Source organism: Armatimonadota bacterium (assembly GCA_037138755.1).
Classification (GTDB): Bacteria; Armatimonadota; Fimbriimonadia; order Fimbriimonadales; family Fimbriimonadaceae; genus Fimbriimonas.
In genome coordinates, this window is record JBAXHT010000001.1 from 799939 (window position 1) to 914099 (window position 114161).

A 114161-nucleotide genomic window follows, 5' to 3' on the forward strand; every position below is an offset into this window, starting at 1 on the left:
TCTCATCGGGCGTACCTCGCTCAATGGGAAAGCTCCGAGGAAAAGAACTAAGAACTTATGGTTTTGTGCGCATGTGGTAAGCCGATTGACAAGGTGCCGAATTGGCTCCAGTCGGCAGAAGTAGAATTCGTTTGCAACAACTGCCCCAATCGGCAGACCAAGAACATCGCTTTTGTTCAGCTTGACGCTGGCGCAAAGGATCCAGGTAAGCAAATCGAAGGCGAACCAGATCTCGGCGATCTCGACGAAGACGAGGATTAAGAAGGCTCGAGGCACGAGTCGTAAGTCAACGATTTCCTTCGATCTGACTCGCGACTCGCGCGTGGAGACTCACGCTACTCTGACGACAGCTCTTGGCTTGGCGATGTTGATCATCACCTGACCGGGAGCTTTTTCTTGTCCTAGGCCGAGTTTGCAGAGGGCAATCAATGCCCGTTCCGTCACGGGTGTTCCTTCAAGAAATGTCACCTGAGCGGTCAGAACACCATTGTCGAACCAAGCACTAGCATCAATGATGCCCTCTTGGTCAAGCAGAAACCTCTCGATTTCCTTTGGGTTCACCAGATGGACCGTATTCATACGGTAATCATCGGGTTGCTAAGGGTTACCGAGAGGGATATTTTCTGTTAACGCTTAAACTTCGATGACACTGGGGACAATCAGCGGTCGAAGCTGTGCTCGTTTCACAATCGTCTTTCGCACAATCTCAGTTGCGGCCTGCTTGACCTTGTTCAAGTCTTTCAGATCGTTCGGAGTGAGCGAAGCGAGCATGTCAACCATGATGTCGTGGGTCTCTTCCAGAATCCCCGCTGGGCCGTGAAAGCCTTTTGCATGGAGCGAAGGATCGCCAACGATTTCGCCGTGAGTTGAATCGACGGCGATGGAAACGATGACCAGTCCATCGTTCGCCAAGTTGTACCGGTCGCGCAAGACGGACTCCGTGACTCCAGGGGTTCCGGAGTTGTCAACCAGAACTCGCCCGGTCGGAATCTCCTCGCCAAGATATGCCTTGGTTTCGTCGATGACCAACGGGATTCCGCTGGTCAGGGTGAACCGGCGGTGCTCAGGGTAGCCCATGTCCTCGGCGATCTTGTTGTACACAAACTGGTGTCGTGGCTCGCCGTGGACTGGCGCAACGTAGAACGGCTGCGTCAGGTTGATCATCATCTTCAGCTCCTCTTGGTAGGCGTGACCAGAGACGTGGATCGGACGGGCGGCCTCGTAAACCACTTGGCAGCCTTGTAGGAAGAGGCGGTTAATCGTTCGCCAAATGGCTCCCTCATTGCCAGGGATTGGTCGGGCGGAATAGATGAGCGTGTCGCCTTCTTTAACCTGCATTCGCCCATACTCTGCCTTGCTCATCTTAACGAGCGCGCTCATCGGCTCTCCCTGGGAGCCAGTGGTGAGGAGCGCAACCTGATGATCGGGCAAGCCTCGAACATCATCCAACGGAAGCAAAACGCCGTTCGGAATTTTGACGTAGCCAAGTCGCATGCAGATATCGAGATTTCGCTCCATGCTTCGCCCGACGACGGCAACCTTTCGACCGGTCTCCTTGGCGATCTGGAAGACTTGCTGCATTCGGTGGATGTTGCTTGCGAACGTAGTGAGGAGAACTCTGCCCTTAGCGTCGTTGAAGACCTTGCGCAGACCTTCGGTGACGATCGACTCGCTGGGTCCCCAGCCTGGACGCTCGACGTTCGTCGAGTCGCTAAGGAGGACTACGACTCCTTCAGCACCGATTTCGCTGAAGCGCTTCATATCGCTCAGCTTTCCATCGACAGGAGTGAAGTCGAACTTGAAGTCTCCGGTGAACAATACGTAGCCATGAACGGTCTTGATCGCCATCGCGCAGTTCTCAGGAATTGAGTGGGTGACACGGATCGGCTCAACAGAAAGCCCGCCGGCCTGGATCACGTCGCCTGCTTTGAAGATTCGGTAGTCGACCTTAACGCTTGGACATCGCTCATCTAGCTTGTGCCGGATCAGCGCATGCGTGAACTCAGAACAGTGGATTGGCACATTCATCTGCTTCAGCAGATAGGGGAGGGCACCGATATGGTCCTCATGGGCGTGGGTCAGGAAGATTCCGCGAACCTTATCCTTGTTTTGAAGTAGGTAGGTGAAGTCGGGAACAATGATATCGATTCCCAGCATTTCCTCATTCGGAAACGACAATCCACAGTCGATGACGACAATATCGTCGCCTTGCTCGACAACCGCACAGTTCTTCCCAATCTCCCCAACGCCACCCAGCGCAACAATCTTAATGGAATCCACGGTATCAGGGTACCTGTTGGTGGGTTAGGTGGCTGAAGTTACACAGACAACGATCCACCCACAGCCTTCGATGGACGAAGAACGCCTAGTGTAAAACCTCAACATGAGCTCGCTCGTCCTGGAGCTTCAGGATCATGTCGCGGATCTGATTTTGCAAGTTGCCATGGACGGCTGGGTCCCAAACGGTATCTTCGTGTACGCGAATTTCCTCGGGAATCGAAAGAGGTGGAAGGGTGGCGAACTCCGGAACCTCCCACTCGTAGCGCGGCCAGATGTGGGCGTGAAGAAATGGATCGACATTTCCGTACATAGCGAAATTGATTCGTTTTGACTCGGTCACCCGGTCAATCGCCTCACCTAACAAGGACATGTCCTCCAAGAATGCATGCCTCTGTTTCTCGGGGAGCTCAATCAACTGATCAACTTGAGGATACGCCATCAACAAACAGTAACCAGGCAAAAACTGATTGTCTCCCATGACCGCGAATCCGCTTCGCATTCTCAAAACGAGGCGGGGGTTCATTCCTTCCGAAAGCTCTTGCAGGCGCTCGCTGGGAGTCATCGTGTTGCTATTGTATCGTAATCACGACGTTCCCTAGTTAAAGATTGCTCAAAAGCCTCATCGTTCAGCGTCGAACTCTTGCCACTTCAAGGTGGCGCCCCAAAGGTTCATAGAGATGGCCAATTTGGGAGAGGAAAACAACGCACTCATCGTCGCGATCCAAAGCGCGGCAACCATAAACATAGTCGCCCAAGTCACCTGTTAGCTTCCCTGAGTGGCATCGGTTCACTACAACCCAAGTCTCCTTGGAAAAACGGGACTCAAGGAGATGCCCAACCCGAGGCGGCTGAGAAGAGATTCTGATTGATGTCATCCGTGGCATGGACTAGTAGCGTAACAACCAGAGCGTTGCACGAGCGTTGCACGGATTTCTGTGAGCCGTCTTAGGTTCAAATGACGTAAACTATAGGTATGAACCAGCGGTTGCCGGAATGGCTGACCATTCGTATGCCTCGCCCAGACACAATCCGTCAGGTCGAAGGCATGATGCGGCAGAAGAATCTGCACACTGTGTGCGAATCGGCTCGGTGCCCAAACCTTCCTGAGTGCTGGAGCAAGAAGACTGCCACGTTCATGATTCTGGGCGACACCTGCACCCGCTCGTGCGGCTTCTGTGCAATTAAAGTTGGGCGTGGATTGACGGTCAACCCAGATGAACCAGCGGACGTGGCAAAAATCGCCGCCGACCTTGGCCTTAAGCACATTGTTGTTACTAGCGTCGCCCGAGACGACCTTGCTGATCAGGGTTCGATGCAGTTCTCGCACACGATTCGAGAACTCCATAAAGTGAATCCTCTCTGCATCGTCGAAGTTCTGACGCCGGACTTCAAAGGGAATCGGGAGTGCATCAAGAACGTCTGCGATGCAAAGCCAGAGATTTATAACCATAACATCGAAACCGTCGAGCGGCTCCACACCCTTGTTCGCCCACAAGCCAAATACGCCCGAACAATGAGTGTTTTGGAGCAGGTCAAGGAGATCGATTCGGCAATCTACACCAAGAGTGGGATCATGCTCGGGCTCGGTGAAACCAAGGATGAAGTCATTCAAACGTTGCAAGACCTTCGGGATATCGGGGTCGATGCGGTCACAATCGGTCAATACCTAAGGCCAACCATGCGACACCTTCCGGTGGTGGAATACATCCACCCTACGGAGTTCAAGGAGTACGAGAAAATTGGTGAAGAAATGGGATTTGCGTTCGTTGCCAGCGGTCCTTTCATCCGTTCGTCGTACAATGCAATTGAGTTCAGCAAAAAGGTGATGGGTGACCGACTCAGCCAGCTAGACGAGGCAGAAAGGGCTAAGTTCCTTGAGGATCTCGAAGCGCAAAGCGAAAACCACACCGTAGGCGTCTGAACAACTAGCTAGTGCCAGGATGGCCAATTCAATCGTTCGGTTTGCCGCGATGTACGGTCCCATTGTCGGGGTCGGGGTGGTTTGCGGCGGCTATTTCTGGGATTGCCTACAAGAAGTATTCTCGCCCAGCACTGGGTTCAAAATAGACTACCAAACCGAAGCTGGGCTGGTAAACTTGCAGTGCCAGAAGTATAGTTTTGATCCCCTCAGCGGAACCTTGTCGGCCCAGAGTTTCGAGGTGAGGCATCCTAACGGAAAGCTGATCGCCCGACTTCCTCGGCTCTTGGTCACCGGACTTCGAATCGACCAGAGATTTGCCCCTAATGTTCTCCTCCAAGATGCTCAAGTTTGGGTTCGGCGAGAAAAAGATGGAAAGCTCGATCTCGCTAGGTACATGCCGAAGTCTAGCGAAGAACCTAGTAACGTCGCGTTCACAGCTGAACTGAATCGTTGCCGGATCAATGTCTTGGACGAAGCGGCGACTGGGGTTCCGAGCAACCAAATCTATATCCCCTTTGGCAAGGTGAGCGGACAGGGTGAGAATCTCTTTGCCTCTCTGAGCCTGAATATCGTAGGTCTGGCTTCGACGAACCTCGTAGTCACTAAGACGATACGTGGGATTGGAATTGAAGGTAGCAACCTTCAAGCGAATCCTGGTCGATTGAGAAACCGCCTCCTACTTGGTCCCGAAAAGAAACAATGGTTCGATCTGGACTTGCTAAAAGTGGGTGAGGGCAGGGTCACCGGAGAGTTTCATGCAATGGTTCCGCCGAAGTCAGGACCTGTCTTCGCCGCGAATCTTTCGGGCGAGCTGGCGAACGTAGGTTGGGATCATTACACTGCGGCAAAGGCTGACCTAAGGGCCTCTCTCACAGAAAAGGATGTTCGATTCACCGCTGACCTAAGCGACAGCAACGCTGGCGCGAAGGTTCGGGGAGTAGCTGATTGGTCAAAGGGTATTCGGCTAGATGCCAATACAGAGGTGCAACGCGTAACACCGCAGCTTCTCGCAAAACTTGGGATGACAATCCCTTCTTGGTTGAAGGTCGCCGATGCCGAGGCAAAAGGCAAACTGGGATTCCACAAAGGCATTGTCACGTTCCGAGGTGGCGTCCGAGCGCAAAACGTTAGTGCGTTCGGATTGAAGACTCCGACGGTTGCTGCTGATCTCGAGGTAACTCAAGACGGTATCAAGGCAATCTGGAGCGATCTGGCCATTGGAAAAACTAAGACGGACGGCATTGTTTCGTACCAGTTTAAGCCACAAAAGTGGCAAATAGCCGCGAAGTCGGATCGAGCCTACGCCTACGACTTTGGAGTCTATGCTCCATCTCAACTAAAGGACACCTTTGGAACGCTAAGCGTGATCGGAGGTGGAACTGGTGTAAGTTACGAGTTGCTTCTTGCATCAAAGCTCGACGCCAAAATCGCTTTGGGTGATCGAAAACTCAGCCTCGCAAATACAGAAATTCTTGGAAGGTTTGACGGGAAGCGATTCCTAATCGAACGGGCAACTTCCGAAGGGCCGAACGGAAATTTGATTGCTTCCGGAACCATTGATCTCAAGAAGGGCCTTGCAGTCAATCTCGAAGGATCCGGTTTAGTGCTGTCGCAGTTCCTACCTGAACTAACCGGGGAGGCGGACGTGAAAGGGCGCTTGGTCGGTTCATTTGCAAAGCCGAGGTTTGATGGTTTGGTCCAGGCGATTGGTCTGGGCTACGGGCAGTTCGGTGACACACTCACTGCGGTCACTGCAGAGGCACTGGTTGACGATGAAGGTGTCAGCCTGACCCACGTTCTCGGTGTCAAAGGCGCTGGCCAGGTCTCTGGAGATCTCGGGCTAAGGTTCAAATCCCAGAACTTAAGCGGAATGCTCAGTGCAGCCGGAATCAACATTTCGGATTTTTACGAGGGGCCAGTCGCCGGCGTAGTGGACCTCAAAGATGTCGTGCTCGGCGGAACGCTATCGGTGCCCAAGCTGTCCGGAAAAGCGGAGGCCCCGACCCTCATCGCGGCCGCTACAAAGCTAACCTCCGTCTCTGGGGGAGTGTCGCTTGAAGGATCAAAGTTCAAACTGGAGGGTTTGGTCGCCAAGGTCGCCGATGGCTCTATCTCCTCCGGCGGAATCGAGTTCGATCTCAAAACGAAGGCAGGGGCCTTCACCGGCAAAGCCGACAAGTTGTCGTTCGCAGAACTCCGCCAGATCGTCAACCGGCAGATCGGCGATGGGAAGTCAGATTTCTTGGGTGAAGACCTGGAGGTCAAAGGAGTCACTGGGGCTGAGTTCTCCGTTGCCATCCGAAACAGCAAGATTGAGTCAATCAAGGCTTCGGGGAATGTGGACTCGGTGAAGCTCAACCAGGCTCAAGTTGGTGCGGGCGATTGGAAGTTTGGCTATGATGGCCAGTCCTATCAAGTCGATGCAATGCTAGGTTCGCTCGATGACTACTTCCAGCTCAATGGTGCGAATTACAACGTATCCACCAAGAAGTTGAACGGCGAGCTGATCGCCTATAACGTCCCAATTCGCGAACTTGTTCTCGCCAGCGAATCAAGGCTTGAAAAGATACCCGGCGCGTTTGAACGCCTTTCGATTGTTCGCGGGAAAATGGGGCTGTCGGCACTCTTAGGCGGAACGGTGGACAATCCGGTGGTCTCGCTCAATGAGTTCGAAGTCTCAAATTTGCTTCTCGGCGCCCAAAACCTTGGGACCCTGGCGATGAAGGGCGCATATTCGGCGGACGGTTGGCGCATTTCTGAAGGGTCGATTGTCGGACCGAAGCTTACGAAGCTCAACCTGCCCTTTGGAACGATCAAGCTCAGTGAGAAGCAAGGGATCCCAGAGGGAACCGCGCGATTTTCGGGTGGCATGAGCCAAGGGTCCGTCGATGCAAAGCTTGAACTCGTCGGGTTTCCGCTCAGCAAGTTTGCCCCGTTGCTGACTTCCCAGGATGGCTCCAAACCTCTTCCCGCGCAGGAGTTTCTTGCAAAATCCGCCGTACGAATCGACTACGCCGACGTCAAGATTTCCGGCACCCGCGAAGACCCGTCCCTCTCGGCGGATATCGAGTCGTCTTTGGTGAGCGGCGAGAAGACGGGCCCCTTATCTGGCGAGCGACTACGGGCTAAAACCAAACTATCAGCGGTCCCACGGAAAGGGAGCGATCTTGTTGATCTGACCCAGGAGTCGACTCTTTCCTTCAAGTCACTGGAGGCGCTGTTCAAGACCACCCTTCCCATTGCCCTCGGCGACTCCGAACAACAGAGTCAACCCCTGACGGGAGAGTTCTCCGTGGTCGGAGAGCGTAGCCTCGCCGACTTTTTGGCCTCCACAAAGGACCTTAAACTGGGTGAAAAAGGAGCCCGAATCTCTGGTGGATACAAACTTGGAGGTACTTTGGCAAAACCGGAGGCCAGCGGGGCTATCCGATTAGCCGTCGATCAAGTGTTATCGACTGCCGTGAACCCCATGATCGGTGCCCCAGTCCAAATCGGATTAAAGAACACCTCCGTTGAGTTAGGCTTTGAGCGGGATTCAAGGGGATTGCTCGGTCGTTTGAAGGGCTCAACAGGAGTCACTACGAGCGACGAGGGAACAATCTCCTTTGGAGCAAGCGTGAGTCTTGCAGACCTGTCAAGGTCCGTAATGGACCAAATCATCGAAGGAGGATTCGTTAATGTAGACAGGCTTAGACTTGCACAAATTTTTCCGGACGCGAGCTATGCTAACGCAACAATCACAACGCCGAAACCGATCACGATCACCGGGAATCTGGGTGCTCCAAGGATTGCTGGAGAGATTGTGGCGACCCAAGTCTCCAGCATCATTCCGACCCTCCTTCCAACCAGTGGAGGCGAAGAGCGGCTTTCCATCGATCCGAGCTTCGATCTAAGCTACCGCATTGCCGATATCGCTTCGATCAAGTCGTCGACAGCTGACATGAAGCTATCCGGATCCGGAACACTGAAAGGCAGGCTCAGCAATCTAACCGCCGAGGCAAAGCTCGTCGTGGAAAGTGGTCAGCTCGCTCTGCCCGGTGCACGCGTCAAGCTCCTACCAGACGGCACCCTGGACTTCAGCTACCGGGCAGATCGGGTCGACTCAAAAGCAAAGATGATCGCGAATCTAACGGGCGAAACAAGCTTGACTGTTTTGAAAAACGCAGTCACGCCGGAGCGTTACGATCTGACGATCAAAGTCGATGGTGACATGCTCGGAAAAGGCGGCGGTGATAACAGCGGAATCGTGCGGCCCGGCGAACAGAACCAGGGCAAACTGACTTACACCTTCCCGAACCGCCCCGCCGATCTGAGCGACATCCAAATCATGGGAATGCTGGGCCGCCTCGACCTCATCAACAGTGTCACGCAACCGGGCTCAAACTCCCAAATCGAGGAGGACCTAAGGAACGCGATCACCAGCTATGCGCTCCCCAACTTCCTTGGGGGGTTCACAAATCGGCTCGCACAGAACTTCGGCTTTGAGTACGTCAACGTCGATTACAACGCCTTTGAACAGACCTCCATTTCCGCTGCAAAATCCCTCGGCAGCGGCTTCTTCCTGCAAGGGCGTCGCCAACTCGCCACCCCGCTTCCAGGGCAAGTCGTTGCTTATGATTTCCGTCTTGCCTACCGGCCTCGCTCGGGCCCGCAGTCAATCCGTAACCTTTCCTTCTCCTTAGGAACCGACCAAATAAGGCCTTACAAGCTCTCCGCCGACTTCAGCCAACGCGTGAGAACATCAAAACCGCCGTATCGTTCGCTCGTATGGAGCGTCACTCCTAAATAGCGCAGGTACATTTATGGGTGGAGTGAGGGGAATTTTACGCAGCGTCGCGATTGGAGTGCTGACTTTGGGGGTCATGGCGGCAGCGTTTGCTCAAGATGTTGGGATCATCAAAGAGATCAACATTCGAGGAACCAAGAAGATTTCTCCGGCTGTTGTCAAAGCTCTGCTCCAAGTACGTGAAGGGCAAATTCTAAACTTAAAGGCCATCGAAGAGGATCGACAACGCATTCTTGATATGGGTTGGTTTAGGAAGGTTAACTATAACAAAACCCTCCTCGCAGACAACACCTGGCAGCTCATTTATGACGTCGACGAAAACGAGATCGTCCGCGAAGTAGCAGTTGTTGGTAACTCGGCGATCAAGACGGAAGACATCCTTAAACTCGTCCAATTCAAGCCCGCTCCGGGGGCGAAAGAGGAAGATCTCCGGCCCCTTAATCTCAGCGAAATCAAGCCTAGCCTTGATGCGATCCAGAGGCTTTACGAGGATCAAGGCTACTTCGGACGAGTGGAAGCCCTCGATCCTGATCCATACAGCCCCGGCACTTGGCTACTGCGAATCAAAGAAGCCGTCATCAACTCGATCTCCATCGAAGGCTTCACTTCGACCAAGGACAAAGTATTTAACCGCCTGATCAAGTCCAAACCTGGCCAACCGTACAGCCGATTCCAATGGGAAAAAGACGCTCTACGGGTCATCAACACGCAGTGGTTTGAAGGCGTTAGTCCAACCCAGCCCGCGCTGTCCATCCTCGACTCCGGCCTCGTCGATCTCAAGATGAAGCTGAATGACGGTCGAACTGGCATGTTCAACGCTGGCGTTGTGCTGAACCCCCAGAACTCACTGGCGGGGACGATCAGTTACTCTGACTCGAACTTCAATGGGACGGGCCAGAACGTCGCCTTCAACTACACCCAGGCAACCGTTCAGGGCACCGGCGGCAGTATCAGCTTTGATTACGCGAATCCATTCGCCGACTCCAAAGATTCGACATTCCGAGCTTCGGTGTATGACCGGGTGCAATTCCGATTTATCAACAACGCCTTCGGCGGCGGAAATCTTAACGCCGCTAACCAGTACAGCGAGCGACGAACTGGCGGCTCGATGGGATTCACCAACCAGATCAACGACAAAAGGAGCTTGACCATTTCTTCTCGGTTTGAGCGAGTTAACGTTCCACCGTTTGATCCTGCAAGCGGGAATGTCAACAACTTCATCCAGCAAGACGGAGAAGTCGGCGTCCTCGGATTATCCGTAATCAACAACACCCGAGACCTCGACTTCGACCCTGCCCGTGGAAAGTTCCTCCGGCTGGATGTAGAGCCTGGGTTCTCCACGATCCGACCTGTGAGTACCAACATCTCGGGTGATAATCCCGAAGGACGATTTGGCTTCGTACGACTTGGATTTGACTACCGAACTTACTTCACGCCGAACAAAAAGCGCAGAACCGCAGATGACGTCTCGCGTGAGGTCTATGCCTTCCGGCTTCGAGGCGGAACGGTTCAGGGTGTTATCCCATTCTTCGAGCAGTACTTTGCAGGCGGAAACGACTCCGTTCGTGGCTTCCAGGAAGACCGCTTCTGGGGGAAGAACTTGCTAATGGCGAGCTTTGAATGGCGAAAGCCCGTTCAAGATCAGTTTTCGCTCGTCACCTTCCTTGACCTCGGCTCTGCCTGGGGCGGATACGGCTCAGGGGCGGGAAGCGACTTTACCCAGAGCAACTCCTTCTCCCTCAAGATGGGTTACGGACTGGGTCTTCGACTTCGGACTCCGATGGGACCTATTCGACTCGACTTTGCGTTTAACAACGAAGGCGGTAGTCGTCCGCACTTCATGATCGGAACCAGTTTCTAAACACAAATTCAGGACAAGCAAACAACAATGAATAAATCGTATCTCACAGGCTTTCTCAGCGGCACTTCAGTAGTCGCTCTTGGTATGGTCGTCGTCCTTCTGGGCTCAGGATTCCAGGGTGCCAGCGCAAAGACCGGCGTCGTTGATGCAATCAAGGTGATGGAAGCGGTCGAAATCTCGCGTAACTATCGCGAGGAAGAGAAGAATTACTTCAACGAGCGCGAAAACGCTCTTCAGTATTTGAGTCAGAACCGAGTCATGAAGAAAGACGAGGCGGAAAAGTTCTGGGCTCTCACGCTCAAGACAACCAAAACCGATGCCGAAAAGGCCGAGCTTGAAAAGGTGAAAACCAACGCAGCTGAAGCCAAGAAGAAGTTCAATGACCTCCAAGTCAAAGCAAACCCGACAGATGCTGATCTCAAGCTACTCGACGACTATCGAAACCGCCAAGCTGAAATGGGCGAGTACGGCAAAAAGCTAGTCGATGACACTCAAAACGAGATGAAGGAGATTCGACAGAAGCACCTGAGCGCTCTCCAGGACGCCTACCAAGCAGCTATTCAAGAAATCGGGAAGCGAGATGGCTACGGCGTGATCTTCGACAAAAACGTCGCGCCATTCGCGGCAAACGATGTCACCGACGCTGCTTCAAAAATGGCCGCCAAGAAGGGATAAATGCGACGCGAGAAGTTTGCCTGGTCGGGTTGGGTGGTTGCCGCAGGACTGGCCGGAATCATGTTAGGTTCCGGTTTCCAAACTCCGTCGCTCAAGCTCGGCGTCGTAGACCTGAACGCCGTCATCGACAAGAGCGACGCAGGCAAAGCTGGGAAGAAGTCTTTTGAAGATATGAAAGCCGCGCGAGAAGGGTTGCTGGAGTTTATTGATCAGTATCGGATCCTCACAATCGAGCAAGCAAACCGACTCCGCGAGCTAATGCTCCTCAAAGAGCGAACCAAGGCAGAAGAAGCCGAGTTGGAACGGCTGAAAGCTGACATCGTCGCGACAAGCAAACGATCTGCCGAGCTCGCTACTAAGCCGAACTACACGCCCGAAGAGCGAACATTAGTCGAGGAGTATTCGAGACGTTCGCAGACGATGAATGAGACGTCTACTCGCTGGTTACGAGAGTTTAGCGATGAAGTCCAAAACTGGGTCGCAGCAAGCCGAGAGCAAAATTATCAAAAGGCAAAGGCCGCCGCGGCAGAAGTTGCGGCAAAGGACGGATATACGATGGTCATTGAAGGTTCGGTAGCAGTCTTTGGCGCCAACGATATCACCGACCTGTCTCTCGCGGCGATGAACGCCAAAAAGTAGTCATGAAGCGTTTCGGCATCCTCGGCGGGCTGGCTCTCAGCCTCTCGGGGTGCCATCAGGCCGCTCCAATCGTGTACGTTGACCTCGACAGAGTTCCGCTGGACAACGCCAAGTCGATTGAGTCAATGGGACTGCCGGCTGGCTTTCAGACTTCCAAAGTCGGCAAGACTCTCAGCATCGAATCGCGTCCGGAGCGGATTATCAGAGCTGATCGAGACCACTCCGCAGCGGCGATCAAGAGTCTCCTAGAGGTCGAGTCTGCAGGCGCCAGGAAGACCATTTCAGAACGATTAAAGCAGTATTACCAAACGGAAATCGACGAGTTCTTCGACAAGGAATATGAGAACTTGGGCCCTGAGGCACAAAGGGCTTGGCAAGGGTATCGAAACCAAGTGCGCCCGATTTTCGAGAGGTATGCAAAGGAGCGTGGTCCGCTGGTCGTTGCGCTGACGGTACTAACCGAGTTTCCGAACCCGGAGGCGTTGGTCAAAATCGACCTGGATGCCGATCCAGCAATCCAAGCTAGAACCGAGCGAATCCGCGAAATGCAACGACAGATTGCGCTTTTAGATCGGAACTATGACCTCGAAATCGAAAAGTTGGATGGTAGGACCCGGCTTACCATCCAAGATCGCGAGCAGGCGATGAACGACCGAGTTGAATCCAAACGAAAGGAAATCAACGACCGAGCCGAGCAAGAAGCCAAACAACAAGTGAACGTTCGGACAGATGTCCTGAACGAAAGACTTGTCAGTATGGGGGCTGTACGGTTGCGTTCTGCAAAGGGCGAGAGCGCGTCTGTCGAACTTGGAGCGGCGCAATCTGGGGTCAAAGGGGTACCTTCTACAAGTCGCCAAATCGTGCCTCCAGCCGACGCTCATCGCCAACTCCAGATGTGGCTCGCGCTGAACGGATATGATTTAGCCGACTCGCCCGTAGGAGTGCGCGACGCAACTCAGGATTTCATCAAATGGAGAACAAGCCTCACCTCAAAACGCTAGCCGACTTCGCGGCTTACGTTGGGGGCGAGCTGGTCGGTGAAGGATGGACCGAGATCAATCAGGCATGCAATGTCGGCGGGGACTGTCCGACTGGGATTGCTTTTGCCGAAAACGCAAAGTACGTTGCTGAAGCCGCCACGCGGCTCCTTGGGGGAGTGATTGTTCCTGCAGAGACGTTTGACTTTCCGAGTTCGCACATCAAGCACGCCAACCCCCGGCTTGCTTATCTTAAAGTACTTCACTACTTCGAGCGTTCCTTCAGAAAGGCGAAGGGAATCCATCCGACTGCCTTCGTGGAGCAAGGAGGGTTTGTCGACGACACTGCGTCAATAGGAGCGATGGCGTTTGTCGCAAGCGATGCGATCGTTCGCAATGATGCCACGATCATGCCGTTTGCTTACATCGGCCCCGGTTGCGTCGTGGGCGAAGGTTCGGTGGTCATGCCCCACGCGATATTGGTGCAAGATGTCATCGTTGGCCATTACTGCGTCGTCGGGCCTGGAACGGTGATCGGTCACTCAGGCTTCGGTTACGTTTGGGACGGCGAAAAGCAGATCCGAATTCCTCAGGTTGGAGGAGTGAGGCTAGGTGATCGTGTTGAGATCGGAGCCTTGACCGCGATAGATCGAGCTACTGCAGGTCAAACCCGACTGGACGAAGGAAACAAGATCGATAACCTCGTCCAGATCGCTCATAACGTCGAGCTTGGACCACACGGTGTCTACGCTAGCGGCGTAGGGATCGCCGGCAGCACAAAGGTCGGTGCGCGAGCAATGCTCGGCGGACAGAGTGGCTATTCCGACCATCTGGTCATTGCCGATGGAGTGGTGCTTGCGGGAAGAGCAGCGGGGTTATCGTCCATTGATAAATCGGGCGTTTACGGCGGTACCCCCGCGATACCAATTGCCGACTACATGCGGTCGGTTGCCGCATATAAAGACCTACCAAAACTCATCAAACGTGTACGCGCTCTGGAAAAGGAAGTCAAAACCTTAAAGGGGGCAGAGTGATCTTCGCCCGCCGGACCGTTGCTTCGGTCGCTGAGTTTGAAGGACTAGGACTTCACACGGGAGTCCCGGTGAAACTAACCGTTCACCCAGGCGACAAAGGGATTGCGTTTCGGTACGAGACCACCCGAACCGAAGCAATTCCGGCGAACGTGACGGACACGCGGCGTAGCACTAAGCTTGGAGACGTTGGCACTATCGAGCACATCATGTCAGCCCTTGCGGGGCTAGAGATCACCGATGCCGAAATTGAGCTTTCGGCTCCCGAAGTTCCAGGGATGGATGGCAGCGCGGCTCCGTTCGTACAAGGCTTGTCGGGAGTTGGGTTTGTCGAGCTTGGCGAGAAAGAATTTCCCGGTCTGTACTCCCGAATTTTCCTCCAGGAGCTTCCCCTCAAGATCGCGGTCGGAAAAGGGAACGGACACTGGAGGTACGAATACGAAACGGGTGACCGTTGGCCCGGCTCAATGCACTTCGAGTCAATGAGGATCATCGACACCTTTGCTTCTGAGATTGCACCCGCCCGAACCTTTGTCTTGACAGAGGAGTTTCCAATGGTGGAGCAGTTCGGGCTCGGGAAAGGACTCACGAAGGACGATGTCATCATCCTCGGCGAAAGAGGCTTCGAAAATGGCGCAAAGTTTCCGGACGAGCCGGCTCGGCACAAGCTCCTAGACATGCTTGGCGACCTTTATCTGAGCGGGATTCCGGCTCGGTGCCTCAATGTCGTCGGTACCAGGAATGGCCATACCGCCAACGTCAAAATGGCGGCCATGATGCATCAAGCGATTACCCGTTAGGCAAACGCCAAAAAGGCAGGGTGCATGGCGCACACTGCCGTAGAATTTGGTTCGTCCGAGGGAAGCCAGCCCTAGGCGGCTTTTCGCACTTCTTGATCAGGGAAGAGCTCAATGACCTCAGAATGCTCCCCGGCTCCCGTCATAGTCGACGCGCCCTCTACTTCGAGGACAGGGGCGGTTTTGGAGAGCAAGGTGTAAAACCCGGCGGCCCCGACAACATATCCCAGAACAAGCGGAATCAGCATTACTGGTGTTATTGGCGATTACGTCGCAAATCTGGAAGGTGTTTTTACGAGGATTGTACGTTCTACTCTAATAATGATTTTGCGAAAAGTGAAAAGCTCCCAACGATCAACGCAAAGTAGCACGAACCACTCATAAGTTGTACAATCCACGCATCATGGCCGCAAAAGACGCATTAGTGAGTTTGGGCTTCACCGCTCTCGAATCAGAGATCTACGCCTGCCTTGTTCGGGAAGGTTCTTCGAGCGGATACCGGGTTGCGCAAACTATCGGAAAGCCCGCCGCCAACACCTACAAGGCCCTCGAAACCCTGCAGCGCAAAGGAGCGGTCGTCCAAGACGACGCTAAGAAGAAGACTTACGCCCCAATTGCCCCCGAGACCCTGCTGACAAGGCTCAATAAGGAGTTCGAAAAGAATCGAGCCAGCGCGATGAAGGCGTTCAAGGATGCATCCGTCCCGACTCCTGCCTCAAAGCTGCTTCCTGTGTCTAGCCTGGATCAAGCTGTCCAACTGGCAAAAAATGCCCTAGCAAGTGCTTCAGAAACAGTTGTGCTAATCGCAAGTGAGGCAGTGTTCGCCCGGCTAGGAGAGCTGCCGCAAGTCGAGCAGTTGCTCGTCATGACCAGTGCCCCTGCAAACGGCCTGATTCAGGTTCCAACCGAAGCCTTCGACCACGACACCCTCGAACTCGTAGTCGACCACCAATCCACGGTTTTCTTCACCTCCAACCAGGGCTTCGCCATCGAAAACCACCCCCTTGGATCAACCATGCACCAGGCTGTCGTTTGCCAGATAGGCCTGTATCAAGTGGATCGAAAGCTCGAAGAGGAAGCAAGCAGAAAGCAACTAGCGAGGGTCATCGAAAACTTGCCATAGAGCTTAGTAGCGGAAACCCACAAACCATTGCAGCAAATTCTGCCCCGGATTTGTTGTTCCGCGACCTGCGTTGCTCACGTGCAAGAGCCTGGCTCCAGCTAAGACGGCCCCGCCTTTGGTTTTGAACTCCATTCCAAAGGCAAACGACGGAGTTGTATTGAATGCCAACGGCACGTCATTGGATGTGTGGTTTAACCACTGAATCCCAAACCCAACGTCCCCAAAGAAGTTCATATCCCGCCGAAACTCCCACCGCCATCGTCCGCTGGCCAAAACGCCAATACTTGCGGAAGAGTTTGGTGGATCACCGTTGACTCCCTCCGAAGTCGTGTTCATGAAGTATGTCTCCCAAATGAGTTCTCCTGGAACATTGCCGGACCTCAATTTAGGATCATTGCGACCAACTGCAAGCGAAAACCCGCCGCCGGACCTTTGATCCTCGGACCCCAGAATTAGCTGGGACCGCACCGAATAGCCAAGAGTGTAGTAGTTAAACTCCTTGCCTGTAGGCTCCCACCAAGAGAGCTCTCTTGTCCGAGGTGCTCGATCATGTAATGAGATCGGAATCAGGACGGATGGTTCGCTAGTAGGTTCAAAAGGAAGCATAAAACCCGAGTTAAGGTACCCTTTCTACGCCGCTCTTCCCGAGCCTGAGGCGTTCCCATGCGAAAAACTATGCCCACCGTCGTCATTGTTGGGCGTCCAAATGTCGGAAAATCCACCCTTTTTAACCGCCTCGTCGGTAAGCGCGTCGCAGTTGTCGAAGACACCCCAGGCATCACTCGTGACCGCCTCTATGCAGAGGTTAACTGGAACCGTCGCCGCTTCAACGTCGTCGATACCGGCGGTATCGTTTTCCAAGATTCCGATCCGCTTTCCGAGCAAATCCGGGTTCAGGCGAACGTTGCCCTGACCGAAGCCGACGTTGTCTTGTTCGTTACGGACGTCACCGATGGCCTCCACCCCGATGACCGCGACCTCGCTAACCAAATGCGCGGAATCAAGACTCCAGTCTTGGTGGCCGTAAACAAAGCCGACAACTTCGACCGCGAAGACTACGCGCCCGAGTTTTATGCTCTCGGCCTCGGAAACGTCTACCCCATCTCTGCCCTCCACGGCACCGGTGTTGCCGATGTCCTGGATGAGGTCGTCCTCAATCTTCCGCCCGAAGTCCCGATTGAAGAAGCCAAAGAAGAGATTCGGCTCGCAATTGTGGGCCGCCCAAACGTCGGTAAGAGCTCGCTTGTGAATGCCTTCACGGGTGAGCAGCGAATGATCGTTTCCAACATCGCCGGGACCACCCGCGATGCAATCGATACAGAGCTCACTCACGAAGGAGAACAATTCCGGTTGATCGATACCGCCGGAATCCGCCGCCGAGGCAAGATCCAGGGCTCGGTGGAATACTACATGGTCAACCGAGCCGAGAAGGCAATTGCTCGCTGCGAATGCGCGATGGTGGTGGTGAACGGCGAAGAAGGGCTGACCGATGGCGATAAGAGAGTCATGAAACTCGCCCACGACGCGGGTAAAGCCTGCGTCATCGCAGTGAACAAGTGGGACGTCAAAGAGCCACCAAACGGTCACCCAAAGAAGCAATCCCAGCTCAAAAAGGACTTCACGAAGATCTTTCGAGATCAGGTGCCGGAACTCGCTTACGCGCCAATCGTTTTCACAAGCGCAAAGGAGAACGCGGGCCTCGAACCTGCGCTCGATTCAGTTCTGAGTGCGCTAGAAAGCTACAACTTCCGAATTTCAACCGGTCAGCTCAACCGCCTGGTTCAAGACGCGATCTTCGACAAGCCGCACGTCATTCATGGTCGTGCATTCAAGGTGTACTACTCAACCCAGGTGGCGACTTGCCCTCCGACCTTCGTTCTGTTCTGCAACGATCCAGACCTGATGCACTTCAGCTATCAGCGATATTTGCTCAACAAAATCCGGGCCCTCTTCCCGCTACAGGGTACGCCGATTCGACTTTTTGCACGAAGTAGCCACAAGAAGAACGAAGAGGACTAAGTTTTTGGGAGAATCTCCCAAAAACCTAGTGTAATGATCGAGCTATCAGTTCGTCTTCTGCTTGGTGGGCTCTTGGTGTTTGTCGCCGGTGCTCTCGGTGTGCCTGCATTTCCAATTGCCTTTAAAGTTGGAATCATGCAAGTTGCACTGGCATACTTGCACAATCGCCTCGAAGCAAGATCGCTTCGAACTCCCGCACTGGCCGCGATTCTTGCAGGCATCGACTCGGTTCTCATCACCCTGACGCTCGCCGCAATCCCAAATGGGCTCGGCGTATATTCACTTGTTGCCCTCGCACCGATAATCATCGCTGCGGCAAAGCACCGGGCAAACCCTTTCTTGATGGCTCCTATCGCCGCCGCTAGCATCGTGGTGGCACACATGCTCCACCATTCATGGAAGCTCCCACCAAACGAAATTCTGATCCAGTCGCTTTTGTTCCTTGCGATAGGATCGTTGGTTAAGCCGATGAAAGTCCAGCGCGAAATCGTTATCGAGCAAGTCGAAGGCCCAACCCGCGAAGAAATTGATCTCTCACCGATCGTGCTGGAAGCCGAGAACCAGATTCTTGAACTTCGAGAGTCCTACCGTCAGATGTGCGACGCCTACCGCGTTCTGTACCGAAAGAGCCACAAAGACCGAGTGGCGGCGATCATCGCAGAAGCCAGGGGAGGCTACTTCCGCCTCTGCGAAAAGATCGTAGAAGCCAGCGGAGCGCGAGGCAGCATCTTGTATCTGGCCAGCCAATACGGAGATTCTTTCGTTGTGAGCGGCGGAGCCGGTGAACTCTCGGAAGCCCAGCTGACCGAGGCATTCCCGATCCGTACGAAGCAATCGATCGCCCTTGTTCGCGAGCAGGCAGATGCTTGTAGCGCACATCTTGAGCCAGGCTATCCGAGTGCAAATATCGTCCTGACTCTCGACAACAAAGTGATCGGGTTATTGACCGTACTCGCGGATGACCGAGACAAGCTATTTGAAGCGATGGAGGCACTTGAGCCGACAGCCGCTCTCGTCTCGACGATGGTCGCTGAAGAGCAACGCATCGGTTCGATGGAGCGCCGCCTAACAGAAACGGAAATCCTTTACACGGTGGTCGCCACCGCCGACGGCGGACTCACTCGAGCCGAAGTTGCGACCAGAGTCGCCCGAGAGTTCCAGTCAGTTCTTCAGTTAGAGCACCTCGCAATCCATGCGATTGAAGCGGACGATGATGTTGTACTTGCCCAAGAAGGTCGAGATATGTTCCTCTTGGATTCAATGAAGTTCGAGCAGGGACGAGGAATCGAGGGCTGGATTTCCAGCGGAAGCGGAGAAATCTGCTTGATCGATGCCCGATCAAACGACATGCTCCCTAGCGAGTTGATTATCAAGGAGCGAATCGGCTCCTGTGTCATTCTCCCGATTGGATCCGAGTCCAACCCAGTGGGATACATCTCCGCCGCCAGCGGACGCATCGCTGGAATCGACATGAGCGACGTGGAAACCCTTCGCGCCGCCGCCGCCGAGCTCTCTCGCTTGCTAACCAGACGGGAGCGACCCGATGAAGATTCCGACGGCATCCTCTCTCCGAAGCAGTTCATTTCGCGAGTGTCTCGCGTTGAAGGCGTGATGATTACCCTTCTTCCACTGCAGATCAAGGATCTGGAGCAGAAATACGGCAAGCCGGCAATGGCCCACGCAATGCGGACCATCATGCTCCGAATTCGCCCACACGTTCCTTACGGAGCGTTGATGTGCCGACACCCGGACGGCATGTTCATGGTCTACCTTCCTGGCGCATCGCGAGAAGCTGCCACCGAGTGGGCAAACGAGATCAGCGCGAAGACTCCGTCGGCGGGTATCCGAACCCCGGACGGCTCCGAGCGAATCCCGCTCCAGTTGCGAGTGAAGGTCGCGGCTCTGGATCCGAGAACCAGCCCGCAAATCAACCGGCTTTTGGCCGCGTCTTAATCTGACAAGCAGTTTTACTAGGGTGTTTGGCACGCGATGCCAGATACCCTTTAGGGAGTGCAATCCTGCTCTACTTCTTACCTGCCAGCTATCAGCCGCCGAGCGAACGCTCGTCTGTTGCGAGTTGCTGGGCAAGAGTTTCTGAAGGGCAATCATGCAGCGGCGAGTTCCACTTGCCGAACCCTTCTTGAGGCAGATCCCACCCACCTCGGCGCCCTTGAACTCATGGCCAAGTGCCTTTGGGCGAAGCAAGATTTCGTTGCTCTTGAGCAAGCCACCCGTTGCCTGATTGCTCTCAACCCGTTCGAGCCAGGCTACTTTGGCCTGCGCGGGATGGCCCTGCGCGCCCTCGGGCGATATGGCGAAGCAACCCAAGCTTTGCGGCGAGACCCCAACTCGACGAGTCAGCTCGCCGACCTCGAGGCATTTCAGTCAACTCTGGTGCGGGACTTGATCGAACACGACGCAGTGTTTGCCGCTCAGTACGCAAAGTCACCAGAAGTGGCAGCCAAAGACAAAGGTCTGGCCCCGACACTGTCTAGCCGAAGCCAGTCACGGGCTACACCCAAGACCAGAAAATCGCTCTCAATTCGCCAGTACAACTAAGCTCCACAGAGCTGGCGATAGGTTCGGAGAATTCGCCTGACGTAGTTCTGCGTTTCTCGATAAGGCGGAACTCCGCCGTGCTTCTTCACTGCTCCTGGTCCAGCGTTGTAGGCGGCCAACGCCAAAGCAAGTCTTTGTGCATTGTCTTCGCTCGCGCCGTACCTGTCCATCTGAGTCTTCAGATACTTGACGGTGCCATAAAGGTTCTCGTTAGTATTCCACGGGTTTCTAACACCTAGTTCACGAGCGGTTTCCGGCATGAGCTGACCGAGACCGGTTGCCCCTGGACCTGAGAGTTCGGCAGGATTAAAGTCGCTTTCGGCGATGAGCAGGGCCATCACCAGCCGGGCATCGACGTTGTAGTTCACGCTCCACCCAATCACTGCAGAAGCGATCTCGTAGGCTTTGTCGTAGCTCAGCCGTTTGTTATGATTCTTGATGAACGCCGCGTATGTCGGAGCGTAGGCCGCAATTGCCTCTCTAGCCGGAAGCGGTCGCCCTTTTGACGATGCGCTTCGAGAAACCTTGGTTGAAGTCGCTCGCGTTGTGGTCGTCTTTGCCGTCGTTTTCTTCGGCTGAACATCGAACCTCGCCACGTCAGACTCAGCGCTTGCCATCAAAAGAGCCAACGTCACTGCGCCATACTGCTCTTCTCGGGTGGCTTTTACGAGCAATCGCGCCTGGACTGTGCCGCCCTTTAGCCAGGCGGGAACCACCTCGGCGTCAATCACCTGGAGCGAGGAACCTAACTCAGCGGAGATGGAACTCTTTCCGTCCATGTCCATGATCCCGTTGACCGTGCATTTCAGTTCGAAAATCTTTGAACCCACGAAGGAATCAAGCTCGGCAATGCTAACGGGAGCGGTGATTTTGTGCTTCTTACGCAATGCCAGATATTCACTTGGCGATTGCGCCAAGCTCATTCCCGTGGTGAGAACCACTGCCAGAATTGCTACCCATCTCATATTCATTCGTTTCGAGGGTCAAGCTGGCGGACAGATCGGGATTCGAACCCGAGAAGAGATGTTATCCCTTACCCACTTAGCAGGCGGGCGCTTTCGTCCACTCAGCCATCTGTCCGCTTGTTTTGGACACCTCAGTATATCTTATCGGTAGAACGCCCTGCTTGCGGCATGGTTCGGCGTGCTTTGTACCGGGTTTATTGGTGGAATAATGAACGTAGAAGGAGATAGATGTCGCAACCAATCATGTTTTACGATGGCGAATGCGGCCTCTGCTCGCGCACAGTACAGTGGTGCCTGTGGCACGACAAGCGCGGAGTCGTGCGTTTCGCCCCAATTCAAGGTTCAACTTACGCGGCTTTGGACAACCCGAACAAACCGACAGATGTTAGCACCATGGTTCTCGCCGAAGGCGATCAGCTCTTCATCAAGTCCACCGGTGTTCTTCGCCTCATGACGAAGATGGGCGGCATCTGGAAACCTTTCGGTCATCTCGGGCTTGTCTGTCCTAGAGGACTTCGAGACAATGTCTACGACTTCGTCGCCAAGCGTCGACTCAAGTTCTTCGGCAAGGCCGACTCCTGCACGCTTCCCAGCCCTGAGCAACGAGTCCGGTTCTTACAGTAGGCTCGCCTGCCCGTTACCTATGAGTTCCAGGACTTTCTCCAAGCTCTCCTGCAAAGGGCGATCCCCGTAAACCACCACATCGGCGTGCGCACACGTCGGTTGGACAAATCGCTCGTGCATCGGGTTCACATGACTTCGGAATCGGGTGGTCACTTCGTCCTCATCTCTTCCGCGCTCATCGATGTCGCGGCGAAGGCGGCGCATGAAACGGAGCTCATACGGAGTCTCCACAAACACCTTCGTCCCACAAAGCTCATTTAGCTCGGGCCAGTAGAGCGCGAAGAGCCCCTCAACAATGATCGTCGAGCACGGTGAAATTTCCTCTCCGAAGACTGCCCGGGTGTGCTTGGTGAAGTCATAAATTGGCTTCTCAACCGTCTGGCCGTCCAAAAGCATCGCAAGATGCTCAGTCATCAGCACGTGGTCAATCGCATCCGGGGCATCGAAGTTAACCAGCTCGCGCTCTTCAAAAGTGAGATGATTGAGGGGGCGGTAGTAGTCATCAATCCGAACGACAACTGCGCCAGTTGCTGTTGCCAAGGCGTCAGCCAAAGTCGATTTCCCCGACCCAGTCCCTCCTGCAATTGCGATCAGCACCCAACTAGTTTATCAGACAAGCTACCGCCCTACAAATGCTTGGTCTACCGGCTTTTTAGCACTTCATGAACTGCACGCTCCAACTGAGGATCTCGTCCCGCCCTAACATCAGCCACCGTCCACGGAACTTGGATATCTGGCTGGATCCCAACTCCGACAAACTTAGTCCCGTCCGGCAGAAGATCCTGCTTGGTACAAACCCTTGCCGAACCGCCGCCAGGCAAGTTAAACGACAGAGGCTGGCCCGTTGACCCACCAGTAGGCATTCCCACCACTGGCCCGACATTTGCTGCCCGCCAGTACCCAGTCCAGTCCTCTGCGGCACTGAACGTTCGAGGCCCAATCAACAACGCACAAGGACCGTCAAACCACTTCACTTTTGGGGGTTCCAGCACGTCCGTATCGTCGGAGACCGGAGACAGTCCTTGCCGGTTACCCCAAGCAAGTTTGGTTGGAGAGTACAAACGCGTCTGGTATGTCGTCGCCGGAACCGTGAAGCCTTGGCGAGCGAGCCCTGTCACCACTTGGGCTCCAATTGATGAGCTTCCCCCGCCGTTCATGCGTAGGTCAATCACTAGGCCCTTGATGTCTTTATGGGATTCCAGGTCGGATTTCAATTTGGTCACCAGAGAAGGGTCTTCGCAGGTTGAAAACCGTACGTACGCCACGCCGTCGGGCCGGATGTTAAATGCGTAAGTCGACTCCCCCTTTGTCGTCTTGTATCCGGAACGTGGGACCTTGACTTCTCGCGTCGATCCGTCCGCGCGATGGATTGTCAATGTCACTGCGGATTTCTCCGGACCCCGAAGAAGATCGTAAGAGAACAATCTTGCCTCGCGGTCTTGCGGTGTGGACGAGCAAGCGTAAGGACCCCAAGCTTTCTCAGCGTACTGGATCGTGGGCACACCGCCGATGTGCGTGATGATGTCCCCAGGCTCCAGCACTGGAACCTCAGGCGAAAACACGTTGGTCACAACGACCTGCCCCTCAATCAAGGCGGTGCGAATCGGGGGGCGGCCGCCTTGGTGCGTTTGGAAGTCTTGAGAGGGCAGATAAACATTCGTGTGCCCGTCCTTGAGCCTAGCGCAAAGTGATTGGAGTACTCGGTAATACTCATACGTGCTCCTGGTTTTCAGCACTCTGGGCGTGTACTCGGTCATCACTGTATTCCAATCAAAATCGATCTTGTCGAGATACACAAAGTTGTATTTCGCCATCGACCAAAACTGGGCGAGACCGGCAATCTTCTCTTCATTTGACAGGTTCGATTTGTAGGGAGAACTCAGCGCGCCATTATCTAGCGCGAGTCCAAAACCTGCCATTTGCAGGTACTCGCGGTACCGGGCCGCAAAGGCACCATTCTTTGAGATCATCGCCATCACTGGCGCGTCACTGCGCCAAATCATGCGGCTGAAAACCCCTCCTTCCTTGAGGACTTGCCCTCGCTCACCATCCGATTCTCGGCACTTCTTGAGTAATCGGTTCATCACCGCAACCGCTCCGGCCTCGTCATTGTCGTATGCGTACATTGTGACAAGATCGCGATAGATGTCGTGAATTTTCCAGCCGAGCCATTTGTGGTCCTTTGCCAACTCTTCGATCTCAGCTTGTTCAAGCCGCTTGGCTACGGACTCCATCGCCAGAATGCCCGCTTTGAGGCCCAACGGTTTGACCTTTTTCCCGTTCGAGTAGTCGAAAGCAAGCTCGTTTGCTTTGCCTCGGTCAGCCTGCACTTGCTCGTAGACTTTCTCGGCGGCATCATACTTCGGGTTGTCCTGAGACATACACCCCGCAACCAGAGCGATGGCAAGACCGGAGATAGCAAGGCGTCGTTTCATGGCGACATTTTTGCTCAATCTGAATCAGTTCAAGTTGAAGATTTGAAACCTTTTCTTCGCTGAAGTTGGAGACATGCCGAAGACGGTGCGGAAGTGTCGAGAGAAGTGGGCTTCATCGGAGTAGCCGAAGCGAGTGGCAATTTCCGAGCCAGTCGACCGAGCACGGACCAAGCAGTTCGCCGCCCTGACCAACCTCCGCTCTCGTAAGAACGAAGTGACCGACTGGCCCCTTCTCGCGCGAAAGACTCTTGCAAAGTACACCGGATGCACTCCTAGCGCATCGGCAAGACCCGAGAGAGTCCAATCCTCGCGCTGGCCGATCAAATCCTCAACGCGCTCAAACCAGTAGCCAGTTTCTGCTTGGCCGTCTGGTGGACATAGCGACTCCAGAAGCGCATCGGACATGTTCGACTCGTTCCCCAGCAAGTATTGAAACGCCGCAATCCCGAGTTCGGGAACTGAAGAGACTCGGTACTCCACGCGGGAGAATCCATGTTGCTCAAGCCAGCCAACCATCGGTTCTAGGTTTAAGCTCAGCCTTCCTGGCCCGCTGGGGCACGACCGGTGAAGCGCGCCTTGCGGGTGAACGACCATATCAAGCGGCTTGAGAGGTTGCTGCCCTAGCTCCCGAGAATCATCCACGAACGTGCCATCAAGGAGCAGCGATACGTTGAGGTGCTCGTGGAAGTGCCAAGGTTGCGCCTCGGGATGGGTGTACCTGGATAGCGTGATTCCCACCCCATCCATGACTTCGGACTGAAGTGATCTCCCGAGATATTCGAGCGGCTTGAGTTGCACCCTTCAATTACGAATCCAAGAGTAGTTCGGGTTCCGAAGACCCTTGTCAGGTAACGTCTCATCGTCGTGACCGGAGCCGAGAAGCACATCCTACAAGTTGAACCCCGCTTTGGACCGCTTATCGAGCGGTTCGGTCCGTGCGAACTCATTCATCCGCTGCGCGGAGCAAATGTCTATGAGAGCCTGATGAGCTCGATCCTGTATCAACAGCTTTCGACCAAGGCGGCGACAACGATCAGAGGCCGCCTATACGCCCTCTTTCCTGGACACGATGCCCCTCCTCCCGAGGGGTTGATGGCTCTTTCCTTAGAAGAGTTACGGGCGGTTGGTGTCTCCAGGCAAAAGGCAGGATATTTACAAGATTTAGCATCTAAAGCATCCTCTATCCCGTCCATCGAGGAGTTGGGCACGATGGGCGACGAGGAGATCATCCAGCGTCTCATTCCCATCAAAGGCATCGGTCGCTGGTCGATCGAAATGCTGCTGATGTTCACCTTCGGCCGGATGGATGTTCTGCCCGTTGACGACATGGGCGTCCAAGAAGGCATGAAGCGGCTACTAGGCTTGGAGGCGAGACCGAAGAAGAAGGAGATGGAGGCCCTTGCCGAGCCTTGGAAGCCCTACCGCTCGGTGGCCAGCTGGTATTTGTGGCGAGTGCTCGAGCTCTAGATTGCTGGGCTTTAGCACCTGTGAAGAGTGTCTTGCGCCTCGGCGTGCTAAAGCCCGCAAGCCAGAGCGGCGCTAAAGTGGGTGCGGTCTAGAGGGACTCAATCGTGCGAGCCCGGTCCCAATGCCCCGACACTAAGAAGTACAACGGCCCAGCTCTGGGCATCCTCGTACGTCTCCGCCGAAACCTCGACCGAGTAGCCATCCAACCGGCGAACCCCCGGAATGCGGGCCGCCCAGTCGGCGTCCTCGGTTCGATTCACCTCCAACCGAACGACACAAGGCTCTGACGGGAACCAAGGTGCCGTCAATCTCCCCATAGCCAACGCCGCCCCCTTCTCGATCGCCGGCCCCGTCTCAGAAGGGTGCAGCAACCGGCCCATGTACCGCCCAAACCCAAACTTAGTCGTCACCGTCGTAATCCCCGGAATCAGAGCCGATGCCTCCGCGCACCCCTTGTCGTCACTCGACACAAACACCAACGGCACCCCATATCGCCCCGCCGTCCCCGCAGCCAAGCCCATCTCCGCGATCTCGATATCGTTGATAAACAACCGATGCGACCGCCCAGTGTACGTGTGCTCCATAATCCCACCCGCCGTTCCTGCCCCAGCATGGTAGCCAACCAGGAATGCTGCGTCAAACGATGAATCTATGCCCTCCATCATCCCATCGCGCCCCGAACCGTGCCCCGAAATCAACTCAACGCCGGGCTCCAAGTCCTCAATCAGCAAGTTCTTCGAGTTGCCATGCGAATCCTTCACCACGATCCGCGAAGCCCCCGCCGCCCGCGCCCCACGAATCGCCGCATTGACATCATGCGCCATCATTCGCCGCGCGAATTGATAGTCATATGAGCTACCGTCGGGCCGACTGCACTGGCTCCAAGAAACCAGCCCGGTAATCCCTTCGATATCGACCGAGATAAAGACGTTCATGCCGAACGGTTTACCCAGAAACCGAACGAGCGCGTAAAATTTTCGTCAAAACCGGAACGCAACGAGGAAATCGCGCATAGACTACTACTAAGCGCGAAAACTATCGCGGAGAAACATCATGAAAAAAGGTCTTTTGATTTCGGGCGTCGTTCTTGGCGCAGCATCGATGGCAATGGCTTTCGTCAACAGCGGTCTCGCAGTTGGCGAGAGTGTCAGCCCATTCCACCCTAAGCACGTCGCTGGCGCCCTCAAGGGGACCGACCAGTGCTTCCCTTGCACATACCAGAACCGACCACAGGTTCAGGCATGGGTCACCAATGGCGATCAGAAGACCATCCAAGCAATGGCTGGCGCGCTCGACAAGGCAATGGCGAAGTACGACAGCAAGGAATTCAAGGCTATGGTCGTCATCGTTGCTCCTAAGACAGCAGCAGCTGAAATCGAAAAGGCTGCTCCGATGATGCAGAAGGCTTGGAAGCACGTTAGCGTCGCTTACGTCACCCCAGACAACCCTGCCGTCGCTGCTTACAAGATCAACCTGAAGGCTGCAAACACCGTGTTTGCGTACAAGAACTGGAAGGTCGCCGAGAAGTTTGTCGACGTGAAGGCTGACGAAAAGGGCCTTGCTCAGGTCGGCGCAGCGATCGAAGCTCTGGTTAAGTAAGGAGCGCGGACGTTCCTGTCCGCACAATCGCCCCGAGCTATACGCTCGGGGCTTTTTTGTTCCCCCCAAGGTAACCTAGAAACTGACTCAGCGCCGAGTCGCCGCAACCAGAAATGTCAACGGAACCGACGACTCGTAACAAAAACCAGATCGCAGAAACCGACTTTGAAAAACGGCGCGGAATCAGTCGCGTTGAAGTCCGGGACGGCTACACCCAAGTCCATGTCACCGGGCTCGCCGAACCCATCGCGAAGAGTCGTTTGACCGTTCTTAAGTTGGTGAGCACCGCCAAGGTCAGCCTCGACTTTCTCAAACTCACTCCAACGGGCATGAGCTTTGTCATCCCGAGTGACCGAACCGGCGACATCCAGAAGACTTTCGAGCAGGCAAACTTGCAACATCAAATGGTCACGGATCGAAGTATCGTCCTCGTCCACGCCGTCAACATGCGCGACGAAGAGGGAATGGTCGCCGGAATCGTCCGCCGAACCATCAGTGCCGGAATTGCGGTGGACCACGTGACAGACATGCACGACCGAATGCTCATTATCCTTCCAAAAGAGAATGCCACGAAGCTTCAGAAGTTGATCGAAAAGGAGGTTGCATGAGCCGCGTTCGCGTCATGAAGTTCGGCGGCACTAGCGTCGCGACTCCCGAAGCACGAATGACCTCGGCACTAAGGGTCATCAGTGCCAAAGAGAAGGGAATCCAGCCTGTCGTCGTCGTGAGCGCGATTGGTCGCAAGGGCCAACCCTATGCCACAGATACCTTCATTAACCTTCTGAGAGAGATCGACCCTGACGTCGAGCCGGATCCACGCGAACTCGACCTCTTGATCGCCTGCGGCGAAATCCTGTCGTCGGTCATCTTCGCCCACACGCTCAAAACTCTTGGCCATAAAGCGATGGCGTTTCGAGGCGGACAGGCTGGCATCCGAACGGACGGTGTTTTCGGTAACGCCCGAATCGTGAGCATCAACCCCACCGCGCTTGTACGTTGCATCGAACAAGGCGGAATCCCGGTTGTATGCGGCTTCCAAGGCGTTTACTCCGAAGATCGAGCCCTTCCTGGAGGCGAGCTCACTACCCTTGGGCGAGGCGGCTCGGATACTACCGGCTCCGCACTTGGAGCGGCTCTCAAGGCAGAGGCAGTCGAAATCTATACCGATGTGGACGGAGTCAAGACTGCTGACCCTGACGCAGTGAAAGGTGCCCCAACCCTTCGTCAAGTGACCTACGACGAAGTCGCCGAAATCGCCCACCTTGGCGCAAAAGTCGTTCATCCTCGTGCCGCCGAAATCGCGATGAACTACAACATCCCGCTCTGGGTCAAGAACACCTTTAGCGACGACCCTGGAACTGAGATTGTCAGCAAGGATAAGTTCCCAGGTCGTCGCGTGACCGGTGTCACCCACACCGGAAAACTGGTCTACATGCAGTTTGATCTGAGCACCAGCGACGCATCTCATCGAAGCATCCTGGAATCGAGCATCTACGAGACAATGGAGCGCTACGGTGTCCAGCTCTTCATGCTGAACGTCAACCCAGAGTCGACGGGATTTGCGGTACCTAGAGAGCAATATCCGATTGTCGAAGACGTGTTGGATGGGCTAGTCATTCCGGCCGGCGACGGTGATGCCAGAAAGGTCTATGTTTTCCAACTCGGAAACGCCACGCCGGAAGTCGAAACTCAGGTCAAACTTCTCGCTTCGCTTGGCGAAGTCAGACGCATCAGGGCCGATCTTACCGAGGGTTGTACGGTTGTCAGCCTCGTAGGACAAGATTATATGCAGCAACCCGGCGTCTTTCTGGACGTGCTTAGCACGCTCGATGAAGGGCAGGTCAGTGTGCTTCAGACCAGCGACTCGGACTACTCTCTCTCAATGCTGGTTCCCGAAGCCGAAACAATGCGCGCGGTGAGAATTCTACACGAGAAGTTTAAGCTCCACGAAGTGGTCTAGCCTCGCACTTTTACTTGCATTGATCTTCAGGTTCAATGGAACCTAGAGAGTATCATGCATCGCAAGCGAGGACTCACCATCACCGAGATTGCGATTTCGACTGCGGTCATAGGGACGGCAACAGTCGTCGCAGTGCCAAAGTTCGTCAACGCCACTTATCGAGCCAAGGAATCGGCTCTGAAGATGGAGCTCAAGAATTTTCGAAAAGCCGTGGATCAGTTCTACATCGACACAGGAGGCTATCCCGATGAGCTGAAAGACCTACTGCGTGAAAATCCCCCCAAATCTCTCTGGCTCCGAGCGAAAGAGAAGCCATGGATGAAGTCGATGGAGTGGCATGGACCCTACATGGCTTACGGGGAAGGACAGCTGATCGAGCCGAAGGACCCGGTCAGCGATCAACCATTCTTGACGAAGCGCGGAGAGACCGGTCGACTACAGGTTTTCAGCTCCGCAGCCGGAAAAGACACCGAAGGGAAGTCGTTCACGTCCTACTAAAAAAGCGTCCTGGCACAGTGAGGCCAGGACTAGCGAGATCGTGCATTACACTGCCACGTCAAATTGAGAGCGCGACTTGTACTGGTGTAACTCAGCTGTCGATATTGTTTACCGAACGATAAAGAACTACGGTGGCAACGGTCTCTGGGGTTCCGGTAACGTGATAATTCATGAACATTTCGCGTCGCGAGGCCCTTGGCATGGCTGCCGCCGGTTTGCTCCCTAGCATTCCTTCCAGGCCCGCCAGCTTCAAGATCAGCTATCTTACAGATATACACCTCCCCAACGATCCGCTCATCCAAGAGAGGATTTACGAGGCAGTCGATATTGCTAGTACCAACTCAGACTTCGTGCTGTTTGGCGGTGATAACTTGATGGCGATTGATCACAAAGATGACGCGACCATAACGACCCAGTTCTCAGGCTGGAACCGGGTCATGGGAAGCTGGCTAAAAAAGCCTTCGAAAGCGATTCTTGGCAACCACGACATCGAGCAATGGGAATCAACCCCTTCGGTGCTGAACGGAAAGAGACGAGCTCTGGACCACTTCAAAATGCCTGGTCGCTATTGGTCTCACAAACAGAACGGATGGAAGATCATCGGCCTCGACACGGTTCATCAGGACGGAGATTCTTTTAAAGGTTGGCTAGATCCCGAGCAACTCGAGTGGCTTGCGGGCGAACTCAAAGACACCAAGACCCCCACAATGGTCGTTGGGCACATTCCAATTCTTACTGTGACCTCGCTGGCGAACTCAAATCTCAAGCCCAAAGATAAAGCTCTGCCGATTAGCTTTGGATCACACGTGAGCAATCACTATGAAGCCATCAAACTCTTCCGTGAGGCAGGAAACGTCAAACTGGTTCTGAGTGGGCACACCCACATGCAAGACCGTGTTGACTACGCAGGAACTTGCTATATCTGCGCAGGCGCCGTCTGCGGCGGATGGTGGAACGGAGCCAACGAGGGCTTTGGGCCCGCCTTTCCGATCTTTGAGCTCAAAGAAGACGGGACGTTCACCCACAAATTCATTAACTGGGAAGAGTCTGACTAGCTTCTACGGGACTTCTTGAACCGCTTTTTAGGGGTCCAAGCGCCGTGTATTTTCACGTCGACGCCGGTTTCCGCCCAGTTATAAAGATACTTGGCTGCGCTGTAGCGACCGTTCGGCAGCCGAATGCAACCATGCGATGCGGGATAGTTCGGAACGGAGCTGTAGCCGTGGAAGAAGACATTGCCATTTATCTGAATGCTGTACGGCATTGGAGCATTTTCATACAGCTTTGAATAGTGCATCTTAGACTTATAGGGCCCGGTGTAATACTCTCCGTTTGGGGTTCGATGTCCAGCCCTTCCTGTGCTCACCTTGGTCTCGATCACCACTAAATCGCCTTGATACCCGGTTAGGCGTTGTGTCGATTGATCGACATCAATGAGTTTTGTGCCGGGAATAATCTCGAATTGGCCCTCGGTCGTTGTGACAAAGATCTTCCCAGGCTCGGTTTCGGTATCCACGGTCGCGCCACAATCGATCAGCTTTCGCAATGGGATCAAAGTATTCCCGTTAAAGAGCGTCTTCTCACACTTGAACTCATCATTACCCAATGTTAGGGTCCTAGTTGAACGATCGTATTCAACGTGGTGGTTGAACAACTGAGCAACTTGACGGGCTGATACATAGGTAACGCCGGTTTTGTCGGCAAACGTGACCGCCGGCATCGGGTCAAGCTCTTTGACAAACTTACTACCCGCCTGAGCGCGAAACTGAGCAGCAAACGCAGCACTCACAAGAAGAGCCGCACCGACTCCTGCCATCCATTTCTGATTCATCATCTCAATGATAAAGCAAAGACGATGCCAATCAAAGTTTTAATTTGGCTGGCATGCCTTTCGCACCAATGAAACTTGTAGCAAACAATCCCAAAACTAGATTCAATATTTCAGAGATTAATCGCTAAGCTCAGACAATGATTGACCCGCGCCAACCATCAGCTTTAGATGATTTTCTGTTTGACCTTAACGGCTATCTCATCCTTAAAAATGTGGCGTCACCGGAGCTTTTGGCAAAGTTGAATCAGGAGGTCGATGACCTTCCGGTCGTCGAGTACGGCGAGTGGATTCGTGGCGCTCAACGACGCGATTACACCGCTGCCGTCGGTTTCGAACTTCACCAAGCTGTCGCACTCGGTGGAGCTTTTGCCGATTTGATCGATAATCCAAACTGGATCAACTTCGTCCACCGATACGCCGGCGAGAAAGGCTCGTATGTTGATGGCCTCTTCATCGACGAATCAATCCTGAGTGTCCGTGGTCCCGGCGGTCATCATCCCGCCCATTCCGGCGGCTATCAAGGCGCGCTGAGAGGGAGCTACCACTACGCAAACGGTGTCTTCCGATGCGGACAAGTCAACATCATTCTCGCGTTAACAGACATCCACGAGGGTGACGGCGCAACAATGGTTGTTCCCGGAAGCCACAAGAGCAACTTCCCACACCCCGTGATCGGTGACTATGCCAATGGAGACCGCATGGACGACCTCCCTGGCGCCGTGCATGCCTACATGAGCAAAGGCGATGCCCTGATGTTCGTGGACGGTCTGATCCACGGCGGTAGCAGCCGCACCAACGAAGGTGAAAGACGCGTCACCATCTACCGCTACGGCCCGATCTGGGGTGCATCTCGGTTTGGCTACCAGTACAGCGAGGATTTTCTGGCGACCCTTACTGAGCGGCAGCGCGGCATTCTTCGCCCGGTACCGCATGTGCTGCCTGGTGATGAGATTCCCAAAGCCCGCTGGTCAGGCTAGCCGCCGGTCATCTTGGCCTTCACGGCCTTCATCGCTGCCTCGGTGCGGCTGTTGACCTGGAGCGCCTTAAGGATGTTGCTCACGTGGTTCTTCACGGTCTTTTCGGCAATGCCGAGCTTGTCGGCGATCTCGCGATTTCGAAGGCCAGTCGCCACAAACTGGAGAATCTCTTGCTCTCGATCGCTGAGCACAAGCAGCTCCGAAGAAGCCTCTTCAGCCTCCGGCTCTGGCTTTTCGTGGCGTCGAAAATCCTCAATCACCCGCATTGCGACCTTCGGCGTAATCTTGGATTCACCCTTAGCCGCTAACCGCACACTCTCGATGACTTCCTGTGGCGTCGAGGTCTTCAGCAGATATCCCGTCGCTCCCGCTCGGAGAGCTTCGAAAATCGTATCGTCATCTTCGCGAACAGTTAGGATCACGATGTTAACATCCTTCTCCTTGCGAAGTAGGCGACGAGCAACCTCGATGCCGCTGAGGCGGGGCATATTGATGTCCGTCAATAGCACATCCGGAACCTCGGCCTGACAGGCATCCAGAGCCTCTTGTCCATCTCGGCAGACGGCTAAAACTTCAATATCCGTGGCGAAACCAAGGGTTTTCTGAATTGCCTTACGGTAATTATCTTCATCGTCGGCGATGACCACGCGGATTTTTTCTGACATCTGTAGTGGTCATTATACGGAGTCCAGATAGAATGAATGCCATGTCTCTGCTTTCCGTGAACGATTTGCACGTCGCTTTTGGCGAAACAGAGGTTTTACGCGGCGTTTCGTTCGATTTGGCCCCCGGAGAGACGCTCGGAGTCGTTGGCGAATCTGGTTGCGGAAAGTCGATGACGGGCTTCGCAATCATGGGAATGCTCCAGCGTCCGGGTCGTGTAACACAAGGTTCGATCTTGCTAGAAGGTCGTGAGCTTGCTGGTCTTCCGGAAAAGGAATACCGCCAAATCCGAGGGCAAGAAATTGCCCTGGTCATGCAAGATCCGTTCACCTCGCTGAACCCGATGATGCGTGTCGGTGACCAAATCGCGGAGTCCTACCGCCTTCACCAAGGGCTCTCAATGGCAGAGGGCAGAGTCAAAGCGGTCGAGATGCTCGACAAAGTTGGTGTGCCCTCGCCAGCTGAGAGCGCGCGAAAATTCCCGCATCAAATGTCGGGCGGCCAAAAGCAACGCGTCGTTATCGCAATGGCCTTTGCGTGTAGCCCGAAGGTACTGATCGCAGACGAACCAACAACCGCTCTCGATGTCACACTCCAGGCCCAAATCCTCCGACTCCTTCGAGAACTTCAGGAGAAGGAGGGCACCGGAGTCATTCTAATCTCGCATGATATTGGCGCAATTGCCTCTGTCTCTCACCGAATCGCGGTGTTCTATGCGGGAAAGATTGTCGAGACTGGAACCTCCGAACAGGTCCTCCGCTCGCCATCCCACCCCTACACCCGTTCGCTCCTGAATTCCCTGCCAAGGGCTGGCCAAGACCGACTAGAAAGCATCGCCGGCTCACCACCCGACTTCGCCCAGCTCCGCGGCGAATGCGCGTTCGCCGCACGTTGCGCGTTGCGCGGGGCGCAGTGCGACACCGAACCTCAGCTCACCTCCATGGGCGACGGACACCTCGTCGCGTGCTACCGCGCCGATGATGTTCGGAAACTAGAAGTCGGAGCGAGCCTAAGCTCAATTGCATAGCTCCAAAGTCCTCCCCATTCCGGTTAAGTGAATAGGGAGGATTGTGAGATCACTTTGCCGACTTGAGAAGTTCCACTACGGCTCGCTCGATTTGCAGGTCTCGGCCCTCCATCCAGGCATTGGGGTCGAACCAGACGGTGTGGTCGGGGCGACGACCGCCGTTTTCTAGGTTCTCACCATTGACTGCGTAAGCGCCGATGACAGGCATGCGGATTGTTCCACCGTCCCAGAGGGAGGCGGCACCGGTTCCGATGACATAGCCAGGAGTGCGCTCGCCAATGATTGGTCCGAGCCGCAGTTTTCGGAAGCCCTCAGTGATGACCTCGGCGTTGCTAAACGAGAAGGTGTTGCACATGAGAGCTGTGGGCAACTCAAGAGCGTCGCTACGATACACGTTCTCAGAGAGTTTGAGGCCGAATTCACCGCGAGTAGTTCGGATCAGCCATGGAGAGCGAATCAAGGTGTTTAAGACATCCACAGCCGTTGAGCCACCACCATTGAAGCGCACATCGATGATGAGGCCCTTGCGCCCTTCTCCCTGGGTCCTGATTTCGCGGAGGAACTGGTCTAGGCTGGGCTTGTCCATCGCCCGTATGTGAACGTAGCCAAGCTTGCCTTCGCTCAGCTTTTCAACCCGCGCCCGGGTTTCGTTAACGTAGTTATCATAGTCCAGAGAGCTTCGTAGGGCAGAAGATGCGGGCTTGATCGTCACCGTCTCAAACTTGCCATCGCGCTCGACTCGTAGGGCGACCTTTCGCGAGGACTTCTTGTTGAGAAGCTGGGCAAATGATGATCCCGCCACTTTTTCCCCGTCAACTTCGACGATCTTATCGCCGACTTTCAGCATCATCGCGGGGTGGTCCGCCGGCGAGTTCGCGATGACCTTTCCAACCACCGCAGAGCCGTCGCGCGACAGTGCTGCCGGATCCAGATCGATTCCCAGAAACGCTGTGGACTCCGTTCCGGAGCCAGGGAAGTCGGCAGGAGGGGCAGTTGCTCCGAGGTGGGAGGACTCTAGCTCCTCCATCATCTCACCCATCATCCGGTAGAAGTCGGTTCGGTCGTAGGCGAAAGGCACGAGAGTGGCGTACTTGGTCTTGATCGCCTTCCAGTCCTTGCCGTTCATCTTGGGGTCATAGTATTGGCCGTCCAGCGTCCACCAGATTTCTTCAAACAGAGCCCGCTCCTCGGCCTTTGCGTTAACCGTATAGCTCGCGCTCATTGCGATGGGCACAAGGCTTGAAGAAACACCCGCAACGTTGACGCTCGCCATTGTTCCTCCGTTCAGAACATACAGCTTCCCACCGCTGACGAATCCGCTTTGAACGCGGAAGCCGGGGGTTGCTGCTGCGATCAGGGTTGATGCCGAGCCAGTGGCCGGGTTAATCTGAGCCAGACCTGCATCCGTAAGCGCAATGATTGATTTTCCGTCTGCCGCAGGAACTGCCCCGTTGCAACCGGCAGTGGTCAGCCGACGCAGTCTCGATTCAAGATTCGGTTCGTAGACCTTGACCTCGACTGCCGGTTTGTCCTTTTTGGAAGTGTCGTCGATCTTGTCCAGGTCATCCTCGGTAAACGTTACATCAGCGGGCACCAGATCGACGACGTACAAGTCGGAGTTGTCGTACTCGGGTGAAATGAAGAAGAGGGACCGTCCGTTGCCGGTGAATTGGGGAACGCTGACGGAGCCGCGTTGGGGACGGTTGACCATTTTCGCGACGGTAGTCACCTTTCCGCTTTTCACCTCGATGATGGAAACCAAAGTTCGGCGCCCTTGGATGATGCTGACCGCCAGATAGGCACTGTCGGGTGACCAACTGACGAGTGCGGCTCCTTCGTATGCGTCGGTGAAGTTGGCTTTCAGAAGCGTTCTGGTCCCCTTGCCTTCGTTGTCTGCTACGCAAAGCTCGGTCGAGCCCTTGTGGAACGCGACCATTTTTCCGTCTGGTGAGACGACCGGCGACATCAGGTCGGTTGTAGAATCGACGAGAAAGTCTTTTGAGTCACCGTCGAGATCCACTTGCTTGATCCGTCGAAGGCCCTTCTCCATTGTCGTATAGAGACCGGTCTTGGCGTCGAGCCAAGTGACGCCATAGTCGCGGCCGGTGTTGCCGACGACCCGACGAGTTGTCCCGCCTTTTTCGGGAAGCAAGAACACGTCGCCTCTTGCTGCTGCTAGAATCCGCTTTCCGTCGGGCGATACAGCAAACTCGGTAATCCCGCTTGATACTGTGACTTCCTGCACCGGGTTGATGCGATCATCTGCCGGAACTTCCACTTTGACTTCGGATGTTTGGCCGCTTACGGTATCGAGGACCTGAAGTTCGGATTCAAACTCGTAGGCAACATACCGACCATCCCTACTTGTGGAAGGGTTACGGCTGGAGCCGTTGACATGCTTGGTTAGTGGAGTTTCGCCTTTCAGGAGTCGCCAGATGTTTGGAGCACCACCTCGATTGGTGACAGCAATGATTGAGCCGTCCGCTTGGGGGATCGGGAAGAGGTCGGTATTCTCGTTGTTGGTCAGCCGTTTGTGGTTGCTCAGCGGGACCGTATTGTCAGCAACCCAAATTTCGGGAAGGGCGGAGCTGACCATCCCCATCTTCTGCCAAGCGGTCTCGCGGTAGGCACCACGGTTGTAGTACACCTTTGAGCCATCTTGCGATAGGCTGGGGGCAAAGCTCGCTTCAAACGGATGGCTTGTGAGCCGTTGAAGATCGCCACCGGCAACCGGAACCCGGAAGATGTCCCCTCGCGACCAGAGCGAAGTTGAGCCGTAGATAAATCGACCGTCGGGTGATACGGCAGATGGGAGCTCCGAGGAAGAATCGTATGTGACTCGGCGGAGATCGGTTCCGTCTGGCTTTAGAGTGAAGACATCAATGCTTCCGTAGCGTGACGACGAGAATGCAAAACGAGATCCATCAGGGAACCACACCGGTCGAGAATCAGGTGCCGAGTGCACGGTTAATCGAACAGCTTTCCCGCCTGTTCTGGGGACCGACCAGATGTCGCTTTGCCAAGAGAAGAGAATCGTGGCTCCGTCGGGAGAGATTGCCGGGTACTGGATTCGCTTGATTTCTTCAGCCATTGCCGAAGCGGAGACCAGGGCAAGCGCCCCTAAAGTAAAGCTGCAAAATCGCTTCATGCAGAAAGTGTAGCCGAAGGCAAAATGAAAAGGGGGCGAACCATTCGGCTCGCCCCCAATCCTTTGCTCTTAGCCTAGTTTAGAACTTGACCGAGAACTGAGCTCCGATGAAGGAACCCTTGCTCTGACCAGCACCGTTGGTCGAGATGTTTGGCGTGGTTTGAACGTCGCCAACTTGGTACCACAACTTGAACAGCGTGTTTGCACCCATGTCGTAGCCGAAGCCGAGCGTGGTGTACTTGAACGTGTCGTTGTTGTAGAAGCCATTCTTGAACTGAGTGTCTTCATAGGTAGCCATGAGGGTCCAGTTCGAGTTGATCTTGAAGTTCGCGCCGATGTTGGTCGACTCGACGCCTCGGACGCCGCCACCGAAGGTGATGGTGTCGAGGTTTGCTCGCGATCCGCTGAGGCTCAGGTTGTCCGAAACCTTGTATCCAATGTTGAAGTCAACGCCCTTAACGTCGTTGACGTTTCGGTAGAAGCCAAGTCGTCCCCAGTCGCCTGGAGCCTGGTAGTTGGACTCAACCTTTCGGTAGCCAACGCCAAGGTCAAGGTTGCCAGCGTTGTACTTCACTCCGAAGTTCTGTCGCTGATTGTCGCCTGCACTGTTGTCGGTCTTGTTGGTCTTGAACGAACTCTTGCCAACTCCGCCCATCACTGAGAGGTTGTGACCGAGCTTATAGTCCAGATCGATTCCGTAGACTTCGTTTCGGTTGAAGCCTGCGCCGCCAGTAAGGACTGGGCCAGCGGAAACGCTGTTGCCGTCAAAGGTCACGAGCGAAGCGGTGATGCCACCCTTATCGCCGAGACCGAACTTGAGGACAGCGCCCATTGCTCGTGCTACGTTCAGTTGGTCGGCTGCGCCGATTCCAAGATCTTCAGCACCAATGGTGATTCCCTGAACTTGTCGTCCGTTGAGGTTTGCGCCGCCAACGTTTCCGAGGAACAGACCAAGCTTGGTGTTGCCACCGAAGCTGAATCCAGCGGTAATACCGTCAAGGGCGTATTCGCCGTTGTCGTATCGCTCGTTCTCGAAGAACGAAGTGGTGTCGAGTCGCTGCATGACGTAAGGGCTGATCTTAACGCCTTGTCGACCGATCTTTGCATCGAAGTTCATACCGACCAAGCTGTCGCTGAGGTTGGCATAGAGCTCGTGGAGGTAGATAGCGGTTGGACCATCTTGACCGTAAGCTCGTCCGCTGTTCGGAAGAACGCCGGACTGATCGATTGCACCGAAGCCGAGAACACCGCTGTTGCTGAGGCCAACCATGTTACCAACAACCAAAGTTGCCTTAGCAGTGTCGGTCTTGAGGGTCAACGCGAGTTCGTGGTTGACGCCCAGCGTGTCAAGGCCTGCACCGTTGGTGGTTCCACCAGCAGTTCGGTTGTCTTGGTTCAGAAGTGCGTTACCAGCCGAACCCTTGGATCCTGCGGTGACGAAGAAGTTGACGTCGCCGCTGATGGTGACATTGCTCTTCTTGCCCTCAAGAACCTTGATGCGAGCATCGAGATCCTTAAGATCCTTCTTCATAGCTTCGACGTCGACTCCGAGCGAGCTGAGCTCTTTCTCGTAGCTGGAAGCCATCTTCTTGAGTTGGCTGACATCGCTGCCCCATGCCTTCATCGACGAAACGTCGGATTGAAGAGCCTTGAGAGCTGCCATGGTGGTGGTGTCGCTACCGCTGTTTCCGCCCTGTGCCGGCTTCATCGCGTTGACTCGAGCTTCGAGAGCTTCGATCTGCGAATTGAGACCGTCGGTGACGTTCTTCATGTTCTGGTAGATCGCGTAGAGAAGGGTTGCCATCTCGTAGCGGGTGATGTTTTTCTTGCCCTGGAAGGTGCCGTCTGGATAACCAGTAATGATTCCTTCTTTCTTGAGTCGGGTGACTGCTTCGTAGGCCCAGTGGGTATCAGCAACGTCAGGGAATCCTTGTGCGAACGCTGGGGTTACCATAGCGACGCCGAGAACTGCCGAGAGTGCGTACTTGAACGTTTTGTTCATGTTTCTTCGTTTTTCTCCGTTTTAGATTTTCGACGCATTCTGCATTCTTTGCAGATCTAACCGGAGCCGGTTCTCACACTTTCCTATGTTCCTTGTGAGTCCCAAGCCGCTCGATTTAAATCCGCTCGGTGCGCTTCCTGCGTCTATTGACTCGCATTGAGTCAATTTCATTATCACATACGCATTGCAGTAATGCAAGATTTCTCAGCTTTTTGTCGGGTCTTTTGGCTAATCTGGTGCGTCCGAATACAATTCCCTTGCCATGAATGACGCAATCGTTCAGTCCTGGGAGATCAATTCCCGGCTCAATTTGTACCTACTGGAAGCGATTTCAGATGGGTTGTTGGACATCCAGCTCGAGAAAGGAAAGACCGTGCTCGGGCAGTTTGTTCATCTCCACAATGTCCGTCGAATGTGGGTGAAATCCGCTGCTCATGACTTGTACGACTCGGTTCCAAAACTCGATAATCCCTCCCGTCAGGTGTTAGTTGATGCTCTGAGCCTAAGCACGCAAGCAATGACTGAGATCTTCAGGCGGGCCGAAAATCCCGAAGGAAGAGTGAAGGGATTTAAGCCCCATGCTGCCGGATTTTTGGGCTACATCGTGGCGCACGAGGCCTTTCATCGTGCAAGTGTTGAAATTGCATTGCGTCAGGCTGGGCACTCCCTTCCCGATAAAGTCGCGTACGGACTCTGGGAGTGGGGTGTAAGATAGTGGCAACCATGCGATGGAGCATTCCGATACTCGCCCTTTTTGCTGTTGCACTCTCCGGCTGCGGATCCTCGGGGGCGGAAGACCCCAAAACTGGCGACTCAATCCCAGCCCCCAAAGTTGGCGCGGCCAAGGCTCCGACCGGAAAGATCGAAGTGCAGTCGTTCAAAGGCGGTTACGGGATTGACTTCTTCCAGACGGCGGCCAAGGAGTACACCGAAAAGCACCCAGGAACCGAAATCAAGGTCGATGGTAACCCACGCGTCTGGGAGCAGTTAAAGCCTCGATTTGTCAGTGGAAAAGTTCCAGATTTGACCTTCCCGGGTTGGGGCATGGATCACTGGGGTCTTGCTGAAGAAGATCAGTTAATGGCTCTCGAGGAGGTTCTCAAGACTCCGGCGGCCGACGGCAAGACCCCTTGGGGCGAGACTTTTGATCCGGCTCTGCTAAAGCTCGGACAATTGGACGGTAAGCAGTGGACCCTGCCCTACTACGTCATCCTGTACGGCTGGTGGTACGACCCTGAACTATTCAAGGAGAACGGTTGGACTGTGCCAAAGACGTTTAACGAGCTTCTAGCCGTTAGCGAAAAGATTAAGGCAAAGGGCATGGCTCCCATAACCTTCCAGGGTCAATATCCCTTCTACATGCTGTGCATGATGATGCTGCCGTGGGTGGTCAGCGAAGGTGGTCAGCCCGCATTGACCGCATGTCAGAATCTGGAACCTGGCGCATGGAAGTCTCCGAGCATGCTCAAAGCTGCCCAGATGATCGCACAGCTACGCGACAAAGGTTTCTTCGAGAGCGGCGCAGTAGGAATGAGTCATACCCAATCTCAGGCTGGGTTCTTGAACCGCAAAGCCGCGTTCGTTCCCTGCGGAACCTGGATTCACCCGGAGATGAAGGATAGCTGGCCCAAGGGTCGAAAAATCGCTTTCATGTTGCCGCCGACTGTCGATGGCGGAAAAGGCGATCCGACCGCAATCCAAGTTGCAATAGAACCTTGGATGGTTCCGACGAAGGCGTCTAATCCTGAGTTGGCGATTGACTTCTACAAGTACATGACTTCACCCGCAAAGGCAAAGCAGTTTGTGGAGGAGAAGGGGACTCTCATGGCAATCAAAGGTGCCGCCGACGGTGCGAAGCTCCCAGAATATGTTGTTGAGCCGGCCCGAATTTACGGGGAAAGCAAAGACATCTGGTCGGTACAGTTCCGAAGCTGGTATCCGGCGATGTTCAAGGAGCTTGAGAATGCAACGACGGCACTTGTGAGCGGAAAGGCGACCCCAGAAGAGTTTTGTGAGCGCGCTGAAAAGGCCGCGCAAGCGACACGTGACGACGAATCGATCACGAAGCACAAACTCTAAGGCTTGGGCCACCGGGGCGAATGACTCGCCCCGGCAATTCTAACAAGATACAATATAGGGGCATGTCCCTCGTTGCCTCTATATCTTCTGAGTCGGTAGTCGTCGAACCAGGAGCCACCGCACCGCTCACTCTTGAAGTTGAGAATCGTGGAGAGGCCACCGAAAGTTTTGAAATCGGTATCGAAGGCATTGACGGAGAGTGGATCGCAATCCCGGTTCCGTCTGCGGAGCTCAAGCCAGGTGAACGGCAGAGTCTCAAGGTCTTCTTCAAGCCACCTCGTCAAAGCGAGAGCACAGCAGGCAATTTTCCGTTCGTCGCAAAAGTTCGTTCGCTTGCCACAGGGGATCAGCGTATAGCTCAGGGAATTCTTACGGTCAAACCGTTCCATTCGCTCACCCTGGAACTTACGCCCAAAAAAGGCTTCGTTACTGCTACAAAGACCCAAAACATCTTTGCCGCGACAGTGATGAACATGGGGAACAGCGAACATACCGTTCAGCTGATGGCGGACGACCCCGAGAACTCTTGTACATATGAGTTCGATGATGAGCAGATCACGGTAGGGCCCGGACAACAGCGAGATGTTGACTTCGCCGTTCACCCCAAAAAGGGTTCTCCTCTCGGCTCCCCTCGGCTCATTGGCTTTGCAGTGACTGGGCGTAGCACAACAACGCCGGGTGTGGTTGCCTCGTCGCAGGCTCAGCTTGAAGTCCGACCATTCATTACACCTGCGACGATTATTGTGTTCTTCATCATGTCAATGCTCGCTTTGACAGTCTGGCTCACACAACCCAAAAAACCAGAGGTCATTCTCGACCTCATGACTGGACCGACTAAGGTAACCCAGGGCACAAAAGTTGTTGTCCACTGGCAAGCAACGAATGCTTCAGCGGTCAAGCTTGTTGCCGGCGGAAAGCCGATTGGAGAAAATCTGCCGCCAGAGGGCACTCAAGAAGTCGAAACTCCGCTTCTGGGCAGCCTGACGATTCAGGCAGTTGCTTTCCGCGACAATCGACAGAGTGAGCCTGCTTCCGTTACCATCATTGTTGAAGCAGCTCCGTTCGTCCCTGAGCCAAAGATTCTTGAATTGAAACCCTCCCAGGACACGATCAACAAAGGTGAAAAGTTCACGCTCAGCTACAAATTCGACACTGGGGTGGTGAAAGCAAAGCTAGGTCCGGACAACATTGACCTTGATCTGCGACTGAATACGATCCTTATTGAGCCTGCTAAACTTGGCGAGAACGAGTACACCGTGGTTGCGGAGAACTCGGCTGGCAAGAGCGTCAAGAAGACTTTTAAGGTCCAAATGATCGAGCCGGTACTGGTGAAAATCGTCAAGTTTGAGATCTCTCCGGAGGAGGTGGAAGAGGGCGGAAAGGTTACGATGAACTGGCAGATTGAAAAGGCTTCAAAGATCGAGTTTAGCTATACGGGAAGCCAGCCGTACTCTCTGGATTCTTCAGGAACGACGGAGATTCCAGTTGTTGGAAAGACCACGTTTATCCTTAAAGCCACCGATGCTAACGGCAAAGTGGTGACGAAGTCAATCACGGTCCGAGTGAAGAAGGCTGCCGAACCGCCTCCAACTGATCCTGATAATGGCGATTTGAGAGGCAATACGACTGGTGCGACCACAGCTGGTGGAGGAACGAACGGGCGATGAGAGCACTTCTTTCTGTCACCGACAAGTCAGGAATCGTTGAATTCGCAAGTGGATTGGCTGAGATAGGTTTTGAGTTGTTGAGCACCGGCGGAACCGCAAAGACACTTCGAGAAGCAGGATTGGCCGTCACAGACGTGAGTCAAGTCACCGGTTTTCCTGAGATGCTCGAAGGAAGAGTGAAGACGTTGCACCCGATGGTGCACGGTGGTCTGCTTGGAGTTGTTGGAAATCCAGACCACGTCGCCGCTATGAAGGCGGCCGGAATAGAGCCAATCTCAGTTGTAGCGGTCAATCTTTACCGGTTTGAGGAGACGGTTTCTAAGCCGCATGAGCTTGCCGACGCGATTGAGTCGATTGACATCGGTGGTCCGGCGATGATCCGAGCCTCGGCGAAGAATCACGCTTCAGTGGCGGTTGTCACCGATCCTGCGGATTACTCGGCTGTGTTGGCGGCCTTAAAAGACGGCACGATCGGTGGACTTAGACCGAAGCTTGCTGCGCAGGCATTCAGGTTGACCGCGTATTACGACAGTCTGATCTCTCGCTACTTGTTCTCCACAACTGGGGCCGAGGAGCTTGATCAGGAGTTCTTGGCCGTCGGACTGCGTCGCGTTCAGGGTTTTCGCTACGGAGAGAACCCCCATCAGAGCGGCGCTCTTTATGCCGATGGCCTAGGACAACCAGGGCTCCCGCAATCGAAGCAGTTGTGGGGCAAGGAGTTGAGCTACAACAACATCAACGACTCGGTGGGAGCCTGGGAGCTTGTTGGCGACATGCCCGTGAATGCCTGCGCGATCATCAAGCACGGAAACCCATGTGGCGCTGCGACGGGCCGGTCGTTCGGCGAAAGCTACAGCCTAGCGCGCGCATCCGATCCGATCTCGGCCTTCGGGGGAATAGCCGCATTCAAAGGCGTTGTTGACATCGAAGCGGCTGAGATCATGACCGCTAAAGGCAATTTCCTTGAAGTCGTTCTAGCCACTTCGTTTACAGAAGAGGCAGTCGAGCTATTCAAGCAGCGCGCTGGTTGGGGGCAAGACGTCCGTTTGCTCGAAGTAGCTCTCCCTCCAAAGAAGAGTTTCCTGTCAATGAAGGCAATTCGAGGAGGTGCAATCGTTCAGCACAGCGATGAAGACCCTGCTTTGGATTGGAGAATCGTCACCAAGAAGGCTCCGACGCCAGCTCAGATGGCGGCGATGAAGTTACAGTGGGCCATTGTGCAACACGTGAAGTCGAATGCGATTGTCGTCGGAAATGACTCGCAAATGCTCGGGGTCGGTGCGGGACAGATGAACCGCGTCCAGAGTGTAAGGCTCGCGCTGGACCAGGCTGGAGATGAATCTGTCGGTGCAGTTCTCGCCAGTGACGCGTTTTTCCCTTTCCCCGATTCAGTCGAAACAGCTGCCGCAGCTGGCATTTCGGCGATTGTTCAGCCGGGGGGTAGCAAGAAGGATCAAGAAGTGATCGATAAAGCTGATGAGCTCGGAATTGCGATGTGCTTGACAGGAACCCGACACTTTAATCATTAACCCCTTGGCAAAAAAAGCAAAATGGTGTAACCTAGTCGTCTATCCCTTGCATCGAAGGAACTAAATATCATGAGCAACACAGGTGCTGGACCGAATCCCCAAACGAACTTGATCATCTCGATCGTTGCGCCTGTGATTGCGCTCATCGCGATTGCAGTGTTGTATTTCACCAAGCCTACACTCGTTCCGGAGCCCGCGCCAACCGCAGTCAATACGACGACGGCCAAGCTACCAGATCCAGGAGTCCAACTTGGGAATGCACTACCAGGAGCCGGAGGAGCAGGAGGTTCAGCTGCTTCAGGTGCTGCTGCCGCGGCTGGATTTGGTGGTCCTGGCGGTGGGGCTCCTAATGGAGGTCGCGGAAAAGCAATGGCGGCGTCCTCTGGCGCAGGAAATTAGATTCGAATTTGTTTCGTAAGCAACTGGGACGGTAGGTGCTTGCAAATCAAGTAAACTCCCTTGGCTAATCTGTCAGGGAGTTTTTTTTATGCCAGCACCAGTTGTCCTAAACGTTGGATTCTACAACTATGTGCTCACAGACAAGATCATCGCTATGGTGAGCACGGAGTCAGCTCCGATGCGGAGGATGGTCCAAGGACTTCGCCAGTCGGGAAAAGTGATCGATGCCACACAGGGAAGGAAGACCAAGTCAGTGGTTTTTACGACCAGCGGTGATGTTGTCCTTTCCGCCATCTCACAAGAGACCTTGGCTCGCCGCTTGACAGAAATCGGACACGCTCCGGACGATGCTGAGGAAGCTGAAGAGTAGTTAGAAAATGAGTTTGATGCGATCGCTTTTTGGCAGGTTTCACCGAGACATCGGTATTGACTTAGGAACTGCCAACACCCTGGTGTACGTCGCAGGGCGAGGCATCATCCTTCGTGAGCCAAGTGTCGTCGCGGTCAGTCAGGACGACGGAAAGGTCATCAAAGTTGGCGCAGAAGCAAAGCGGATGCTCGGACGAACTCCGGCAAACATTGTCGCAGTCCGTCCTCTCAAGGATGGGGTCATTGCCGACTACGAGCACACCGAAGAGATGCTTCGGCACTTCATCGGTTCCGCACTGAGCCGAGGGGCCTTCCGGACAACGGTCGTGGTCGGAATTCCCTCCGGTGTCACCGAAGTTGAGCGTCGAGCGGTCATAGAGGCAGCTCGTAAAGCTGGCGCCACGGCCGCCTACGTCGTCGAAGAGCCGATGGCGGCGGCGATTGGCGCGGGTCTTCCCGTGGCTGAGCCGAGTGGTTCTATCATCGTGGACATTGGTGGCGGAACGACGGAAGTCGCAGTTATCTCTTTGGGCGGAATCGTCTCTTCGAAATCGGTTCGCACTGCCGGCGACGAGCTGGATGAGTCGATAATCAGCTACGTTAGACGAGCGTTCAACCTCGCCATTGGTGATCGAACCGCAGAGCAGGTCAAATTGGAAATTGGCTCCGCATTCCCGTTGGAGCAAGAAATGGATATGGTGATCAAAGGTCGCGACCTCGTAACTGGGCTGCCTCGATCCGCGGTTGTTACATCCGAAGAGATCCGAACCGCCATTGCGGAGCCGATTCGAGAGATTGTCGATGCCATCAAACTCACTTTGGAAGCAACACCTCCCGAACTTGCTGGAGACGCCATGGAGCGTGGAATCTACTTGGCTGGAGGCGGTGCTCTCCTCCGCGGCCTGGACAAACTCATCTCTCGTGAGACACTGGTTCCGGTACACATCGCGAACGATCCGCTGAGTTGCGTTGCACTCGGAACTGGAATTATCGTCGAAGAGATGAATGAAAACGCTTTGATTCGCAAAATGCTTGAGAGGTCATCCCAGCCGTAAGAAAAGAATCGCAGCCCCGTCCGCTCCTCTGGTTTGCAGGGCTATTGATCCTGGGCTTTGCTATCTCTTACATCCAGTCATCGCAACGCAATCAGGGAAAGACAAGCCCTCTCGACCTGGTTGTCAGGACCATCTGTCAGCCGATTGCCTCCATCTCAAACAAAACCTACCTTGGAATATCAGGATTCCTTTCTGGAGCGATTCAAGGTGACAAATACTCTCTCGAAAATGAGCGGCTTAAGCGTCAGCTAGATGCTCTCAGCCTCTATGACGACAGGATCAAAGACCTCGAATTTCAAGTCGACTCGCTACGTCAGTTGTCTGAGCTGGAAAAGACTTTCGATCGTCCAAAAGTTCTCGCAGATGTCATCTACTATTCCGCAATCGAAGACCGAGTCACGATTGCCGCTGGAAAGAGCAAGGGAATCGAGCCGGGGATGGTGGTTGTTTGCGCAGCCGGACTCGTTGGCCGCGTACAAACTGTTGCCCCCAGCGAGTGTCAAGCACTTCTTCTCACGGCGCCCTCGTTCCAAATTGGGGCCACCGCTTTAGGCTACAATCCAGCCCCTTATGGCCTGATCCGAGGTGATGATACGGAAACCCTCATCCTTGGCTTTCAGAGCGAAAATGCTCCCGTCAAAAGCGGAGACATGATTGTGACGAGCGGATTCTCAGAAAAGCTCCCCAGAGGTATCCCGCGCGGAATCATTATTGGCAGAGTTTTAAGCACGGAAACCAGACCCGAAGTAGGTGCTTCTCGTGCAATTGTCCTCCCAAAGGTCAACCCAGGAAATCTTCGTGAGGTTGTCATTCTCAAATGAACAGCAGGGCTCTTGTGTGGGTGGCGATCCTGACCTTTTGGATTTGTGGTGGGCTCAATGAGGGGTTGGCAAAGGACATCGCGATTTTTGGTGCTCAGCCAGATTTTTTGATCGTGGCAACAGTGGTAATTAGCATGTTATCGGACATGCGGGGAGCTGCAGTTGCCGGCTTTACAGGTGGATTCTTCCAAGGCGCGATCACCGGGGCCAACATGTGGCAGTACGTCGTGACGAGGCTGATCGTTGGCTGGATCGGAGGGTCGATCATTGAACTGCGGTTCCAAAGAAATGCCATGATCGCGGCAATGGCGTGCTTTGTTGCGTCAATCCTTGCGGGTCTGGTCTTCCTGTTCTTAACGTCACAACCGAACATCCTTGGAAGTCTGAGGGATACACTGATATCCGCGATGTACAACGCCGTTCTCGCTGCCCTGGTCTTCGCGCCAGTCGAAAAGCTGTCCGGCGTCAAAACGAGACAATTATCATGAGCGCACACCACGACGTCCTCGGCATGGCCCGCGAGCAGCTTAGCGTAGCGGCCAAGTACCTTGATCTTGATGCTGGTCTGCATCAGGTCCTGAGCAAGCCCATGCGGCAACTCATCGTCAACTTCCCCGTTGTGCTCGACAACGGCGAAGTGATGTGTTTCGAGGGTTACCGCGTTCAACACAACTCGTCGCGAGGTCCCACGAAGGGTGGAATCCGGTACCACCCAGACGTCGATGTTCACGAAACAACCGCTCTGGCAATGTGGATGACTTGGAAGTGCGCGGTTGTTAATATTCCTTACGGCGGAGCAAAGGGCTCCGTCAAAGTCGATACCAAGCAATTCAGCCGCCGCGAGATCGAAAAGCTCACTCGCCGATACGTTACCGAGATCAACATGATCCTTGGCGAGCGCAGCGACATTCCGGCTCCAGACATCGGCACAAACGCTCAGACCATGGCGTGGATCATGGACACCTTCTCGATGCAAAAGGGCTATACCGTGCCGGGAGTCGTCACCGGTAAGCCAGTTGACCTCGGCGGTTCATTGGGTCGCGTAGAAGCAACCGGACGAGGCGTCATCGTTGCTACTGAAGAAGCCGCTAAGACAATGAACATGAATCTCGGCGGTGCCAAAGTGGTCGTTCAAGGCTTCGGAAACGTCGGCGCTACCGCTGCCAAGATTGCCGAAGAGCATGGAGCAATCGTCGTTGGGATCTCAGATGCCGTCGGAGGGATCTACAACCCCAATGGCCTTCCGGTTGCCGAGCTCATGAACCGCTATGCAGGACGCGAAGGCGGAATCCAAGAGTTCAAAGAGTGTGAAAAAGTCTCCAACCGAGAACTCCTTGAGCTTGAATGCGACGTTCTGATTCCCGCCGCGATCGCCGCTCAGATCGATGAAGGCAACGCAAACAAAATCAAAGCGAAGTTACTCGTCGAAGGTGCAAACGGACCTTGTACGTTTGAAGCTGACAAGATTCTTCACGATCGTGGTGTTCATGTGGTCCCCGACATTCTTGCGAACGCAGGCGGTGTCGTCGTCAGCTACTTTGAGTGGGTCCAAGACCTTCAAAACTTCTTCTGGGAAGAAGATCGGGTGAACGACCAGCTCACCAAGATCATGCAGCGTGCTTATGGCCAGGTTGATGCGACGATGCGGCAGCACAAGACTGACATGCGAACCGCAGCACTCATCATCGGTGTCAAGCGAGTTGCCGACGCAACCGTACGCCGCGGAATCTTCCCCTGATGTTTCCGTGTCTCCCCTTTCCGACAAAGAACGGGGAGATTCTATTTCGCTCGCACCCGATTGTTCTTCGGGTTGTGTTCAAGTTCGACTAAACCGAGCACTTCCATCAGCGGCGGAACGTACATGCCGAACCGACCACGGAAGCCCTTCTTCTGACCATACCAGCCGCCAATGGGATTGGATTCCGATCTGCCCCATGCTTCGACGGTGCCCGGCTTTGCTTCTTTCTGCTCATCTGCGGAGCCTAGGTCCATCCAGTCGTCGTGCTCTTTCAGCATAGCGTGGCAGTCTTCGATGCATCGCCAAAGGTAGTGAAGAGTCGTTGAGCCGACTTTACAGACGAGAACATCACCATCTCGATACATCGTGTATTCCGAGGTTCCAGGCGCTGTTTTGAGTTGCCAAGGTGTTTCCTTGGTTCCAATCTCTGGCATGGTGAAATGATATCAGGCTCCCTTTTGAGGGTCAAGTTAAGGTTGCTCAAGTATCCTAGAAGGATGCGTTTTCAGGATCAGGTTGTGATTGTTACGGGTGCGAGCCGGGGAATTGGACGGACGATTGCTGAGGCGTTTTCCGCCGAAGGCGCAAAAGTCGCCTGCATTGCAACCACTCTGGAAGGGGCAAACAAGACGGCTGAGGCGATTGGCGGCAAGGGCTATGCCTGCGATGTTTCGTCGACTGCTTCGGTAGAAGAGGTTTTTGCGGCAATCGCGAGCGACTTAGGTACACCAGCCGTGTTGGTGAACAACGCGGGAATCACCCGAGACACCTTGATGCTCCGAATGAAGGACGACGACTGGGATCGCGTTCTTGAGGTGAATCTCAAGGGCGCGTTTATCACTTCTCGAACCGTCGCCAAACCGATGATGAAAGCCCGGTACGGGAGAATCATCAACATCACCAGCGTGATCGGCCTCCACGGCGGAGCTGGGCAGGCGAACTACGCGGCGGCCAAAGCGGGCCTGATCGGCCTGACAATGACCATCGCCAAGGAGTTTGGCTCGCGAGGGATCACCTGCAACGCGGTGGCTCCGGGCTTCATCGAGAGCGATATGACCGAGGCTTTGCCGCAGGAGTTTAAGGACGACGTGATAAAACGCGCTCCCGCAGGACGTCTAGGGACTCCGGCGGATATTGCTCCTGCGGTCCTCTTTTTGGCCTCCCAAGATGCAGCCTATGTCACAGGGCAGACTCTCACGGTTGACGGCGGACTGTTTCTTTAACAGCTAAATCAGTCAAGAGTGTCAACAAAATCTATGACATGGAATCCTGCCACTTTCGGTGGGATTCCTTTCCAAAACCCTCTTGCGGGCATCCAAAAAGCACTAAGTTATAAGTGTCATGGACCCAAAAGGATTGATCTTAGCCCTTAGCATTCTCGCCGGAGTGGTGATCTACCAATCGACAAGCTCGACCGCGCACAAGTACAACTTCGAGCCGGATGCAAACAAGAAGTTTTACGTTGCTAACCTTGCCGACGGCGTTGACGCAGTAACAGTGTCCACTGGCGGCGGTTCCACTTCACAAGCCGTAGCGGTTGCCAGTCCTTCCCTGTTGCTTGAGCAGCACAAGGTGGGCGTCAAGGCAAACCCTAAGACGGTCAGCTACAGCGTCACTGGATCGAACGGTAACTTTGATGTCAAGACCGACGAGACCAAGCTGGGTTATCATAACTTGATCGTCACGACTCGAACTCCGTCTGGCGATCGAGTTGAGGCCAAGACCCTCGTTGGAAAGGTTCAGCCGATGCTCCAAGTTGTCGTAGACGCTCCGATCAACGGCGTGAGCAACTTTGATGTTTACGTCACGAAGTCTGGTTCGATCGAAGCTGAACAGCCCGTTGCAACCTACGGCGAGTTTGGCAAGGTTGTGGAGCTACCTGGGGACACAATCAAGTCCGGTTTCAACTACACGGTGACCTTGACCAAGGCTGGTTCCAAAGAATCTCTCAGCCAGGTGAAGAGCGATGCTGGTCTGCTAACTGGCTGGTACCGACTGCATGCCTTTACTCACAAGGCTGGTCAGTTGGTTCAGACCAAGTTTGACGTTGATGCTTGGCGAAGCTGAGCTTTCTTGAAAAGCAAAACGGGCACACCAATTGGTGTGCCCGTTTTGCTTTTGCCCTTTTGTGTTTGATGGGGCGGCTTAATTTCGGTGCCGGAAGGTGATTCGGCCCATGGTTAGGTCGTAGGGGCTCAGTTCGACCTTGACCCGGTCGCCTGGCATGATTCGGATATAGTGCATTCGCATTTTTCCGCTGACGTGGGCGAGCACTTCCATATCGCCTTCGTCCAACTTGACTCGGAATCGGGCGTTTGGAAGGTTCTCGACGATTGTGCCATCGAGTTCGATCCCTTTTTCCTTATCCGACTGGTCGTTGGTTTTGGGTTTATAGTGCCTTCGTCGAGCCATGTGGTTTTAGTTTACCGCTAACGTCAAATTTGCCCTTTGCGTAAGTACAATGCAGTCGGAGTCTTGCTGGCTCTGTTTACTAGGATCGCCATGAATCGCAAGTCTCTTCTCCTCGCTCTTCCGTTTGTTCTTTTGGTCGGCTTCGGCTCGCGCCGCGCCGCTCTTCAGCAGTACGAGATTCAGGATCCGAAGGGGGCGAACGGATTTACGTTTGCGATGGTCGATGGTCTTGAGCCAGTTCATGGCCAAGGCAACGATGTTTCTGGCTCGATCATGCTGGATCTGGAGCATCCGGAGAAGTCGAAGGGCAAGGTTGTGATCGGCATCAAATCTCTGAAGCTGACCAGCGAAGTGATGTCGAATAACATGATGGGCGAGTGGTGCCTGGACGCTGCGAAGTTCCCAACGGCAACTTTTGAAGTCACCTCGGGCAAGGTGAAGAAGGCGAAGAACGGCGAGTTTGAGGGCACGGCCACGGGCAATCTGACGATCAAGGGCGTGACCAAGTCGATTTCGGTTCCAGTGTCGGCTCGCATGGTGAAGGACGGCGTGAAGGAGCGGTTTGGCGATAAGGGCGGTGACCTCTTGATGTTCAACACTCGTTTTTCGTTCAACCGCTTTGACTTCGAGATTGGGAAGGCGGTTAAGGAGACTTTGCTGAGCAACAAAGTCGAGGTTAGCTTGAGCTGCGCGGGAATGTTGTACCGGTAACCCCGATTGGATGGGAAATTGGAGGTGGGGACCCCGTGGATTTCCCATCTCTTTGAACCTAGATGGCGAGTTTGTAGCGTTTTGGTCCCATCCGTTGGTGGTGAATTTTCACGGCACCGGTTTTCAGGAGCTTGGTTAGCCGATACTTGACAGTTGGAGCGCAGAGTCGGGTTTCGGCTACAAGTTCGGCGAGCGAGAGGATGCCATTCTGGAGAGCTTTCAGGATGGGTTCGGTGCTGATGTCTCTTGGGTCAAGGTTTGCGAGGGGGTCGGGGTTGTGGGGGGCGTAGTGGGTTTCGTTTTCGCTGCGGAAGTGGGCGATTCGGCAGATTCCGGTGCCACGGCCCTTGCTGATCCACTGGATGATTCGGTGGTTCTCGCGTTGTTCTAGCTTCATCTGGATGGTTTGGCTGACGGCGGCTTGGAGTTGGGTGTGGTCGGCGATCTGGTTTCCTCGGCTGTCGGTGTGGTGGAGCAGGATGATGGTTCCGGCTCGTTCGGCGATGCGCTTGAGGGGGTCGATGAACTTTCTTACAGCCCTTGCGTCCTTGGTTTGACTCTTCCGGATTGCGGCATGGAGGGAGTCGATGAAGAGGACGGCTTCTCCTTTGTGTTTGATGAGGAAGTTCTCGATTTGTTCTTGTCCGGACGGAGTGTCGATCGGGTCGCCGCCGAAGCTGAGGTAGAGCGGGGTGGTTTGGTTGACGTCGGCGTGACGGTCGAGGGTGGCGAGGATTTCGCCGGGGGAGTCGTCGAAGCTGAGAAACCCGGCGGCGGCTTGTTCCATCGGGAACCCGCCGAAGGTCTTTCCTTGGGCGATTGCTTTGGCGAGCGCGATTGCGATGGTGGTCTTGCCGATTTTGGGTGGTCCGGCGAGGAGGACGAGGCTGTTTTGACTGAAGAGGCGTTGGTTTCCGTTGGCTCTTGAGTAGAACTGGAGGTTCTTCTCTTTTGCTTGTAGGAAGTTGTCGGTGATGGCGGGCTTCCGGCTCGACTTGGGTTCGCAGGCGAAGTCGATGTTAGTCCGTAGGATGTTTGGTTGGTCGTCTTCGTCGTCATCGAGGTTTGCGTAAACGCTGAGATCTGTGAGCATTTACTTATAGGCAACGATTGGGGGTGTTTGTCAACCTGACAGGTGAGAAGTTTGGATTCATTTCCCTGTATAGTCCTAATGCCAAACCACTTCTGGCAAAATTTGGCTCTCCCCTGTCGCCGATTTATCTACTGCGTCTTGCCCCATTTTGAAGTCACCGGCTGACCGAAGACGGAGTTTCCGTTTAGGGTGTAGCGGGTCTTCTGATTCTGGTTGTAGGTCTCCCACCATGTTTGGTACTTACTTTGGTGCGACCAGTGGTAGTCCATTGGAACGGCGATGATGAGCTCTTCATCTGGCGCCATGGTTGGACACGAGATCGTTTTCTCGAACAGATCTCGATAATCGACATTTCCACCGATGTTCTCCGAAGCCTTGGCAAATGCACCGACTTTGAGCGAGATGGTCGGTCCTTGCTCACGATAGTCGGAAGCCAGACCAGTAACCCGGTTGGTTCGGACCCGGAAGTAAGCAACCGCTGTGTGAATCATGAAATCTGGATCAGGCGCTAGACCCTGAATTTCTTCTTTACCAACTGCCAGGTAGGAATTGTCCCATGCCCACGAAACGACAGCCCCTTCAATATTGCCACCCATGATCCGTCGGGCCTGAGGGTCTTTCACGCCCAGATCATCAAGCATCCGGACTTTTATAAATGAGGAACCCCTATTGACATAAGTTGGGATGAAACCCCCTACTTCATTCGAAATCTTCAGTGGTGCCAAAGCGACTCCCCACGCCTTTTCGACGGATGCCTTCGATGCACCACATTTTTCCGCGACCTCATTTACTCCTTTCTTCAATGCTTCCTTCAAATTGAATTCTATCGTCGAAAAGATCGTGTTGAGATTGGACCATGATTTATAGATAAAATCCAAAACCGTCGCGATGGATTTGTAAACCTTTTTGTACCACGGGTCATCTGGCTTAGGTTCCTTTGGAGGAAGGTAAAGTTTATCGCCGCGTGCTGGTTCTTTGCCGATGATCTTTGTGACATCACCAACGATCTTTGGCGACAACTCGCTTGCTACAACGAAGCGATATTTGTCGTCCCAGTTTCCGGTGTAAGCAGGCTCCCATCCAACCAGCTCGGTTGTAAAGGTCAGCTTTTTTGCGTTCGGATCGGCCTTTGCCACGGGTGCCAACGGTTCCGTCAGGGTCGTCTCTGGTGACGGCATTCCCGCAAGATCCCCGTTCTTCAGCAACGGGATCACTCGTACTTTGAACGTGGCGGGCTTCTTGCTGATTTTCAGCTTGCTAACCTCAATCGTGAAACTCTTTTTGCCGAGTTTGTTCGTTGGCAGATCCGCTCTGTAGACTTCGTTTTTAGCGTTAGCCCAAAGAGCCCAACTGGAAGGGAAATCGCCGTCAACTACCTGCACGAGAGCATATGTCGCCTCGGAAGCGGTAGCCCAGCGGAAAGAAAGAAGCGATTCGCCAGCTACGATTTCTTTCGCTGTTCCCCACCGCTCTTCGGGAAACTCCGGTGTTGAGCGTACGGTTTGAACCTCGAGGCTTGTGGTCCGGGGCTTTGGCACGGGCTCGCCGTACTGAATCTTCACCCAGTTGGACGCGCCACCGTCGGCGGATGTGAGTTGAGCGTAGTAGTCCGTTGTGCCGTTTTGAGCGATATCTTGCAACGCATCCTTTCGATCTTGCGCCAATTGAGCGGTGGCGATGGCTTGAGTTGTGTTTCCAGCTGGCGGTGAGAAGGTGATGAGGGTCGAAGGGAACGGCGCGAACTCGGAGAACTTGACGTCGACTTTGAAGTTTCCTGACTTGGTGCCGAGATCGAGGACGCCAACGATTCGCCCGACCTTTTGTTTGATTCCTGTTGCGGCTGGCTCTCGGCCACCAGCTGAGTGTTGACCTTCTTTGGGGACTCCGAAACCCCAAATCGCGAGGGTGAACTTGGTTGATCCGTTCAGCCTTGGCGCGGTTTGAGCGGAAAATGAGGCGGTGCCGTTCCCTCGCCAGTTGATCAAAAGCTCGTTGGTGGAAAGCTGATCGAGTTTTGCGATATTGAGTGTCGGATTATTCCGGTTCGGGGCGCCATCTTGAACAGGTGGACGGACCTGGGCGACAGAAAAAAGCGACAGCCCAAGGATGCCGAGCGCCGTGCAAAGACGTGAAATCATGTCCAGATTTTACAGGATTGGCTAGGCTTCAGATTGTTAAAATTTTTGTGTTTTGAAGCGACTAAAATGACAGCTTGATTTCTGGTGTCGGAGGCTAACAGTCTGAAAAGTAGCTCTCCAGGTATCCTCTCATGAAGCGCACGGAGCCTCTTCGATCACTGTTTTGACCCCAAAATTGCACTCGGAGTAGCAGGATTCCGTTCGGAGGGAAATGAATGCTGAACAGTTTTGAGACGAAGAGTTCGCTGGAAGTTGGGGGCAAGAGTTATGCCTACTATTCGCTGAAGTCGCTGGAGGTGCGAGGGTTTGACATCTCGCGACTGCCTTACTCGCAAAAGGTGCTTTTGGAGAACCTGTTGCGGCTTGAGGACAACAAGTCGGTTTTCAAGGCAGACATCGAGGCTTTGGCGGCTTGGGATGCGAAGGCGGAGCCAACGAAGGAGATCAGCTTTACTCCGGCGCGGGTTATTTTGCAGGACTTTACGGGCGTTCCTTGCGTGGTGGACCTCGCGGCGATGCGGGATGCGATGGCGGCTTTGGGCGGCGATCCGACGAAGATCAATCCTTTGCAGCCGGTTGAGCTGGTCATCGACCACTCGGTTCAGGTGGATGCTTACGGTTCGGAAGCGGCTTTGCTGATTAACCGCGACCTTGAGTTTGAGCGCAACCAGGAGCGGTATGAGTTCCTGAAGTGGGGCCAGAAGGCTCTCAACAACTTCCGTGTCGTTCCTCCGAATACGGGAATTGTTCACCAGGTGAACCTGGAGAACCTTGCGCGGGTGACGTTTGTGAACCCGGAAGGCGTTGCTTATCCGGACACTTTGGTTGGTACCGACAGCCACACCACGATGATCAACGGCCTGGGCGTTTTGGGCTGGGGCGTGGGCGGAATCGAGGCGGAGGCGGCGATGCTTGGTCAGCCGGTGACGATGTTGATTCCTCAGGTCATTGGGTTCAAGCTTTCGGGTCGTTTGCGTGAGGGGACTACGGCTACTGACCTCGTTTTGACGGTTACCCAGATGCTTCGGGCACGGGGCGTGGTTGGTAAGTTTGTTGAGTTCTTTGGCCCTGGACTTGAGACGATGCCGCTTGCGGATCGGGCGACGATTGCGAACATGGCTCCGGAGTATGGCGCGACTTGCGGAATCTTCCCGGTTGACGCGGAGGCTCTGCGGTACATGCGGCTTACCGGTCGATCGGAAGAGTCGATTGAGTTGACTGAGGCTTACTACCGGGCGCAGGGAATGTTCTGGGAGCCAGGGGCTCCCGATCCGGTGTTTACGGATACGTTGACGCTTGATCTGGGAACGGTTGAGCCTTCGGTTGCAGGACCTAAGCGGCCGCAGGATCGGTTGGTGTTGTCGGAGATTCGGTCGAACTTTGCTTCGACGTTTAAGGATCAGATTTCGGTTGCAGCCACTGCGGGTGGAGTTGAGCGCGGGCTGAGTACGTTGACTGAAGCTGAAGCCGAGGCGAATGCGGCGGTTGGTTCGGTTGGGCATGGCTCGGTGGTAGTGGCGGCGATTACGTCATGTACCAACACCTCGAACCCTTCGGTGCTTTTGGCGGCCGGTTTGGTGGCTAAGAAGGCGGTTGAGAAGGGTCTTGATGTCAAGCCTTGGGTGAAGACGTCACTGGCTCCGGGTTCGCGCGTTGCGGGAGATATTTACCGCGCGGCGGGCTTGCTGGAGTACATGGAGGCGCTGAACTTCCACATCGTGGGCTACGGTTGTACGACTTGTATTGGGAACTCGGGACCGTTGCCGCAGGCGATTAGCGACAAGGTCAATAAGGAGAACTTGGTCGTTACGTCGGTGCTTTCGGGGAACCGGAACTTTGAGGGACGAATCGGGCCGGACATCAAGGCGAACTACCTGATGTCGCCGCCGTTGGTTGTTGCCTACGCCTTGGCAGGGACGATCAATATCGACCTGAACACTGACCCGCTTGGAGTTGGGGCAGATGGCTCGCCGGTTTATCTCAAGGACATCTGGCCGACTCAGCACGAAGTTGCGGAGGCGGTTGCGGGCGCGGTGACGACGGGCTTGTTCAACAAGCACTATGCCGACGTCTTCAAGGGCGACGAGAAGTGGCAGGCGATTGGGGTTGAGGGGTCTGACCGATTTGGTTGGGATTCCGCGTCCACCTACATTAAGAATCCGCCTTACTTTGAGGGCATGTCGGCGACGGCACCTTCGACGGTCGCTGATCTGCACGGAATGCGGGCGTTGGCGGTTCTCGGCGATTCGATTACCACCGACCACATCTCGCCGGCAGGTTCGATTAAGGCGAACACTCCGGGAGGTCAGTTCCTGATCTCGCGGGGGGTTGAGGCGAAGATGTTCAACTCTTACGGCTCGCGAAGGGGGAACGACGATGTGATGGTTCGGGGGACGTTTGCCAACGTTCGGCTTCGGAATCAGCTCGCTCCGGGAACGGAGGGTGGCTACACCACTTATCTGCCGACGGGCGAGGTGGAGTTCATCTACGATGCGGCGGTTAAGTACAAGTCTTCAGGAACAAAGTTATTTATTATTGCCGGTAAGGAGTACGGTTCGGGTTCGAGCCGGGACTGGGCTGCGAAGGGGACATTCATGCTGGGTGTGAAGTCCGTTCTAGCAGAATCGTTCGAGCGGATTCACCGGTCGAACTTGGTTGGAATGGGGGTTCTTCCTTTGGAGTTTGTGGACGGCGCTTCCAAGGAGTCGCTTGGGTTGACCGGGCACGAGGTGTTTGATCTACAAGGTCTTTCTGTTGCGGTGGCTTCTGAGTTTGCCGATGGAAAGGTGCTGACGATGAAGGCAACCGCGACCGATGGCTCCGTTAAGGAGTTCCCGGTTCGAGTCCGAATCGACACTCCGCAGGAGATCCAGTACTACGTTCACGGCGGCATTCTGCAGTATGTTCTGCGATCGCTGCTGAACGGTTAATTGCCAGCTGCTAGGAACGGGGAGATCAGTCCAACGATTGATCTCCCCGTTCCCTTTTTTTAACCTGAGCAAAACGGCTAATCTATTTCCAACATGTTGAAAGTTGGGCTGGTTGGGTGCGGGTTTATGGGGTCGATGCATGCGAATGTTTATGCAGCCCTTGATGAGGCTTCGCTGGTTGGGGTCTTTGATTTGAGTCCGGAGAAGGGGAAGGCTTTTGCAGAGAAGCATGGAGTGAAGTGTTCTACTTCGTATGAGCAGCTGCTGAGCGAGGTTGAGGCGGTGGATATCTGCTTGCCGACTTACTTGCACAAGGAGTTCACGGTTCAGGCCGCGAATGCGAAGAAGCATGTTCTTTGCGAGAAGCCGATGGCTCTCAATGTGGCGGATGCGGAGGCGATGAAGGCGGCTTGTGAGGAGAACAATGTGCGGCTGATGATTGCTCACTGCATCAGGTTCTGGCCGGAGTATGCGATGTTGAAGCAGATTGCCCTGACGGGCAACATCGGTGAGCTTTTGAGTCTGAACCTTACGCGCTACGGCGAGTTTCCGAGTTGGGGGAGCGACAACTGGTTGGCCGATGAGAGCAAGGCGGGCGGTGGCGCGTTGGATATGCACATTCACGACACTGACTACGCAATGTACATCTTAGGGTCCCCAAAGGAAGTTTTCTCAAAGGGAACTATCGATGAGAAGGGGGTCAGCCACATCTTCTCGACGTTTGTTTACGATAAGGCGATTTGCCACCTCGAAGGCGGCTGGAACATGCCTCCAAAGACGCCTTTCAAAATGGCTTTCCGAGCGGTTTTCGAGCAAGGCGCGGTGATTATGGATGGGGGGCCGATGACGGTTTACGAGAAGGGCAAAGACCCTTACGTGCCGGAGTTCCCTAAGATGGCGGCGGCGGGTGGCGGCAACATCAGCGATATGGGCGGGTACTTCCACGAGATCAAGCACTTTGTCGATCGGGTCACGACAGGTAAGCCGTTCGACGTGACAACACCTGAGAGCTCGATCGCTTCATTGCGGATGACTCTGAAAGAGATAGAATTGTCCAAGGCTTAATGCTCAAACGTCGCCTGTTTGTCCTGGCGTATCTGTCGCCTGCCGTGCTTCTGTACGCGCTGTTTGTCGGTGTTCCGTTGGTCCAGACGTTCTATTACTCAATGTTCCGGTGGAAGGGACTGTCTAAGAAGATGACCTTTGTGGGTTCGAAGAACCTGTTGACGGTGGCACAGGACGACGTCATGCACAAGGCGGCGGTGAACCAGTTTCTGCTGCTCGTTTGCGGGGGAATCTTGCTGATCGGAGTGAGCGTAGCGATTGCCCATGCACTCGCTCAGCCGACTCGACTCGCGCGGACAGTGCAAACAGTGATGCTGTTTCCACAGGTGGTCTCCATAGTGGTGGTGGGCATCATGTGGTCGTTCCTGTTCAATCCAAGATTTGGCATTACCCAGGCGCTCGGTTGGCCGAAGCTCGAGAACGGGGTTCTGGGTACCGAGGGGTGGGCGAATGCGGCGGTACTACTCGTGTTCTGCTGGCACGCGGTCGGATTCTATGTGATGCTTTTCGGGGCGGGAATTAAGAATATCGATGGGGAAGTTTTGGAGGCCGCGCAGCTGGACGGTTCGGGCGGCTGGCACCGTTTTAAGAACGTGACTTGGCCACTTCTTTGGTCAGTGAAGAAGGTCGCAGTTGTGTACGTCGTGGCGAACGTTATGGGCATGTTTGCTATCGTAAAGTTGCTCACAAAGATGGGTCCAGACAATTCGACTCAGTCCATTCTGACCCTCGTTTATCAGAGGGGCTGGGATGAATCTCAGATGGGCCAAGCGGCGACACTGGCGGTGTATGGCTTCATTGTCGCGATGTTGCTGGGCGGGTTAGCTTCTTTGGCAATTGGTCGAAATCCGGAGAGATCGCGATGAGCAGATTCCTAGGCTGGCTACTTCTCTGGGTGTTTCTGATCTCAATCGTCGGGCCTTTCGCTTGGGTGCTTTTGACTTCTTTCAAAAGTGGTGCAAATATCCTCGCTTCGCCATGGTCACTGCCGACAGACCCTTCGCAAGGCGCAAAGAATTTCTCAGTCGCTTGGGGTGAAGGCGGATTTGCAAAGAACTTTGTCAACTCTTTGATCATCACGATCGGCACTTTGGTGATCCTCATTCCGGTTGGCTCGATGGCGGCTTACGTGCTAGCCAAGTATCCATTCCGGGGCTCAAAATTCATCCTGGGAGGATTCATGGGCGGCTTGATGTTCCCTAACTTTTTGGTCATCGTTCCGCTCTTCCTGTTGGTCGACAAGCTCGGCTTGCTCAACACGAAGATTGGTCTGATCCTGGTTTACGTTGCTTATTCGCTTGCCTTTACGGTGTTTGTGCTCCACGGATTCTTCCAAGCGCTTCCGGGAGAACTGATGGAAGCCGCGCGGCTGGACGGATGTTCGGATAACGCTACATTCTGGAAAGTCATGTTGCCTTTGGCTAAGCCCGGGGTCTTGGTCGTCGCCATCTTCAACTTGATTGGACTCTGGAATGAATACCCATTAGCCTTGGTACTGGCGAACACTCCGGACTTCACGACGCTCCCGGTCGGAGTCGCAAACCTGACTGAGAATCAGCAGTACGCTGGGGACTGGGGAGCGTTGTTTGCGGGAATTGTGATCGTCATGATTCCGGTGATGGTGGTGTACTTGATCTTCCGCGAACAGATTCAGAAGACGATGCTCGCCGGGGCACTTAAAGGTTAGGGGATACTGCTTGGCACAAGAATTGCCTACAATACTGTTGTGATGCAGATTAATCGACTTGCCATCCTCGGTTTGGCTACTCTTGGACTTGCGGGAGCAGCCAATGCACAGCTCGCCCTTAGTGCAGGAATTTACTCCGCCAACGATTCCGCTGTCCGAGATGTTTTCGGAAGCAACGCTTTCGCCTGGGGGCTCGGCTTTGGTCAAGCTGACCGAGCGGGTCGAGCAGGGGGAGGATTCGATTTCGTTGGCCTGAGCTTGAGTGCGCCGGGCAACCGATTCTCGACCATCGGAGCAACCTATGGTTTCGAGGTGCAGCGCGGGAATGACACGAACGCCATGACCTATTTCCGAGCCAATGCCGGAGTCGCTTACTACGACTTTAGCCTCGGAGCACCTCTGGTTCCATCCCAGGACCGCTACGTTCGCCCAATCACCACTCTTGAGGCTGGTGTTGTGCTCAGCAAGCGATTTACCCTCTCTGCACAGTACCTGCTGATGCCGGATGCAGGAAACGTGAACTTCAGCGGTTTCCGCATCCAGGCGCTGTTCTCGTTGACGAAGTAACGCTTACGCCGTTTCTTCGCTGAACTTGAGATGAATTCCTCGCTTCTGGATCTCTTCCACGAAGCGAGTTCCAGAAAGGGCGAGCTCATATCGGAGTGCGCCCTTTTCTAGTTTGCCGTTGGCGGCATCAATCGCGTAGATCGCCAGCGAAAAGCCGGTTAGGCGCTCCATGCTGGTAAAGCCGGTCGTCTCGCATTGCCGGTCGTGAATATCGATCTGGAGTTTCTTCTTACTCCCACCCTTGGTTCCGACGCCAACCGCGCGAATGATGCACTGATCGAGATCCTTGATCTTCATCAGTTCTTCGCCAAAGACTCGGCACCAGACGTCTTTCGGGCGTACCTTAACACCTTTGACTTCCACCTCGTCCTCGCGCCAGAATCCGAAATCCTTGTAGAGGCGCATCGCGTAGCAGTGACCAGGGAAGCGGAAGGTTTTGTACTCGTAGTTGGTCACTTTGCCTTGGAAGGAGTACGGTGCCATGCTCGTCCCGCCGGAGGTCACAAAGGCTTCCATTTCGCCCAGCTCGTCGACATGAAGTGTCTCCAACTCGGTAAGCGTATCAACCATTTGGATTTCGTTGTTCCTGAGAACAACCGCTTGATAGTCGTACTCGGTTACGAGACCTTCGACGTTGAAAGTGACCTTGTAGTTGAGAGGCGGAACGGGGTTCTGGGGGAGCACTCCGCAGTAAAGCTTAACGGAGTCGGTGGTATCGAGATTCTCGATGAGCCAGCAACCGAGAGAGTTGACCAAACCCGGAGCTAGGCCGCAATCAGGGACTAGGCTGACACCGGCGGCTTTCGCAGCATCGTTCATGGCCAGCGTCTCCATCGTCACGTCGGTGTTTCCGCCAAGGTCGCACATCGAGGTTCCGGTTGCAATCGCGACTCGGGCGATGGAGGGGTGCATGTAGTACGGAACGCACGAGAGCAAGACGTCGGCATCAGCCAGGAGAGCTGACAAGGAAGCTTCATCCTTGGCGTTCGCTTGAGCCGCGACGCAGGCGGTTGATCCGACGAGCTTGTTCACCCGGTCAGCAGCCTTTTGCGCCTGTTCGAGGCTCATGTCCGCGAGGGTGATGGATTCGGCGTCAGCGAATTTTGCGAGATCGTATGCGGCGGCGGTGCCTTGCATACCTGCTCCGAGGATGACGTATTTAGCTTTCATTTTTTGGGGGTCCTACAACGCCTTTGTAGCGGGACAAAGCGAGCGCGTTTCTAGTTCAAATTATCCTGATTTTCAGGGGCTTAGGCGTGTTCTTTACCATCTGTTAAGATAACCTGTCATGAAACGTGTTTGAAACACGTTCGTTGGATAACTCTGGATGCGGGTAGCGAAGAGTGCCCTGTGGAGAGGTCAAGAAAATGAAAAAGCCCTTTGCGATGTTTGGAGCCGGAGTACTGGCTCTGTTGATGTGTACTTCGGCGGTAGCAGGGCAATCAGCCCAATTCACTACTGCCGACCTTGAGAAGATGGTAGCCGAGCTGACGAAGTATCTTCCTGAAGATCCTCTTTTGCAGTATCCGGTGAAGTGTTTTGTCATTGAGAATCCAGATGTGAACGCAAATGCTTCGGCGTACTACCCAGATGAGAAGAAGAAAGAAGGAAAGCCCCTCGCTCGAATGCGCGTTTTTACGGGGTTGTTCAAGTGGATGAACAATGATGTTCGACTGGTGAGGGCAGTTGTGGCTCATGAGCTGGCCCACCTCTCCAAGCTCCACTTGCGGGGCGGGTACAACCCTGCCGATTTGGACATCATCTACACCCGTCAGAAGGAGTACGAGGCGGATGCGACTGGTGCAGCAGTTCTCGAAAAATGTGGATATTCGCGGAAAGACATGACGGATATGCTGCTCCGCCTCGGCGAAGTCGCCCGAACGGCTCCGGCAAGTGTGAAGGTCATGGGAGACCATGCTGACTGTCAGCGACGGGCCGCGGCAGTGGATAAGAACAATTTGGTCCTTCGATCGATGGTGTCTTTCACCACCGGTGAGGCCTACATGGACGTTCGAGCTTATAACAAGGCAAAGGAGCAGTTTGACCTAGCTACTGAGCAAGCCCCCGACTTTTATGAAGCGAAGTTCAACGCGGCGCAAGCCGCGCTCATGTTCTACTATGACAACGTAGATCCGGTGATGCGAGAAGTCTGGTACCAACCGGATTTTGGGGCTTCTTTGCTGTTGCCCTTGAGACCAGGGAAGGCAGGCAAGATCACGGATCAAGATCAGCTGAACTATGCCGAAGCTCTGAAAAGAATTAGAATCCTTTCTCTACAGATCACCGCGAGACAAGAAGCCAACGAACTTCTTGGCCTGGCGCTGGTGCTGGAACCAGATGGCAAAGCCGCATCGATCTCTGAAGGGATCAAGACCCTCGAGAAGGCCCTGACTACTGCGGTCACTCCTGATGATCGTCTGAGAATCGTGAATAACCTGGCGATCGGCTACCAGCGACAAGGCAACGTCGCGACGGCAATCGACAAGATGTTTGGGGAGCAGAAGAAGTCCACCCGGTTCAACGCCTTTCTGGCAGCGAATCTGGGGGCTCAGCCGCTTCCGGCGAAGATTAAAGGTGACGAGGCTAAGACTGCTCTCAACGTTTTGTTCACCTATTTGAGCAATACGAGCCAAGGTGCAACCGGGTATTCGAGTGTTCAAAAGAGCTTCGATGACCTCAAGAAGAGGCTGGGAGTCACAACAAAGGAGATTAAGCGGCAGGGGATTCCGATCTGTACGGCCTTCTCGCTGACGGATCAAGGACGGACCGTGTTCATGCTTGACCCGTTTGAGAAGTACTACCGAAGTATCGGAGCTCTCGATGCGATTCGGAGCTACAACGAGAAGTATTCGAGCATGCTGGAGTTCGTTTGGCAGGGTGGAAACTTCACAATTCTTACCGACAAGCAGTACGACCCGGACGATAAGAACGACGGGAAAATAACCCCCGAGTTTGTGAAGACGCTCGAGGTCATTCGCGTGACCAGCTACAACCCCGGTGCTTTTGTGGAAATGCGATCAGCGGATCGTAAGGTTGACATGGCGTTTCGGGTCACGGTCGGAATGACCATCGAGGACTTTAACAAGTTCCTTGATTCAGGAAGCGGGCAGGCGCGCCAACTCATCCGAAATGCCGCGATGGAAGAGTGGATTTACTTCCAGGGGCTGAACTTTGGGATCTTTGTGAAGGACAAGAAAGTGGCGGGAGTAACGGTCTGCCCCTTGAATGCACCCGAAGAATGATTCAGTAGGATCGAAAAACGAGCACCCCAGGCATCGAAATGCCTGGGGTTTTTTGCTAACATCGATATAGATGAGCGATGCTTTAGAAAGTCTGAGCAAACGTGAGAGGCAGATCATGCTACTTGCCGCAAAAGGACTTACCGATGCTGGCATTGCTCAGAAACTAGAGATTAGCGCGGCAACGGTCGGAACATATTGGGGCCGCATCCGCACAAAGCTCGGTCATCACTCTCGAACGGAGCTCGTTGCGAACTACATGCGAGAGAAGGCGTCTGCGACGCTCGACGAGATGCGAAAGCAGAACGAGGCCCTCCAAGCCGAACTTGAATTGAAATCAAAGACTGCCGATCAGGCTCGTGGGAAGGCAGAGTTGCTGCGGCGAGTATTAAGCGCGGCGCCGGATGCGATCCTGTTGGTCAACGAAGGCGGTCAGATCGAATATGCCAACGAAGAGGCTGAAAGGCTGTTTGGTTATGGCCCGCATGAACTGGCTAATCAGGCCGTCGCTTGTCTGATTCCAAAGCGTTTTCACGGTTTACACTCTCAACACCGAAGCCACTATCTTGCTGATCCTAGCAAGCGGCGGATGGGGGATCACTATGGGACGCCTGCCCTGCGAAAGGACGGTTCCGAGTTCCTGACGGCGACGACATTGAGCGCGATGAAGACCCCGCAGGGGCAGGTTGTCACCGTTTTTGTTCGAGCCATTGACGAAGCTAAGATCATGGATGCGCCTGAGCCAGTGGGTTCTTAGCCCCGTAGCCTGCGACTCGCGCGGCTAAGGAAAAGATGCCCTACAAAAACCGAGTTGACCCATTCAAGCTCCTCCACGCTGTTCCACAGCGTGGAGCGTGGTTTGGCAACCGGGGATGTATTCATGATCGTCATGGGAACATTAGGTGGCTTCAGCGGACAGACCGTTGGATTATCTGCGAGCTTTCGTTTAAGAATCGCCGGCGCCCGCTTTTGCAACCTGGCAAGTACACTGAGCTTTTCTTTATGGACGAGGCAACTGCTCTCGCCGCTGGGCACCGACCTTGCATGGAATGTCGTCGCCCGGCGGCCAAGGAGTTCCTTGGATTGGCTGGGTTCAAAACGGTCGCGGCTTTGGATGCGCAACTGAGTTCAGAGCGACTGCTTGATGGCCCGGTTGTGCTCGATCCTTTGTCGCTTCCTAATGGGGTGATGGTTGGCTGGCTGTTTACTGCCTACCTGGTCTTCGAAGGCGGACTTTATCGTTGGAGTTTTGATGGGTACCAGCGGGTGGAGTCGATTCAGCAGGATGTTGAGACTTTCGTGATTCCCAACTCGAAGGGTCTCAGCCAACGGGGGACCATGTTTTCTGACGAGCAAATCAGGCTCATCACACCCCGGACTACGGTCGAAGCATTGCGCCGGGGCTATCCGGTTCAACTCGCTCTGGGAAGAGCTGCCTGATGGACCAACCGCGTTCTCGAAGATATTCTGCGAAGGACGTCTGGTCTGCGAGAGGTTGCCAAGCGCGCTTAAACGTCGGAGCGTCTTCCCAAAACTCGCTCCACATCTGAGCGAGCTCGGCAGACACTGCCTCGCGAACCCGAAACTCTCGCTCGTCATGAACAGAAACTGACGCGCAGTCAACAACGATGAATGGCCCCACCGACAGTTTGCCCCCTCTTCGTCCAGAGACATCTACCTCAGCAATCCACTGAAGTCTTCCGTCCTGCCTGAAGAACCAATCGCGGTACAGGTAATCATGACCTGATGGCTTCTCATAGCGATAGAATCGGACGACACCGTCTGCCCTTGCGGCAAGAGTCGTTTGGTAGACAACGTCGTGGAAGGTTATCAGGACATGATTCTGGATTTCAGGAATGTCTACGCCAGCCAGAGTCGCCACCTGCTCCAAAAACTCGTCAAGCCAAAGATCTCCCAGCGTGACAGAGAACTCTTGATCAGCACGCTCGAAACCCAACAGATAAGCGTCATGAAGCATCCCGTAGAAGTACTGAGCGATGCCTTCCAATCCTACTACCGGATTCTCCTTCAGTGCGTGGTAAGTGTTGTCACGCTTTTCCTGAGTTTCCCAATCCTGGTTCGTCGAATACACATGCGACCCCAGGTCCTGCATGTGCTTCACGTCCTTCAACCAGCTCCGGTAGCTCACAAGCTCAGCCTCCGCAAGAGCGACACTGCCTCGGTCTTGTCCAACTGCTCGTTTCCTACCTCGCATCCTGCCAGGAGCAAGCAGCTTGGGCAGCCCGACTCGCACGGGCAATTCTTGACTTGTTCATACGCCGCGTGCACGAGTTCTTCGGCCCTTTGGAAAAGAAGCTCTGCGATTCCTACGCCTCCTGGAGTGCGGTCGAAGAGGAAGATGGCGGGATTTCCGGTGTCGACGAAGTGGGTGAACCACGCCGAGCCGATATCACCTCGGTCGCATCCGGCGAAGAGCGGTGCGAGCGCGAGAATGGCGTGTTCGGCACCGTGAAGTCCGGCAATCTGTTGATTCAGGGTCTCATCGAGATCGAGCGATGGGAGGTCAATACGCAGACAAACGGTGTCAAAAGACACCTCGGGTAGATCGAGGTTAACAACGTCTAGGACAGTGTCACCATCAAATGACTTCTTTGCATAGGCAACTACTAAATCTGTTACGGTGCATCCAGACAGATGGAAAGCAGCTTTGGATTGAACTGCAGATCTTGGAACTAACATCGACTGAATTCTTGCTTGAGAGTAGTAACTGCCACTAAATCGAACCAGTTCTGCATTTTTGGTCGCTAGGTTGAGCTCGGTGACTTCAAATGGCTCGCCTCGATGGAGGTAAATCGCACCAGTATGAGCCTGAGACAAGGCTCGCTCGTATTCCATCGAGCCGATTTCTTCCTGGCCTACCCGCAGAGTAACGGAATCCCGTCCGGCTCCACGAATGTTGACTTTGAGTGCTGGCGGATCGTAGGCCGGATAGTAGAAGTGTCCCCCTGAGAAGGTCAGCTCGCCAGCTCGATCCATTTCTTCGGCAACATCCAAAGCACCTTCAACAAACTCCGATAACTCAGACGGTGAAATCGGTCGTTCATGCGCTGCGCAGAGTAGCTGTGCGGATAAAACAGCTCGATTCGATGGCTGAATCGAAACACTCTCTGATCTCGAGTCCAAGATTCGCCCGGGATGTGAAAGCAGATACTGCTCTAGCGGGTTATCGCCCGCAACGTAGATTGCCAGGCCATCACGGTCTCCGCGTCCTGCGCGTCCTGCTTGTTGCCAAAAGCTGGCCACAGAGCCGGGGTATCCGTTCAGAACCACGGCGTCGAGCGAGCCGATGTCGATTCCGAGCTCGAGCGCATTCGTCGCTGAAAGCCCTTTCAAGCGACCCTTCAAAAGATCTTGCTCAATCTGGTGCCGCTCCTTGGCTGTGTAGCCTGCGCGGTAGCTTTCTACTTGGCTAGCAAGCGACTCAGGCAGCCGCTTCCGCGTATACCGAAGCACCAGTTCTGTCGCCACCCGCGACCTGTTGAATGCCAGGGTAGAGACCCCGGTTTCCACAAAAGAAGATACCACCTCCGAAGTTGTAATGTTCGTACTCAGCCGCTCCCCCGAGGGAAGCTGCGGAGGATTCAAAAAGATGACGGATCTCTTTCCTGAAGGCGATCCGTCCTGATCCACCACCAGCGGTGAACGACCGCAGAGCCGCTCAAAGAGCTCTTCCGGATTTCCAATCGTCGCCGATCCGGCGATAATCTGGGGTCTGTTGTGGTGCATCGCGCATAGCCGTAGCAGCCGACGCAGTATCAGGGCGACGTGGGAACCAAACACGCCGCGGTAGGCGTGAAGCTCATCAATCGCAATAACGCGCAGCGCCTTTAAGAACTTAGTCCAATGCGCGTGAGTGGGCAATATCCCCGTGTGGAGCATATCGGGATTTGTCAGAACAATATGAGAGAGGTTTCTGATCGACGATCGGTGAGATTTCGGGGTGTCGCCATCGTAGGTCGAAACTCGAATCCCGAGATCGAGGCTCATCTTGGTCAGCCGCGCTGCCTGGTCTTGAGCGAGAGCTTTCGTTGGGTAGATAAACAGTGCCCGGGCAAGAGGCTCCTCCATACAAGCTGCAAGCGCAGGCACTTGAAAGCAGAGTGACTTCCCTGAGTTCGTGCCGGTCACGACCAGTACATCGCGACCTTTGCGAGCCGCCGATACCGCCTCGGCTTGGTGCGAGAACGGTCTGTTGGGCAACGTGGCTAGAAGCCGGGGATCAAGCCGAGACCACTCGCCAAACACCGCTGTCCGAGCGGGAACTTCATGCGTGAAGACGATCTGATCGGATAGAACCTCGTGCTCAAACGGAGTCATTGCCCGCCGGAAGCTCCTCGGGTTCGGACCAAAGGAACGCCTCTGGTGGACGGCCCTTCTGAGTGAACTTCACTGCGTAAACGCTGATTGCAAACAGCCCTGTCATTGGGATCGCAATCGCGAGCATCGAAATAGGATCGTTGGACGGCGTGATCGCACCCGCTAGGAAAAAGATTGCAACTGCGGCATGTCGCCAGTACTTAATCAGAGTCTGAGCGGAAAGCAAGTTAAGGGCACCAAGGACATAGACGACCAGAGGGAGCTGGAAGCCGATACCGAAGGCAAGCAAGGACTTGAGCGAAAGCATCGCCATTGAACCTGCTTCCTGTTTGATATCCACACCGGGGAAGTAGTCGATGTAGGAAGCAAACCACTTGAACGCCTCTGGAAGAATCATCCAACAGAAGAACGCGCCGAGAACAAACAGGAATCCTGAGACTGGAGCGAGTCTTTTGAACGGCTTTTGTTCGGCAGGTTTTAATCCGGGCGCAATGAAGCCCCATAGTTCCACAACAATGAACGGAAGCGCGATGATCAGTCCGACGTATGCCGACACCTTGAAGACCAAGAAGAATGCATCCGGCATGTGCAGGATGATTTCTTCGTACTTCTTGCCTCTTGGAATCAGCTGCTTGTTGACAGCGGTTGCTGCTCGGTCTGTGAGCAAATTAAAAACGATAGGGAACTGGAACCAACCAATCGCGAATCCTGCGAGGCAGTAGCCTAACGAGCGGATGATCCGCTTACGCAGTTCTTCAAGATGACCAACCAGGGAAAGCCGAAACTCCTCAGGATCGTGATCCGAGGAGTTCCAGTTTGGACGCTTGAGCATCCTTTATTTTTCCAGCGTGAAGATGTATTGAGATCGGATTCGGACGAAGCTCATTTGAGCAGCACCGTCGCCACCAGGTCCACCTGCGAATGGACCGGCTCCTCCAGGAGGAGGTCCACCTTGGGGGCCTCGACCACCGGCAGGTGGTCCACCACCTGCTGGGGGACGTCCGCCTCGTTGCTGCCTGAGCGAGTCAGGCCGACCCTTTGTCATGGAGAAGTCAGCTGGACCCTTTGCCCCCGCCCGACCGCCTCCACCACCTGGGGGTGCACCGCCGGCTGGCGCGCCACCTCCACCTGCGGTGAATCCAAAGTCACCTTTTCCTTCGGTGGTGATGTCTCGGTAATACTGAACAATCTTCTTGGTATCGAGCGCGAACCAGATCGTCTCTTGAACGGAAATCTTACGATCGGCGATGTCCTGGAACTGTGAGCCTACTTTGGCCTTTACCGGACTTCCTGCCGCAATCGAGTTCTTGATTACAGCGCACGGATGTCCCTGTTCCCATTCCACTCCGACAAACTCGCCGCGCGCAACCGAAGTGTTGACAACTGTGTTGACCTCGCTCTTTTTGTTGAGGTCGAGTGCGCCCTGTTGGAATGCAGCTTGCCAAGTGTCTCCTGGACGAACGTTCTTCGAAGGAAGCACGGGAAGTGGGAAGGAGGCGTAGAGCCCGAGCCGATTTCCAGCACCAACATTGCCCTCAAAGCCAAAGTAGTCTGGAACTGATCCAAAAACTTCTCGTCCGGTCGAGGTAATTCTCATGTAGATCGGAGCCATGTTTTCCGGATAGAACTTCTTTGGACCAGTTGCTCCAGTCGTCGTTAGCATGGCGTATTCGCGATTGTTGACTCCCTTGTCCGCGAGGACTTGTAGGCGCATCAGACCTTCGCCGTTGGAGTAGGCGTTATCGCAGGCATATAACAACCGGATGGCTTCTCCATCCTCAGAAATCTGGAAAGGTCGGTCTCCACTCTTCTTTTGGTCATTTTCGCTGATCACGTTGACGACTTGACGTTGCTCAAGACGATAGATCGATTCCGTGCCAGGATTGAAGGCATAGCGAAGACTGATTCCACCTTCGGGAACTTCAATGCTTGACTTGTTTGCAACGACGATGTCTACGGAGCTTGTATCAACGATTCGAGGTTGGCTACTATAATCGACGTATAGCTTGAGTTCGAGCTTGTGCGAGCCGTCGGCGATGTCCTTGGTGTTCAGGGGGTACTCAAGGTATTTGCCATCCTTCGATGGCTTGGGGGTCATGGCCTCAACGAAGTTGCCGTCGAGAAACACGCCAACGTAGCCAGTCCCTTCGGGAACGCTGCTCTTGGGCATCAAGACTTTGATCGTCTCGCGAACCTTTGACCCGTCGAACGGGCGAACGATGGTGAAGGAGCTTTGGCCAAATGCCAAAACTGATGCTCCACCAAAAATGATGCTCCAAACTGCTCGTTTCATCACGTCTCTACTTAATCTCCAACCCTAATTTACGAGTATGACGCCCTATTCTAACGGGAAGTCACGTTTTCGCGCAAGTTTCTTGGCGGTAGTTCATAATTTTTATGCCCATGACCACCGCGTTCGACCTGGCATCCCTTAATCCCGAGCAGTACGAGGCGGTTGTCCATCCCGGCGGGCCATTGCTTATCTTCGCTGGGGCAGGTTCCGGTAAGACACGAGTTATCACGTATCGGATTGCGCGGCTGATCGAGGAGGGCGTCCCTGCGCAGTGCATCCTGGCGGTCACCTTTACTAATAAGGCCGCCAAAGAGATGGTAGAGCGCATTACTCCTTTGGTAGGGGAGCGCTCCAAGGGGCTGTGGATCGGGACCTTCCACTCGCTCTGCGCCCGAATCCTACGAATCGACGGATCCGCGATCGGAATCGATCGAAACTTCGTCATCTACGACGACGGCGACCAACTCTCGATCATCAAAGATATCTTTAAGAAGAAGAACATCGACGACAAGTCGATCCAGCCGAGGGCGGTGCTCAACGAGATTTCAAGAGCCAAAGAAAAGTTGCTCAGCCCCGAACAGTACAAAGAACGTGCCGCAGGCTTCTTCGAGCAAATTGTCTGCGATATCTACAAGTCTTACAACGAAGCCTTGCAAAGAGCAAACGCTCTCGACTTCGACGATATCCTTTATTATGTCAATCGCCTTCTGGAACAACGTGCAGAAGTTCGCGAGAAGTATCAACGGCGATTCCAGCATGTGATGGTGGATGAGTACCAAGACGTCAACCTTGCCCAATACAACATCGTCCACATTATGGCGGGGCACCACCGAAACGTCGTCGTCGTTGGTGACGACGACCAGTCAATCTATGGTTGGCGCGGAGCCGACGTCAGCCTCATTCTCAAGTTCGGCAGCGACTATCCTGACGCCAAAATCGTCAAGCTTGAACGCAACTACCGTTCGACCCAAAACATCCTAACCGGCGCCAACGAGGTCATCAAGAAGAACAAATCCCGGGCTAGCAAGGAGCTGTGGACCGAAAACGGCACCGGAGCACCGATCACCCTCACCATGTCCGGCACCGAGCAAGACGAGGCGATGAATATCGCCTCCGACGTCCTCCGAGACGTGCGTCTCGGCCGCCGCGAGTTCCGAGACTTCGCCATCCTCTACCGAACGAACGCCCAAAGCCGCGTGGTTGAAGAAGCTTTTCTCACCAATCGTATCCCCCACATGCTGATCGGTGGACAGCGGTTCTACGAACGAAAAGAGATCAAGGATATGATCTCCTACCTAAGACTTGTCTATAACACCCGCGACGACGTCAGCTTCCGGCGGGTCATCAACACGCCGACAAGAGGCATCGGAAACTCGGCCATCCAAGCGATGGAGCAGTATGCCGCAGTCAATCAGTGCTCGCTGTTCATGGCTTCGCAAGATCAAGGCGTACAGTCGATGCTCCAGAAGAAGGCTGCGTCCTCGGTTCGAGTCTTTTCTGATGCCATCGAGGAAGCTGTGCAGATGATGGAGCAAGGGCCGGTAACACCGGTTCTCCGGCTCCTGATGAGCCGATCTGGCTATCTTGACGCGCTCAAAGCTGAACATTCCGAAGAAGCTATTGGGCGCCTGGAAAACCTCCAAGAACTGCTCAATGTCACTTCGCAGTTCGACGAGACTGCTGAGGAGGTTAACCTAGGCATGTTCCTCGAAAGCGTCTCACTGGTCGCAGATATCGATAACTTGGTTGATAGCTCGAACGCAGTCACTCTGATGACCCTTCACAGTGCCAAGGGCCTCGAATTTCCCGTGGTCTTCCTCGCCGGACTAGAGGAAGGCGTGTTCCCCCACTCCCGTTCGCTCTACTCGGATTCTGAACTGGAAGAGGAACGTCGCTTATGCTACGTCGGCATGACCCGAGCCCGCGAAGAATTACACCTGTCGCACGCCCACAGAAGGTCACTCTACGGAATGCCCAATTTCAATGCGCGTTCGCGCTTCATCGACGACATCCCCGCCGACATCCTCGACCTTCGCGGCGACGCCGCACCTGGTGGCTACGGCGGAAACTTCGAGCGTCCCTCCCGAACCGTTACCCCGACCCGCTCTGGTGGCTACATCGTCAACGATCCTCCCAAGCCCGCTCCGAACTTCGCGGCCAAAGCCCCGTTCCAAGTCGGCGACCGCGTGCGTCATGCTAAGTTCGGCGTCGGAGTCACCATAGCCTGCAACCCAATCAAAGACGACTTTGAGGTCACGGTTGCCTTTCCGGGCGTCACGGGAATCAAAAAGCTCGTTCAGAAGCTGGCAAAATTGGAGAAGGTCGAAGCATGAAACAGCTGTTTCTAATCCTCCCCGTCTTTGTGGTAGTCGGCTGCAGTGGTGGCGATTCAAGCCAATTCATGCCACTCGCCAAGGGTAAAGAGTGGGGATATGAGGTCCGCGCCGGGTTCCAGCGCAACATCTCGACCCTGCGGGTCGTCGAACCGAGCGCGGTTGGTTCGGTCAAAGGCTGGCGGCTCGTCGGCTCTCTGGGCGAGTCAAGGATGGCGTGGAAGGATTCTAAACTCGTTGTCTCGGAGTTTTCTAACTGCCGATTCTCGGTACCCGTTCCGATTCTGGATACCGCCAAGATTCCAGCGAAGAGCAAGAGCCAGGGGGATGCATTCAGCCAGGCTCACACGTGGAAAGGAAAGATGGAAAGCTTTGGGGTAATCCGACCTTGTGGAGCGACTCTCCGACAAAGACAGACCAAGCTTGAAGGGAACAAGGCTGACCTCGTCCAGACCATCCTCGAACTCTCGGTCGGCGGGGCGACGATGGAGATCCGTACCTGGTTCGAGCGCGGAAAGGGGATCGTCAAGCAAGAGCAGCGCACGAACGGCAACCTGGTCGTCGCAATGGACCTCCTCAAATACGAATAGCCCTCTGACGTTTGTCAAAGGGCTATTGAGAGGGGTGGTGCCTACTTCGACGAGCGTCGACGTCGAGCGAGGCCAAGGATTCCGAGTCCGAGAACAGCCATGGATGCTGGCTCTGGAACGACGGTGAAGCTGGACCATGAGCCGGTGTATTTCAGCGATCCATTAGTTCGCGTGAGGTTAAGTAGAGAATTTCCTGGTGACGCCATACTGAAGTTCAGGTTGGCATTCTGGGTTCCGGTCGCCTGAGCGAGGACGCCAGCCGAATCGGTCACCGAGGTGTAGACATCGTTGGCCGCTCGGAAATCATCTGCCGCGATAGCCTGGTTGTTAGCGACTCGATCGAATCCGCTGAACAGGTAATAGGTTCCTGCTCCAAGATTTACGTTCAGTTGGGCTGCGTTAGAGAAGGTGGAGTCGCTGAGATTTCCTTTGACAGGGTTGAAGTTGGCATCGTAAAGCCAGAGTTCGGCGAAAGCTGTCCCCGTGTCCTTAAATGTGTAAGCACCTGGGTTGAACGTTCCGGAGATGACAGTAGGAGTTACCGCAGTCTGGGTCCAGGTCGTTGTGTAGGCCGCCGTTGTCGCGCTGGTTCCAGATACTCGGTAGGAAATGTTTGTCGCCGCACCGAAGGTGTAGAACCGGTTGATCCGAGCCGTGCCCGATTCTGCGACCGCACCCACTTGCAAGCTTACATCGCCGCCAGCGATCGGGAGTCCACCGTTATCGGTAAACAGGCCTCGGAGCGAAACGGTGTGGCCCGTCGTAGTGGACGCGAGGCTGAATGTATTCAGGTAAATCGCGGGTGCTGAACTGCCTAATCCGACATTGAAATAGTCAAGGTCCGTACCGGTCGCGGTTCCGGTAATCGTCCCTCCAGGAATGATGCTCCCGGAGTTAGCTGTCGCCTTTGTCCCATTATTCTCTGTCTCGACCAGCTGTGCCATCGCAACTGAGCCCAAGACGAAAACGCCTGCCAATAGAGTGAAAATTCTCATAGTGCCTTCAATCAGGGCAACGCAAAGCCATGCCCAACCCTCACATATTACTACAGGTTTTCGCGAAAACGTTATCATAGGTGCGATAACTGGCAAAATATACGTCAACAAAGCCTAAGCCTGATGGAAAACATCTCAATCCTTAGCCCAAAACCCGTCACTCTCAAAGAAGTGAAGGCCAACCCGAAGGTCAAGAAGCTGATCGACGGGGCGAATGAAGTGATGAGAGCGATGGGTTATACCGAGCATGGGCACCGCCATGTTGGAGTCGTTTCCTCAATCACCCGTTACATCCTCGATAATCTCAAGGTAGGCGAAAGAGATATCGAACTTGGCCAGATTGCCGCTTACCTGCATGACATCGGAAACGTCATCCACCGCGTCAACCACCCGATGCATGGCGCAAGCATAGCGTTCGTGATCCTCAACGAAATGGGAATGGACGCCGCCGAAATTGCCCCGGTGCTCAGCGCGATTGGGAATCATGAAGAGTCAAGCGGCTTACCGATTTCCACTATGTCTGCTGCGCTGATCATCGCCGACAAAAGCGACGTTCACTTTAGCCGTGTGCAAAACCCGATCATCGAAACGTATGACATCCATGACCGCGTCAACGCTGCTGTGCAGAAGAGTCGGGTCGAGATGGACAACGAAGCTCGTACGATCCAACTTGTGCTCGAGATTGACACCAGCATGGCGAGCGTGATGGAGTACTTCGAAATCTTCCTCAGTCGAATGGTGATGTGCCGACACTCGGCAGAACTGTTCGGCTACGACTTCAAGCTAGGTGTCAACGGGACGTTGCTCGAATAGCAAAAACGCCCAGCCGGATTGGCTGGGCGTTGAAGGTTCTGTTCTTTGGGAGGTCAGTTCTTGCGTCGTCGTCGGGCAAGTCCGAGAATGCCAAGACCAAGCGCAGCCATGGATGCTGGTTCAGGAACGACTTGGACGGAGTCGAAGTAGACTCGACCAATGCCGGCGCTAGAGGTGCTCGACACTCCTCGGGTGAAAATGCTGAAACCGTTCACTTTGCTGGTGTTCGAGATGCCGGACTGAATCGTGAAGTTCTGCCCGTTAATGGTTCCAATCATGGTTCCCACGGTGGCATCGAAGTTGATGGCCATGTCAATCCACTGGTCGTTCACGGGCGTAATGGTTCCGAGAGTGGAAGTCGTGAAGCTCGAGTTTTGGCCAATCACGTTCCCAGCCTTATCAATCATGAACAAGGCGTTGACGCCCCGCATCTGGAAGCCAAACTGTCGGCCTGTTCCGGTGTTTGCGCTGTCGATGTACTGCTTCCAAGAAACGCCGAATTTGCTATAGCCTGTGAAGCCGTTGAAGTTTTCAGAGGCGATGCTGTAGTTGGTGACGTTTGAAGTCGTGTTGTTATACGTTGCAACCTGACTGCCCTGAATCGCAGTGAAGGCCGGAGTACGGGTCACGGCCGTCGCAGTGGTCACAACACCTAAAGTTGTAGCCGGCGAGCCGCTTACCGAAGTTCCCCACGGTCCAAGCCATGGAGTAGAGCTCGAAGCGTTCCAAGTCGGTGATTCAGTTGCCTCGAATCCGGTGAAGTAGCTTTGACCGAAAGCAGCACTAAATGAAGCAACCAGCAGCCCTGTAAGAAGAATCTTTTTCATGTCCAACCAAACTCCCATATCGCGTCGACCAGTGCCATCGCCAATCAAGAGCGATAACATTATAGTTCACATATCACTCAAACTTTGAGAATTGTTGAAAAAAAGTCGAATCTAGCAACATTGCTGGTTCGTCTGCCCTAGAATCCCGACGCGGTATACTCTCTGTTCACCTCTCTGTCCGACCTTTTTGAGCCGGGCCGATAGACCTAAGGGAGAACAATGGCTAATCGAAATTACGAAGCACTTTATATCGTCCGACCCGAGCTGAAGGATGCCGACATCACCAAGATCGCTGACCGATTCAGCAAGGTCGTCACCGACAACGGTGGAACCGTCGCCAAGGCCGGACTCTGGGAAAAGCGAAAGTTCGCTTACGAGATCGACGACATCAAAGAAGGCAACTACATCATCATGCACTTCGAAGCTCCGGGCACCGTTCCTGCCGAGCTCAACCGATTGATGCGCATCAGCGATGACGTTCTTCGCCACACCATCGTCAAGCAAGAAGAAGTCGCCGCTCCGGCCGAAGCCGCTGCTGCTGCAGTCGAGGCTTAAGAAGTCATGCTCAACCGCGTCACCCTGATTGGCCGCCTGGTTCGCGATCCCGAAATGCGAACCACCACCACCGGCAAAAGCGTTGTCTCGTTCTCCATCGCCGTCAATAAGCGCGTGAAAGCGCAAGACGGCACCGAGGCCGATTTCTTCCGAGTCACCGCCTGGGGACAAACCGCTGAATACGTCAACACCTACCTCACGAAAGGTCGGTTAGTCTCCGTCGATGGTCGGCTCGACACTCGCAAATGGACCGACCAAAGCGGCGCTAACCGCGAGACGGTTGAAATCGTTGCGGATAACGTCAACGGCCTGGATCGCCCTCGTGACGATGCCGCCGGTAGCGGAGCCTCTGCCCCCCGGGCTGCTTCTAACGCCCCGGCTCCGGCTGCCGATGAGTACGACCCGTTTGCGGACGAATAAGCCTGCAATCGCCGACGATGATGCCTCGGGATACAACTTATCCCGAGGCTTTTTACTTTAAACTACGGTCGTCACCGGAATCCGGAGCGATTTTGGCTTCTCTTCCTCGCGTCGCTGAATAGTGATCGTCACCATTCCATGGCGGAAGCTGGCCTCGATGCCTTCGGTATTGAGATTCTCTGCCAGCCGAATCGAGCGTTGGAAGACGCCATAGACGTTCTCGCGGCGGAAGACTTTGCCGTCTTCCGCAAGTTCCTCGTGCCGATGCTCGCCCTTGATGGTCAGCACGTTTTTCTCGACCGTTACCTCAAGTTCCTCCGGCGAGATGCCCGGAACGGCGGCTCGGATCCTGACCTTGCCATCCTGCTCGGTCACGTCGATGGGAATGCTGTGCGAGGTCGAGCCGGAAGCCGGGGCAGAGAAGAGTCGGTTGAACGACTCCTCGAATCGTCGGATGTCCTCAAGTGGGTTGATAGCGATGATGTTGTGCATGTTTTCTCAAGTGGGCCCCCTTCACGGGGCCTTCATGTGATACATACGCCAGCATATAACCTGAGTGTTTCAGTGTCAAGATAATTTTCAAGTTTGCAGTGAATTCTATGGTAAATTCTATGTATGATCGATCTCACTCGCATCCATCCCGTCACTGACTTCGTTCGGAACTACAAGAGCTTTCTGACTCGAATCAAAGAGACGGGTCAGCCTGAAGTGCTGACCGTAAACGGGGTACCTGAAGCAGTCTTGGTCGACGCGAAGAGCTATCAGGAGATGGTCAATGCGCTTGAGCATGAGCGGTTCGTGAAAGCGGTCAACGAAGGAATCGCCGATATGAAGGCGGGTCGGGGTCAGCCTTTGGAAGAGTCTTTTGCGGACATTAGGCGGGAATACGGACTTGGCCGAGGCGAATGAAGTCGTACAAGATCATCCAACAAGACTCCGCAAAAGACGATGTTCGGAGATACGTCGATTACATCATCGGTCGGGAGAACTCGAGAGTGAATGCTGAACGGTGGCTAGCTGGATTATTGGCGGAAATTCGCACGTTACAAGAGTTGCCACGACGGTGCCCTCGAATTCCAGAACAAGAATTGTTCGAAATTGAATTGAGACAGTTTGTCTATCACTCCCACCGAGTGATTTTCCACGTCAGCGAAGAGACAAACGTGGTGCACGTATTGCGGATTTATCACGGCGCACTTCCCGAATTAGAAGCGTGGCAGATCAAGCCTCCTGGTTAGTCCCGAACTTCCAACCGCTCAACCCTCAGAACCATCGCAGTTGTGTTATCGCTTCCGCCGCCCAATAGGGCCTGACCGACCATCTTCCAAGCCGCCGCCGCCGGGCCGTTCGAGGAGAGGATCGAATGAATCCCCTCGTCGTCAACGTGGTTCATCACCCCGTCTGAGCAGAGGAAGTAGACATCACCTTCGACAATGTCGAACTCAAAGAAGTCAGGGACGACGTTTTCTTCAACGCCTACCGCTCGAGTAATCACGTTCTTCTTCGGATGGTTGATGGCGTCTTCCGGCGAAATCGTACCGAGCCGGACGAGTTCGTTCACGAACGTGTGGTCTTCAGTGATTTGGGTGAGTTCGCCATCGCGGAGCCGGTAAATTCGTGAGTCGCCGACCTGGACAATGTAGGCCTTTTCTTGTAGAAGAACCAGAGCTGAGAGGGTTGTGCCCATGTCCTTCCGGGCCGTGTTAGCTCGAGCCGTGAGGAAAACCCATCGGTTTGCGGCGTGGATGGCGGTGCCAAGAGCCTCTTTCGGGTCGGAGCCGGGGTGGCTGAGATAGACGTCAATAAACGTCTTGCAAGCGAGTTCGCTAGCAATTTGGCCAGCAGCGTGGCCGCCCATGCCATCACAGACGACGAAAACCTGCCCGCGCGAAGCCAAAACAAGCTCGTCGTCGGGAATGTAGAACTCGAACTTGTCTTCGTTGTTCTCCCGAACCCGGCCCAGATCCGTCTTCGCACCCACGCTGACGTGCGCCAAAACCTTCAGCTCCGCTTGCGGCAGAAGGTCGGCAATGGCATACTCAGCGGTGATCTCGTCCATGGTCGGTGTAGCGAGAGTACCTAAGCCAAACTGACAGTAAGTTCAATCGCCCCGATTCGGATGACGTCGGCTTCGCCCATCAGCGTTCTCATATTGGGGTTCAGCTTGCTGTCGTTGATCATTGTGCCGTTGGTCGAGCCGATATCTGTGACGTAGACGCCGTCCTCGGCGATCTCCACCGTGGCATGAGAACCAGACACATAGGGGTCCGGGATGCAGATGTCTTTGTCGCTCTTGCGGCCGAGGGTGTTGACTCCGGCCTTGAGAGTGAACAACTGATCGTTCCACTTCAAAGTGCCAGCACCAACTTCCTTTCGTGGTGCGACGCTAATGGCCGCCGTTTTGTTGCCGCCAAAAGCCTGTGTCACCCCTGCACCTGGGCCTCCGGGGAGTTGGATGGCAACCTCAAAGCCACCAAAACTGATCTTGTCGCCTCCGCTCAAAGTGACCTTTTCACCAGCAGCGACCTTGTTGCCGTTGACCTTCGAACCGTTAGTCGATCCCAGATCCTCGAAGACGAGCACTCCGTCTGTATTCGTCACCTGACCGTGCCGTCGGCTGATTTTGCTGTCCATCAGCGAAATATCGGCTTCGCGGCCAATTACGGTTGTTCCTGGGCGGAGAGGGTACTCGCGGCCATTCATATCTACGAGCATCGGAACCTGAACGGCCGGTGCTCCGAAGGCATCACCGTCCAAGGCTCGATCAAAAATGAGTCCGCAGTCGACGCAGAACATCACGCCACCTGGATTGAACGTTTTGCAGACTGGACACTGAATCGGCTTGATTGTTACTGTGGCGTTGATCGTCGGTGCCGAGCCCATGATGGTCTTGTTAGGGTCGAGTGTCGGCGCGCTTCCCATCACCGTCCGGTTCGGGTCGCTGGTCAGCATCTGGGTTCGGTTAGCGTCGCTCATCGGTCTACATCTATTTTCTCGGTATTTTTACGGAATCGGTTAGTTGGAGGGTGAGTTTTCTGAAGTTTCTGTTGCTGGCCTCATGGTTCGGACGCGACATACTCAAAGCCTTCGTGCCCTTGCGAGCGAACGTAGACGAATTGTCGTTTGCTAAACGCAGTCGTCGACAATTCTTGGTAATCATCCCAAAAACGCGGCCATGCTGCACTGCAGAGATCGAGCAGTTCCTTGAAACCGGGGTTGTCCTCACTTGCCACAAGGGTTGAAGTAGGTGACTTCAGAACCAGTTCTAGAGTGTCGTAGGTGAAGCAATCCAAGCAATAGAATTCGACGACTATCGACTCGTTGCTCTTAAACACGCCTTCCCAACGCTGAATGTCAACTGGCAATTTGGCCCTTTCAGCGGTACGAGCTTTAGCTTTGATCGACTTCAAGAACTTTATCACGCGAAGTGTGCCCCCTTACAATTTCCACCTTACTCGGAGCAACTCCGAAGTGCTTCGCGACGAGCTTGATCAAAGCCTCATTCGCCGCTCCGTCGATTGGAGGGGCCGAAACCCAGGCTTTGTAGGTCTCGCCATCCTGCTCCAGCCGATTCTGGCTCGATTTGGGTTGGAGGCGTACTTGGATGAGCATGGAGGGAAGAGTTGGAATCCTGGATGACTTGCTAGATTTTGGCGTTTCTGTACGGAGAACGAATCAGTGATATCCCACAATCAAGAGTGTTTTTGACTAGGTCCGCCACTTAAGGAGAACAAGAAAGCGAAGAAAAATGCAGTTGTCATGAATCGCTACGTTTCTCTTTGCTCAGTTTTAGCTGTTTTCATCTTTGGGTGCGGGGGTAGCGGCAGCGGAGTTCCGGTGAACAGCACCCCGCTTACACGGGCGGTTGTTCTAAACCGAACTGGCTTCGATCACGTTCTACCCCAAGGTGGCGGAGACTCAATCATTGCCGGACGAGCGTTCACAGCGTCGGGTGATACCAAAGCAGTGTTGTGGAGCGACGCCAGCCCAGAACCGATTGACCTTCATCCCTCCGGTTACCTTTCTTCGATGGCCGCGGCAGCGGATGGTAACAACACTGTCGGGGAGGTGTTTGACGGTCTCAAGTGGGCAGCGGCGGTTTGGAACGGTTCGAGCAATTCTCCGACGATCATCCATCCAGCATCTGGATATACAAGCACACATGCTTTCGGAATCTCTGGACTGAGGATCGTAGGGATGGGATATGAAAATGTTACTGAGCGTCGTGCCCTCGTTTGGGACGGAGTCAACAGCCAGCCACGAAGTCTTCATAACAGCGAGCTTTTCAGCGATACGATTGCGACCGACACGGACGGCGTTAGCGTTGTTGGTGGGGGCTGGTGGGGTGGGAACTGGGGATTCAACAGTGCAATCGTTTGGAAGGGGCCCGGACTTGTGCTGACGAATTTACACCCAAGGGACTCGATGATGAGGAACACCTATGCGAACGCAGTAAGTGGAAATATTGTTGTCGGAGAAGGGCAGCTTGGAAACGATTTTCACGCTTTGGCTTGGCGCGGCACGGCGAACTCGATGGTCGATTTGCATCCAGTGAGCGGCTACATTTCATCGTACGCACTTGCCGTTCGGGGATCTACTATTGTGGGAAGTGGTTGGACAGGATTTACAGGGGATCGAGCTCTGCTTTGGAACGGGTTAAACAATCAACCGGTTAATTTGCATGACTTGCTAGCGGGTCATGCGCTCGCGTTCACCAGTTCCGAAGCAACGGATATCTTGGAGAACGGTGACGTAGTCGGAAGTGCCGTATCGGCTGATGGCAAAACCTATGCGGTGCGTTGGACCCGTTGAAATCTAGCCAGACATTTTCTTCTTAACCCTATCGATATTCGCCTTTGCAGGGAGATCGTTGGGCCACTTCTTGATCTGCAGCTCCCAGACTCGAATCGCGTCGGCGTACTTGTTCTGACGCTCGTAGCACTTGGCCAAGATGCGAAAGGTGTTTGCATGAACCGCCACCTTCAAAGTCGGCTCCAGCACTTGCTCCGCCTCCGGATACCGCTTGCGCATGTAGTAGAAATATCCAAGCGGGTATGCGGCTTCTGGGTTTCCGGGGTTGTCTAGACGAAACTTCTTGTAGAAATCCTCTGCTTCAGCCCACTCCTGAACGTTTTCAAGCATCCAGCCCAGGTTCGTTGCCGTTTCGTAGTTCTTTGGCTCATCCGCAAAGCTCACCTTGAGCATGGAGATCACAAAGGGAAAGTCGCCATCTTCAAACGACTGATCCATTTGTTCGGCGAGTCGATTCGTGGTATGCCCCCAAATCTCGTCGACGCGGTCCTGGGCAATCGCAGCTCCGGCGAGCAGTAGGGCGGAGGCGAAAATAGCGATTCTCATATTGATCTCTACGAACTTAGGAGCTCGTCAAGTAATTGTTGGACGATACCGGGATTTGCACGACCCTGTGTTGCTTTCATTATCTGGCCGACCAAGAATCCTTTGACGCCAAGATTTCCGCCTTTGAACTTAGCGACGACATCTGGATTGGCATCCAGAACACCTCGAACTTGCGCTCGAATGGCGTCGGTATCCGTGATCTGAGTGGCCCCGCTTGCCTCAACCAATTGCTTGGGCATCTCTCCAGTTTGATACGCCTTCGCAAAGATGGTTTTAGCGATTTTTCCGCTGATGGTTCCATCCTCGATCAGCATCACGAGTTCAACGATGTGGTCCGGCGTTACTTTGCTTTGCCGCGCTGTGATGCCTTCTTCATTGAGCATCTTGGCAAAATCGGAGTTCATCCAGTTACAGATCGCCTTCGGGTCTCCGCCCTTCTCGATGGCTTCTTCAAACCAGTACGCCCACTCTCGATCGGAGATGATCAGGTTGGCGTCGTAGGAACTCAGACCGTATTTTTGGGTGTAGCGCTGAAACTTTGCTAGCGGGAGCTCGGGCAGGTTTGCTTTGAGTTCGGCGATGTATTCCGGTGTGAAGGACATCGGTACGAGGTCTGGGCAAGGGAAGTAGCGGTAGTCGTTCTCGGCTTCCTTGATTCGCATGGCGAAGGAACTTTCTTTCTGCTCGTTCCAACCCCTGGTTTCTTGGAGCAATTGTTCTCCGTTTTCAATAGCTGCTTCTTGGCGGCGGCTCTCAAAAGCAATACCCATCTGGACCGAGCGGAACGAGTTGAGGTTCTTCAGCTCGCTCTTGACGCCGAGTTCTTTGGCGCCTTCCGGCGCGATGGAAATGTTAGGCTCGCAGCGCAGTGACCCTTCCTCCATCTTTCCATCGCAAACGCCGAGATACATCAGAATCTGTCGAAGTTGAGATAGATACTCTTTGGCTTCTTCGCCATTATGGATGTCGGGCGGGAAGTCCGTAACGATCTCCATGAGCGGAGTTCCGGCTCGGTTGTAATCAATTCCCGAACCACCGGAAGGCAGATGCATCAGTTTCCCGGTGTCTTCCTCAAGGTGAATGCGCCGAATACCGATTCGCTTGGTACCGCCATCGGGCGTCGGGATTTCGAGATAGCCGTGATAGCCAAACGGATTCTCTTCGCCGTACTGGGTCGTTTGATAGCCCTTGGGAATGTCGGGATAAAAGTAGTTCTTTCGGTGAAAAATGCTTTCTTCCTTGGTGCCGCCGATCTTGCAGTTCAAAGCAAGTGCGGTCTTGATCACCATCTCAATCGCTTCACGATTTGGAACCGGCAATGATCCCGGCAAAGCTAGACAAACCGGACAAGTCCGCGTGTTTGGCTCACCGCCAAACGCCACCTGGCATCGGCAGAACATCTTGCTTTTTGTGGAGAGTTCAGCATGAACCTCCATTCCGACGCTGGTCACATAGTTCGGCATGAATCCCCTCCATTGTACCGAGCGTAGCTTTGTATCTGGACGGCACGCTGATGAGCTATCCTTATGAAGTCAACGCAGACACTGGCGCAGGCCGAATATGGAAATCAAGCTCCCATCAAAGCTGACAAACACAAAACGTTCGCCCCTCATGAAGTGGCTGCTCGAGGGACACGTTCCTGATCCTGACGGACCATTTGAGGCTGAGAGCACCAAAGAACATAAGCACAAGACTCACCTTTGGTGGCAGGTCATGTGTCTCACCGGAGTTGACTACTTCTCTACCCTCGGCTACCAGCCTTCAATCGCGATTAGCGCGGTAGGAAACTTGTCCCCGTTCGCCACGATGATCCTGGTTTTGGTCACGATCTTTGGTGCCTATCCAGTCTATGCGCGAGTCGCCAAAGCGAGTCCTCATGGCGAAGGCTCAATCTCGATGCTTCAGAAGCTCCTGAAGGCATGGCAAGCCAAGCTGCTGGTCCTCGTTTTGTTAGGGTTTGCTGCTACAGACTTTATCATAACGATGACTCTTTCGGCGGCGGATGCCGCCGAGCATATTGTTGGTAACGCTTTCTTTGAGAAAAGCGTCTCTAACGCTCACGCCTGGTTGATTCCGTTCACGTTAATTCTGCTGTGTGCCCTTGGCGCAGTTTTTCTGAAGGGATTTAAGGAGGCGGTTGGTCTCGCGATCGGCTTGGTCGCCCTTTATCTAGTCCTCAACGCAGTCGTCATTGGTCGAGGAGTTCAAGAGCTGTTTTCCAGTCCGCAACTCATCGCGGACTGGCAGAATAGCCTTTCGGCGGGACCTAAAGCTCCAAGCATTTGGCAGATCGGTTTGCTGATTCTGATTGGGTTTCCTAAGCTAGCGTTGGGTCTTTCTGGTTTCGAAACCGGTGTTGCCGTCATGACTCTTGTAAAGGGAAGCAAAGGGGATTCTGAAGAGCATCCTATTGGGCGCATCAAAAACACAAGAAAGCTGTTGCTGAGTGCGGCGCTCATCATGAGCGTGCTGCTGATCTCATCTTCATTTGTCACGACGATCCTAATCGACCATAAGCTGGTCACGGAGCCGACCGGACCCGCCAACGGCCGCGCCCTCGCCTACCTGGCGCAAAAGTTTTTCGGGAGTGGATTCGGAACGCTTTACGACATCAGCACCATCCTAATCCTTTGGTTTGCAGGCGCATCGGCAATGGCTGGTCTGCTGAACCTTGTCCCGCGCTACCTTCCCAAATACGGAATGGCTCCAGAGTGGACCCGTGCAAATCGTCCGCTAGTTCTTCTCTTCATGGGCATCGCCATCATGGTCACTATGATCTTCAAGTTCACAGTCGATGCCCACAATCACGATTGGGCTGAGTTAGTCAAGCGAGTTGGCGCAAGCGCCGCCGAAGACCTCGTGAAGGCAGGGAAGGAAGTCAAGCCCCACACATTTGTTGAAGCTCAAGCCGGTGCTTATGCGACTGGCGTTCTGGTGCTGATGACGAGTGCGGCATTTGCTGTCATGATCACTCTGAAAAAGCGGCATAAGGCAATGCGGGCCGCGTTCGGCTTGATCACGCTAATCTTCTTCTACACGCTGCTCGCGAACATCTACTTCCGCAGCGACGGCCTCAAAATCGCCGCATTCTTCATTGGCATTGTTGTCTTTGTTTCCTTTGTGTCGCGCATCTGGCGTACATTGGAACTACGTGTCAACGGTGTTGATCTCGACCTTCGCGCAATCCAATTTGTTCAAGAAGCAGCTAGCCAAGGTGGACAAATTCGCATTATTCCCAACCGTCCGGATGAGCGCGATAAAGCCGAATACGAGCAGAAAATCGCCGAAACTCGCCGAGATCATGATATCCCTGAGAACGAGCCCATTCTCTTCCTCGAGATCATGGTCCGCGATGCGTCGAATTTTGAAGGGAACGTCAAAGTTCGTGGATATGAAGTCGAAGGGTATCGAGTGCTGCGTGCATCAGGCGTCGCAGTCCCGAACTCTCTTGCGGCGCTGTTACTTCACATCGGAAAGCTGACCGGAAAGCGTGCTCATGCCTACTTCAACTGGGGCGAACGTGGCCCTGGTGCCTACCTTCTTAAGTTCTTGTTCTCCGGAGAGGGAGACATCGCTCCCTTGACCAGGGAGATACTAAGACGGGTCGAGGCTGATCCCAACCTTCGACCCGTGATTCACGTGGCGAGTTAACCGCGTTGCATGCCGCCGGCAGGCAGCTCAACCATGCCGCCGTTTGAGGCGTCCGCCTGACCACCAACGCCTCCTGCAGGAGTCGTTGTCTGAGTCGCTTCGGGTGTCGGTGCAGCTGCAGAGGCTGCCGGAGCTGCCGAAACTGCGGGAGCCTCTTCCTCTTTAGCCGAACAGCCGACTACGATCAGTCCTATCAAAAGAAGGAGTCCTAGTTTGTTCTTGCTCATTAGTTCTCAAACGTATTGTCAGGGCAGAAGGCAGCGGCGTAGTTTGCACCTCGCAGGGAGCCCATGCCTCGGAAAGCTGCCGGAGAAGCAATTCGTCCAGTCGTCGTGTTCACGAAGTTCCAGACGACCGGTCGGTTGGCTGTAAGCGGTAGCGAGCCTTGGTTACCGTTTCCGTAAGGGATGTAACGTGCGGATGTGTCCGCAAACGTGTGGATCGATCCCTGTCCGTAAATGTAGTAGGTCGCAGCCGTTTGGGTAAACGCGAAAATCTGAGGGTTTCCTGTAGCGCCCGCTTGAGGGACTCCCGCTGGGTTGAACATGCACAGTCCACCGGTGGCCGAGTTGCAGTTAAGTCGGGGGGTCAGAATCGCGGTTCCAGCGGTAGCTGCATCGCCGTAACCCGGCCAAAGCATCGTGAGTTTGCTCGGAGCAGCAATTGCCGTGGTCGAAAGGTACTGCATCAGACCATTAAAGGCTTGGGTGACGGTCTTTGGTCTGACAACGGCCCCAGGCGCTGGAGTTGCTGAGCCCAGCTCACGGGTCGCCGGAACCAGCAACATGTCGTAGTTCTTCATGTATGGCTGGATGGTGTTGTGCCAAACGAGGGAGTCCTCTGCGGCGAGAGCAGCATTGCCGTCCCAGCCTGCTGGTGAGAGAGGGGTTGAGGTGTTAAACTTGTATGCAACGAATGGCGATGCCAAGTTTGGGACGATACCAAGGGGATATTGATCATCTACGTCGGATGTGTAGATTGTCATCGCGGTTCCTGTCTGCTTGTAAGAGGAGATAGCGGCGGCCTTTTTTGCCGCAAGCTTCGCCTGAGCGAAGACCGGGAAGAGGATGGCGGCAAGGATAGCGATGATGGCTATGACGACGAGAAGTTCGATGAGCGTAAACGCTGCGGTGCGTTGAGTTTTCATAAGGAAAGACCTGCAAAGAGGAAGATGAGTCAGGTGTTGACCGAAGTCAATCGAATTAAATATACACGAGAAATAACCTTCTCGTTAGCGGCTCAGCACTTTAAGGGCCGCCTTCAGCCTTGATTCAGTATTTTCGCTGGGTGAAGTCTTTAGGGCAGCCGCTTCGGCGTCCGGGCGGCGGTAACCGAGAGCGATCAGTGCCTCGACAAGTTCTGCGTCCGCCGAAATTGTGGGTGACGCTCCTGAACTACCGGTTACAACTATTTTGAACTGATCGATCTTTGGCTTCAACTCCAAAATGATCCGCTCCGCAAGACGCTGACCCACCCCTGTCGCTCGGGCCAAGGTTTTCGGCTCGTTTACGTAGATGGCGTCCAGTACATCGTCGGTCCCAACTTGTCCTACCAGAGCCTGCGCCACCTTTGGCCCGCACCCCTTCACGTCAAGAAGTAGATCAAAGACTCGTCGGTCTTTACGCTCTAGAAAGCCGCAAAGTGAAACCCCGTCTTCTCGGAAAATCTGTCGTGTGTAGAGCGACGCCGAAGTACCCGGCAAAAGTTTCGGAAGGCAAGAATCGGGCACGGTCACCTCGTAGCCAACGCCTTGAACGTCGAGCAAAACCATGCTCCCTTCAACCTCAACAACGGAACCAATCAGGCGTCCGATCATCGATGGTTACCCGCTGGTTCCACCTTGAACTTGAAGTCAATCGCCGCCTCATAGGCACGCGGCCAGGGCAAGTGAACACTCAATGCTTCCAACCCCACAATCCGATAATCCTTGTTGCTGGCAAAGAACGTTTTCCCTTCGAACTGGAGGTCAAAAAGCTGCCGGGAGTACTTCGTCAAATCCTCTTCGACGAACTGGTTGACGCGTTCAAATGTCGTACCGTACACCTCGTCTCTCTGCGTCTGATACTTGTCGATCAACTTGTAAGCAGCCGGGCGGGTGTACTTGTGATAAGCGTAATCGTCAATCATCCGGTGAAGCAAGAACTCTTTCTGTGCCACTTCGCGCGCCAGTGAGTCGCTCTCCAGCGCCCGACCGCTTAAGTAAACATTCGCGGCGGGAATCGCGGTTCCAATTGTGTTCCCCGCCGTGTTCCATCCCGCAAAAGCGAGTAATCGATGGGCCCGTCGTTCCTCACTCAGCCCAGCAAAAAGCTCCTCGTCCGATGTCCCGTCTACACCAAAATTGATGTCCGCAACCGCAACTGGGAAGCCTTGATCGATCTCATCCTTGAGGTTTCGCATGAACGGCTGGAAAGTGCTTCTTCGCCGTCCGGGAGTATTGACGTACAGCGTGTAGTCGAACTCTTGACCCGGTTTCACCAAGACCGCTCCGGACGCAAAGAGCTGATCAGACAGGCTCTCTTCGATTGGCTTCGACTCGTACAGGGCGTAAGCCTTTTTGCCATCGCCGTCGCTGTAAACAATCCGAACCTTAGGCTGAAACTTCAGATCAGCCAGAATCGCTCGGGAAACCAGGATGTTGCCGTGTTGGTCGATCCCTTCACAAAAGTAGGCGCGGTCACCAAGTTCGATGTACTTCGCAAACTCCCTCAGTTTCGCGTTCTCCTGAATCTGAGGTCCATCCGGCTTGGCATCGTCCTGACCAATGATAAGGTAGTCAACCGGACCTGCTTTGACCATCTTCATGAGGGTCCGGATCACCTCAAAGTTCCTGTTCCGAGTGTTCTCGTAACGCTGGATCTCCTCCTGCGGAACCATTGCTTTCAAGTTCTTAAGCTTGCTCAGAAGATTCTTATCGTTGGTGCGCTCAAACTTATCTTTGATTTCCTCGTACTTGGCAAGGTTCATACGATAAGGCGCGGCCTTGATAGTAGCAGTAGGAGTCAACCTCATGTTCGAGGCAAAGATGTAGAACTTGATATCGGCTTCTTGTTTCGCTCGGAAGGTCAGCAGTCGCCTAAGTCGTTGGATGGCTGTTGTCGAGTCCACACCAGTCACCCTCGACTGGATGAGACCCCCGTAAGCCACCATGTCCGCGCTGGCGATCAACGCTCGCACATTGGTCAAATCTTGGCCTTCGAGCCACTCAAAAATCTTGTCGACTTGGGCTTCCTCTGTAAATCGCCCCAGCAGGTTCTGTGGAGGCAAGATGACGTCGTAACCCGCCATCGCTCCGATCATTTTCGCAAACTGTCCAGCCGCTGGTCGCCCGTCAAGGGGAATCATTAAGATTCTAGGCGCAGGAGTAGCTTTGACTTGCGGCTCTTGAGGCACAATCGTGGCAAAGCACAAGGCACCCGCAAGAAGAAGTTTGAACATGGAGAACGCCCTTAGTTTACGCGGTTCGGGCAGCGCGGTTCCGAACATACTCGGCACTACGGTCCAACCACTTCATAAACTCAGCGGTGTCATCAAGAATCGTCTTCGGAAATCGCACATATTCGCGCAAAGGATCTGCGCCAGGCTCAGGCACCATTACAGACGCGCCATCAATTCCCATGGCTTCCTCGTAATCAGAAGGGTTGAGCTTGAAGGCAACATCGTTGTCCATCAAGAATGCGAACATTCGCTCGCTGGTATATACCCCCATTCCGCCGAACATGCGACGCGCACGCACTTCGTAGGCATCAGCGGCCTGCATAATCTGTTCGTACCGAAGTGGTCTGTACACCATCGTTTCAGCTACCAGAAACGGGCCAGCAACTTTGCTGAATCACCGTAAATCAAGTGTACCAGCGGTACAGTCTCGGTTTAGAGTGCAACGGCCTTATTTCGGAGTTAAACTCAATCAATGTCGGAAAAGCGACTGGTGATCATTGATGGCTACGCCCTTCTATTTCGGGCGTTCTACGCCACGCGCTACCTCTCGACGAGCGACGGGCGCCCGACGAATGCGCTCCACGGATTCACCTCCATGCTGTTCCAGATTCTGGAGATCATCCGACCGAACGCAATTGTAGTAGCGCTAGATGCGCCGGGGAAGACCTTTCGACATACCGAATTTGCTGACTATAAAGGGACCCGAAAAGAGACCGCTCCCGAGTTGATTGTTCAGCTTGATGAATCCCGAAACCTCTTGTCCGCCTTAGGCATTCCTCAGTTGGAGCTTGTCGGCTTCGAAGCCGACGACATCATCGGAACCCTCTCTCTGAAAGCCGAACAAAATGGCTACAAGACCACGATCGTGACCGGCGACATGGACACCTTGCAATTGGTCGACGACTGGGTGAGCGTCTTGACTCCCAAAACCGGAATGTCCGAGACGATGACCTACACTGCCACGGAGGTCTTTGAGCGTTGGGGCGTCACGCCGGCACAAGTGGTCGACTTCAAAGCCATCAAGGGTGACCCAAGCGACAATATTCCCGGTGTTCCTGGCATCGGAGACAAAGGTGCCGCGGAGCTGATTTCGCTCTTTGGCTCGATCGAAGCCATTCTGGAACGATGGGAAGAGGTTCCCGAAAAGTATAAGAAGAAGATCGAGCCGGCTGTCGATTCGATGAAACTGTCGAAATGGCTTGCGACCATCAAGCGCGATTGCGAGGTGACCTACGACTTCGAGCCATTTGTCTTGACGCAAGCCGAGTTTGCTGCAGGAAAGGAGTTTCTGGAGCGATTCGAAATGCGATCTCACGCAAAGAACATTCAGCGCGTTCTCGGGCCGTATGTCGAGGGAGCCTCGTCTTCCGAACCCGACGTGGAAGTGGTTCAGCAAAAACTTGAGTTCGCTACTCGCGAAGTCGGCTCGTTCATCATGCTCAAAAGCACAGTTAACAGCCAGCCCTTCGGACTCCACTTTGCCGCCTTGCAGACGGAAGATCTATTCGATGAGAACGCGGAGCGTGCTTATGTCGCTGTCGGTCACGAAGTCCTGACTTGCTCTCGCGAAGACGGGATGCGTCTGCTGGCTACTTTCCCGTCCCAGGCGATCGTCCACGATGCAAAGCCTCTCTATAAAGCTGCGAAGAAGTTCGACCAAGCCGTCGGTTTCGATGCTCTGCTAGCTGGCTACGTGCTTCAATCAGGTCGAGCTGGATATGTGTTGGGTGACCTAGTCCAAGGCTACACAGATCTAGTCGTTCCAACCACACCCGAGGAAACCGCTGCCTCGCTCCTACACCTCCAAAGAGCCATGCTCGACCGACTTGAAAAAGAGGGCCAGACATCCGTGCTTCAAACCATCGAGCTTCCACTCACCCCTATCCTTGCTGAGATGGAAGTCCTCGGAATCCGAACGTCGAAGAGCCAATTGCACGAGTTTTCCAAAGAACTTGGGATCGCTATCGAAGCCTCGACAAAGCGAGTCTACGAACTCGCAGGACAAGAATTCACTATCGGCTCCCCCAAGCAACTCGGCGAAATCCTCTTCGACAAAATGCAAATCCCTGGTGCAACCAAGACCAAGACTGGTTACGCCACGGGTGCCGAAATCCTGCAGCAACTCGCCCCAACCTACGAGATTGCGGGCGAAGTTCTCACCTGGCGCGAGCTCACCAAGCTCAAATCCACTTACGCTGACGCTCTCCAAACTCAAATCGGCTCCGACGGTCGTATCCACACCACGTACTCCCAAACTACTGCCGCCACTGGGCGCCTTTCCTCAAACGATCCCAACCTGCAAAACATCCCCATTCGCACCGAACTCGGTCGGTCAATCCGCAAGGCTTTCATCGCCGCAGAAGGCTACTCACTCGCCTCATTCGACTACTCCCAGATCGAACTTCGAGTTTTGGCTCACATGTGCGGAGAACCAGCTCTGGTCTCCGCGTTCGAGAATAGGGAGGATGTCCACTCGGCTACCGCTCGGATCATGTTCCACACTGGAGAGCCGACGAAAGACCAGAGGCGCTACGCCAAGCTCCTCAACTATGCCGTCCTCTATGGAGTTACCGATTTTGGCCTTGCCAATCAACTTGGTGGTGGCTTCAGCCGTGCGGAGGCGAAAGAGCTTATCAACTTGTACAACGAGCGATTCCCGACCGTGAAAGGTTTCACTCAGGACGTGGTTGTCGACGCTCGAAGCAAAGGATTCACGACAACTCTGACGGGCCGCCGACGCTACTTCCCCGATATCCATTCGAGTCGATTCAACGACCGAAACTACGCCGAGCGACAAGCCATGAACGCTCCAATCCAAGGCACCGCGGCCGATATGATCAAGCTGGCGATGATGACTGTACGAAAACAACTCGCCGGATCACAGACCAAAATGCTCCTGAATGTCCACGACGAACTCGTCTTTGAACTGAAAGATGGCGACAGTCAGGTTCTGGAACCCATTCGCCACCTCATGGAGACTTCGCTTCCGCTCAAAGTTCCAGTCGAAGTCGATGCCAAGGTGGGGGAAAACTGGAACGAGATGACCACCGTTTAGCCTCGCTGCTCAGCTGGGGTTGCTCGTTGCGACGTCGGTGAGAGTCGGGATTGATGGCGGACGTTGGCGAGGCATAATCCAAAACAGGTAGATCGATCCAATCAACAGGACGAGCCATAGCCAAGGGAAGTTTGACTTCGAGCGGCGCACATTGCTCCGGATTCTTGCCATCGATTAAGAATGACACAAAGAAATCCCCTCAAGTTCTTTGAGGGGATTTGGGTTCGGAAATGGCTTCCGAGAGGAGGTTACTTGCCAACGGCTTTGAGAGCTGCTGCGGCTTTCTTCGCGATGCGTGACTTGCGTCGAGCAGCCTGGTTCGGGTGAATCTGACCGTTTTGCGCGGCTTTGTCCAGAGCCTTCACTGCGCTGACCAAGTTCACGCTGACTTCTGCGGGATCTCCACCTGCAGTTGCCTTGCGGCTCTTCTTGATGTAGGTCTTCAAAGCGCTCTTGACGCTGGTGTTAACTGCGGTCCGCTTCGCAATGCGGCGGATGTCCTTCTTACTCGACTTCTTATTTGCCATTTCTGAATCAGAGAGTGTACCTCAAAGAATCTTGTATTTCTCGCACCGTTTCATTGCCTCCATTCGTCAGCGAGTATCCACCTCAAACGTCGCCCCCGGCTGGTTTTGTCTAGAACGCCGTGCAGCCGATACAAGTAGCACCAGCGTTGGGATCGCAACAACTGCATTGATAACTTGAAATTGGAGCATCGCAAGTGGTGTGTCGAGGCTGATCGGCTCACAACCGCCGTCCCAAAGCATAGGCTCGAAGATAGTCAAGCCAAAAGCCTGGGAGAGGGCCACGACTCCAGCGAGACTGACCCCGGCAGCAATCAGGGTCACATAGCTCTTGACTGACTGAAAAAACGGAGTTCCGGTAAATTCACTTCGGAAAAACCAGGCAAAGGTCCCCTCCAAAATTCCGAAGCACCACCAGATGTTTCCCAGGATGTTTCCGCTGTGAGAAAACGGTGCGAAGATGTAGACAAGCGGGCCGGTCCACGCACAGAGCCCTAGTCCTGAGAAGCGGTAGATTTCTGTCTTAGTCGGGAATCGTAATCTCATACAAATCCGCTTGCTCGTTCGTTACGATGAGCTTGTCACTACCGTCCCAGCAGACAGCCTCACACTGCTTAGCGCCTTTAAACCGAATCTGCTTCAGCGGATGAGAGAGCACTTTGTCGCCCTTCGTCATATCAAAAATCCAAACAGACTGTTGTGGAGCTTGGACCAAGACCGCGAGTCGCCGTCCGTCTGGAGAAAGGTCGCATGCCGTCACCCAGCCACCAAAGTCGAGCTTCGTATCCAACTTCTGCGGCTTGTTCAACTTGGTTGCAGACGGGTTCTTTAGCCTATAAAGCGAACCACCTCGTGCCGGGAGCTTATGAGTCTTATCGCGCCACTTCGTGACAAAGTACATCGTCCCTTTCCGAACGGCCAAAGCCTCGCAATCGAAATTCCAGTCACCAGTCGGCGGAAACTCGGTCTGATCCGGCCATGCGATCCGATACGCGGTCGATTGATAGTTGGCCGCCGCATGTCCTACCTTAAACTCTTTCACCGCGTACACCGTCAGCTCCTTTCGAAAGTTGAGGTTATTCCCAGTATCGGCAATGTAGATTGTATTGCCGTCGACGGCGATATCCTCCCAATCCAAGTTCACCGCTCCATCGATCAGATATCCTCCCTCCGAACCGACAGTGTTACCGCTTTTGTCGATCGCAAAAATCCTCGCCGTATCCCCACTATCGTTATGCACCCAATACGTCTTCGGGTTGAGGGACGAACGAGCAATGCCGCTCATCTCGCCGATCTCCTTGTTCTGAATCGAACCCAGAGTTCTGAGTTCAACTTGAGTTTGGGTAAGAATCAGAGCAGTGAGCAGCATTTGTAGGTTATGATACGCGCATGGTCACCGTTCTCGCCGCAATGATGTTTGCTCAAGAGGGCTTTCCCTTTCGAGTTTACGAGGCAGATAAGATTGCGGCTTCTGAATTCGCCGCTCGGCGAGCGGAGTACATTAAGTCGATCCCGAGCGGTTCGTTCGCTCTTCTCGTCACCAACCCGTTGCACCAACGCTCCAACGACACCGATTTTCCCTTCCGTCCCAACTCTTACTTCTGGTACCTGAGCGGTTGCGAAGAACAAGATTCAGCACTTGTTCTCGCTCCCGACGGGATCAGAGTGAATGGAAAAGTGGCCAAAGAAATTCTGTTTGTTGCCGACAAGAACCCCCAAAGCGAAACTTGGACTGGAGTCTTGATGGGACCGGAAAAGGCGAAAGAGTTGCTCGGTGTAGAGATGGTTTTGTCCAACAAGTCCTTCGCCTCGGTCTTGGGATCGCTTACCCAAGCTAAAGGCGCGTTGATCGAGAAACCAGAGGGCCTGTCCGGCCGAGTCGCCAGCTTTGTGAAATCGTTTGAAGAGTGGCAAGCCCAGCACGCAGAAGAAAAGGGGTTGCGAAAACCTCTCGATGTGATGCGAAGCATCAAGTCTCCTGCGGAAGTCGCACTGACCTACAAGTCGATGAATGCAACGTGCAACGCGCACAAAGAAGCTCTGATGTCCTGTGAACCAGGAATGCGTGAGTGGGAAATTGCCTCGCTGGTCGAATACATCTTCGCTAGAAACGGTTGCGAGGCAGTCGCTTACGGATCCATCGTTGGGTCGGGGATGAATTCTTGCATCCTTCACTACCCTTCGCCTAGAAAGAGGATCGAGAACGGGGACTTCATCTGTATGGATGTCGGTGCGGAGTACCACGGCTACGCCAGCGATGTCACGAGATCGTATCCGGCAAACGGAAAGTTCTCTGCTGAGCAACGAGCGATCTACGAAATCGTGTTAAGAGCTCAAGAAGCCGGAGTCCGAGCTGCCAACGTTGGCGCTCCTTTTACGGTGGCTGATACCGTTGCCAGGCAAATCGTTGCCGACGGACTCATTAAGCTCGGCATCATCAAGGATGCAAAAGAGGTTCGTCGATACTTTATGCACGGAACCTCGCACTACGTCGGCCTTGATGTCCACGATACCGGCGACTACGGCCCGCTCAAGGCGAACCAGATCATTACAGTTGAACCCGGAATCTATATCAAAGAGGGGTCCGCATGCGACAAAAAGTGGTGGAACATCGGAGTCCGCATCGAAGACACTGTTCTGATCTCAGACAATGGTCCGATCAACATGAGTGGCAACCAACTCCCTCGCTCGATCCCCGAGATCGAAGCTCTCATGGCAAAGAAGGGGCTTGGAAATCGTCCCGAGGGCAAGATCGCGCTGAACGGAAACCCGTCAAAACTCTTTGATCTGGCTCATACTCACTGAGGACGGAGCTACAACCCCATCCGGACTTGGTGCAAGAATCGCCGAGCATCCACGTCTGGACCGCCTAGCTCGATGGTCGAAATCTCGTCGATATCGAGGTACTGAATGCCGTCTTCTAATCCGGATTTGTTAACCTCGATCAGCTCCAAGTGCTCCTTCGTGAACTCTTGAACGAATCCGTAGAAGCGAACATCGACCCAGGCGGAAACCATCAAACGATTCCGATGGGCAAACTTCAGCAAGTCAGCAAACGCCTCCATCGGCGGCAGCTCCTGATCCTCGCCTTCAAGTGATTTAGCGCGTTCCGTAAGCAGGCGAACAGCGGTCAGATACTGAGTCCCAGTCGCGAGCCGAACCACGTCCTCCAGACGTCCCATGTAGTGCCCGTTGTACCGGCCCTTGGTGTCCACCTTCTTTACAAAATAGGTGTCTTCGCTCACCGCGACAATGAAGCCCACCTCGAACTTATCGAGGTCCTGCGAGTCATCGTAGATCTCAACAAGTTCGCTCTTCCCGCAGTAGCGGCGAAGAACTTCACGGAATCGGTCAATGGCATCGGGCATTACTACAACCCCAGCCGAACACGGTTCAAAAACATCCGAGACTCTTCATCGGGACCGCCGTAGGTGAGCCGAGTGATGTCGTCTACCGGCATAATCCGGGTTCCGTCTTCGTAGCCCAGGAAGCTGATTTCCTCAAGCTCCACATGATCGCTCGAATACGCGCGGATATAGCCGTAAAGCGTGCTCCCTTCCTCATTGTGAAGTCCCACCACGATGTTTCGACCTTTGCAGAACTCTAGCAACCGCTCCATCTCCAACGAATCTGGCGCGCCACGCGACGGCGTCGGACCCTGTTTAACCCGCTCCAAAAGGAGTTGTACGGATTGCATGTACTGAGTCCCGTGCTGGGTTCTTAAAACCTTATCAAGACTTCCAACAAATGAACCCCAGTTCTGGCCGTAACGGTCGATTCGCTCTAGCCGGAATGAGTCGCCGTCAAACTCGCGTACAAACCCGACTTCGAACACATCTGGTTCGTAGTGGATTCCAATCAGTTCCTCGCGGTCAAGGCAGGCCTGGATTGCATCGCGCAGGCGTTCGAAAAGTTCGGACACGTCCTGGGTTGTACCTCTTTACAGCGGGAGGGTGACTTCCTCGAGTGAGGCCACGATTCGATCTGCCTTCGAGAAGTTGAGGTGTTCGGTAGTCGGGTTTGGGCACACCAAAGTCTTAATTCCAGCCGCCTTCGCCGCCGCAAGGCCGTTGGCGGAGTCTTCAAGCGCCCAGACTTGCTTGGGCTTGAGGTCATTCTTCTCAAGGCATCGAAGATAGAGGTCAGGAGCTGGCTTGGTTGGAACTCCCTCGTCGCGCGTGGTCAAGGACAAAAAGTGGTCACGAAGGCCAAGGTCGTGGAGGTGCCCTTCAACCCAGCGTTTCTCGCTACTGGAGACAATGTGCAACTCATATCCAAGCCCCGTAGCCATGGTAATCAGTTGTTCAACTCCCGGTCTGGCAACCTTTTCCAAGATCTGAAAATAGCGAGCTCGGAAGGTCTTATAGAGGCGCTCGGGATCCTCGTTGAGCTTGGCTTCGCGGACCAAAATGTCCTCTGGCTTCTCAGTAATCTGGTCGGGTCCCTTACCTACGATGGACTGCCAAACCTCTTTTGGGTATTCCAGATTGTGCTGGGCAAACATCCATTCCCAGGCTCGGACTTCGGGGGTTTCGGTGTCTAAAATCAGCCCATCGAAGTCAAAAAGAAGTCCTTTTCTCAAGAATTCAATATACCCGCCGCTAGGTATCGTATGGGAGTGGAGAAGGGCCAGCCGCATATCGAGTTTCGCGCTGTAGAAGTGTCATACCGGACCCACAAAGACGCCGTCCTCCCTCTATCGCTCCAGATTCAAAAAGGCGAGTTTGTCTTCTTGGTCGGAACGACCGGGGCAGGGAAGAGCACACTGTTGAAGCTCCTCAGCCGCGAAGTAAATCCCAGTAAAGGTGCGGTGGTAATCGACGGCAAAGAAGTAAACCGACAGCTTGCCTTGTTCATTCCAAAGCTAAGGCGAAAAATGGGAATTGTCCCCCAGGATTACGCACTGCTACCTAAAAAAACGGTTGAAGAGAACATTGCGTATGCGAGCAGGGCTGCCGGAAAAACCCGACGCCAAACGCGGCGCAGAACTCCATTTATCCTCATGGGAGTTCACCTGCTCCATAAGGCGAAAAGCTTCCCGGAAGAGCTCTCGGGAGGCGAAAGACAGCGCGTTGCAATTGGCCGCTCGTTGGTCAACGATCCGCCACTTATCCTCGCCGACGAGCCAACCGGGAACCTTGATCCCGAACACTCAATGGAGATTATGCAGCTCCTGCTGGATCTTAACGAGCGGGGTTCGACCGTCATCGTTGCGACCCACGACATGCTGGTAGTCGAACAGGTTCCTGCGCGAGTGATCCGCATCGAAGCAGGAAAGATCGTCAGTGATTCGGGCCCGATAGAACGCTCGATCGAAGAACCCATTGAAACCGAGTTGATCCCGCTCATTTCCGTCGTTGAGGGCAACGAAGATGCTGAAGTCGAGCCGGGGGAAGAACCAGACCTGGTAGTTGAAGAGTCGGGAGCTGATGATGCTTGATCGACTCCTTTTCATCCTAGGCGAAGCCCTTGTGTCGTTACGGCGAAACTTTGGAATGGTCGTGCTCAGCGTTCTGACAACTGCGGTCTGCTTATACGTTCTTGGCGGTCTCGGCCTCCTTTACCTCGGGCTTCAGCAAGGTGCGAAAGGGATGACAGGGGCCCTTGAAATGCGCGTGTATTTGAAAGAGGGGACAACTACCGAGCAAGTCTCGGCGTTTCTGAAGGACGTGCGCGCGACTCCGGGAGTTGAGAAAGCAATCCTGATCCCGAAAGAGCGAGCATGGGAGAAGTTCTCCAAAGAGAATCCCGAGATCGCCAAAGATATCGACAATCCTTACCCGGACGGTCTTAAAGTCATCCTGAATGATCTTAGTCTCGGAGATGCCATCGCCGCCCAGATGCGAGCCAGGACCGAAGTCGAACCAGAGAACGGTGTCAATTACCTCAAGAAGGAGCAAACACTCCTTGAGCAAGCCCTGAAGCTGTTGCGTTGGGTCGGTGCCACTGCGGGAGGGATGCTTCTCCTTGTGGCAGGGGTTCTGATTTTTACTGTCACCCGGCTAGCCGCAATGTCTAGGAGGGTAGAGATCCGCATCATGAGGCTGGTTGGGGCCGGGTATTCCACGATGTACTTGCCGATGATCATCGAAGGCAAAGTCCAGGGGGTCCTAGGTGGGCTCTTGGCGGCCGGATTGCTCCAACTCACGTATCGTCAAGTGAGCCTTGTCGTCGCCTCTTACGCCTCGATCCCGCCGCTGCCTTCGTTTCCTTTCCAGCTGGTGTATCTGTGGACTGTCGTTGCGGGTGCTAGTTATGGCGTAGGCTGCTCTTGCTTGGCCCTCATTCGGCTCAACCAGAGGATCCGATGAAGCGGCCCTGGCTCGTTCTGTTCCTCGTGATTCCCCTGGCGGTCGTGGCGCAGAAGAAGCCGTCTCTGAACCAGCTTAAGCAAGAGCTGAAGAAGATCGAGATAAAGAAGGACAAGGCTCAGGATCAGCTTGATGCAGCAAAAGAAGATATCCGGGATGTACGGGCCGAGATTGAGGGAGTCGACTCTCGCCTAGAGGAAGCAGAAAACACTCTTGAGCAAACCGCAGAAAAGCTTTCGCTGGCGCAAAAACGGCAAGCTGAGCTTGTGGGATCATTATTGGCGGCAAATCTTGAACTGGAGAACAAGCAAGCCGAAGTTCGCCGCCGGCTTCGATCAATGTACATGCGCGGGAAAGAATCCACCCTCTCCGCGATGCTCGGCCTCGCGGACTCCGGTGACATCGCTTCACGGCAGTTCATCCTTGACCGAATTGCGAAACGTGATCGCAAGCTATTCGAAGAGTTTGTTCTTGTCCGGGATCGCATCGAGAAGGAAAAGAAGGAACAGGATGCCCTGGTTGCAAGCGTCAACTCGATGCTTCAAACCCAGAAAGTCAAGCAAGAACAGCTAGAAAAGGCCCGCGCGGACAAAGTTGCCCTCATGGACTCTCTCAAGGACCGCAAAGAGGAGATGGAGCGAATCGTCAAACAGTTCGATGACGACAGCCAAAAAATTGAGGACCAAGTGAACGAGCGCATGAGGGCGGCGATGAAGTCAGGGAAGAGCCTTCCGCCAATGGGAGACGGCCGATTCGGCCCGCCCGCCGCCGGGCGCAGCACCAGCGGATTTGGCATGCGCTTCCATCCTATTCTGAAGTACAACCGAATGCACAACGGGATCGATTTCGGTGGCGGCTACGGCGCGCCAGTGTACGCCGCGGGTAGCGGAGTCGTGATTAGTACTTCCAAACTTGGCGGCTACGGAAACGCAATCATCATCGAGCATGGCGGCGGCATGTCGTCTGTTTACGGCCATCTGAGCCGGATCATGGTGTCTTCCGGAGCAACCGTGAAGCGAGGACAACGCATCGGATCAATCGGCTCCAGCGGCCTTTCAACGGGCCCCCATCTGCATTTTGAAATCCGGCAGAACGGTCGGCCGGTGAATCCGGCGGCGTATTTATAGGCCTAACCCTTGTATCTGAGTGGCACAAACTGTGATAATCAGCGTGTGGATTTCTGCCAACTTGATTCGTCAAGTCCAAAACTCGGTGAGTAAGAAACTTAGGAAAGTGCTTGCAGGGTGAGGATGAAGCGCAGCAGGGAAGTTGAAGCCGCACTATTACAGGAGAATCTATTCTTAGCATGAAGCGAACTTACAAGATTGCCCTTTCCTTGGTTCTGAGCCTCGGGATCGTGGCACCTGCATTCGCCCAGGACTCGTTCCCGGACGTACAGGACACCCATTGGGCTGCAGACGCGATTAAGCGACTGAAGCTCGAAAAATTCATCCAAGGTATGCCAAATGGCAATTTCGAGGGTAGTCGAGCGATTACTCGATACGAAATGGCTTCATTGGTGTACGCCGTCTACGCAAAGCTCGTCTGCTTTGACGAAGAGGTCGCGGTCAAGATCAAGGATCTTGAGGCGAAGATCAACAAGAAGTCGGGCGAAATCAGCACCCCTCCCGCTCCGGTTGACAACAGCAGCCTCAAGGCAGCTTTGGCTTCTCTCAAGAGCGACGTCGGAACTATGAAAGCATGGGGATCCGATATCTCAATGCTCAAGAAAATGACCGCTTCGTACTCGAAGGAGCTCACCTCCCTCGGCGCAGACGTGACGGGCATGAAGAAGCAGCTCAACGACCTCTCGATGCGCGTTTCGGCTCTCGAAAAGAAGACCGACAACGTCGTGATCAGCGGAGACGCTAACCTCTTGGCGTTTGCGTCCACCAAGGACAGCAGCTCGGCAGTTGGCTACAACCAAGATGGTCGATTCACCACCGGTACTGCTACCGGAGCCGGTCTCGACAGCCTTGGCGTCCTACACGAACTCGGGCTAAAGCTCAACAGCGGAGCATCCGCTCAGCGAGCATGGGGTGCAGAGCTCGTGGTCGGAAACGTGGCAACCACCGGAATCGGTAACCAGTCCGACTGGGCCGGTCAAATCGGAACTGCATACGGAAAGAGCCCGGCATCTGAGGTCTACCTCAATACCGCTTGGGCATCACTTCCAGAAGTTTTGAACTCGACAGTGGGTCGCCAAAACCTCAACCTCGGTAGCTACATCTTGGCTCGACCGGACTTCACCAGCTTCTATAACCAGGAGCGATGGGACAACGGCGCGTACCTGATGGACGGTCTCAAGACCGGCACCTATGGTTTCGGTGGAATCACCGTGAATGCATTCGTCGGTCGCTTCGGCGCAACCACCAGTGCAGGCACTGCTCTTCAACCGGTCGTCAACGGTGTCAATCCATCTCGCTTGATGGGTGGTCAGATCGGATTCAACCTCGGCGACTTCGCCAAGTTGACCGGTACGTACCTCAACCTTGATGGTAACAATGGTCCGATCAACCGAAACGAGATCTACGGCGTTGATGGAGACTTCAACATCGCAGGACTGGCGTTCAAGGGTGGTTACGGAAAGTCGATCCAGAAGTTCAATCAGGGAACAATCGTTGATACCGATAACGTTCGATACAACGCTTCAACCACGTTGTTCAAGGGTCTCAACATTGGCTACGATCACGTTGAGCAGAACTACGTTGCTCCAGGCGACTGGGGACGAACTGGTGTGTTCCGCAACCTCGTTGACGTCAACCGACTCACGGCTGACGCTGGCTTCGATATCAACTCGAAGTGGCACCTCAACGGCGGCTACGCTAGCAACAAGTCGATCAACGGCGTTGGCGAAACCAAGGGTTGGAACGTTGGCCTCAAGACTGCTCTCACTCCGAAGTGGGGCATGATGCTCACCCACGAGAACACCCAATTCGACGGCGGCTTCCAAGGTTCCACACCAGGCGGCTTCGCTCGATTCTCCACCATCTGGCTGGACTACGATGCCGGCAGCAACTCGCTGCTCAAGTTGTTCTACCAAATGGGCGACACCAGTGGCATCCTTGCCAACCCAGGCGGCGGCGGACTGGCTAACCAGAAAGGCGGCTTCTTCGGTATGCAATACGGCATCAGGTTCTAATTGAACTGAATTGCTTAAGGGCGGCTCCGCGACGAAAGTCTCGGAGCCACTTTTGTTTGGGAACCTCGAATCTTGTGATTGAGTAGTGATTACCGATGCTCTCTCTGCTCCTGACACAACTAGCGGCCAACCCTCCCACGGTGTATCTAGACGCCCGGTTCGAGCCGCTTGCAAACCTTGTGTATCAGTTGGATATGGTCAGTGGGTACCTGCCCTACTCGAAAAGCGAGGTAATTAGCAGTCTTTGGAAGGAACGCATTGCGACCAACTCCGATGACGCCAAGTTCCTCGATCAATGGAAGCAGACCATGCGAAAACTCGAGGCAAAGGGGCAAGGGGAATACAATCCGCGTCTCCTTTACAGCGTTGCGACCATTCAAAGCGAAGCCGAGAGAACCAGGGAAATCGGGCTGACCTCATCTTCGCTATTAGAGTTCTCAAAGCGAGTCGCGAGGGAAGTTGAACCCCAAGCTGCCAAAGAACTCAGTTCGGTAATTGCTCGCTTCCAGCCGGCATTCCTGAGCTGGTGGAACCAGGAAGCCGAACCGAAAGGCATCGATTTTAGGGTGAAAGCCGAAAAGCTCTTGAAATCCGAGAAGCTCAAGGGTCTCACAAAGGACCTCGTCCGCTTCTACCAACCAGACCTCCCCGACGGCTACATCGTGCCCGTCCAGTTCATGTATAAACCCAAAGCCCGTGAAAGCTCGCATGGGGAGCAAGTCGGTACCGCAGCTGTGATGGAGTTCTTTGAAGGCGACTCTCCCGCAAACCGCATCGACGTGACAATGCACGAACTCTCCCATTTCTTCTTCCGAAAAGCCGGAGTCGCTAAACACGAAGCCTTGACCGCAAGGTTCCAAAAGGTCAAAGACCAGAGCGCAATGGCGGTCTTCGCGATCATGAACGAGGCCCTCGCCACCGCCCTGAACAACGGCATGGTTGCCGAAGCTCTCATGGACCCGAAGTCTTTCAAAGAGTATCGGGACGCTTCGCTCTCTTGGTACTTCAATGACTCGATTGACACCACGGCCAAGACAAGCTACGATTGGCTCACCGCCTACGCCAAGCAAGGCGGAACCCTCCACGATCCCGCATTCGCAAAGACCTATGTCGAGACAATTCGAGCCGGCATGGGTCCAAAAGTTGACGCCCCAAGTGTCCAGCTCTTCGGTGTCAACTACGTGTGGGACGAGCAGTGGCCGAAGGAGATGGGATTCATGCCGCGCGAGTTCATCCAAAGCACGATCTCCAGCCGATACTCGGCTACCAAAGTCGAGGAAGCACTCCGCATGGCCCTTGCTGATAGCCCCATGTACAGCACTCTTCTGGTTCTCCGGCCAAACCAAATCGCTCAAGTTTCCAAACAGCAGCCCCTTCTAGCAAAACACGCCGACGAGCTCCGAGCCAAAGCCGCCAAGGACGGCTCCGCCCTGATGGGCACCCGCCGAAGCACCGGACTGGCGATCTACGTCGTTGTTGCCAACGACATTCCAGGAGTGCAAAAGGAACTCAAAAGACTGGCCGCTCTAAAGCAAGATTTGGCGGGAATCTTGCCGTAAAATAGGCGGATGAACTACTACGTTGTCGGGCCTGACGGGCAGAAGTACGGTCCCGGGGACGTCGTCATTCTTAATCAGTGGGCACAACAGGGTCGCGTCACGCCGACAACCGTGCTCGAAGATTCTGCCACCGGAGCCCGATTCGCGGCGAGCCAACTACCAGGAATGGTCTTCGCGCCTGCGCCAAGCAACGATTTCAACCAGCCGCCGAGCTACCAGCAGTACCCTCGCCAAGGCTATGGAGTCATGGATAACGGCGAAGGCGACTACCAGAAAGCCCTCATCTTCGGAATCATCGGATTCATCTGTTGTCCGATCTTTATCAGCCCAATTGGCATCTACTTCGCTTCGCTCGCCCAGCGCAAAGGACATCCGAAGGGGCAAGGCATCATGATCTTTTGCATCGCGAGCCTGGTGGTCGGAATGGTTTTGGGAGCTATGGCAAACGTTGTCCTGTCAAACGCCTTCAAGCTGTAAAGAATCGTCAGCCGGATTAAGCCTCCGTCAGCGATGCACAGCACCGCGCCGCCGACGGAGGGTTTACTAAAGACTCATGCTGTCGCTTGCTCTCTTCGCCGTCCTTGCCCGACCGGAAATCCACTCCGACCACCGTTTTCTTCCCCACTATAACGCCGAAGCAGACCAACAGTTCAAGAGCATGGCCGAATGGCCCGACTCCCGAGCAGTCGCCAGCAACCCCGACGAAAAGCATATCAGCAACGTCCGCCAGCTCACCTTTGGCGGGCAAAACGCCGAGGCCTATTGGAGTAAAGACGGCCAGTCCATCGTCTACCAATCCCTCCAGCCCGGCTTTCCCGACGAACAGATTTTCCTGATGAACGCCGACGGCTCGGGCAAGCATCTGATTTCCACCGGTAAAGGACGATGCACCTGCAGCTACCTCTCGCCGGACAATAAGTACGTCTATTTCAGCTCAACCTTCGCCAAAAACGAAGGCGCCCAGAAGAAGCTCGACCGAAGCAAAGGCTACGTCTGGATGGTCAACCCCGAGTTCGCGCTCTACCGCAAAAACCTCAAGACGGGCGTCCTCGAAACCGTGTTGAGCAGCAACAGCTACATTGCCGAAACCACGGTTGACCCCAACGGCAAGTACATCACCTTCACCAGCGACAAAGACGGCGACCTCGAGGTCTACCGCGCCGACCTCAACGGAAAGAACATCAAGCGACTAACCAACGAGCAAGGCTACGACGGCGGACCCTTCGTAAGCTGGGACGGCAAAAAGATCGTCTGGCGGCGCGACCTCATCGAGAGCGAAGAAGAGCGCAAAGACTACACCGCTCTGCTCCAGGAACACATGGTCCGTCCATCTAAACTCGAAATCTGGATGATGGACGCCAACGGCAAAAACCAAAAGCAAATCACCACACTCAAAGCCGCCTCCTTCGCCCCGTTCCTTCACCCCAACGGGAAGCAGATTATCTTCTGCAGCAACTTCGGTGACCCCAAGGGCCGCGAATTCGACCTATTCCTCGTCAACACCGACGGCACCGGAATGGAGCGAGTCACCACTACCCCCGACTTCGACGGCTTCCCCATGTTCAGTCGAGACGGCAAGAAAATCGTCTTCGCCAGCAACCGCTACGGCTCTGTGCCTGGAGAGACGAACATATTTGTTGCGGACTGGAAGGATTAACGTCCGTCGTCTTTTAGTAACTTGTTGCCGCGCTCCAGCAGTCTAGACTTAAACGCCTGAGGTAGCTGACGAAGCGCGGTGAACTTCGACGTAGGCCGAGGCACGCCCCAGTGGGAATCTTCGACCCTCGGTCCGGTAGCCGTCACCTGCCGGAATGCAAGCTCAAGATTCAAAGTTGTCCGATTCGCGGTGGCAACTTCAACCTTTGGATCGAAATCACCCTCGGCAAAGTATTTTGCCAGCCCGTCGAAGTCCATGAAACAGAGCTGAGGAGCAATCCGGTTCGTAACTTCATCCGGGTAACGGAGGAAGTAGCCTGACTCAGTGCCGACCCTTCCCGTCAACAACATTCCTTCGTCAACCGCTGGAAACGCGATAGGTGGAATTCGCTTGTCGAGCTCATAAAGGCCGCTCCCCAAGTACACAATTTCTCGAAAGGCGCGACGGGTTTCCGCTGACTGTCGATCAATTCTAAGGACTTGTCCAGCGAGCAGTGAACGCCGAAGCCCCGCATCTAGCGAAGCGTAAAGGTCGCCGAGTTTGCCCATCGATGTCAGGCTGACAAATGCATCAGCAACGTTATCGAGCGCTGGGCACCACCTCAAATTGGTGGTGAACCGCAAATGCCCGAGTTCCAATTCCTTCTCTATATTCGCCAAGTCTCCATTCAAAACTTCCGTATGCACCGCCAGACGAGCCATCAACTTCGCCAGCTGTGGTCTCGGAACCCGATGGCTCCGAACATAAAGTGGATCACGTTGCATTCCGAAGATCCAGCCTTCAGCATCCGCCCGATAAAGCCCGGACGGCAACTTTGGATGGCTCTTCATCACCACCAAGTTGTCGATTCCGTCCGCCAAAAAGGCAATCATCGGCTTGCTCTGCTCCTCCGAAAACAGCCTCCATTCGTCCCCCGACAAGTAGCGCAGCGGGTCCTCGACCTCAGATTTAGCGAATTCCACACAGAGCTCCTGAACGAGCTTCTTGGCTTTGTCCTGAGCAGCGAGGTCTTCCTTGGTTACCTCCGTGTCGTACTCGCCAAGCTTGTCATTAGTCGCACTGAACCGTTCGGATGCGAACTCCGATAGCTTTGATTTCCCGCGCAGTCCCTCATAGTGCGAAGGGTCGGTGTAGTCCCCAAACTCGGCAACGCTGTCCGTGTAAATCCCTTGGCTATCGAGGAAATCGATGGAGACCGACAGCTTGCCATCCATCTCCTCAAGAAAATTGAGCTTCCAGTGAGCTGAATCCTTGTACCAGTTAGTTGGAGCTTTGACAGTTGTTGATTGATCCTTTGTAAGTTCGTAACGTTCACGCTCATCCTTGTAGGTCTGGAGCATCTTCCGAGTGTCTAAGCTGATCGTGTGGTGAAGCGCCATTGGCACATCCGAATAGGGCCGGTTGTACCACTCCGTCCCATTCTGAATGAACATCTCCGGTGTCGCTGAGTGGAAGAATCGAGCAATGAACCGACCATTTGGATCAGACCGCCGTCGCCAAACGATCTCCGGAAGCCGGGCCATTCCCTTCGTCTCAGGGTCAAACTTCTTGTTCTTCCTTGCGAACCAAGTCGCAAACTCTCGATCTGTCCATTCATTAGCGGAATAATAGGGCTCAAAATCATCCTTCAACTTCTGAATCTTGGCCGTCATGCACTCGTACCGAGTCGCCAAATCTGCCGCCTGCTGCTCCAGGGTCTGAGCAAGGATCAGCCGCCCGTCTTTCTCTTCCCAAGTCGCATTCAAAACCTTCGCAAGGTTGGCCTTCACCTCTCCCCAGGGCCGTCCCATGGTTCGAATCGCGACCACATCATTCTCCAAATAGGGCACAACGCTCAGCGTCAACCGAGACTCCGAAGCCAGCTTCGGAATCAAATTCACCAACCGAATCCCCGGACTCTCCACATTGATCGGAGTCGACTGAATCACCAGTCCCAGGGTTAACGCGAGCATGACTTAATCATACAAGAGAACCGACTTTGGGTTCAGATGCTTTACTCTAGCGATTGGACATTTAGACATCGTCAAGAATAATGAGTTATCTCCCATCGTCATGTCCCAGGCGTATTCGCTTTAACTCTGCAGCACGGATTCTAAGGCGTTTGAGCAGGTTCGAAGGAAGCTGCGATAACTTCATCGATTTTGAAGCTCCCGCTAGCCGAGAGCTGATGGAAGTTTCGTTCAAAACTTGTGAAGTGGTAAGAGTAACACCGAGCTCAAGAGCTTCCCCTACTGCAACCGAGATGAGCGATTCTGTATCTGAGTCTGGAGTGTCCGCTAAACAGGACGCCAGTCCTTCAAAATCCGTCCTGGCGCGAACAAAAAACGGCTTAGAACCACCAGTTGTCTTTCGTGGGATATGAACGTCGTACAGCGGCATTCGCTCAATTCGCAGTGTCATCGAGATACCCTTGGCTTTTGGAATCCCGGTTATTCCCCAGTTTTCAAACTGCGACGAATGCCACATCGATCGGATGAAAAAGTCAAAGACGGCCGGGCTCAGGCGATCCATCTGAATGGGCTTTCCAGATCGGAGCAGAGCAAGGTCTGATGGTGTGCAAGCACCGATTAAATCGTAGGGCATCGGCTTTGGGTAATGTGGCGTCCCGAGAAGTGGAGGATAAAGCGATTCAAGGTGCGCTAATTTTGTGCGAATCAGCCATTGCCTGAATTCAAGCTGGTCGAGAACGTCCCGAAACAGGTCATTATTAGGCTCACTCACACGTTTGAGCAAGCGCAAAAATCTTTGAAATTCAGCTGAGCTTATTCTTTGACGCCGGATGCGCCAAAGATCTCGATGTGAAACTAGCATCCATCCGTTGTGGTCCAGTCGATAAGGACCATCAGTCGCAAATCCAGCGTCCGACTTAACAGGGTCGGTCTTGTAGCATTGTGCGAGCAATGCAATTACAGGCTTCTTGTTCTGTTTTGCGATAGTCAGCCAGTCTTGCCCTCCGCCAGCGTACGCCGTCACGTCAGGCGATTCAGGTGTGAGAAGGGAGTCAACGAGAGCAAGAAACTTCGGGGAATGTTTCTCGCGGTCGCCGTAGCCAAAGTCCACGAGTTCGTCACCAAGGCTTTTCCAGGGGTTAGGAGCGGCGGAATTCACTGGTTCCAATGCAGGTTTTGTTTCTGGTCCCTCAGCAATGGTCAGATAAAATGGCTCGGCTAGGTCGGAACGGAGGACATGGAGGTTGCTGTGCAGATATTGCACACCGTATTCTCCAAACTGTAATGAGATTGCCGGGACTTGGAGCTGGTCAGTTGATTGCGCATCTTCGGACATAAGCTTTTTCAGAATCTCAAGTTCCTGCTTCGTCTCTGAGATGAGGGTCCCTGTCTTGGTTGAAAATTGACTCACGTTCGGGATTTCCCCGATTGAGAAGCGATGATCGAACAGGAACGGTTCGAGAACGATGAATTCCTCAATTGGTACGGCGCTAAAGACTCGGCGATACAATCGACCGAGCGGTCCCGAGTCGTTAACCGACATTCGGCCACCAGGGGTGTAGAGCTGCTCATCGTTCTCCGATGCAAGCCACAACTTTGCGTGCTCAGGAGACCAGACGGGCATAGGGTCCTTGGAAGCGTATCGGGCTCTCAGTCTCTCCAGTTTCGAGCGAAGATTCTTGACCCGGTTTGACGTCTCGATGTTTTGCTGTTGCTCGGTCTGAAATAGTCTGAAGTGCCTGCCGTCTTGCTTCCATGTGCCGTTGACAACCTCTGCAAGCCCCTCTGCGACTTCACTCCAAGGTTGTCCAGAAACGCAAATCGCAACTGCATCCTCTGCCAACCTGGGGTCAATCTCAACGTCCAATCCAGCTTGCTGACTCAACTTGACTGCGAGAACATTCAGCCGAATCCCCGGACTCTCCACATTAATCGGCGTCGATTGGATCAGCAAACTTAGGGCGAGGAAGACCATATCAATTACCGTCCGGCTTAGCCCGCAGCAACTCTTGGCCGCGAGCGACCAAGCGACGGCGAAGTTCCGAAGGGAGCGCTTCGACTTTCATCATCGCCGACTTGAGCACTGGCTTCCCTACATATGTCTCCGTCATTCTTGCCCCACCGTTCTTACTTGATTGATGATACAAGAAGAGATTCAGGTTCTCCTGGGTCGCCTCCGCGACCTCGGTAGCTGGTTCTAATCTTCCCCAAGCCATCCAACGTGCCAATTCGTCAAAGGTCAGAAAGTTTCGGCGAAGCCCAGGTTCGAATCCCAGTCTCGGCGGATAAACCACTTCAAAGCCGGATGTTCTCGTCACATTCCCGGAGAGGATCATGCCCTCGTCCACCTTCGGGAAGGCGACGGCCGCGATGCGAGGATCTAGTTCTTGGAGTCCGTCAGAGAAAAAGAAACTCTCGAGAAAGGTTCGTCGAGTTTCTTCAGGTTGTCGAGCAACCAGCAGGGTTTGCCCGCGAACTAAAGAATCTTGAGACGATCGCGGGAGCGTTGCGAACAATACTCCCAGCCCGCGGATTCCTACGTTCTCGGTCAGCATCGAAACTAAGGTGAGCACAGGTTGCATTCGGTCGAGACGGAGCCTCCTTACCCCCGCTCCGATCTCAATTCGCCTAATCGTACTGTCGACACCGAACCGATCAGTTCTCCACTCTGTCGCTAATGTGTTAAACAGTTTCCCCATTTCGCGACGGTCCACTCGATTTTGACGAACCCATAATGGATCGCGGTGCATACCGATGATCCACCCATCGCTATCAGCACGAAAACTTCCCGTACTCAATCGAGGGGAGCTTATAGCAACTGCTCCGCCCGCACCATCGTCTGTCAAAAGAGCAATCATTGGCTTGGCACTCTCCTCAGAATAAAGTCTCCAATCGTCGCCTCCCAAATAGCCCAACGGGTCCTCCAGTTCGGCCTTCGACCACCGGGAACATAATTCACCGACCAACCCAATCGCTTTTAACCGTTCTTTGTTTCCCGATTCGATTTCGGCCGCAGTCGCACCATCATTGTAGGAAGAATCAAGGTCATGTGAGGCTCGTAGTCTGGATGTTGCAAACTCGCGGAGCCTAGATTTACCCCGTAATGGTTCGAACTCGGGATACTTGGCAACGTTCGAGAACTCACGTACCGTTGTCAGCACCCTGCCGGACGTATCCAACATGGATACCTCTGCAAAGAGAGAATGCTCACCCAATTCTTTCAGTTTCAGCCTCCAGTGGGTTGCATCACGAAGGCTTGAGGCGGGCTTACCGTTTTTCCATTCGAACCCGAACACAGAGCGAACTAACTCGGTCTCTGAGCGCAAGTTTGTCAATATCTGATCTGTGGGTGCTTCCAGCTTGGCGTGAAGAGCAAGGCTCTGATCGGAGAATGGATGATGTTCAAGACTGGTTCCAACTTTCGTTAAGATGGATGGTTCGATTCCGTTGAACAACCGGGCGAGAAACCGGCCTGAAGGCTCCGATCGGCGTTGCCACACCATTTCTGGCACTCGCTCCTTAAAATCTTGTTCGTCAGTAAATGGTTTGGTCACCCGCGCAAGCCAAGTTCCAAACTCTCGATCTGACCAGGCCTCCGGAGAGTAGTGTGGTGCAAGGTCGGCCTTCAACCGATTAATCTTTGCCTTCATGCAGGCATATCTAGCGTCCAAATCCGCCTTCTGCTGCTTGCTCGTCTGAGTCAGGATATACCGCCCATCATTCTCCTCCCAGGTCGCGTTCAAAACCTTCGCCAGGTTCGCCTTAACCTCACTCCAAGGCCGCCCCATCGTCCGAATCGCCACCACATCATTCTCTAGGTATGGCACCACGCTCAAGCCCAGACGTGATTCCGAAGCTAGCTTCGGAATCAGATTCACCAACCGAATCCCCGGACTCTCCACATTGATCGGAGTCGACTGAATCACCAGTCCCAGAGTCAAGGCGAGCATGACTTAATCATACGATATGCAGTGAGCTGGAAGATCAATGGATAGCGACCAAAAGTGAGCCGCGAAAAGCGAATCACCCAAAGCGAAGCGCCCAACTTGCACTAATCCGCCAAACCATCTATCATAATCACCACTTGTACAATGCGGTCCAAGGTGGAGAGTCAAGTGGAGTGGAACGCAAGCGAGCAGGGATTCGATGAGATCTGGCTAAAGCCGGGCAAGCCGCGCAAGCACTACGAGCAATTGCTCAAGTCCTTCGGCAATATGTCGCCCGAAGAGGTAGCCCGAAGGGAGAACCTACAGTACCTCTCACTCCTCAACCAAGGGATCACGTTCAACGTGTACGGCGAGGCCGAAGGCCGAGAACGAGTCTTCCCGTTTGACTTCGTCCCGCGCATCATCACCGCCGCCGAGTGGGATCACCTCAAGCGGGGCCTGACCCAGCGCATCACCGCGATCAACCGCTTTCTGCTTGACATCTACGGCGAGCAAGACATCCTCCACAAAGGCGTCGTTCCCTGGGAGCTGATCCTCTCTCGCAAGGAGTACCGAAGGGAACTCAGAGGCATCATCCCGCCTCGGAAGGTCTTCACTCACGTCTGCGGAACCGACCTCATCCGCGATGACCGAGGCGACTTCCTTGTCCTGGAAGACAACTGCCGCTGCCCAAGCGGAGTTTCCTACGTCGTCGAAAACCGAAACCTGCTGGCACGGACGTTCCCCGAGCTCTTTAACCGCTATCCGGTTCGGCCCGTGCGCGACTACCCGCAGATGCTCCTCGACACCTTGACTTTTGTTGCTCCTCATTACGGCGAAAGCTCCCTCGCGGTTGTTCTCACCCCAGGCAGCTACAACTCCGCGTTCTTTGAGCACTCCTTCCTCGCCCGAGAAATGGGAATCCCGTTGGTGGAAGGCCGAGATCTCATCGTCGAAGACAACCAAGTCTTCGCCCGAACCACCGAAGGTCGCCAGCGCGTCAGCGTCATCTACCGCCGCATCGACGACGACTTCATCGACCCCGTCGCCTTCAACCACGACAG

The 114161-nt window shown here is 54.3% G+C and carries 110 protein-coding genes and 1 tRNA gene (2 of these 111 only partly in view); 63 read left to right on the forward strand and 48 right to left on the reverse strand.

Annotation, left to right across the window (positions count from 1 at the left end; genetic code table 11):
• Positions 1–51, forward strand: partial view of a hypothetical protein gene (locus tag WCK51_03850; protein ID MEI7576002.1) — the final stretch only. The gene continues 213 nt to the left of window position 1, outside the view; the window shows 51 of its 264 coding nt (coding positions 214–264); its start codon lies off the left edge, out of view; its stop codon occupies positions 49–51.
• A 6-nt stretch (positions 52–57) separates the two neighbouring features.
• Complete coding sequence (locus WCK51_03855; GenBank protein MEI7576003.1) at positions 58–261, forward strand: hypothetical protein; 204 nt, start codon at positions 58–60, stop codon at positions 259–261.
• Positions 262–330: 69 nt separating this feature from the next.
• Here the strand turns inward: WCK51_03855 and WCK51_03860 are convergent, their stop codons facing one another.
• From WCK51_03860 to WCK51_03870, 3 genes are all read right to left on the reverse strand, one after another.
• Positions 331–579 (reverse strand): hypothetical protein, encoded by a 249-nt coding sequence (locus tag WCK51_03860; GenBank protein ID MEI7576004.1) that lies wholly within the window; start codon positions 577–579, stop codon positions 331–333.
• A 54-nt stretch (positions 580–633) separates the two neighbouring features.
• On the reverse strand, positions 634–2280 hold the full coding sequence (locus tag WCK51_03865) for a ribonuclease J (GenBank protein MEI7576005.1): 1647 nt from the start codon (positions 2278–2280) through the stop codon (positions 634–636).
• An 85-nt stretch (positions 2281–2365) separates the two neighbouring features.
• The gene (locus WCK51_03870; GenBank protein MEI7576006.1) at positions 2366–2842 is read right to left on the reverse strand and encodes a hypothetical protein; all 477 of its coding nucleotides are present in this window, start codon (positions 2840–2842) and stop codon (positions 2366–2368) included.
• Positions 2843–3253: 411 nt separating this feature from the next.
• Between WCK51_03870 and lipA the strand changes: the two genes are divergently transcribed.
• Genes lipA through WCK51_03910 form a run of 8 tightly spaced genes read left to right on the forward strand, consistent with a single transcriptional unit; the run spans position 3254 to position 14970 of the window.
• On the forward strand, positions 3254–4201 hold the full coding sequence (gene lipA / locus WCK51_03875; protein ID MEI7576007.1) for a lipoyl synthase: 948 nt from the start codon (positions 3254–3256) through the stop codon (positions 4199–4201).
• Positions 4202–4220: 19 nt separating this feature from the next.
• Positions 4221–8990: a hypothetical protein gene (locus WCK51_03880; GenBank protein MEI7576008.1), complete on the forward strand. Its 4770-nt coding sequence runs from the start codon at positions 4221–4223 to the stop codon at positions 8988–8990.
• Positions 8991–9012: 22 nt separating this feature from the next.
• Complete coding sequence (locus WCK51_03885) at positions 9013–10848, forward strand: BamA/TamA family outer membrane protein (protein MEI7576009.1); 1836 nt, start codon at positions 9013–9015, stop codon at positions 10846–10848.
• 27 nt (positions 10849–10875) lie between these two features.
• Positions 10876–11523: an OmpH family outer membrane protein gene (locus WCK51_03890; GenBank protein ID MEI7576010.1), complete on the forward strand. Its 648-nt coding sequence runs from the start codon at positions 10876–10878 to the stop codon at positions 11521–11523.
• Positions 11524–12162, forward strand: a complete 639-nt coding sequence (locus WCK51_03895; GenBank protein MEI7576011.1) for an OmpH family outer membrane protein — start codon at positions 11524–11526, stop codon at positions 12160–12162.
• A gap of 2 nt (positions 12163–12164) precedes the next feature.
• Positions 12165–13163 (forward strand): hypothetical protein, encoded by a 999-nt coding sequence (locus WCK51_03900; protein MEI7576012.1) that lies wholly within the window; start codon positions 12165–12167, stop codon positions 13161–13163.
• A complete protein-coding gene (gene lpxD / locus WCK51_03905; protein ID MEI7576013.1) occupies positions 13133–14173 on the forward strand; it encodes a UDP-3-O-(3-hydroxymyristoyl)glucosamine N-acyltransferase in 1041 nt (346 codons plus the stop codon). Before WCK51_03900 ends, lpxD begins: the two co-directional genes overlap by 31 nt.
• Positions 14170–14970: a UDP-3-O-acyl-N-acetylglucosamine deacetylase gene (locus WCK51_03910; protein MEI7576014.1), complete on the forward strand. Its 801-nt coding sequence runs from the start codon at positions 14170–14172 to the stop codon at positions 14968–14970. The genes lpxD and WCK51_03910 overlap by 4 nt, the downstream gene beginning before the upstream one ends.
• Before the next feature lie 71 nt (positions 14971–15041).
• Here the strand turns inward: WCK51_03910 and WCK51_03915 are convergent, their stop codons facing one another.
• Positions 15042–15215, reverse strand: coding sequence for a hypothetical protein (locus tag WCK51_03915; protein ID MEI7576015.1), 174 nt, complete (start codon positions 15213–15215; stop codon positions 15042–15044).
• 155 nt (positions 15216–15370) lie between these two features.
• Here WCK51_03915 and WCK51_03920 point away from each other — a divergent pair, with 155 nt between their 5' ends.
• Positions 15371–16090: a helix-turn-helix domain-containing protein gene (locus WCK51_03920; protein MEI7576016.1), complete on the forward strand. Its 720-nt coding sequence runs from the start codon at positions 15371–15373 to the stop codon at positions 16088–16090.
• 3 nt (positions 16091–16093) lie between these two features.
• Here the strand turns inward: WCK51_03920 and WCK51_03925 are convergent, their stop codons facing one another.
• Complete coding sequence (locus tag WCK51_03925; protein ID MEI7576017.1) at positions 16094–16696, reverse strand: acyloxyacyl hydrolase; 603 nt, start codon at positions 16694–16696, stop codon at positions 16094–16096.
• 69 nt (positions 16697–16765) lie between these two features.
• Here WCK51_03925 and der point away from each other — a divergent pair, with 69 nt between their 5' ends.
• The 3 genes from der to WCK51_03940 are packed head-to-tail and all read left to right on the forward strand — an operon-like array spanning position 16766 to position 20668.
• On the forward strand, positions 16766–18109 hold the full coding sequence (gene der / locus WCK51_03930) for a ribosome biogenesis GTPase Der (protein MEI7576018.1): 1344 nt from the start codon (positions 16766–16768) through the stop codon (positions 18107–18109).
• A 33-nt stretch (positions 18110–18142) separates the two neighbouring features.
• Positions 18143–20062 carry a GAF domain-containing protein gene (locus tag WCK51_03935; GenBank protein ID MEI7576019.1) on the forward strand — a complete coding sequence of 640 codons (1920 nt, stop codon included), beginning with the start codon at positions 18143–18145 and terminating at the stop codon, positions 20060–20062.
• 57 nt (positions 20063–20119) lie between these two features.
• A complete protein-coding gene (locus WCK51_03940; protein MEI7576020.1) occupies positions 20120–20668 on the forward strand; it encodes a hypothetical protein in 549 nt (182 codons plus the stop codon).
• Here WCK51_03940 and WCK51_03945 read toward each other — a convergent pair.
• Together WCK51_03945 and WCK51_03950 are read right to left on the reverse strand one after the other, a co-directional pair.
• A complete protein-coding gene (locus WCK51_03945; GenBank protein MEI7576021.1) occupies positions 20665–21633 on the reverse strand; it encodes a transglycosylase SLT domain-containing protein in 969 nt (322 codons plus the stop codon). The two genes, WCK51_03940 and WCK51_03945, sit on opposite strands and share 4 nt — an antisense overlap.
• A gap of 24 nt (positions 21634–21657) precedes the next feature.
• A tRNA-Ser gene (locus WCK51_03950) sits at positions 21658–21748 on the reverse strand.
• Between the two features lie 113 nt (positions 21749–21861).
• Between WCK51_03950 and WCK51_03955 the strand changes: the two genes are divergently transcribed.
• Positions 21862–22257, forward strand: a complete 396-nt coding sequence (locus tag WCK51_03955) for a DCC1-like thiol-disulfide oxidoreductase family protein (protein ID MEI7576022.1) — start codon at positions 21862–21864, stop codon at positions 22255–22257.
• On the opposite strand, the gene udk is transcribed toward WCK51_03955, so the two are convergent.
• Genes udk through WCK51_03970 form a run of 3 tightly spaced genes read right to left on the reverse strand, consistent with a single transcriptional unit; the run spans position 22249 to position 25490 of the window.
• Positions 22249–22854, reverse strand: a complete 606-nt coding sequence (udk, locus tag WCK51_03960; GenBank protein MEI7576023.1) for a uridine kinase — start codon at positions 22852–22854, stop codon at positions 22249–22251. The genes WCK51_03955 and udk overlap by 9 nt on opposite strands.
• A 44-nt stretch (positions 22855–22898) precedes the next feature.
• Entirely contained in the window at positions 22899–24692 is a 1794-nt protein-coding gene (locus WCK51_03965; GenBank protein MEI7576024.1) for a S41 family peptidase, read from the reverse strand.
• Between the two features lie 24 nt (positions 24693–24716).
• The gene (locus WCK51_03970; GenBank protein MEI7576025.1) at positions 24717–25490 is read right to left on the reverse strand and encodes a helix-turn-helix transcriptional regulator; all 774 of its coding nucleotides are present in this window, start codon (positions 25488–25490) and stop codon (positions 24717–24719) included.
• A 66-nt stretch (positions 25491–25556) separates the two neighbouring features.
• Here WCK51_03970 and WCK51_03975 point away from each other — a divergent pair, with 66 nt between their 5' ends.
• The gene (locus tag WCK51_03975) at positions 25557–26159 is read left to right on the forward strand and encodes a DNA-3-methyladenine glycosylase (protein ID MEI7576026.1); all 603 of its coding nucleotides are present in this window, start codon (positions 25557–25559) and stop codon (positions 26157–26159) included.
• A gap of 98 nt (positions 26160–26257) precedes the next feature.
• On the opposite strand, the gene WCK51_03980 is transcribed toward WCK51_03975, so the two are convergent.
• Positions 26258–27094: a M55 family metallopeptidase gene (locus WCK51_03980; protein MEI7576027.1), complete on the reverse strand. Its 837-nt coding sequence runs from the start codon at positions 27092–27094 to the stop codon at positions 26258–26260.
• Between the two features lie 118 nt (positions 27095–27212).
• Between WCK51_03980 and WCK51_03985 the strand changes: the two genes are divergently transcribed.
• The 5 genes from WCK51_03985 to WCK51_04005 all read left to right on the forward strand — a co-directional run bounded on the left by WCK51_03985 (position 27213) and on the right by WCK51_04005 (position 31271).
• Entirely contained in the window at positions 27213–27758 is a 546-nt protein-coding gene (locus WCK51_03985) for a hypothetical protein (protein ID MEI7576028.1), read from the forward strand.
• A 113-nt stretch (positions 27759–27871) separates the two neighbouring features.
• Positions 27872–28366, forward strand: coding sequence for a hypothetical protein (locus tag WCK51_03990; protein MEI7576029.1), 495 nt, complete (start codon positions 27872–27874; stop codon positions 28364–28366).
• The gene (locus WCK51_03995) at positions 28363–29718 is read left to right on the forward strand and encodes an aspartate kinase (protein MEI7576030.1); all 1356 of its coding nucleotides are present in this window, start codon (positions 28363–28365) and stop codon (positions 29716–29718) included. Before WCK51_03990 ends, WCK51_03995 begins: the two co-directional genes overlap by 4 nt.
• 54 nt (positions 29719–29772) lie before the next feature.
• Positions 29773–30216: a type II secretion system protein gene (locus tag WCK51_04000; protein MEI7576031.1), complete on the forward strand. Its 444-nt coding sequence runs from the start codon at positions 29773–29775 to the stop codon at positions 30214–30216.
• A 170-nt stretch (positions 30217–30386) separates the two neighbouring features.
• Entirely contained in the window at positions 30387–31271 is an 885-nt protein-coding gene (locus WCK51_04005) for a metallophosphoesterase (GenBank protein MEI7576032.1), read from the forward strand.
• Here WCK51_04005 and WCK51_04010 read toward each other — a convergent pair.
• Entirely contained in the window at positions 31268–32047 is a 780-nt protein-coding gene (locus WCK51_04010) for a L,D-transpeptidase family protein (protein MEI7576033.1), read from the reverse strand. The two genes, WCK51_04005 and WCK51_04010, sit on opposite strands and share 4 nt — an antisense overlap.
• 137 nt (positions 32048–32184) lie before the next feature.
• Between WCK51_04010 and WCK51_04015 the strand changes: the two genes are divergently transcribed.
• Positions 32185–33024 (forward strand): phytanoyl-CoA dioxygenase family protein, encoded by an 840-nt coding sequence (locus tag WCK51_04015; GenBank protein MEI7576034.1) that lies wholly within the window; start codon positions 32185–32187, stop codon positions 33022–33024.
• Here the strand turns inward: WCK51_04015 and WCK51_04020 are convergent.
• Positions 33021–33689 (reverse strand): response regulator transcription factor, encoded by a 669-nt coding sequence (locus tag WCK51_04020; GenBank protein MEI7576035.1) that lies wholly within the window; start codon positions 33687–33689, stop codon positions 33021–33023. The genes WCK51_04015 and WCK51_04020 overlap by 4 nt on opposite strands.
• A gap of 41 nt (positions 33690–33730) precedes the next feature.
• On the opposite strand from WCK51_04020, the gene WCK51_04025 reads away from it, so the two are divergent.
• Positions 33731–34714: an ABC transporter ATP-binding protein gene (locus tag WCK51_04025; protein ID MEI7576036.1), complete on the forward strand. Its 984-nt coding sequence runs from the start codon at positions 33731–33733 to the stop codon at positions 34712–34714.
• A gap of 49 nt (positions 34715–34763) precedes the next feature.
• On the opposite strand, the gene WCK51_04030 is transcribed toward WCK51_04025, so the two are convergent.
• Both WCK51_04030 and WCK51_04035 read right to left on the reverse strand, forming a co-directional pair.
• The gene (locus tag WCK51_04030; GenBank protein MEI7576037.1) at positions 34764–37862 is read right to left on the reverse strand and encodes a S41 family peptidase; all 3099 of its coding nucleotides are present in this window, start codon (positions 37860–37862) and stop codon (positions 34764–34766) included.
• Between the two features lie 79 nt (positions 37863–37941).
• Positions 37942–39864, reverse strand: a complete 1923-nt coding sequence (locus WCK51_04035; protein ID MEI7576038.1) for an S-layer homology domain-containing protein — start codon at positions 39862–39864, stop codon at positions 37942–37944.
• A gap of 262 nt (positions 39865–40126) precedes the next feature.
• Here WCK51_04035 and WCK51_04040 point away from each other — a divergent pair, with 262 nt between their 5' ends.
• The 10 genes from WCK51_04040 to WCK51_04085 all read left to right on the forward strand — a co-directional run bounded on the left by WCK51_04040 (position 40127) and on the right by WCK51_04085 (position 49521).
• Positions 40127–40579 carry a DinB family protein gene (locus WCK51_04040; protein ID MEI7576039.1) on the forward strand — a complete coding sequence of 151 codons (453 nt, stop codon included), beginning with the start codon at positions 40127–40129 and terminating at the stop codon, positions 40577–40579.
• Positions 40580–40587: 8 nt separating this feature from the next.
• Positions 40588–41943, forward strand: a complete 1356-nt coding sequence (locus WCK51_04045) for an extracellular solute-binding protein (GenBank protein MEI7576040.1) — start codon at positions 40588–40590, stop codon at positions 41941–41943.
• 62 nt (positions 41944–42005) lie between these two features.
• On the forward strand, positions 42006–43610 hold the full coding sequence (locus tag WCK51_04050; protein ID MEI7576041.1) for a hypothetical protein: 1605 nt from the start codon (positions 42006–42008) through the stop codon (positions 43608–43610).
• Complete coding sequence (gene purH, locus WCK51_04055) at positions 43607–45139, forward strand: bifunctional phosphoribosylaminoimidazolecarboxamide formyltransferase/IMP cyclohydrolase (protein MEI7576042.1); 1533 nt, start codon at positions 43607–43609, stop codon at positions 45137–45139. Before WCK51_04050 ends, purH begins: the two co-directional genes overlap by 4 nt.
• Positions 45140–45208: 69 nt before the next feature.
• Entirely contained in the window at positions 45209–45538 is a 330-nt protein-coding gene (locus WCK51_04060; protein MEI7576043.1) for a hypothetical protein, read from the forward strand.
• Between the two features lie 88 nt (positions 45539–45626).
• Positions 45627–45908, forward strand: coding sequence for a DUF370 domain-containing protein (locus tag WCK51_04065; GenBank protein ID MEI7576044.1), 282 nt, complete (start codon positions 45627–45629; stop codon positions 45906–45908).
• A 7-nt stretch (positions 45909–45915) separates the two neighbouring features.
• On the forward strand, positions 45916–46962 hold the full coding sequence (locus WCK51_04070) for a rod shape-determining protein (GenBank protein ID MEI7576045.1): 1047 nt from the start codon (positions 45916–45918) through the stop codon (positions 46960–46962).
• Between the two features lie 44 nt (positions 46963–47006).
• Positions 47007–47783, forward strand: coding sequence for a rod shape-determining protein MreC (mreC, locus tag WCK51_04075; GenBank protein ID MEI7576046.1), 777 nt, complete (start codon positions 47007–47009; stop codon positions 47781–47783).
• A complete protein-coding gene (locus tag WCK51_04080; protein MEI7576047.1) occupies positions 47780–48271 on the forward strand; it encodes a hypothetical protein in 492 nt (163 codons plus the stop codon). Before mreC ends, WCK51_04080 begins: the two co-directional genes overlap by 4 nt.
• Positions 48268–49521 (forward strand): Glu/Leu/Phe/Val dehydrogenase, encoded by a 1254-nt coding sequence (locus WCK51_04085; protein ID MEI7576048.1) that lies wholly within the window; start codon positions 48268–48270, stop codon positions 49519–49521. Before WCK51_04080 ends, WCK51_04085 begins: the two co-directional genes overlap by 4 nt.
• A 41-nt stretch (positions 49522–49562) precedes the next feature.
• Here WCK51_04085 and WCK51_04090 read toward each other — a convergent pair whose 3' ends face one another.
• A complete protein-coding gene (locus WCK51_04090) occupies positions 49563–49955 on the reverse strand; it encodes a DUF6855 family protein (GenBank protein ID MEI7576049.1) in 393 nt (130 codons plus the stop codon).
• A 63-nt stretch (positions 49956–50018) separates the two neighbouring features.
• Here WCK51_04090 and fabG point away from each other — a divergent pair, with 63 nt between their 5' ends.
• Both fabG and WCK51_04100 read left to right on the forward strand, forming a co-directional pair.
• Positions 50019–50744: a 3-oxoacyl-[acyl-carrier-protein] reductase gene (gene fabG / locus WCK51_04095; GenBank protein ID MEI7576050.1), complete on the forward strand. Its 726-nt coding sequence runs from the start codon at positions 50019–50021 to the stop codon at positions 50742–50744.
• 118 nt (positions 50745–50862) lie between these two features.
• Positions 50863–51588, forward strand: coding sequence for a hypothetical protein (locus WCK51_04100; GenBank protein MEI7576051.1), 726 nt, complete (start codon positions 50863–50865; stop codon positions 51586–51588).
• A gap of 78 nt (positions 51589–51666) precedes the next feature.
• On the opposite strand, the gene infA is transcribed toward WCK51_04100, so the two are convergent.
• Entirely contained in the window at positions 51667–51933 is a 267-nt protein-coding gene (gene infA, locus WCK51_04105; GenBank protein MEI7576052.1) for a translation initiation factor IF-1, read from the reverse strand.
• Positions 51934–52023: 90 nt separating this feature from the next.
• Here infA and WCK51_04110 point away from each other — a divergent pair, with 90 nt between their 5' ends.
• Positions 52024–52644, forward strand: a complete 621-nt coding sequence (locus WCK51_04110) for a YceI family protein (GenBank protein ID MEI7576053.1) — start codon at positions 52024–52026, stop codon at positions 52642–52644.
• A gap of 58 nt (positions 52645–52702) precedes the next feature.
• On the opposite strand, the gene WCK51_04115 is transcribed toward WCK51_04110, so the two are convergent.
• Together WCK51_04115 and WCK51_04120 are read right to left on the reverse strand one after the other, a co-directional pair.
• Entirely contained in the window at positions 52703–53737 is a 1035-nt protein-coding gene (locus tag WCK51_04115) for an AAA family ATPase (GenBank protein MEI7576054.1), read from the reverse strand.
• Between the two features lie 128 nt (positions 53738–53865).
• Entirely contained in the window at positions 53866–55875 is a 2010-nt protein-coding gene (locus WCK51_04120; protein ID MEI7576055.1) for a hypothetical protein, read from the reverse strand.
• 215 nt (positions 55876–56090) lie between these two features.
• Between WCK51_04120 and acnA the strand changes: the two genes are divergently transcribed.
• From acnA to WCK51_04145, 5 genes are all read left to right on the forward strand, one after another.
• Positions 56091–58805, forward strand: coding sequence for an aconitate hydratase AcnA (gene acnA / locus WCK51_04125; GenBank protein MEI7576056.1), 2715 nt, complete (start codon positions 56091–56093; stop codon positions 58803–58805).
• 93 nt (positions 58806–58898) lie between these two features.
• Complete coding sequence (locus tag WCK51_04130; protein MEI7576057.1) at positions 58899–59870, forward strand: Gfo/Idh/MocA family oxidoreductase; 972 nt, start codon at positions 58899–58901, stop codon at positions 59868–59870.
• Complete coding sequence (locus tag WCK51_04135; protein MEI7576058.1) at positions 59870–60736, forward strand: sugar ABC transporter permease; 867 nt, start codon at positions 59870–59872, stop codon at positions 60734–60736. Before WCK51_04130 ends, WCK51_04135 begins: the two co-directional genes overlap by 1 nt.
• Positions 60733–61557: a carbohydrate ABC transporter permease gene (locus tag WCK51_04140; GenBank protein ID MEI7576059.1), complete on the forward strand. Its 825-nt coding sequence runs from the start codon at positions 60733–60735 to the stop codon at positions 61555–61557. Before WCK51_04135 ends, WCK51_04140 begins: the two co-directional genes overlap by 4 nt.
• Before the next feature lie 42 nt (positions 61558–61599).
• Positions 61600–62124 carry a hypothetical protein gene (locus WCK51_04145; protein MEI7576060.1) on the forward strand — a complete coding sequence of 175 codons (525 nt, stop codon included), beginning with the start codon at positions 61600–61602 and terminating at the stop codon, positions 62122–62124.
• Between the two features lie 3 nt (positions 62125–62127).
• On the opposite strand, the gene WCK51_04150 is transcribed toward WCK51_04145, so the two are convergent.
• Positions 62128–63294, reverse strand: coding sequence for a saccharopine dehydrogenase C-terminal domain-containing protein (locus tag WCK51_04150; GenBank protein MEI7576061.1), 1167 nt, complete (start codon positions 63292–63294; stop codon positions 62128–62130).
• Positions 63295–63491: 197 nt separating this feature from the next.
• On the opposite strand from WCK51_04150, the gene WCK51_04155 reads away from it, so the two are divergent.
• From WCK51_04155 to WCK51_04165, 3 genes are all read left to right on the forward strand, one after another.
• Complete coding sequence (locus WCK51_04155) at positions 63492–65366, forward strand: hypothetical protein (GenBank protein ID MEI7576062.1); 1875 nt, start codon at positions 63492–63494, stop codon at positions 65364–65366.
• A gap of 70 nt (positions 65367–65436) precedes the next feature.
• A complete protein-coding gene (locus WCK51_04160; GenBank protein MEI7576063.1) occupies positions 65437–66120 on the forward strand; it encodes a LuxR C-terminal-related transcriptional regulator in 684 nt (227 codons plus the stop codon).
• A 35-nt stretch (positions 66121–66155) separates the two neighbouring features.
• Positions 66156–66803, forward strand: a complete 648-nt coding sequence (locus tag WCK51_04165; GenBank protein MEI7576064.1) for a hypothetical protein — start codon at positions 66156–66158, stop codon at positions 66801–66803.
• On the opposite strand, the gene WCK51_04170 is transcribed toward WCK51_04165, so the two are convergent.
• From WCK51_04170 to WCK51_04185, 4 genes are read right to left on the reverse strand one after another with little or no spacing between them, the layout of a single operon-like run.
• On the reverse strand, positions 66742–67512 hold the full coding sequence (locus tag WCK51_04170) for a hypothetical protein (protein MEI7576065.1): 771 nt from the start codon (positions 67510–67512) through the stop codon (positions 66742–66744). The genes WCK51_04165 and WCK51_04170 overlap by 62 nt on opposite strands.
• Complete coding sequence (locus WCK51_04175) at positions 67509–69701, reverse strand: DEAD/DEAH box helicase (protein ID MEI7576066.1); 2193 nt, start codon at positions 69699–69701, stop codon at positions 67509–67511. The genes WCK51_04170 and WCK51_04175 overlap by 4 nt, the downstream gene beginning before the upstream one ends.
• Positions 69688–70533, reverse strand: a complete 846-nt coding sequence (gene tatC, locus WCK51_04180; protein ID MEI7576067.1) for a twin-arginine translocase subunit TatC — start codon at positions 70531–70533, stop codon at positions 69688–69690. The genes WCK51_04175 and tatC overlap by 14 nt, the downstream gene beginning before the upstream one ends.
• A 3-nt stretch (positions 70534–70536) precedes the next feature.
• Positions 70537–71994: a hypothetical protein gene (locus tag WCK51_04185; GenBank protein ID MEI7576068.1), complete on the reverse strand. Its 1458-nt coding sequence runs from the start codon at positions 71992–71994 to the stop codon at positions 70537–70539.
• Between the two features lie 110 nt (positions 71995–72104).
• On the opposite strand from WCK51_04185, the gene WCK51_04190 reads away from it, so the two are divergent.
• A complete protein-coding gene (locus WCK51_04190) occupies positions 72105–74327 on the forward strand; it encodes a UvrD-helicase domain-containing protein (GenBank protein ID MEI7576069.1) in 2223 nt (740 codons plus the stop codon).
• On the forward strand, positions 74324–74917 hold the full coding sequence (locus WCK51_04195; protein MEI7576070.1) for a hypothetical protein: 594 nt from the start codon (positions 74324–74326) through the stop codon (positions 74915–74917). Before WCK51_04190 ends, WCK51_04195 begins: the two co-directional genes overlap by 4 nt.
• Before the next feature lie 41 nt (positions 74918–74958).
• Here WCK51_04195 and WCK51_04200 read toward each other — a convergent pair whose 3' ends face one another.
• On the reverse strand, positions 74959–75912 hold the full coding sequence (locus WCK51_04200) for a PEP-CTERM sorting domain-containing protein (GenBank protein ID MEI7576071.1): 954 nt from the start codon (positions 75910–75912) through the stop codon (positions 74959–74961).
• A gap of 123 nt (positions 75913–76035) precedes the next feature.
• On the opposite strand from WCK51_04200, the gene WCK51_04205 reads away from it, so the two are divergent.
• Positions 76036–76725: an HD domain-containing protein gene (locus tag WCK51_04205; GenBank protein ID MEI7576072.1), complete on the forward strand. Its 690-nt coding sequence runs from the start codon at positions 76036–76038 to the stop codon at positions 76723–76725.
• 53 nt (positions 76726–76778) lie between these two features.
• Here the strand turns inward: WCK51_04205 and WCK51_04210 are convergent, their stop codons facing one another.
• A complete protein-coding gene (locus WCK51_04210) occupies positions 76779–77612 on the reverse strand; it encodes a PEP-CTERM sorting domain-containing protein (protein ID MEI7576073.1) in 834 nt (277 codons plus the stop codon).
• Positions 77613–77771: 159 nt separating this feature from the next.
• On the opposite strand from WCK51_04210, the gene rpsF reads away from it, so the two are divergent.
• Both rpsF and ssb read left to right on the forward strand, forming a co-directional pair.
• On the forward strand, positions 77772–78107 hold the full coding sequence (gene rpsF / locus WCK51_04215; GenBank protein ID MEI7576074.1) for a 30S ribosomal protein S6: 336 nt from the start codon (positions 77772–77774) through the stop codon (positions 78105–78107).
• 6 nt (positions 78108–78113) lie between these two features.
• Positions 78114–78527, forward strand: coding sequence for a single-stranded DNA-binding protein (ssb, locus tag WCK51_04220; GenBank protein ID MEI7576075.1), 414 nt, complete (start codon positions 78114–78116; stop codon positions 78525–78527).
• Positions 78528–78584: 57 nt separating this feature from the next.
• Here the strand turns inward: ssb and WCK51_04225 are convergent, their stop codons facing one another.
• Positions 78585–79019 (reverse strand): Hsp20/alpha crystallin family protein, encoded by a 435-nt coding sequence (locus tag WCK51_04225; GenBank protein ID MEI7576076.1) that lies wholly within the window; start codon positions 79017–79019, stop codon positions 78585–78587.
• 123 nt (positions 79020–79142) lie between these two features.
• On the opposite strand from WCK51_04225, the gene WCK51_04230 reads away from it, so the two are divergent.
• Both WCK51_04230 and WCK51_04235 read left to right on the forward strand, forming a co-directional pair.
• A complete protein-coding gene (locus WCK51_04230; protein ID MEI7576077.1) occupies positions 79143–79436 on the forward strand; it encodes a type II toxin-antitoxin system Phd/YefM family antitoxin in 294 nt (97 codons plus the stop codon).
• Positions 79433–79765, forward strand: coding sequence for a type II toxin-antitoxin system RelE/ParE family toxin (locus WCK51_04235; GenBank protein MEI7576078.1), 333 nt, complete (start codon positions 79433–79435; stop codon positions 79763–79765). Before WCK51_04230 ends, WCK51_04235 begins: the two co-directional genes overlap by 4 nt.
• Here the strand turns inward: WCK51_04235 and WCK51_04240 are convergent.
• The 4 genes from WCK51_04240 to WCK51_04255 form a co-directional block, all read right to left on the reverse strand.
• On the reverse strand, positions 79762–80586 hold the full coding sequence (locus tag WCK51_04240; protein ID MEI7576079.1) for a Stp1/IreP family PP2C-type Ser/Thr phosphatase: 825 nt from the start codon (positions 80584–80586) through the stop codon (positions 79762–79764). The two genes, WCK51_04235 and WCK51_04240, sit on opposite strands and share 4 nt — an antisense overlap.
• Positions 80587–80606: 20 nt before the next feature.
• A complete protein-coding gene (locus WCK51_04245) occupies positions 80607–81503 on the reverse strand; it encodes an FHA domain-containing protein (GenBank protein MEI7576080.1) in 897 nt (298 codons plus the stop codon).
• A gap of 80 nt (positions 81504–81583) precedes the next feature.
• A complete protein-coding gene (locus tag WCK51_04250; protein ID MEI7576081.1) occupies positions 81584–81949 on the reverse strand; it encodes a hypothetical protein in 366 nt (121 codons plus the stop codon).
• On the reverse strand, positions 81918–82139 hold the full coding sequence (locus WCK51_04255) for a DUF167 domain-containing protein (protein MEI7576082.1): 222 nt from the start codon (positions 82137–82139) through the stop codon (positions 81918–81920). The genes WCK51_04250 and WCK51_04255 overlap by 32 nt, the downstream gene beginning before the upstream one ends.
• Positions 82140–82286: 147 nt before the next feature.
• On the opposite strand from WCK51_04255, the gene WCK51_04260 reads away from it, so the two are divergent.
• The gene (locus WCK51_04260; protein ID MEI7576083.1) at positions 82287–83339 is read left to right on the forward strand and encodes a hypothetical protein; all 1053 of its coding nucleotides are present in this window, start codon (positions 82287–82289) and stop codon (positions 83337–83339) included.
• A gap of 3 nt (positions 83340–83342) precedes the next feature.
• On the opposite strand, the gene WCK51_04265 is transcribed toward WCK51_04260, so the two are convergent.
• Both WCK51_04265 and gatB read right to left on the reverse strand, forming a co-directional pair.
• Complete coding sequence (locus tag WCK51_04265) at positions 83343–83885, reverse strand: tetratricopeptide repeat protein (protein ID MEI7576084.1); 543 nt, start codon at positions 83883–83885, stop codon at positions 83343–83345.
• 8 nt (positions 83886–83893) lie between these two features.
• Positions 83894–85348 carry an Asp-tRNA(Asn)/Glu-tRNA(Gln) amidotransferase subunit GatB gene (gene gatB / locus WCK51_04270; protein ID MEI7576085.1) on the reverse strand — a complete coding sequence of 485 codons (1455 nt, stop codon included), beginning with the start codon at positions 85346–85348 and terminating at the stop codon, positions 83894–83896.
• Between the two features lie 148 nt (positions 85349–85496).
• On the opposite strand from gatB, the gene WCK51_04275 reads away from it, so the two are divergent.
• A complete protein-coding gene (locus WCK51_04275; protein MEI7576086.1) occupies positions 85497–87536 on the forward strand; it encodes an amino acid transporter in 2040 nt (679 codons plus the stop codon).
• Here the strand turns inward: WCK51_04275 and WCK51_04280 are convergent.
• From WCK51_04280 to WCK51_04300, 5 genes are all read right to left on the reverse strand, one after another.
• Positions 87533–87763, reverse strand: a complete 231-nt coding sequence (locus WCK51_04280) for a hypothetical protein (protein ID MEI7576087.1) — start codon at positions 87761–87763, stop codon at positions 87533–87535. The genes WCK51_04275 and WCK51_04280 overlap by 4 nt on opposite strands.
• Entirely contained in the window at positions 87763–88683 is a 921-nt protein-coding gene (locus WCK51_04285; protein MEI7576088.1) for a prepilin-type N-terminal cleavage/methylation domain-containing protein, read from the reverse strand. The genes WCK51_04280 and WCK51_04285 overlap by 1 nt, the downstream gene beginning before the upstream one ends.
• An 84-nt stretch (positions 88684–88767) precedes the next feature.
• Positions 88768–89352: a Holliday junction branch migration protein RuvA gene (gene ruvA / locus WCK51_04290; GenBank protein MEI7576089.1), complete on the reverse strand. Its 585-nt coding sequence runs from the start codon at positions 89350–89352 to the stop codon at positions 88768–88770.
• A complete protein-coding gene (locus tag WCK51_04295; GenBank protein MEI7576090.1) occupies positions 89349–90974 on the reverse strand; it encodes a DUF4127 family protein in 1626 nt (541 codons plus the stop codon). The genes ruvA and WCK51_04295 overlap by 4 nt, the downstream gene beginning before the upstream one ends.
• A gap of 16 nt (positions 90975–90990) precedes the next feature.
• Positions 90991–91329 (reverse strand): TfoX/Sxy family protein, encoded by a 339-nt coding sequence (locus WCK51_04300; protein ID MEI7576091.1) that lies wholly within the window; start codon positions 91327–91329, stop codon positions 90991–90993.
• Between the two features lie 117 nt (positions 91330–91446).
• On the opposite strand from WCK51_04300, the gene polA reads away from it, so the two are divergent.
• Positions 91447–94029: a DNA polymerase I gene (gene polA / locus WCK51_04305; GenBank protein MEI7576092.1), complete on the forward strand. Its 2583-nt coding sequence runs from the start codon at positions 91447–91449 to the stop codon at positions 94027–94029.
• 9 nt (positions 94030–94038) lie between these two features.
• Here polA and WCK51_04310 read toward each other — a convergent pair whose 3' ends face one another.
• From WCK51_04310 to WCK51_04325, 4 genes are all read right to left on the reverse strand, one after another.
• Positions 94039–94200: a hypothetical protein gene (locus tag WCK51_04310; GenBank protein ID MEI7576093.1), complete on the reverse strand. Its 162-nt coding sequence runs from the start codon at positions 94198–94200 to the stop codon at positions 94039–94041.
• 77 nt (positions 94201–94277) lie between these two features.
• Complete coding sequence (rpsT, locus tag WCK51_04315) at positions 94278–94556, reverse strand: 30S ribosomal protein S20 (GenBank protein ID MEI7576094.1); 279 nt, start codon at positions 94554–94556, stop codon at positions 94278–94280.
• Between the two features lie 66 nt (positions 94557–94622).
• The gene (locus WCK51_04320) at positions 94623–95099 is read right to left on the reverse strand and encodes a hypothetical protein (protein MEI7576095.1); all 477 of its coding nucleotides are present in this window, start codon (positions 95097–95099) and stop codon (positions 94623–94625) included.
• Positions 95077–95922, reverse strand: coding sequence for a hypothetical protein (locus WCK51_04325; protein MEI7576096.1), 846 nt, complete (start codon positions 95920–95922; stop codon positions 95077–95079). Before WCK51_04325 ends, WCK51_04320 begins: the two co-directional genes overlap by 23 nt.
• A 20-nt stretch (positions 95923–95942) precedes the next feature.
• Between WCK51_04325 and WCK51_04330 the strand changes: the two genes are divergently transcribed.
• Positions 95943–97358 (forward strand): aminopeptidase P N-terminal domain-containing protein, encoded by a 1416-nt coding sequence (locus WCK51_04330; GenBank protein MEI7576097.1) that lies wholly within the window; start codon positions 95943–95945, stop codon positions 97356–97358.
• 8 nt (positions 97359–97366) lie between these two features.
• On the opposite strand, the gene WCK51_04335 is transcribed toward WCK51_04330, so the two are convergent.
• From WCK51_04335 to WCK51_04345, 3 genes are read right to left on the reverse strand one after another with little or no spacing between them, the layout of a single operon-like run.
• Positions 97367–97921: a hypothetical protein gene (locus WCK51_04335; GenBank protein ID MEI7576098.1), complete on the reverse strand. Its 555-nt coding sequence runs from the start codon at positions 97919–97921 to the stop codon at positions 97367–97369.
• A gap of 2 nt (positions 97922–97923) precedes the next feature.
• Positions 97924–98475, reverse strand: a complete 552-nt coding sequence (locus WCK51_04340; protein ID MEI7576099.1) for a hypothetical protein — start codon at positions 98473–98475, stop codon at positions 97924–97926.
• A gap of 18 nt (positions 98476–98493) precedes the next feature.
• On the reverse strand, positions 98494–99135 hold the full coding sequence (locus WCK51_04345) for an HAD family phosphatase (GenBank protein ID MEI7576100.1): 642 nt from the start codon (positions 99133–99135) through the stop codon (positions 98494–98496).
• 78 nt (positions 99136–99213) lie between these two features.
• Here WCK51_04345 and WCK51_04350 point away from each other — a divergent pair, with 78 nt between their 5' ends.
• The 7 genes from WCK51_04350 (at position 99214) to WCK51_04380 (ending at position 107222) form a co-directional block, all read left to right on the forward strand.
• On the forward strand, positions 99214–99993 hold the full coding sequence (locus WCK51_04350; protein MEI7576101.1) for an ATP-binding cassette domain-containing protein: 780 nt from the start codon (positions 99214–99216) through the stop codon (positions 99991–99993).
• Entirely contained in the window at positions 99965–100864 is a 900-nt protein-coding gene (locus tag WCK51_04355) for a permease-like cell division protein FtsX (protein ID MEI7576102.1), read from the forward strand. The genes WCK51_04350 and WCK51_04355 overlap by 29 nt, the downstream gene beginning before the upstream one ends.
• Positions 100861–101991, forward strand: coding sequence for a peptidoglycan DD-metalloendopeptidase family protein (locus WCK51_04360; GenBank protein MEI7576103.1), 1131 nt, complete (start codon positions 100861–100863; stop codon positions 101989–101991). Before WCK51_04355 ends, WCK51_04360 begins: the two co-directional genes overlap by 4 nt.
• 179 nt (positions 101992–102170) lie before the next feature.
• On the forward strand, positions 102171–104006 hold the full coding sequence (locus WCK51_04365; GenBank protein MEI7576104.1) for an S-layer homology domain-containing protein: 1836 nt from the start codon (positions 102171–102173) through the stop codon (positions 104004–104006).
• Between the two features lie 95 nt (positions 104007–104101).
• The gene (locus tag WCK51_04370) at positions 104102–105565 is read left to right on the forward strand and encodes a hypothetical protein (GenBank protein ID MEI7576105.1); all 1464 of its coding nucleotides are present in this window, start codon (positions 104102–104104) and stop codon (positions 105563–105565) included.
• A 9-nt stretch (positions 105566–105574) separates the two neighbouring features.
• Positions 105575–106042, forward strand: coding sequence for a hypothetical protein (locus WCK51_04375; GenBank protein MEI7576106.1), 468 nt, complete (start codon positions 105575–105577; stop codon positions 106040–106042).
• Between the two features lie 76 nt (positions 106043–106118).
• The gene (locus WCK51_04380) at positions 106119–107222 is read left to right on the forward strand and encodes a hypothetical protein (protein ID MEI7576107.1); all 1104 of its coding nucleotides are present in this window, start codon (positions 106119–106121) and stop codon (positions 107220–107222) included.
• Here the strand turns inward: WCK51_04380 and WCK51_04385 are convergent.
• From WCK51_04385 to WCK51_04395, 3 genes are all read right to left on the reverse strand, one after another.
• The gene (locus WCK51_04385; protein MEI7576108.1) at positions 107219–109174 is read right to left on the reverse strand and encodes a hypothetical protein; all 1956 of its coding nucleotides are present in this window, start codon (positions 109172–109174) and stop codon (positions 107219–107221) included. The genes WCK51_04380 and WCK51_04385 overlap by 4 nt on opposite strands.
• Before the next feature lie 85 nt (positions 109175–109259).
• Positions 109260–111146, reverse strand: a complete 1887-nt coding sequence (locus tag WCK51_04390; protein MEI7576109.1) for a hypothetical protein — start codon at positions 111144–111146, stop codon at positions 109260–109262.
• A gap of 1 nt (position 111147) precedes the next feature.
• Positions 111148–113121: a hypothetical protein gene (locus tag WCK51_04395; GenBank protein ID MEI7576110.1), complete on the reverse strand. Its 1974-nt coding sequence runs from the start codon at positions 113119–113121 to the stop codon at positions 111148–111150.
• A 153-nt stretch (positions 113122–113274) separates the two neighbouring features.
• Between WCK51_04395 and WCK51_04400 the strand changes: the two genes are divergently transcribed.
• Positions 113275–114161: the 5' portion of a circularly permuted type 2 ATP-grasp protein gene (locus WCK51_04400; protein ID MEI7576111.1), read on the forward strand. Its footprint extends 562 nt past the window's final position; 887 of the gene's 1449 nt are visible here — the first part of the coding sequence; it begins with the start codon at positions 113275–113277; its stop codon lies off the right edge, out of view.

Excerpts from the sequence above, each read along its gene's own strand:
- WCK51_03880 (MEI7576008.1), top strand. The coding sequence starts at position 4,221 with ATGGCCAATTCAATCGTTCGGTTTGCCGCGATGTACGGTCCCATTGTC.
- WCK51_03860 (MEI7576004.1), bottom strand. The coding sequence starts at position 579 with ATGAATACGGTCCATCTGGTGAACCCAAAGGAAATCGAGAGGTTTCTG.
- WCK51_04365 (MEI7576104.1), top strand. The coding sequence starts at position 102,171 with ATGAAGCGAACTTACAAGATTGCCCTTTCCTTGGTTCTGAGCCTCGGG.
- WCK51_04140 (MEI7576059.1), top strand. The coding sequence starts at position 60,733 with ATGAGCAGATTCCTAGGCTGGCTACTTCTCTGGGTGTTTCTGATCTCA.
- WCK51_04025 (MEI7576036.1), top strand. The coding sequence starts at position 33,731 with ATGTCTCTGCTTTCCGTGAACGATTTGCACGTCGCTTTTGGCGAAACA.
- WCK51_03900 (MEI7576012.1), top strand. The coding sequence starts at position 12,165 with ATGAAGCGTTTCGGCATCCTCGGCGGGCTGGCTCTCAGCCTCTCGGGG.
- WCK51_03870 (MEI7576006.1), bottom strand. The coding sequence starts at position 2,842 with ATGACTCCCAGCGAGCGCCTGCAAGAGCTTTCGGAAGGAATGAACCCC.
- ruvA (MEI7576089.1), bottom strand. The coding sequence starts at position 89,352 with ATGATCGGACGCCTGATTGGTTCCGTTGTTGAGGTTGAAGGGAGCATG.
- WCK51_04115 (MEI7576054.1), bottom strand. The coding sequence starts at position 53,737 with ATGCTCACAGATCTCAGCGTTTACGCAAACCTCGATGACGACGAAGAC.
- WCK51_04330 (MEI7576097.1), top strand. The coding sequence starts at position 95,943 with ATGGTCACCGTTCTCGCCGCAATGATGTTTGCTCAAGAGGGCTTTCCC.
- WCK51_03855 (MEI7576003.1), top strand. The coding sequence starts at position 58 with ATGGTTTTGTGCGCATGTGGTAAGCCGATTGACAAGGTGCCGAATTGG.
- WCK51_04245 (MEI7576080.1), bottom strand. The coding sequence starts at position 81,503 with ATGAGCGACGCTAACCGAACCCAGATGCTGACCAGCGACCCGAACCGG.
- WCK51_04375 (MEI7576106.1), top strand. The coding sequence starts at position 105,575 with ATGAACTACTACGTTGTCGGGCCTGACGGGCAGAAGTACGGTCCCGGG.
- WCK51_04135 (MEI7576058.1), top strand. The coding sequence starts at position 59,870 with ATGCTCAAACGTCGCCTGTTTGTCCTGGCGTATCTGTCGCCTGCCGTG.
- WCK51_04310 (MEI7576093.1), bottom strand. The coding sequence starts at position 94,200 with ATGGCAAGAATCCGGAGCAATGTGCGCCGCTCGAAGTCAAACTTCCCT.
- WCK51_04050 (MEI7576041.1), top strand. The coding sequence starts at position 42,006 with ATGTCCCTCGTTGCCTCTATATCTTCTGAGTCGGTAGTCGTCGAACCA.
- WCK51_04385 (MEI7576108.1), bottom strand. The coding sequence starts at position 109,174 with ATGCTCGCGTTAACCCTGGGACTGGTGATTCAGTCGACTCCGATCAAT.
- purH (MEI7576042.1), top strand. The coding sequence starts at position 43,607 with ATGAGAGCACTTCTTTCTGTCACCGACAAGTCAGGAATCGTTGAATTC.
- WCK51_04200 (MEI7576071.1), bottom strand. The coding sequence starts at position 75,912 with ATGAGAATTTTCACTCTATTGGCAGGCGTTTTCGTCTTGGGCTCAGTT.
- WCK51_04390 (MEI7576109.1), bottom strand. The coding sequence starts at position 111,146 with ATGGTCTTCCTCGCCCTAAGTTTGCTGATCCAATCGACGCCGATTAAT.
- WCK51_04000 (MEI7576031.1), top strand. The coding sequence starts at position 29,773 with ATGCATCGCAAGCGAGGACTCACCATCACCGAGATTGCGATTTCGACT.
- WCK51_04210 (MEI7576073.1), bottom strand. The coding sequence starts at position 77,612 with ATGTTATCGCTCTTGATTGGCGATGGCACTGGTCGACGCGATATGGGA.
- lipA (MEI7576007.1), top strand. The coding sequence starts at position 3,254 with ATGAACCAGCGGTTGCCGGAATGGCTGACCATTCGTATGCCTCGCCCA.
- acnA (MEI7576056.1), top strand. The coding sequence starts at position 56,091 with ATGCTGAACAGTTTTGAGACGAAGAGTTCGCTGGAAGTTGGGGGCAAG.
- WCK51_04240 (MEI7576079.1), bottom strand. The coding sequence starts at position 80,586 with ATGGACGAGATCACCGCTGAGTATGCCATTGCCGACCTTCTGCCGCAA.
- WCK51_04265 (MEI7576084.1), bottom strand. The coding sequence starts at position 83,885 with ATGAGAATCGCTATTTTCGCCTCCGCCCTACTGCTCGCCGGAGCTGCG.
- WCK51_04285 (MEI7576088.1), bottom strand. The coding sequence starts at position 88,683 with ATGAAAACTCAACGCACCGCAGCGTTTACGCTCATCGAACTTCTCGTC.
- WCK51_04205 (MEI7576072.1), top strand. The coding sequence starts at position 76,036 with ATGGAAAACATCTCAATCCTTAGCCCAAAACCCGTCACTCTCAAAGAA.
- WCK51_04110 (MEI7576053.1), top strand. The coding sequence starts at position 52,024 with ATGAATCGCAAGTCTCTTCTCCTCGCTCTTCCGTTTGTTCTTTTGGTC.
- WCK51_04255 (MEI7576082.1), bottom strand. The coding sequence starts at position 82,139 with ATGCTCATCCAAGTACGCCTCCAACCCAAATCGAGCCAGAATCGGCTG.
- ssb (MEI7576075.1), top strand. The coding sequence starts at position 78,114 with ATGCTCAACCGCGTCACCCTGATTGGCCGCCTGGTTCGCGATCCCGAA.
- WCK51_04370 (MEI7576105.1), top strand. The coding sequence starts at position 104,102 with ATGCTCTCTCTGCTCCTGACACAACTAGCGGCCAACCCTCCCACGGTG.
- WCK51_04030 (MEI7576037.1), bottom strand. The coding sequence starts at position 37,862 with ATGAAGCGATTTTGCAGCTTTACTTTAGGGGCGCTTGCCCTGGTCTCC.
- WCK51_04280 (MEI7576087.1), bottom strand. The coding sequence starts at position 87,763 with ATGAGCAAGAACAAACTAGGACTCCTTCTTTTGATAGGACTGATCGTA.
- WCK51_04045 (MEI7576040.1), top strand. The coding sequence starts at position 40,588 with ATGCGATGGAGCATTCCGATACTCGCCCTTTTTGCTGTTGCACTCTCC.
- WCK51_04225 (MEI7576076.1), bottom strand. The coding sequence starts at position 79,019 with ATGCACAACATCATCGCTATCAACCCACTTGAGGACATCCGACGATTC.
- WCK51_04065 (MEI7576044.1), top strand. The coding sequence starts at position 45,627 with ATGCCAGCACCAGTTGTCCTAAACGTTGGATTCTACAACTATGTGCTC.
- WCK51_04380 (MEI7576107.1), top strand. The coding sequence starts at position 106,119 with ATGCTGTCGCTTGCTCTCTTCGCCGTCCTTGCCCGACCGGAAATCCAC.
- WCK51_04090 (MEI7576049.1), bottom strand. The coding sequence starts at position 49,955 with ATGCCAGAGATTGGAACCAAGGAAACACCTTGGCAACTCAAAACAGCG.
- WCK51_04185 (MEI7576068.1), bottom strand. The coding sequence starts at position 71,994 with ATGAAACGAGCAGTTTGGAGCATCATTTTTGGTGGAGCATCAGTTTTG.
- gatB (MEI7576085.1), bottom strand. The coding sequence starts at position 85,348 with ATGCCGAACTATGTGACCAGCGTCGGAATGGAGGTTCATGCTGAACTC.
- WCK51_04060 (MEI7576043.1), top strand. The coding sequence starts at position 45,209 with ATGAGCAACACAGGTGCTGGACCGAATCCCCAAACGAACTTGATCATC.
- WCK51_04190 (MEI7576069.1), top strand. The coding sequence starts at position 72,105 with ATGACCACCGCGTTCGACCTGGCATCCCTTAATCCCGAGCAGTACGAG.
- WCK51_04015 (MEI7576034.1), top strand. The coding sequence starts at position 32,185 with ATGATTGACCCGCGCCAACCATCAGCTTTAGATGATTTTCTGTTTGAC.
- WCK51_04335 (MEI7576098.1), bottom strand. The coding sequence starts at position 97,921 with ATGCCCGATGCCATTGACCGATTCCGTGAAGTTCTTCGCCGCTACTGC.
- WCK51_04005 (MEI7576032.1), top strand. The coding sequence starts at position 30,387 with ATGAACATTTCGCGTCGCGAGGCCCTTGGCATGGCTGCCGCCGGTTTG.
- WCK51_04010 (MEI7576033.1), bottom strand. The coding sequence starts at position 32,047 with ATGAATCAGAAATGGATGGCAGGAGTCGGTGCGGCTCTTCTTGTGAGT.
- WCK51_03945 (MEI7576021.1), bottom strand. The coding sequence starts at position 21,633 with ATGAGATGGGTAGCAATTCTGGCAGTGGTTCTCACCACGGGAATGAGC.
- WCK51_04325 (MEI7576096.1), bottom strand. The coding sequence starts at position 95,922 with ATGCTGCTCACTGCTCTGATTCTTACCCAAACTCAAGTTGAACTCAGA.
- WCK51_04320 (MEI7576095.1), bottom strand. The coding sequence starts at position 95,099 with ATGAGATTACGATTCCCGACTAAGACAGAAATCTACCGCTTCTCAGGA.
- WCK51_03980 (MEI7576027.1), bottom strand. The coding sequence starts at position 27,094 with ATGAACGTCTTTATCTCGGTCGATATCGAAGGGATTACCGGGCTGGTT.
- WCK51_04175 (MEI7576066.1), bottom strand. The coding sequence starts at position 69,701 with ATGACTCCGTTTGAGCACGAGGTTCTATCCGATCAGATCGTCTTCACG.
- fabG (MEI7576050.1), top strand. The coding sequence starts at position 50,019 with ATGCGTTTTCAGGATCAGGTTGTGATTGTTACGGGTGCGAGCCGGGGA.
- WCK51_04020 (MEI7576035.1), bottom strand. The coding sequence starts at position 33,689 with ATGTCAGAAAAAATCCGCGTGGTCATCGCCGACGATGAAGATAATTAC.
- polA (MEI7576092.1), top strand. The coding sequence starts at position 91,447 with ATGTCGGAAAAGCGACTGGTGATCATTGATGGCTACGCCCTTCTATTT.
- WCK51_03925 (MEI7576017.1), bottom strand. The coding sequence starts at position 16,696 with ATGCTTCCTTTTGAACCTACTAGCGAACCATCCGTCCTGATTCCGATC.
- WCK51_04295 (MEI7576090.1), bottom strand. The coding sequence starts at position 90,974 with ATGTTCAAACTTCTTCTTGCGGGTGCCTTGTGCTTTGCCACGATTGTG.
- WCK51_03985 (MEI7576028.1), top strand. The coding sequence starts at position 27,213 with ATGAAAAAAGGTCTTTTGATTTCGGGCGTCGTTCTTGGCGCAGCATCG.
- WCK51_04070 (MEI7576045.1), top strand. The coding sequence starts at position 45,916 with ATGAGTTTGATGCGATCGCTTTTTGGCAGGTTTCACCGAGACATCGGT.
- rpsF (MEI7576074.1), top strand. The coding sequence starts at position 77,772 with ATGGCTAATCGAAATTACGAAGCACTTTATATCGTCCGACCCGAGCTG.
- WCK51_04165 (MEI7576064.1), top strand. The coding sequence starts at position 66,156 with ATGCCCTACAAAAACCGAGTTGACCCATTCAAGCTCCTCCACGCTGTT.
- lpxD (MEI7576013.1), top strand. The coding sequence starts at position 13,133 with ATGGAGAACAAGCCTCACCTCAAAACGCTAGCCGACTTCGCGGCTTAC.
- WCK51_04160 (MEI7576063.1), top strand. The coding sequence starts at position 65,437 with ATGAGCGATGCTTTAGAAAGTCTGAGCAAACGTGAGAGGCAGATCATG.
- WCK51_03990 (MEI7576029.1), top strand. The coding sequence starts at position 27,872 with ATGTCAACGGAACCGACGACTCGTAACAAAAACCAGATCGCAGAAACC.
- WCK51_04155 (MEI7576062.1), top strand. The coding sequence starts at position 63,492 with ATGAAAAAGCCCTTTGCGATGTTTGGAGCCGGAGTACTGGCTCTGTTG.
- WCK51_04085 (MEI7576048.1), top strand. The coding sequence starts at position 48,268 with ATGAGCGCACACCACGACGTCCTCGGCATGGCCCGCGAGCAGCTTAGC.
- infA (MEI7576052.1), bottom strand. The coding sequence starts at position 51,933 with ATGGCTCGACGAAGGCACTATAAACCCAAAACCAACGACCAGTCGGAT.
- WCK51_03935 (MEI7576019.1), top strand. The coding sequence starts at position 18,143 with ATGATCGAGCTATCAGTTCGTCTTCTGCTTGGTGGGCTCTTGGTGTTT.
- WCK51_04150 (MEI7576061.1), bottom strand. The coding sequence starts at position 63,294 with ATGAAAGCTAAATACGTCATCCTCGGAGCAGGTATGCAAGGCACCGCC.
- WCK51_04235 (MEI7576078.1), top strand. The coding sequence starts at position 79,433 with ATGAAGTCGTACAAGATCATCCAACAAGACTCCGCAAAAGACGATGTT.
- WCK51_04260 (MEI7576083.1), top strand. The coding sequence starts at position 82,287 with ATGAATCGCTACGTTTCTCTTTGCTCAGTTTTAGCTGTTTTCATCTTT.
- WCK51_04035 (MEI7576038.1), bottom strand. The coding sequence starts at position 39,864 with ATGAACAAAACGTTCAAGTACGCACTCTCGGCAGTTCTCGGCGTCGCT.
- WCK51_04300 (MEI7576091.1), bottom strand. The coding sequence starts at position 91,329 with ATGGTGTACAGACCACTTCGGTACGAACAGATTATGCAGGCCGCTGAT.
- WCK51_03965 (MEI7576024.1), bottom strand. The coding sequence starts at position 24,692 with ATGAAACGACGCCTTGCTATCTCCGGTCTTGCCATCGCTCTGGTTGCG.
- WCK51_03920 (MEI7576016.1), top strand. The coding sequence starts at position 15,371 with ATGGCCGCAAAAGACGCATTAGTGAGTTTGGGCTTCACCGCTCTCGAA.
- WCK51_03955 (MEI7576022.1), top strand. The coding sequence starts at position 21,862 with ATGTCGCAACCAATCATGTTTTACGATGGCGAATGCGGCCTCTGCTCG.
- WCK51_04230 (MEI7576077.1), top strand. The coding sequence starts at position 79,143 with ATGATCGATCTCACTCGCATCCATCCCGTCACTGACTTCGTTCGGAAC.
- WCK51_04120 (MEI7576055.1), bottom strand. The coding sequence starts at position 55,875 with ATGATTTCACGTCTTTGCACGGCGCTCGGCATCCTTGGGCTGTCGCTT.
- WCK51_03915 (MEI7576015.1), bottom strand. The coding sequence starts at position 15,215 with ATGCTGATTCCGCTTGTTCTGGGATATGTTGTCGGGGCCGCCGGGTTT.
- WCK51_04040 (MEI7576039.1), top strand. The coding sequence starts at position 40,127 with ATGAATGACGCAATCGTTCAGTCCTGGGAGATCAATTCCCGGCTCAAT.
- WCK51_04395 (MEI7576110.1), bottom strand. The coding sequence starts at position 113,121 with ATGCTCGCCTTGACTCTGGGACTGGTGATTCAGTCGACTCCGATCAAT.
- WCK51_03895 (MEI7576011.1), top strand. The coding sequence starts at position 11,524 with ATGCGACGCGAGAAGTTTGCCTGGTCGGGTTGGGTGGTTGCCGCAGGA.
- WCK51_04195 (MEI7576070.1), top strand. The coding sequence starts at position 74,324 with ATGAAACAGCTGTTTCTAATCCTCCCCGTCTTTGTGGTAGTCGGCTGC.
- rpsT (MEI7576094.1), bottom strand. The coding sequence starts at position 94,556 with ATGGCAAATAAGAAGTCGAGTAAGAAGGACATCCGCCGCATTGCGAAG.
- WCK51_04130 (MEI7576057.1), top strand. The coding sequence starts at position 58,899 with ATGTTGAAAGTTGGGCTGGTTGGGTGCGGGTTTATGGGGTCGATGCAT.
- der (MEI7576018.1), top strand. The coding sequence starts at position 16,766 with ATGCCCACCGTCGTCATTGTTGGGCGTCCAAATGTCGGAAAATCCACC.
- tatC (MEI7576067.1), bottom strand. The coding sequence starts at position 70,533 with ATGCTCAAGCGTCCAAACTGGAACTCCTCGGATCACGATCCTGAGGAG.
- WCK51_04100 (MEI7576051.1), top strand. The coding sequence starts at position 50,863 with ATGGACCCAAAAGGATTGATCTTAGCCCTTAGCATTCTCGCCGGAGTG.
- WCK51_04080 (MEI7576047.1), top strand. The coding sequence starts at position 47,780 with ATGAACAGCAGGGCTCTTGTGTGGGTGGCGATCCTGACCTTTTGGATT.
- WCK51_04145 (MEI7576060.1), top strand. The coding sequence starts at position 61,600 with ATGCAGATTAATCGACTTGCCATCCTCGGTTTGGCTACTCTTGGACTT.
- WCK51_03890 (MEI7576010.1), top strand. The coding sequence starts at position 10,876 with ATGAATAAATCGTATCTCACAGGCTTTCTCAGCGGCACTTCAGTAGTC.
- WCK51_04275 (MEI7576086.1), top strand. The coding sequence starts at position 85,497 with ATGAAGTGGCTGCTCGAGGGACACGTTCCTGATCCTGACGGACCATTT.
- WCK51_04360 (MEI7576103.1), top strand. The coding sequence starts at position 100,861 with ATGAAGCGGCCCTGGCTCGTTCTGTTCCTCGTGATTCCCCTGGCGGTC.
- WCK51_03995 (MEI7576030.1), top strand. The coding sequence starts at position 28,363 with ATGAGCCGCGTTCGCGTCATGAAGTTCGGCGGCACTAGCGTCGCGACT.